Source organism: Pseudomonas sp. FP818, from assembly GCF_030687335.1.
In the GTDB taxonomy this organism is placed as follows: Bacteria; Pseudomonadota; Gammaproteobacteria; order Pseudomonadales; family Pseudomonadaceae; genus Aquipseudomonas; species Aquipseudomonas shahriarae.
In genome coordinates this window covers 5,124,217-5,237,363 of the sequence record NZ_CP117427.1, presented here as the reverse complement: position 1 = coordinate 5,237,363, position 113,147 = coordinate 5,124,217, and the positions used below count along the sequence as shown (strand labels likewise).

Sequence of the window (113,147 nt, the reverse complement as noted above, 5' to 3'; positions counted from 1 at the left end):
TTCTTTATCCGTGACCCGCTGAAGTTCCCCGACTTTATCCACACTCAAAAGCGCCTGCCGCAAAGCAACCTGAAAAGTGCACAGATGATGTGGGACTTCTGGTCGCACTCGCCTGAGGCGCTGCACCAGGTCACCATCCTGTTTTCGGACCGTGGCATCCCTGACGGCTACCGTCATATGCATGGCTTTGGTAGCCACACCTACAGCTTGATCAACGCCAATGGCGAGCGTCATTGGGTGAAGTGGCACTACAAGACCAAGCAAGGCATCAAGAACCTGGCGCCTGCCGATGCAGCGCGTCTGGCTGGTACCGATCCGGATTACGCCCAGCGCGATCTGTTTGGGGCCATTGAGCGTGGTGACTTCCCTAAATGGCGTGTGTGCATCCAGATCATGACTGAGGCCCAGGCCAACGCTCACTACGAGAACCCCTTCGACGTAACCAAAACCTGGTCGCAGAAAGAGTTCCCGTTGATTGAAGTGGGTGAGCTGGAGTTGAACCGCAACCCGCAGAACTACTTCGCCGAAGTGGAGCAGGCCGCGTTCGGCCCAAGCAACATGGTGCCAGGCGTCGGTTTGTCGCCGGATCGCATGCTGCAGGGCCGTGTATTCGCTTACGCCGATGCGCACCGCTACCGTATCGGCACTAACCATCAGCACCTGCCAGTGAATGCTCCACGCAGTCCGGTCAACACCTATCAGCGTGACGGGTCCATGGCGTTCGGCACCAACGGAGGTGCGGCTCCCAACTACGAGCCAAACAGTTACGCCGATGCGCCAAAACAGGCACCGCAGTACGCAGAACCAGCCTTGGCGCTCAGTGGTGCGGCCGATCGTTACGACCACCGCGAAGACACTGATTACTACAGCCATGCCGGTGCGCTGTTCCGCCTGATGAACGCTGAGCAAAAAGCGCTGTTGATTAACAACATCGCCGGCGCGATGGCCGGGGTTTCCAGTGATGTGGTTCAGCGTCAACTGCAGCACTTCTTCAAAGCTGATCCAGCTTATGGAGAAGGAATCGCAACAGCGCTGGGTGTATCGCTTAACTGACTCTAAGTGATAAGCAGAACCGCCCTCATTTGGGCGGTTTTTGCGTTATTTCAGCTACTTTTCTCTGAAAATCTTCACTTTTCTGCCGTTCGTCTCGTGACCTGCAGGTCAGCATGGTTCAAACTAGGGCCTTTCAAGCAGGGAGATGTAGGGCGATGCAAGGTCACCCCGACGTAATCGATTACCTCAACACGTTGCTGACGGGCGAACTGGCAGCTCGTGACCAATATTTCATTCACTCGCGGATGTACGAAGACTGGGGCTTTACCGAGCTCTACGAGCGTATCAATCACGAAATGGAAGAAGAGGCACAGCACGCCGACGCGCTGATGCGCCGTATCCTGATGCTCGAAGGCACGCCGCGTATGCGTCCTGATGACCTGGATACCGGTACCACCGTGCCTGAGATGCTCGCCAGCGACTTGCGCCTGGAATACAAAGTCCGCGCTGCGCTGTGCAAAGGCATTGAGCTTTGCGAGAAGCACAACGACTACGTGACCCGGGAAATCCTGCGCGTACAGTTGAACGACACTGAAGAAGATCACACCTACTGGCTGGAAAAGCAGCTGGGTCTGATCAAGTTGATCGGTCTGGAAAACTACCTGCAATCGCAGTTCTGATTTCGCCGGCATAAAAAAGCCCCTGTCACCATAGCGGTGACAGGGGCTTTTTGTTGGGCCCGAAAACTCAGGCCCGGTCGCGCGCCAGCAACGGCTTCAGATAGTAGCCAGTGTGGGACTGCGGCATCTCGGAAACCTGCTCCGGCGTACCCACCGCAATAATCTGCCCACCCTTGGAGCCGCCTTCCGGCCCAAGGTCCACGAGCCAGTCGGCCGTCTTGATTACATCCAGGTTGTGCTCGATCACGACTACCGTGTTGCCGTGGTCGCGCAGGCGGTGCAGTACGTCGAGCAACTGCTGAATATCCGCAAAGTGCAAGCCGGTGGTCGGCTCATCGAGGATATACAAGGTCTTGCCGGTATCGCGCTTGGACAGCTCGCGAGACAGCTTCACCCGCTGCGCCTCACCACCGGACAGCGTAGTCGCCGACTGCCCTAGTTTGATATACGACAAGCCCACGTCCATCAGGGTCTGGAGTTTGCGTGCCAGGGCCGGCACTGCGTCAAAGAACACCCGCGCCTCCTCGATGGTCATCTCGAGGGTTTCATGGATGTTCTTGCCCTTGTACTTGATCTCCAGGGTTTCGCGGTTGTAACGCTTGCTCTTGCACACATCGCACGGCACGTAGATGTCCGGGAGGAAGTGCATCTCGACCTTGATCAGGCCATCGCCCTGGCACGCCTCGCAGCGCCCGCCCTTGACGTTGAAGGAGAAGCGCCCTGGCCCATAACCCCGCGAGCGGGACTCCGGCACACCGGCGAACAGTTCGCGAATCGGCGTGAACAGCCCGGTATAGGTTGCAGGGTTGGAGCGGGGCGTGCGACCGATCGGGCTCTGGTCGATATCCACCACTTTATCCAGCAGCTCCAGGCCCTTGATGCTGTCATGGGCGGCAGCTTCCAGGGTGGTGGCACCGTTCAGTGCCGTGGCACTGAGGGGGAACAGCGTGTTGTTGATCAGCGTCGACTTGCCAGAGCCGGATACACCGGTCACGCAGGTCAGCAGGCCCAGGGGGATTTCCAGGTCGACATTGCGCAGGTTGTTGCCGCGCGCGCCCTTGAGGTGCAGCGCCTGTTTTTTGTTGCGTGGCGTACGTTTGGCCGGCACTTCGATTTTTACCCGGCCAGACAGGTATTTCCCTGTCAATGAGTCCGGATGGGCCATGACTTCGGCTGGAGTGCCCTGGGCCACAATATGGCCGCCATGCACGCCGGCACCAGGGCCGATATCGACCACATAGTCCGCCAGGCGAATGGCATCCTCATCGTGTTCGACCACGATCACCGTGTTGCCGATGTCCCGCAGGTGCTTGAGCGTGCCCAGCAGACGATCGTTGTCACGCTGGTGCAGGCCGATGGACGGCTCGTCGAGAATATACAGCACGCCCACCAGGCCGGCGCCGATCTGGCTGGCCAGGCGTATACGCTGTGCCTCGCCGCCAGACAGGGTGTCGGCACTGCGATCCAGGGACAGGTAATCCAACCCCACATTGACCAGGAACTGCAGACGCTCGCGAATTTCCTTGAGGATCTTGTCGGCAATTTCGCCGCGTCGCCCGGTCAGCTTCAATACGCCGAAGTATTCGCAGGCATCGCCGATGGGCAGGTTGGTCACGGCCGGCAGGGTTTTCTCGCCGACCCAGACGTGGCGGGCCTCGCGACGCAAACGGGTGCCGCGGCAATCCGGGCAGGGCTGGGTGCTGAGGAACTTGGCCAGCTCCTCGCGCACACTGGCCGACTCGGTTTCCCGGTAGCGCCGTTCCAGGTTAGGCACGATGCCTTCGAACGGGTGGGAGCGCTTGACGATGTCGCCACGATCATTCAGGTACTTGAAGTCGACGTTCTGCGAGCCGCTGCCGTGCAGGATGACTTTTTGCTGCTCGGCCGGCAGCTCGTTGAAAGGCACTTCCAGACTGAATTTATAGTGGGCAGCCAACGACCCGAGCATCTGGAAGTAGTACACATTGCGCCGGTCCCAACCACGTATCGCGCCCTCCGCCAGCGTCAGGTCGCCATTGACCAGACGCTTGATATCGAAGAACTGCTTGACCCCCAGCCCATCACAGGTCGGACAGGCGCCAGCCGGGTTGTTGAAGGAGAACAGCTTGGGTTCCAGCTCACTGATGGCGTGGCCGCAGATCGGGCAGGCGAAGCGCGCGGAGAAGATGATTTCTTCGCCCGGCTCGTCGTCCATCGGCGCCACCAGGGCAATACCGTCTGCCAGCTTCAGCGCGGTCTCGAACGACTCCGCCAGGCGTTGCTGCAGATCGGCACGCACCTTGAAACGGTCGACCACCACATCAATGGTGTGCTTCTTCTGTTTATCCAGCTTCGGCGCTTCATCCAGCTCATACAGCTTGCCGTTGATCCGGGCGCGGACAAAGCCCTGGGCGCGCAACTCTTCGAAGACCGACAGGTGCTCGCCCTTGCGCTCACGAATCACCGGCGCCAGCAGCATCAGCTTGGCGCCTTCCGGCTGGGCCAGCACCAGGTCGACCATCTGGCTGACGGTCTGGGCTTCCAGCGGGATATCGTGATCCGGGCAGCGCGGAATACCGACGCGTGCATACAGCAAGCGCAGGTAATCGTAGATTTCGGTAATGGTGCCCACGGTGGAGCGCGGGTTGTGGGAGGTCGACTTCTGTTCGATGGAAATGGCTGGCGACAGGCCTTCGATGGTGTCGACATCAGGCTTTTCCATCATCGACAGGAACTGCCGGGCATAGGCCGACAGCGACTCCACATAACGACGCTGGCCTTCGGCATACAGCGTGTCGAACGCCAGCGATGATTTGCCGGACCCGGACAAGCCGGTGATGACAATCAGTTTGTCCCGGGGCAGGGTCAGGTCGATGTTCTTCAGGTTGTGGGTTCTAGCCCCACGAATCAGGATCTTGTCCAAGATGGCCTCGCACGGCGGGCGTATAAATAATGCAGGAGTATACGGTTAAAGACTGGATGAATATACACTGTCAGTTTGCCCATTTCAGCCTTACATGAAAGCTGCGCGGCAAAGCGCCGCATATACCCTCTCAAACGATGGGACTGGTAGAATCGCCGCCGGTTCACACGAGGTTTTTCCATGCACGATCCCCACAGCGAACGCATGAGTAGCGGCGAGACCCGAGCAGCAAGCGGTCTGGCCCTGGTGTTCGCCTTCCGTATGCTGGGCATGTTTATGGTGTTGCCGGTACTGGCGACCTATGGCATGGACCTCGCAGGCGCGACCCCGGCCCTGATCGGCCTGGCGATTGGCGCCTATGGCCTGACCCAGGCGATTTTCCAGATTCCGTTCGGGATCATTTCCGACCGCATTGGCCGCCGACCGGTGATCTACCTGGGGCTGATCATCTTTGCCCTGGGCAGTGTGCTGGCGGCCAATGCCGATTCGATCTGGGGCGTGATCGCCGGACGTATCCTGCAGGGCGCCGGGGCGATTTCTGCGGCGGTGATGGCGCTGTTGTCGGACCTGACCCGCGAACAACATCGCACCAAGGCCATGGCCATGATCGGCATGACCATCGGCCTTTCGTTTGCCGTGGCCATGGTGGTCGGTCCCTTGCTGACCCGCGCCTTTGGCTTGCACGGCCTGTTCCTGGCCACTGGCGGCATGGCCCTGTTGGGTATCGTGATCGTGGCCTTTATGGTGCCGCGCTCCACCGGGCCGCTGCAGCACCGTGAATCGGGCGTGGCGAAGCAGGCGCTGCTACCGACCCTCAAGCACCCGGATCTGCTGCGCCTGGATTTAGGTATCTTCGTATTGCACGCGATGTTGATGTGCAGCTTCGTCGCCTTGCCCCTGGCGCTGGTGGAAAAGGCCGGGTTGCCCAAGGAGGAGCACTGGTGGGTGTACCTGACCGCATTGCTGATTTCGTTCTTCGCCATGATCCCGTTCATCATCTATGGCGAGAAGAAACGCAAAATGAAACGAGTTTTGCTCGGCGCCGTCGCGACATTGATGCTCACTGAACTATTCTTCTGGCAGTTCGGCGACAGCCTACGGGCACTGGTAATCGGCACGGTGGTGTTTTTCACCGCGTTCAACCTGCTGGAGGCGTCACTGCCTTCGCTGATCAGTAAAGTGTCACCGGCAGGCGGCAAAGGCACGGCAATGGGGGTGTATTCCACCAGCCAGTTCCTCGGTTCGGCGCTGGGCGGCATCATGGGCGGCTGGATGTTCCAGCATGGCGGTTTGTCGGTTGTGTTCCTCGGATGCGCCGGGCTGGCTGCACTTTGGCTGGTCTTTGCTGTTACCATGCGCGAACCTCCCTACGTCACAAGTCTGCGTTTGCCGCTATCGCCCGAGGCGATCCGTGAAAGCGGTCTGGTAGAACGCCTGAAGGCCGTCGTAGGGGTAACAGATGCAGTCGTGGTCGCGGAAGAAGCGGCCATTTACATCAAATTGGACACCGAACTATTGGATCGCGCGACGCTCGAGCAACTGGTCAACCCAGTGCCGACAGCGCGCCCAGCCTAGGAGAACGTTATGGCCCGTGGGGTTAACAAAGTCATATTGGTCGGTACATGCGGCCAGGATCCCGAAGTTCGCTACTTGCCTAACGGTAACGCCGTGACCAACCTGAGTCTGGCGACCAGCGAACAGTGGACCGACAAGCAGACCGGCCAGAAGGTCGAGAAAACCGAATGGCACCGTGTGTCGATGTTCGGCAAGGTTGCAGAGATCGCCGGTGAATACCTGCGCAAGGGTTCGCAGGTCTACATCGAAGGCAAACTGCAGACCCGCGAGTGGGAAAAAGACGGCATCAAGCGTTACACCACAGAAATCGTGGTCGACATGCAAGGCACCATGCAACTGCTGGGCGGCCGTCCACAGGGCGACCAACAGGGCCAGGGCGGCATGTCCAACTCGGCACCGCGTCCACAGCAGTCCCGTCCGCAGCCAAGCCAGCAGCCACAGCGTGAGTCGCGTCCAGCGCCACAGCAGGCGGCACCACAGCCAGCCGCTGACTTCGACAGTTTTGATGATGATATTCCGTTCTAAGGCCACCTTGGCCCGGACTATCCCGTAACACCAGGAACCCCCGCTGGCATTTGCCTCGGGGGTTTCTTGTTTTTAGGTAGGGAAACTCCCCGGCTCTGGCATTTGTCCCTAGGCGTCACAAGATTTAGGCTGTAGCGCACTCCCTTAACCAAGAAGGAAGCCCCGATGACCTGGTCTGCCCGGCAGTATTCGATGTTTGAACAACAGCGCACCCGTCCCGTCCGGGATCTGGTCGCCGCCATTCCCGCAGGCGACGTACGAACTGCAGTCGACCTGGGGTGTGGCCCCGGCAACTCCACCGAGGTGTTGGCCGAGCGTTTCCCCCAGGCGACGATTACTGGCTTGGACAGCTCGCAGGACATGCTGGTCAGCGCCCGTGAGCGGCTGCCGGCACTCAACTTTGAATTGGCCGATATCGGCGCCTGGAAGCCTGCGCGACAGTTTGATGTGATCCTCGCCAACGCCTCGCTGCAGTGGGTACCGGACCACGCCACCCTCTATCCGCACCTGGTGGCGCAATTGACGCCGGGCGGGACGCTGGCGGTGCAAACCCCGGACAACCTCAACGAGCCCGCCCACCGCCTGGCCCGTGAAGTGGCAGCGCAAGGGCCGTGGGCGGACAAGATCGGTGCGGTCAAGCACAACGAGCGCCACGGGGCACGTGATTACTACGAGATGCTGAACAAGCATTGCAGCACCGTCGATGTATGGCACACCACCTATTACCATCCGCTCAGCGGCCATGAGGCGGTGGTGGAATGGTTCAAGGGCACGGGCCTGCGGCCATTTCTGGCGCCGCTGGATGAGGCCGAGCAAGGTGCTTTTCTCGACGTCTACCTGGCGCGTATCCGCGAGGCTTACCCGGCCCTGGCCGATGGCACGGTGTTGCTGCCATTTCCACGGCTGTTCGTCCTCGCGACACGCTGACAGTCAGCCTTCAGGCCTTCAGGAACTCGTCTGCCGACACCACGCTGGCGTAGGCAAAGGCCAGTGACGCCATGTAGGCATCATGCACCTGTGCCGCCGGAACGGTCTTGCCATTGAATTCCTGATCGCGGGTAGCACAGGCGTCGTGGATCACCGTCACGTTGTAGCCATAGTCCGCCGCTGCGCGAACCACGGCGTCGATGCACATGTGGCTCATGCTGCCGACGACCACCAGGTCGGTGATGCTGTGTCGTTCGAGTAATTCGCGCAGATTGGTTTGGCGAAAAGCATTTACAAAGTGCTTGAGCACCACCGGCTCGTCGTTTTCGTTCTGCACCTTGGCATGTATATGGGCGCCTTCAGAGCCCGGGGTGAAGAAGGGCGCATCTGCCGAGGTGAACTCATGGCGCACGTGGATCACTGCATCGCCGGCCTGACGAAATGCGTGGAGCACCTGTTGCGCCTTGTCGGCCGCCGCTTCCACACCGGCTAATGGCCACTTGCCTTGGGGGAAGTAGTCGTTCTGGATATCAATTAGGATAAGTGCTTGCTTGGCCATGTGTGTTTTCTCGTGAGGGGTTGATGCGCCCAGTATCGTAGCTGGCGCATGGCGCGGGGATTGGCTCTACCGACAATAACAGGGGGAAAACTGACAATGGCTGTGGAACGCGCGATCGTCGAGCTCGGCGTGCTGATCTACCGTGGCGCGCAGATGGCGGCAGTACACGGTTTGACCGACCTGTTCGGCGTCGCCAATCGTATCGCCGCCGAGCATCAGAGCCAGCAGCTACCCTTGCTGCGTGTCAGCCACTGGCAGGTTAATGCAGAGGGTACGCCGGTTCGGGCATTTGACAGCCAGCCGGGCCCCGATCAACCGTTGATGGCCGTGCTGGTGCCGCCGTCGATTGGCGAATTTTGCGAAGAACAGGCGCCGCCCGCGCTGTTGCACTGGCTGCGTCAGCAACATGCGGCCGGCACCGTGCTGGGAGGTGTGTGCATCGGTTCGATCATGCTGGCGCGCAGCGGCTTGCTCGATGGGCGTAGCGCCACTGCCCACTGGTCTTCGGCCAGCGCCTTCGCCAGTCGTTTTCCTGCGGTGCGCCTGGAGGCCGACAAGCCTATCGTCGATGATGGCGACCTGATTACCACTGCCGGGCTGATGGCCTGGTCCGAACTGGGCCTGCGCCTGGTCGACCGCCTCATGGGCCCGAGCATCGCCGCCGACACCGCGCGCTTTCTGGTGATTGAGCACAGTGACAGCGCCAGCCAGTGCGGCAGCAATTTTGCGCCGATCCTCGGCCATGGCGACGCAGCCATTCTCAAGGTCCAGCACGCGTTACAGGCCAGTGGCGCGGTGGATGTCTCCCTCGCGGCGATGGCCCAGGCCGCGGGCCTGGAAGAGCGCACCTTCCTGCGCCGGTTTCGCACTGCCACCGGCCTGAAACCCACCGAGTACTGTCAGCACCTGCGGGTGGGCAAGGCGCGACAGATGCTGGAGTTCACCACTACCACCATTGATCAGATTGCCTGGACCGTGGGCTATCAGGACCCCAGCGCCTTTCGCGGGATCTTCAAAAAAATCACCGGCCTTGCGCCCAGTGATTACCGCAACCGATTCGGCGTCAGGGCCCCGACCTGAATCCCGAACACGCCAACCCCCTATGTGCGAGCGGGCTTGCCCTAATGCCGATCAGTTAAGCGAACGCAATGCTCAAAGCAGTGAGGATCAAATGTGAGAGCGGGCTTGTCGGATCGCCGCATCGCCGCGAAGACGTCGGCCCAGCCAACATTGATGTTGACTGACCCACCGCTTTCGCGAGCAAGCCCGCTCCCACAGGGGATCTGCGTTTAACTGACTGGCATTAGGGCTAGCCCGCGATAGCGGTGGACCAGTCAGAGCGGTACTCACTGATAGACCGCTATCGCGGACAAGCCCATATTTTTAATCGCCCCAGCGCCCTGGATCGTGCAGAACGCCGGACCTTGCTCGGCCCGTCGTGCAGAATGATGCAGGCCAAATGCTACTGCTTGCCCCCTAACCACTTGATCCGCCAACCCTTTGCCCCGACTGCGCCTTGGCCTGATCCCTGCAACCCTTGCACTACACACCTGCAAGCCTTGCCCAAGGGGGACGCATGACCCCGACCAACCGCAAAAAAGCCGTAGTGGCGCACTCGGTCCGGCCCGATGCACCGTTGCACGAAGTGGAAACCAACCGCGCCCTGGCCCGTTGGCTGGCGCAGATCCTCGGGCTCGACTACGGCGCCAGTTACAGCGCCGACCTGCATGCCCCCGCCGATCTTTACCTGCTGCCAACCCAGACCCTGATAGGCGCGGCCCAGGCACTGAGCCTGGGCGTGAAGGGGCCGGAGGACTTGTGGGGCGGTTATGTGGACCACGATTTTATCTGCACCAAAGCCATCACCCATGGCCTGCACGCCCCTGATGCAGTGGCCCCCGAGGGTTGGTCGCCGCTGTTTGCCGAGCGGGTACGCGGGGTGGTCCTCGATGGCTTGAGCGTGTTTGCCATGGAGGATGCCCGCATCGCCGCCACACAGTTGCTGGACAGTGGGCCGATTCGCCTGAAGCCGGTGCATGCCTGTGCCGGTCGTGGTCAGGAGGTGATCGAAAGCCTCAAGCAATTGGAGCTGATCCTCGCCCGCCCGGACATGCCAGAGCTGTTCACTCAAGGCGTAGTACTGGAGCAGGATTTACAGGAGGTCGTCACCCACAGTGTCGGCCAGAGCTTTATTGGCGGTCGTGTATTCAGTTACTGCGGCGAGCAATACCTGACCCAAGACGGGCAGGGCGAAGCGGTCTATGGCGGCTCCAACCTGCTGGTGGTACCGGGGTATTACGACGCGTTGCTGGCCCTGGCGCTGGAGGATGACGTGCGCCTGGCCATCGAGCAGGCACAAGTGTTCGATAACGCCGCCGATGAAGCCTATCCTGGGTTTTATGCCTCGCGGCGCAATTACGATATCGCCCAGGGCCTGGACAGCCAAGGCACGCGCCGCAGCGGGGTGCTGGAGCAGTCCTGGCGCATGGGCGGTGCCAGTAGCGCCGAGGTCGCGGCGCTGCAGAGTTTTATCAATGATCCCGGCCTGCGCGCGATTCGTGTGTCGTCCGTCGAAACCTATATCGACCAGCCACTGCCCGCCCATGCGATCGAGATCTATCGCGGCCCGGCAGAGCACGGCGACTTTCTTCTCAAGTACGTAACGGTCCAACCTTATGACGGCTAGAAGCGAAACCATCACCATTGATATCGACGACGAACAGATGAGCGGGACCTTCCTCAGCCCCAAATCAAAAGTGCCGGGTGTGTTGTTTGTGCATGGCTGGGGCGGTAGCCAGGAACGGGACCTGGAACGGGCCAAAGGTATCGCCGGCCTGGGCTGCGTGTGCCTGACCTTTGATCTGCGCGGGCACGCGGGCAACGGCATCCCCTTGTCGCGGGTCACCCGCGAAGACAACCTGCGGGACTTGCTGGCGGCCTATGATCGATTGCTGGCGCACCCGGCCATCGACACCTCGGCGGTAGCGGTGGTGGGCACCAGTTATGGCGGCTACCTGGCGGCGATCCTCACGTCATTGCGCCCGGTGCGCTGGCTGGCGCTGCGGGTACCGGCGCTGTACCGCGACCAGGAATGGCACACGCCCAAGCGCGACCTGGATAAAGTCGACTTGATGGATTACCGCAGCACCCTGGTACACGCCCAGAGCAATCGCGCATTGCACGCCTGTGCGGCGTTTACCGGTGATGTGTTGATTGTCGAATCGGAAACCGATGACCACGTGCCCCACGCCACCATCATGAGCTACCGGGCTGCATGCCAGCAGACCCATTCGCTGACCCACCGGATCATCGACGGTGGCGATCACTCCTTGAGCGACCCGGTGTCCCAGCAGGCCTACACCTCGATCCTGGTGGACTGGATCACCGAGATGGTGGTGGGCGAGCGCTTGAGCATCATCCAATCCTGATGACGGGTTTCACGCGGGTGTTTTCTTCACCCGTAAGGCCTTGGCCTTCGCCTCCACCGTGAGGTACATCAGCAGCGCTACCAGCAGTGGCAAAATAAAATAGATCGCCCGGTAAGCAATCAATCCGGCGAGCAGGCTGCCCCGTGACGCTTCATGTTGCAGCAGCGCGATAAACACCGCTTCCAGCACGCCAAGGCCGGCCGGAATATGCGTCAGCACCCCGGCGATCGCGCTGATCAGCAACACCCCCAGCACCAGCGGGTAGTCCAGCTTCGCCGGCAGCAAGGTGAAAATCACGGCCGCCATCAGCGACCAGTTCAACGCGCCGAGCGCCAGTTGCAGGCACGCCATGCGCAGCGACGGCAGGTTGATCTCGATCCCGCGAATCGACCAGGCGCGCTTCTTCGAGAACTGACACGCAGCCAGATAGCCGAGGCTCGCAACGATCAGCAACACGCCAACTCCTTGCAGCGCGCCACTACTGAGCTTCCAGCCCGGCGGCATCGTCACCAGGCCGCTGCTGAACACCACGCCGGCCAGGGCCATATAGCCAAACCAATTGGTGGCCAGGCTCAAGCCGAGGATTTTTGCGATATTGCCGTTGCTCACCCCCAGCCGCGAATACAGCCGATAGCGCATGGCAATCCCGCCGACCCAGGCGCTGAGGTTGAGGTTGAACGCATAGCTGATGATGCCCACCGGCAGGATCTGCTTCCAGCGCAAGGGTTGGCGGATGTAGGTGCGGCCGATCAGGTCAAAGCACGCATACACCAGGAAACTGCACAAGGTCAGCCCGGCGGCGATCCACAAGGTGCGCAGCTTGAAGTCGCCGAGGGTGTCGAACACCTCGCTCCAGTCGATACGCCGGGCGAGCAGGGTGAAGAGCACGATCAGCAGCAGAAAGAACGCGATGGTCAGCGGTTTCTTCCAGCGCTTGAAACCGCGGGGGCTGGCATCAGCCGTGTGGGCTTGGCTCATGGTCCTGGCTCCGGTCATGGACAAAGGGTTTCAAGCGCGGTTTATGGGCAGGCAACCAGCCGGTCCAGGCCGGGAAATGCCGCAGCACATGGAACACCACAAACCCCACGGTCACCCGCCATAACCAGCCGCGTGGGGTACGGTTTTCCGGCATGGTCTTGCAGTGGTTGCGGCTCAAGTCTTCCAGGCGCTCGAACAACTGTTGATTGAACCCCCGGTCATGAATCAGCACGTTGGCTTCCAGGTTCAACGACAGGCTCAACGGGTCGAGGTTGCTCGAGCCCACGGTGCTCCAGGCTTCGTCCACCAGGGCTACCTTGCCGTGCAACGGGCGCTGGCAATATTCGTGGATCACCACGCCTTCCTTGAGCAGGTAGTCGTAGAGCATGCGAGCCGCCAGCTTGGCCAGCAGCACATCGGGCTGGCCCTGCATGATCAGTTGCACCCGCACCCCACGCCGCGCGGCATTGCGCAGTTCGCGCAGCAGACGATAGCCGGGAAAGAAATAGGCATTGGCGATCACCACGCGCTGGCGGGCGTGGCGCAGGGCGTGCAGGTAGGCTTCTTCGATATCGGAGCGGTGTTGCAGGTTGTCGCGGTAGATCAGGCGTACCAGGCCATCACCTTCCTCTGTAGCCCAGGCAGGCCGTTGCTGACGTCGCCAGCCACGCCGCGTACGCACCGGGCGCCCGCTTTGTGCCAGGGCAAAGTGATGCAAGTCGGCCACAGCCGGCCCGATCACCTGCACCGCATAATCCTGCTTGGCCTCGGGCCCGAAGTCCGCCAGGTGGTCGGCGGAAAAATTGATCCCGCCGATAAACCCCACCGTGGCATCTACCACCACGATCTTGCGATGCAAGCGGCGAAACCAGTTGGTGCGAAACCCCAGGGTCTTGGGCGCCGGGTCAAACATCTGCACCGTGACCCCGGCCTGTGCCAGCTCGCCGAGAAACCCCGGGCTCAGTTCGCCACAGCCAAAGCCATCAAGGCTGACCACCACCTTCACCCCACGCTGTGCGGCCTCGATCAGAATCCCGTGCAGTTCATGACCGACCTTGTCCTCGAACAGAATAAAGGTCTCCAGGAGGATTTCCTGGCGAGCCTGGCGCAGGGCCTCGAACACCTTGGGGAAGTACGCCTCACCGTTTTCCAGCAACTCCACCTGGTTGCCGGGCTGCCAGGCGTAGTCCAGATCCCTGGCCCTGGTGTCATCTGGTGGCTGATCGGTGGCGATGTGTTCCACGGCGCCGTTCATAATTCAATCTCCACCGACAGCGGCGCGTGATCCGACAGGTGCGACCAGGGGCGAGTTGTCAGCACTTGCGGCTGATGGACCTTGAGGTTGCGCACATAAATGCGGTCCAGTGCCAGCAGTGGCAGGCGCGCCGGAAACGTACGGGCCGGTTTGCCGTGGGCTTGCACGAACACTTCCTGCAGGCCGCTGTGGCTCAGGTCGGCCTGCTGGCGCCAGTCATTGAAGTCGCCGGCGACGATCAACGGTGCTTCGCCGGGGATCTCGGCGATCCGCTGCGCCAGCAGTTTCAACTGCTGTTGGCGGTGAACCTCGCGCAGCCCCAGGTGCACGCAAATGGCATGCACCTCCCGGCCGGTGCCGGGCAGGCGCAACACACAATGCAACAGCCCGCGGCTTTCGTGACCGCTCTGGGAGATGTCGAGGTTGTCATAGCGAATGATCTGGAATTTCGACAGCAATGCATTGCCGTGGTCGCCATGGGGGTACACCGCGTTGCGCCCGTAGGCGAACTGCGGCCAGATACTGTCGGCGAGAAACTCGTACTGCGGCATGCTCGGCCAGTTGCTGTAGCGGCGCGGGTGGTGCTCATGGGTGCCATGCACCTCCTGCAGGAACACCACATCGGCAGCCACGCCGCGCACCGCCTCGCGCAATTCCGGCAGGATGAAGCGTCGATTGAGGGCAGTGAAGCCCTTGTGAGTATTGACCGTCAGCACCTTGAAGCGGGTGATGGCAGCGCTGGGCGTGACAGGCACCCATTCTGGAATCACAGCCATGGTGGCTCCCGTGGGTTGGCGGGGCAGTGGCCTCCGTTCGTTAATGGCTGACTGTGGTGTTCGAAGGAAAGTTTCGACGGTCCTACAAACGGCACATCCATGGCCTGACCATCCGCACCCTGCACCTGCGCGACGGCAAGGGCTTTTTGCATTCGGTGCAGTTCACCTATGACCCCGACGGGGACGGGGCCGTGGCGTTGATCCGCGAAGCCGGGCAGTCGATTCGCGACGATGTGTTCCTCAAGTACAACCTGCAAGGCCCGCTGGAAGTGTTTGGGGTCGATAAGATGGACCTCAATGGCGTGGTCCTGACGGCGCAGTTCCGTGCGGTGTCTGGTGGGCAGTACGCGGTCAGTCGCGCTTTCAACCAGCGTCTGAAAAAGCTTGTGGATAACTGCCCCGCAGTACACTTCGCGCAAACTTATCCACAGCCGGTGCTTTTGCCGCAGCGTGTGGCGCAGATTGAGGAGGAGGGCGCGCTGCCCAAAGCCACTTAGTAAGTGACGGTTGCGCTACAAACCCGCAAAATGCAACGATTCTGGCAAACACCTACGGCATGGCGTCACCGCCTGTCGATACTAGCCATCGTTCCAAACAGACCGGGCCTGCTCAATCTATGCGAATGCGCCTTATGTTACTGGGCGGCGGGAATGCTCTCGGGCAATCGCTGATTCGCCTCGGTGCGGAGGAAGATATCGGTTTCCTCGCCCCGCGCCCGCCCCAAGACGGCTGGGATGCCGCCAGCCTTACCCAGTTGCTCGACGACACCCGTCCCGATGCCTTGATCAACCTCGCCTATTATTTCGACTGGTTCCAGGCCGAGAGCGTGAACGAGGTTCGCCTGGCCGGGCAGGAATCCGCCGTCGAGCGCCTGGCGGAATTGTGCCAGCACCACAGCATCACGCTGCTGCAACCTTCCAGCTACCGGGTGTTTGATGGCTCGCGCGCCACCGCCTACAGCGAAAAAGACGAGCCGGTGCCCCTGGGCCTGCGTGGCCAGGCGCTATGGCGCATTGAACAGAGTGTGCGCGCTACCTGCCCGCAGCATGTGCTGCTGCGTTTTGGCTGGTTGCTCGATGACAGCGTCGACGGCACGCTGGGACGTTTTCTGGCGCGTGCCGAGAAAACCGAGGAATTGTTGCTGGCCGACGATCGACGGGGCAACCCGACACCGGTGGACGATGCGGCGCGGGTGATTATCTCGGTGCTCAAGCAACTCGATTGTGCGGCACCGTTGTGGGGCACCTACCACTATGCGGGGCAAGAGGCGACCACGCCTGTGGCCCTTGGCCAGGCGATCCTCAGCGAAGCGCGTAACTTCCATGCGCTGGCGGTCGAAGCGCCGACGGCCCAAGCCCATGCCGCGCGGCCGGATGCCGCCGACGAGCCGCAACATGCGGTGCTGGCCTGCAAGAAGATCCTGCATACATTCGGCATCAAGCCACGGGCGTGGCGTGCGGGACTGCCGGCGTTGCTCGATCGCTTCTACCGGCATCACTAGCTGACTGAACACAAAAATATGTGGGAGCCCGGCTTGTGTAGGAGCTGGCTTGCCTGCGATGCAGACACCTCGGTCTATCAAAGACACTGAGGTGATGCTATCGCAGGCAAGCCAGCTCCCATACAAGCCTGCTCCCACATTGTTGTGTGGCGTTTGTTACGTCGGGTTTAGAACTTGTAGCCGATACCGACCATGTAGACCATCGGATCCACGTCCACATTGACCTTGGCACGAGTGCCCGCCGCCAGGGCGTTGTTGTCGACGGTGGCCTTGGTGCTGATGTCGATGTAACGCACCTGACCGTTGATCATCCACTTGTCGTTGATCATGTAGTCCATGCCGACCTGTGCGGCCCAGCCCCAGGAGTTCTCGGCCTTGAAGTTGCTGAAACCTTCGCCCTGGGCGCGGCTGCCGACGTGTTCGTCATAGATCCAGGTGTAGTTGATACCGGCACCGATGTAAGGCTGGAACGGCGACTTGCTGTCCAGCGGGTAGTACACCACGCTCAGGGTTGGCGGCAGGTGCTTGAGGGTGCCGAGCTTGCCGTTGGCGGCGCCGAGGGCGGTGTTCTTGATCTTCACATCATGCTCGAACGGGGTGGCGGCCAGCAGCTCGATACCGACGTGGTTGGTCAGCATGTAGGCGAAGTTCAGACCCAACTGCGTGTCGCTGCTCATGGTCGCCTTGCCACCCAGGTTGGTGCCGGCCAATGGGCCCTGGTCAACCTTGACGCTGCCGCTGTCGGCCTTTGGGTTAACGGTGATAGCACCGGCGCGAACGAGGATGTCGCCAGCCTCGTGGGCGTGGGCGATAGGGGCGGCGAGTGCAAGCGCGAAGAGGGAAGCGCTGAGCAGTGACTTGTGCATGAGTGGCTCCAAAGGACGTTTTTAGTTGGCTGTGTCCAATGGTAAAGATCGTTGCGGCCGGGCCTTTGACTCAGCTCAATGAAACGGCGATCAGCCAAATACACCGCGCCCACATTGCAATAGCGGTGCTATTGAGGGCGGGGTTTAGTTCGGCAACTCGTAGATGTAGATCTTCTCGGCGTCCATCTGATAGCCAGCATCCGCCAGTTCGCTGGTAGACGGCTTGACCTGCATCTGGCCTTCGATCCAGTACGGCTGGTACAACTCCTCCAGCTTCACGCCGATCTCACTGCGCACATGCACGATCTGGTTCGACGGCGGGGGCGGCACGTGGATGCAGGCGCCGAAGTACGGCACCAGCAGAAACTCAGTGGTGCGGCCTTCCTCGCTGACCTCCAGCGGCACGATGTAGCCCGGCAGGCGGATATGCTGGCCGTTGAGGGTGGCCACCACTGGCGCGTTGGGTAAATCCTGTTTGGCCGCTGGCGCAGCTTCCGCCGCCAGGGCGTCGGCCATGTTCGACAGGTTGTGCAGCGGTGTCATGTTCGGCACTTCCACCGGAGCATCCGGCGGAATCATTTCTTGCCATGACAAGTCTCGGGGCGCCTCGGCCCAGGCGGGCAGGGCCACCATCAGTAACAGCGCAAGCAGGGCACGGCGCATCAAAGCCTTCCTTATAAACGGATCGACAGACCATCGGCCAACGATTGGCGATAGGCGCGCCAGGCCGGCACGCTGCCCATCAGCAGGGCGGCGACCAGAATACCGGCGAGCAGCGTCCATTCATACGGGCTGGGCAGCGCGAGCGGCAGATCCAGGCCGTAATTGGCCTGCAAATAGCCACGGGACGCGGCGATGCACACATACAGCAGGCCAACCCCCGCGACCACCCCGGCCAGCGCCAGGGCGAAGGCCTCGAAAATCAGCAGGCTCGCAATGTGCCACGGCCGTGCGCCCACCGAGCGCAGGATCGCCATTTCCCGACGGCGCTCGTTGAGGCTGGTGAGGATCGCGGTGAGCATGCCGATCAATCCGGTCAGCACCACAAACAGCGAGATCACGAACAGCGCCTTTTCTGCGGTGCCCATCATGCTCCACAACTCTTGCAAGGCCACGCCGGGGAGGATCGCCAGCATCGGCTCGCCGCGAAATTCGTTGATCTGCCGTTGCAGGGCAAAGGTCGAGATCTTGTTATTCAAACCCAGCATAAACGCGGTAATGGCTTGCGGCGTGAGGTCCATATTGCGCGCCTGGTCGGCACTGATCCGGCCTTTGCCCTGGGCGGGCACGCCGTTGTGCCAGTCGATATGGATCGCTTCCATGCCGCCCAGGCTAATGTGCAGCGTGCGGTCCACCGGGGTGCCGGTGCGTTGCAGGATACCGACCACGGTGAAGGGTTTGTCATCGTGCTTGACCAGGCTGACCACTGCCACGCCGTGGGCCAGTACCAGCTTGTCGCCGAGCTTGTAATGCAGGGCGTCGGCCACTTCGGCGCCGAGCACCACTTCAAACGGGTCGGTATCAAACGCGCGGCCACTGGCCAGTTGCAGGTTTTGTTTGCGGCCGTACTGGTAGTGTTCGAAGTAGGCTTGGGTGGTGCCCATCACCCGGTAACCGCGATGGGAGTCGCCCAGGGACATGGGGATCGCCCATTTCACCTGCGGGCTGGCGGCAAAGTGCTCGAAGCTGTCCCAGCGGATGTTGTTAGTCGCGTTGCCAATGCGAAACACCGAATACAGCAGCAGGTTGACCGAGCCGGAGCGGGCGCCGACGATCAGGTCGGTGCCGCTGATGGTGCTGGCAAAGCTGGCGCGGGCCTCGGTACGCACACGCTCTACCGCCAACAGCAGGCACACCGACAGGGCGATGGCGAATGCCGTCAGGATCGCGGTAAAGCGGCGGTTTGCCAGGCTGGCCATGGCTAGACGGAACAAATACATCTCAAACCTCGAGCGGCGTGGCGGCGCGATTAAGCTCGGCCAACGACAGGTTGCGGTCAAACAGCGAAGCCAGGCTCTGGTCATGGCTGACGAACAACAGGCTGGCGCCCGCTTCGCGGCATTCGGCGAACAACAATTGAAGGAAGGCTTCCCGGGCGTCGTGGTCCAGGGCCGAGGTCGGTTCGTCGGCGATCACCAGTTCCGGCTGGCCGATCAATGCCCGGGCGGCGGCCACCCGTTGTTGCTGGCCGATCGACAGCGCATCGGCGCGTCGCCCAAGCAAATCAGGGTCCTTGAGGCCCAGGTGTGCGAGCAAGGTAGCGGCGGCCTGGTCGACACTGCCGTGGCGCTGGATCGCCCGCTGTGCGCGTAGCTTGGAGAAATGGCAGGGCAGTTCGACGTTCTCGCGGACTGAGAGAAACGGCAGCAGGTTGAACTGCTGGAAGATATAGCCGGTGTGGTCGACCCGAAACCGATCGCGGGCGCCGGCCGACAGTTTGGTCAACTCCTGGCCCAGCAGGCGAATGCTGCCGCGACTGGGAATCTGCACTCCACCCAGCAGGCCGAGCAAGGTGGTTTTGCCACTGCCGCTGGGGCCTTTCAGAAACAGGGTTTCCCCTGGCTCCAGGCGAAATGCCGGGATGTCCAGCAACTGGGGGTGACCGGGCCAGTTAAAGCCCAGGTCGGACAGTTCGATCAGTGCTTGGGTCATGGGAACTCAGTATCACCTGCAGAGCGCGGTCAACCGTGGGAGCTGGCTTGCCTGCGATGGCATCGGCGCGGTGTCACTGATCCACCGCGTCGTCTGCACCGCAGGCAAGCCCGCTCCTACATCAACCGTGTGGAGTCAGAATTTCAGGGTCGCGGCCTGAGGCGTCGCTTCAACACCCTGCTGGCCGCTCGGGCCGATCAGTTGTACCTGAATTTTCTGGGTGGCGGGGAAGGTCTTGAAGATGTTCGCCAGGTCGAGGTTTTTCAGCGCCGCGGGGCTGGCGCAGGTGAACTGGTAGTGGGCGTGGATTTCGCTGTGATCATGGTCATGGTCATGGTCATGGGCGGCCGCGCCTTTGCCATCAGTGGCGTGGTCATGATCATCGTCTGGCTTGTCGCCAAACAGCGGGCTTTCCAGCTCCTGGCTACTGACCACGCAACCGGCGGCCTTGGGCAGGCTGAACAGCACCAGCGGTTGTTCCAACTGCTTGCGGGCGGCGGCGAGCTTGGCTTTGTCGGCGTCGGTGGTGGCCAGGTGCTCGAAGCCCACCAGATTCATCGCCGGGCTTTCCAGCTCCAGTTCCAGCGCCTTGCCGTCCAGCACCGCGTTCAGGCGGCCAACACCGTGCTCGTGGGCGTCCAGGCTGCCATGTTCATGGTCATGATCGTGGTTATGTTCGTCAGCGGCCTGGGCGGCCAGTGGCAACAGGGCAAACGGCAAAGCGAGCAACAGGCGGCGCATAGCGAGACTCCAGGGCGTGAATGAAGATTTTGTTATGTGATCTTATAACAAAAGAGTCGAGAGTTTGACCGCCTGCTTGGCGTTGCGCAAGGCACATGGGAGCATGCTCGTCAGAAAAGTGCTGGAGGACGAGCAATGATGCGAATTCGTGGAACCATCGGCGAGCTGCCTGTGGATTTGACCCTGGAACTGGACGACAGCGATTGGGCGCGGCTGGGCATGCACCTGCAGACGGCCACGCCGGTGACGGGCGAAGTACCGGCTGCCCCGGCGCCGGTCAACCAGGACGAGAGCCTGTGGCAGGCCGCCCAGGACCTGCTGCGTGAGGCCGGGCAACTCAGCGGGTTGGAGTTGTCGGATCGCCTCGAAGGGCTGGCCGGCAGCGCCCCGGCGGGCAAGCGCCTGTTGGTGCGCCTGCGCCATAGCGCCAAGGTGAAGGTGTCCAGCGGCGGGGATACGCCGCAGTACAGTTGGATCGCTGATTAGTACAGCGCGGCGAACAACTTGCGGCGATACACCGTGACCAGCGGGTGGTCGTTGCCCAGCAACTCGAACACTTGCAGCAGCGTCTTGTGCGGCAGGCCTTCGTAGTAGCTGCGGTTGCGGATAAACAACTTGAGCAAGCCTTCCAGCGCCGCGTCGTATTGCTGGCGAGCCAATTGCTGCACGGCCAGTTGGTACGCCGCTTCATCGTCCTGTGGGTTTTGCGCCAGGCGGGCCTTGAGGTCAGCGGTATCCGGCAGGTCGGCAGCCTGGCGCAGGAACGTGATCTGCGCCTTGGCGCCGGCGAGGGCGGCCTTGTGAGCATCGCTCTTGACCGCATCCAGCACGGCCTGCGCCTCGCCCAGTTCACCGCGTTCGGCCAGGCAGCGGGCGTAGAGGATCAGCGCGGCGGCGTTGGTGTTGTCTTCACCGAGCAAGGCCACCAGCACCGCCTCGGCCTCACTGATGCGGCCTTCGGCAAACAGCGCCTGGGCCTGTTCCAGCGGGTCCGCCTCAGCCGGTGGCGGCATCTGCACATGGGGCTCCAGCAGCGCGCGAATCTCAGACTCCGGCTTCGCCCCGGCAAACCCATCCACCGGCTGGCCGTCCTTGAACAGCACCACGGTCGGCAGGCTGCGAATGCCAAAGCGCGCGACAACATCCTGCTCGGCTTCGCAATCGACCTTGGCCAGCAGCAACTCGCCCTGATAACTCTCGGCAATCTGCGCCAGCAGCGGCATCAACGCCTTGCACGGCGCACACCACTCGGCCCAGAAATCCACCAGCACGGGTTTGTGGAACGAATTTTCGATGACAGCCTGGTCGAAGGTGGCGGTGGTGACATCGAAAATGTACGGCGTGGGCTCACTCATGGAGGTTCTCAATGACGCGTGGGATGGGGCAACTATAAAGACTGGCGGGCTCTATCGGAAGCAGCGCAAGGATCAAGCACGAGATACGTGCCAAAAAGGGTCCTGATACCAGTCACGAGGGAACCCCATCGCTTTTAGGTTGAGGTGGGGGAAGTCGCTGATCAGGTGATAAAGGTGCTGGTCCCAGTGAGTGTGGGGGCTTATCTGATGCATCAAATGGTTAAGCATGCAAAGTGTCGAAAAAATGCGGGTATGGGGCCCTGGCTGGAGCAGATGGTTTGGCCACGGGAAGTTGGCTTTCCTGGGTAATTCAGGACGAATACCCAGTTGCCGATTCCACATTCTTGAGTGATGGGCGCACATGTTTCGCACAGTGGTCAAGGTGTGAAGCCAGGACTGCAGCAGTGGCGCGGGGAGCCCCAGTCGCCTGGCAACGGCTTTTTTATCCGCGTCCTTGGCCAGGCCCTTGTAGAGATGGGAGAGGTCGCCCAGCGTCAACTCTTCCAGCATGGCCCAACCCGGCATGAGAGAGGGGTGGTCATAGGTATTTGGATAGTGGCGCGCGTAGCTTTCTTTGGCTCTTTGACGCTTGAGATGGTCTTTTCGATTGTCGTCTGTGTGTAGTCGGTCGACGCGCAAACATTCGCGTTCATAGTCACGGGTCGCCACAGACTGTCTGGTGTGTAGCGTTGCAAGCAGGCGCTGGTGGTCAAATGTCGGGTGAAAAGCCTGGCTGTCGATGTACCAATGGCTGCCGTAGGTGGGGCCCATGTGATTACTGATGACTGCACGGGAGGCGATCTCGACCCGCTCAATGGCATCCATGGTCAATAGGCGCAGGCGACGGTCAAAATCGTAGAGTCGTGCCAACTGGTGAAAATGGGTGCCGGCATGGAAGTGGTGGTCGATATCTTCCGACTGTTGGAAAGGCCGCATATAGGGGCTTAATCGAAAGAAACTGACCGATTGCAGGAAGCGCCGGGCGCCTGTTTCATCTTCAATGATCAAGCCGCGAGACTTGAGCAGCTCCAACTGGGCCGGGACATCAAGGGCTGGTTTGTCGAACGCCCTCATGCTGGAAAACCAGCAGGCATAAAAAACCCGCACAATTTGTGCTTGGTTGCTGGCGCAACCAGAGGCATAGCGGGTGTATTGCCAAGCAGATTATGCAACTGCCCAGGTTTTTGCAACGCCCTTGGAGGGGCGCTGAGCGGCGAAAAAACGGGGAAATGCATGCAGGTCGATCGTCCAGGCCGCGTGCGGGAGAACGCTATTTTCCATGTCCTGCCGGGCGCTGTCTTAGCCACTCTATTGCTGAAAATTTGTAACTGAGAGGCCTAGCGTCGTGAATGGTACAGACTCACCCTGCGAAACTCCCAAGGCTCCGCCAGGTCCGGCAGGGTCAGCGCCTCGAGGATGCCCAGCCGCTGATAATCCGCATGCTGGAAATCCCGTACCCGCGAGTCGGCGACCAGCGCTTCGCGCCCGCGGGTGAGGAATTGATCCAGCAGCGGCAGGTTCGCCCGGTCGTACAGCACGTCGGCCACCAGGATCAGGTCGAAACGATCGGCTTCGGCAAAGAAGTCCGCCGAATAGCCCAAGGTCACGCCATTGAGTTCAGCATTCGCACGGCAGGCGCCGAGCGCCAGTGGGTCCAGGTCACAGGCCACCACTTCCAGGGCGCCGGCTTTCACTGCGGCAATTCCCGCCACGCCGGAGCCGGCGCCAAAATCCAGGACGCGCTTGCCCGCCACCCACTCGGGGTTGGCGGCCAGGTAGCGGGCCAATGCCAGGCCGCTGGCCCAGCAGAAGCTCCAGTAGGGCGGCTCATGCAGGATGCGCCGGGTTTCCTCGGGGCTGAAGGCGCGGTCCATGTTGTCGGCGTCCAGCAGCCACAACGACAGGTCGGTGCCGGGCAACGGGCAGGGCAGCAGTTGCGCGTCGCCGATCAGTTCGCTCAAGGCCCGTTGCAGGTGCAGCGGTGGCGTCATGGGGCGCGCACGAGTTGCAGGGGCCCGGTGGTCTGGGTGATAGCTTGCTCGATACGCACCGCCGGCAGGTGCAGGATCAACTGCCCGGACTGGCTGGCGCGGCCACGCAGTTCAACGCGGGCGCCGGCGGGAAACGCTTGCGGGTTGAAGCGCAGGCGGAAGGCCAATGGTTTGTTGTTGCCGATCAGCACGCTGCTGGCCAGCAGTTGTTGCGGGCGGCTGCGCTCGTCGATCACCAGCAGTGCCAGCTCCACTTCAGCGCCGGCGGGCACACCCGTGAGGGTGCCGCTCACTTCACGCTGGTAGGCCGGCAATGGCCCCAGCGGTTCCTGGCCGGGGATTTTTTTCTCTTGCTGCGGCGTGGGTTGCGGGGCGGCTGGTTTTGGCGCTTCGCTGCTGCAGGCGACCAGAAAACTGAACATTGTGAGTAAAACCAGCGGTCGTAACGGCATGTACGGCTCCAAAAAGGGCAAAAATCCGTGAACTGAACATAAGAAACATAATAGTCAGCCTATATACCGTAAAGGCTATGGCTTGTCTTGCCACGGGGATGCGCTACCATGGCCCTCCCTTTTTTTGTTGCCTGCCACCATGCACTGTCCCTTCTGCGGTGCCAACGACACCAAGGTCATCGACTCGCGTCTGGTCGCCGAGGGCGACCAAGTGCGTCGCCGGCGCGAATGCCTGGCCTGCGGTGAGCGTTTCACCACCTTTGAAACCGCCGAACTGGTACTGCCCCGTCTGATCAAGTCCGACGGCAGCCGCCAGCCCTTCGACGAAGATAAACTGCGCGCCGGTATGCAGCGCGCCCTGGAAAAACGCCCGGTCAGTGTCGAGCGGCTGGAAGCGGCGCTGGCGCATATCAAGCACAAGCTGCGGGCGACCGGTGAGCGCGAGGTCAAGAGCCTGGTGGTTGGAGAACTGGTAATGGGCGAGCTGCAAAAGCTCGACGAAGTTGCCTACATTCGTTTCGCCTCGGTGTATCGACGCTTCCAGGATCTCAATGAGTTCCGTGAAGAGATCGACCGCCTGGCCCGTGAGCCGGTCAAAGAATGAACCCTCCTTCTGCAGAACAGGCCGTGCTCGACGCCCATTACATGGCCCGTGCCCTCGAACTGGCGCGCAAGGGCCTGTACACCACCCATCCCAACCCTCGGGTCGGCTGCGTGATTGTGCGCGACGGGCAGATTGTCGGTGAAGGCTGGCATGAACGCACCGGCGAACCCCATGCCGAGCCCAACGCCTTGCGCGCCGCAGGCGATAAAGCCCGTGGTGCCACGGTATATGTGACGCTCGAGCCGTGCAGCCATTATGGCCATACGCCGCCCTGCGCCGATGCGCTGGTGACCGCCGGCGTGGCACGGGTGGTCGCGGGTATGCAGGATCCGAATCCGGAAGTGGCCGGGCGTGGCATGCAGCGTCTGGCCCAGGCCGGCATCGAGGTGCTCAGCGGCGTACTGGAAAGCCAGGCACGCGCCCTGAACCCCGGCTTCCTCAAGCGCATGGAGCATGGCCTGCCGTTTGTGCGGGTCAAGCTGGCGATGAGCCTGGACGGGCGCACCGCGATGGCCAGTGGCGAGAGCCAGTGGATCACCGGCCCCGCCGCCCGCGCCGCCGTGCAGCGCCTGCGGGCCGAGGCCAGTGTGGTGCTGACCGGCGCCGATACTGTGCTGGCCGATGGCGCGCGCCTGACCGTGCGTGCCGCCGAACTGGGCCTGGATCCGCAAACCACCGCCCTGGCCATGTCGCGCCCACCGTTGCGCGTGCTGATCGACGGCCGCCTGCGGGTGCCGCTCAACGCGCCGTTCTTCAAGGCCGGGCCGGCCCTGGTCATCACCTGTGTGACTGCGGAAAACCAGTTTCCCCGTGGCCCCGAATGCCTGGTGGTACCGGGTGTCGACGGCCAGGTCGACCTGCGCTCGGCGCTGGTGGCACTGGCGGCCCGTGGCGTCAACGAGGTGTTGGTGGAAGCCGGGCCAAGCCTGGCCGGCGCGTTTGCCCAGCAAGGCCTGGTGGACGAGTACGTGATTTTCGTCGCCGGTAAATTCCTCGGTTCCGCTGCCCGCCCCTTGCTGGACTGGCCGCTTGAGAAACTGGCCGACGCCCCCCAACTCAAGATCATTGAAATGCGCGCTGTAGGCGACGACTGGCGAGTCACTGCCATTCCGCTCCCCCCAGCGAGCGTATAATTGTGACCGGTCGCCCCGGCGCCCGCACTGTTTTCCAGGAGAAGGCCATGTTCACCGGCATTATCGAATCCATCGGCAGCATCCGCGCCATGACCCCCAAAGGTGGCGACGTGCGCCTGCTGGTTGAAACCGGCAAGCTGGACCTCGGCGACGTCAAGCTGGGCGACAGCATCGCCGTCAGCGGCGTATGCCTGACGGTTGTCGAACTGCCGGGCAATGGCTTTGCCGCCGATGTCAGCCGGGAAACCCTGGACTGCACCGCGATGAATGACCTCAAGGCCGGCAGCCCGGTCAACCTGGAGAAAGCCCTGACCCCGACCACCCGTCTGGGCGGCCACCTGGTCAGCGGCCATGTCGACGGCGTCGGCGAAGTGGTGGCACGCAGCGAAAACGCGCGGGCCGTGGAATTCCGCATCCGTGCGCCGAAAGAACTGGCCAAGTACATTGCCCACAAAGGCTCGATCACCGTCGATGGCACCAGCCTGACCGTGAACGCCGTAAATGGCGCCGAATTCGAACTGACCATCATTCCCCACACCCTCAGCGAAACCATCATGGCCTCGTACCTGCCGGGTCGCCGGGTGAACCTGGAAGTGGACTTGCTTGCCCGTTACCTGGAGCGCCTGCTACTGGGCGAAAAGGCCGCAGAGCCTGCAGCCGGTAACATCACCGAAAGTTTTCTGGCCGCTAACGGCTACCTGAAATCCTGACCAAGGGGGTGCCGCGTGGCGCTCAATAGCATCGAAGAACTGGTTGACGATATCCGCCAAGGCAAGATGGTCATCCTGATGGATGACGAAGACCGCGAGAACGAAGGCGACCTGATCATGGCCGCCGAGTTGTGCCAACCTGAGCACATCAACTTCATGGCCAAGCACGCCCGTGGCCTGATCTGCATGCCCATGAGCCGCGAGCGCTGCGAACTGCTCAAGCTGCCGCTGATGTCGCCGCGCAATGGCTCGGGGTTTGGCACCAAGTTCACCGTCTCGATTGAAGCGACCACCGGCGTGACCACCGGCATCTCTGCCGCTGACCGCGCCCGCACCGTGCAGGCCGCTGCCGCGAAAGATGCCAAGGCCGAAGACATTGTCAGCCCTGGTCATATCTTCCCGCTGATGGCCCAGCCGGGTGGCACCCTGGCCCGTGCCGGCCACACCGAAGCCGCCTGCGACCTGGCGCGCATGGCCGGGTTCGAGCCGAGCGGGGTGATCTGCGAAGTGATGAACGACGACGGCACCATGGCCCGTCGCGCTGAACTGGAAGCCTTTGCCGCCGAACACAACATCAAGATCGGCACCATCGCCGACCTGATTCACTACCGGATGATCCACGAACGTACCGTTCAGCGGATTGCCGAGCAGCCGCTGGACAGCGAACTGGGGCATTTCAACCTGGTGACCTACCGTGATTCGGTGGAAGGCGACGTGCATATGGCCCTGACCCTGGGCAACATCTGCGCCGAAGAGCCGACCCTGGTGCGGGTGCACAACATGGACCCGTTGCGCGACCTGTTGATGGTCAAGCAGCCGGGCCGGTGGAGCCTGCGAGCCGCCATGGCTGCGGTTTCCGCGGCGGGCAGCGGTGTCGTGCTGTTGCTGGGCAATCCGGTGGATGGCGATGTGCTGCTGGCGCATATCCGCGAAAGCGCTGACCAGGTGCCGGTGAAAAAACCGACCACCTACAGCATCGTCGGCGCCGGCTCGCAGATCCTGCGTGACCTGGGCGTGCGTAAAATGCGCCTGATGAGCGCACCCATGAAATTTAATGCGATATCCGGTTTCGACCTGGAAGTAGTAGAATACGTGCCCTCCGAATAAAGGCCGGCGATTATCGCTCCTTGTTCGCGGTTCAAATATCACTAAGGGGCGCGTCATATACGCGTCCCGGCTCTTTAAGAGATTTGTCGAATGACCCTGAAGACCATCGAAGGTACCTTCATCGCCCCCAAAGGCCGCTACGCCCTGGTGGTTGGCCGCTTCAACAGCTTCGTGGTTGAAAGCCTGGTAAGCGGTGCCGTGGACGCCCTGGTTCGCCACGGTGTGAGCGAAAGCGATATCACGATTATCCGTGCCCCTGGCGCCTTCGAAATTCCACTGGTTGCGCAGAAAGTTGCCCAACAAGGCGAATACGCAGCAATCATCGCCCTGGGCGCGGTCATTCGTGGCGGCACCCCGCACTTCGAATACGTGGCTGGCGAGTGCACCAAGGGCCTGGCCCAGGTGTCCATGGAGTTCGGCGTGCCAGTGGCCTTCGGCGTACTGACTGTTGATTCCATCGAGCAAGCCATCGAGCGCTCCGGCACCAAGGCCGGTAACAAAGGCGCTGAAGCTGCCCTGTCTGCCCTGGAAATGGTCAGCCTGCTGTCGCAGTTGGAGGCCAAGTGATTTCCGACGAGAGCGATCGTTTCAACCCGCGCGACCCCCGTCCTGCAGACGCCGGCAAGCCATCGAAGAACGAAAAGCGCCGTGCTGCCCGTCAGTTGGCGACCCAGGCGCTGTATCAGCGTCAGATGGCGGGTACTTCGTTGAACGAAATCGAAGCACAGTTTCGCGTCGACAACGATTTTACCTTCGCCGACCTGCCGTACTTCCACGACATCCTGCACGGCGTGCATGCCAACCTGACCGAGATCGACACGGCCCTGGCACCTTGCCTGGACCTGACCCTCGAAGAGCTGGACCCGGTTGAACTGTGCGTGATGCGCCTGTCCACCTGGGAACTGCTCAAGCGCGTTGACGTGCCGTACCGCGTAGTGATCAACGAAGGTATCGAACTGGCGAAAGTCTACGGTTCGACCGACGGTCACAAGTTCGTCAACGGCGTGCTCGACAAGCTGGCCCCGCGCCTGCGTGAAGCCGAAGTGAAGGCGTACAAGCGCTAACCTGCGCTTGACTCCCTGATGGGCGAGTTCGAGCTGATCCGCACCCTACTTCGCCGCCGCGCCCTGTGCGCAAGGCGGCGAGGGCATTGCCCTGGGGATCGGCGACGACTGCGCCTTGCTGGCAGTTCCCTCCGGGGAACAGCTGGCGATTTCAACCGATACCCTGGTGGCCGGCGTGCACTTTGCCGACCCCTGCGACCCGTTTTTGCTCGGCCAGCGCTCGCTGGCGGTGGCAGTCAGCGACCTGGCGGCCATGGGCGCCCATCCCCTCGCATTTACCCTTGCACTCACTACACCGACGGTCGCGGCCGATTGGTTGCAGCGCTATGCCCAGGGTTTGAATGCCATGGCCCAGCGCTGTGGTGTGGGCCTGGTGGGCGGCGATACCACCCGTGGGCCGCTGAGCCTGACCGTCACCGTGTTCGGCCGTGTCCCGGCGGGGCTGGCGTTGACCCGCAGTGGCGCGCAGCCCGGCGACCTGCTGTGTGTCGGCGGCGAGCTGGGCAATGCGGCCGGGGCCTTGCCGTTGGTGTTGGGGCAGCGTAGCGCTGCTTGCGCAGATCGCCGAGCCGCTGCTGGGCCATTACTGGTCGCCGCAGCCGCAACTGGCCCTGGGCATGGCGTTGCGTGGCAAGGCTACGTCTGCGTTGGATATTTCCGACGGTCTGCTGGCAGATTGTGGGCATATCGCCAAGGCTTCAGCCGTAAGCCTGGTGATCGAGCGGCACCGTTTGCCGCTGTCGGCGGCGTTGCTGGCCTTTCTGGGGGATGATCAAGCACGCTCCGCAGCCTTGAGCGGTGGCGACGATTACGTCCTGGCGTTCACCTTGCCGCCCGCTGAGCTGGCGCCATTGCTGGCCGACGGTTGGCCGGTGCATATTGTCGGGCGCGTAGAGGCGGGGGCCGGCGTGCGACTGCTGGATGCCGGTGGCCATGACATCACCCCGGCCGTGCGCGGTTATCAACATTTTCGCGAGACGCCGTGACCCGCCGGGCTGCGCTACCCTTTACCGCGTTGTAGAAACGATCGCTTTACCATGGAGGGCGTCATCATGGGGCTACGACGCTGGTTGCTGATTCTGCTGTGTGTGGTCGCGTCTCCCGTGTGGGCCGATGACACCCCCGAAGTGCCCGGCCAGATCCGTCTGGCCAGTGAAACCTGGAATGACTACACCAACGCCGATGGCAGCGGCCTGGCCTGGGATGTATTGCGAGAAGTCTTCGAGCCGGCCGGGGTCAAGGTCAAGATCCGCAGCGTGCCCTACACCCGTTCGGTCGGTCTGGCCCGGCGTGGCGAAGTGGATGCCTGGGTCGGCTCCTATCATGATGAGACCGAGGGCGTGCTGTACGCCCGCTGGCACTACGACTCCGACCACATCTACGCCCTGGGCCTGGCGGGCAGCCCGGCGCCGACCCTGGTGACCCTGGGCTCTTACCGCCTGACCTGGGTACGTGGCTACAAGTACGAGGAATACCTGCCCAATATTCATCGTTTCAACCAGATCGAACGACGTAGCGGGATTTTGCCGATGCTCCAGCATGGGCGGGCCGACTTCTACATTGATGCCCTGGCCGAACTGCAGTACATCCTCGGCCAGGCTGACGACCCATCGGCGTTCAAACTCACGCACATTGCCGAATTGCCGTTGTTCCTGGGGTTTACCGACAGTGAGAGAGGGCGGTCATTGCGGGGGGTATTTGACCGGCGCATGGAGTTGTTGGTGAAAAGCGGCGAGTTGAAACCGATTTTCCAGCGCTGGAACCAACCGTATCCGTTTTGACGCCCATAGAACCAAGGCAAAGGCCAATCGAACCTATTGATCTTTATCAGCGATAATTCAGCTTAAGCGTCTGTAGGAACGTGCTGTTACAATGCCCGCCTCTGTGAAATCTGAAATCAGGAGCACACGGTGCCCGTCGTTTTCGTCGCTGCTTCCAAGCTGCCTACCCCTTTTGCCACGTTCACCATGCATGGCTTTCTTGAAAAAGCCTCCGGGCGCGAGCACGTCGTGCTCAGCCTGGGCGATGTGGCCGATGGCGCCCCGGTCCTGGGCCGCTTGCACTCTGAGTGCCTGACCGGTGACGCACTGTTCAGCCAGCGCTGCGACTGCGGCTCGCAACTGGAAGCCGCCATGCAAGCCATTGCCCGTGAAGGCCGTGGCGTGCTGCTGTATCTGCGTCAGGAAGGCCGTGGCATTGGCCTGCTGAACAAGATCCGCGCCTACGAACTGCAAGACGGTGGCGCCGATACCGTCGAGGCCAACGAGCGCCTGGGTTTCGCCGCCGATCAGCGCGACTACGCCATCTGCCTGCCGATGCTTGAGCATTTGGGCATCCAGTCCCTGCGCCTGATGACCAACAACCCGCGCAAGGTCAAGGCCTTGACCGAGATGGGCATCACCGTCGCCGAGCGTGTGCCGCTGCACACCGGGCATAACCCGCACAACAAACTCTACCTGGCGACCAAGGCCAGCAAGCTCGACCATATGATGGGCAACGAGCATCAGGGCGAGGCAGACCGGGCGTGACGCGCGGTCAGGTCAAGCGGCGCCTGTCCTTCAGTTGGTGGCAGTACCTGGCGCTGGCGTTGTTGCCGTTGTTTGTGATCAATCTGGTATTTGGCCAGGGCGAGCCGTTGTTGCCGGTGCTGGCAATGCCATTCTTTATCGCCGGCGTTGCCTCGATGTTTGCCAGCCTGCGTTACTTCCATGCCTATAAACATGCACTGATCGCCACCTCCAAGGCCCTCGATACGCCTGAAGAGCCGGCCGCGTGGATCACCCTCGCGGCCCGTCGGCGTACGGCGCTGCTGGTCGCGGCGTTTCCCGCCTGGATCGGTGCACTGGCAGTGTTCGTCGGCCTGGAAGCGGTGCCGCTGTTCCTGCTGGCATTGTCGACCCTGGTGCTGTTCTACCTCTATCGCATCCCGCGTCAACTCGGCTGATGCGCCTCTGGCTGGCGGGTCTGCTGCTGGCCGCCAGTGCGTCGGCGATGGCGGTCGAGCGGGTGGTCAGCCTCGCACCTTCCTTATCTGAAATCGTCGTTGAACTGGGCGCCAGCGATCTGCTGGTGGGCGTACTCGACGGCGGTGAACGGCCTGACGCGCTGCGTAGCCTGCCCTCGGTGGGGCGTTATGGGCAGTTGGATCTGGAACGACTGCTCAGCCTGCAGCCTGACTTGCTGCTGCTCTGGCCCGGCAGCGTCGGCCCGGCCCAGCGCGAGCAGCTCAAGCGTTTGAACATCCCTGTTTACGTCGCCGAACCCCATAGCCTTGAACAACTGAGCAGCCAGGTCGAAGCCATCGCCCGACAGCTAGGCCGCGCTGATGAAGGTCGCCAATTGGCTGCCCGCTTGCGTCAACGCTTGGCCGAGTTGCGCCAGCGCTATCAGCGCAGCCAACCGTTGCGGGTGTTCTACCAGGTGTGGAACCAGCCGCTGTACACCGTGGGCGGTGGGCAGATCATCAGCGATGCGCTTAGCGTGTGTGGCGCGCGCAATGTGTTTGATGACCTCAAGCTGCCAGCCCCGCAGGTCAGTATCGAATCGGTGTTGCAGCGTGATCCCGAAGTGATCCTCGCGGCGGATCAAGCGCAACTGGACGATTGGAAGGCCTGGCCCCAGGTGGCGGCGGTGGCTCAGGGGCGTTTGCTGATCGTGCCGGATAAAGGGCTGGAGCGGCCCAGTGGGCAGATGGTGGAGGCGGTGGGCCGGCTGTGTCAGGTGATTGCGCCGAACCGTTGAGAGCGCTATCGCAGGCAAGCCAGCTCCCACATTTGACTGTATTCACACATCAAAAGGTGGGCGCTCGGCAGTGCAGAATATTTTGGCCACACCACAGAACACATGTGGGAGCTGGCTTGCCTGCGATGGCGTCGGCCCGGACAACCTCAGAGCTGCGGCGTCCACGTCACCCCAAGCATCCACGTCCGGCCTTCTTCTCGATATGGCTGATTGCTCTGGAAGGTCGGATCGTTATAGCTGTAACGCGCCCGTGTATAGCGGCGATCCAGCAGGTTATCGACCTTCAGCGACAGCGCCACTTCCCGATTCAGCGCCCAACCGCTGCGCAATCCCACCAGGTAATAGCCAGCGAGCCGATTTTTATTGTACTCGTCGTCGTAGCTGCTGCTGATGCCCTGCCAGCTGGCGCCCAGGCTCAGTTGATCGAACTGCCGATCCAGGTCCAGGTTCAGGGTGCGCCTGGCACGACGGGCCAGGGTGTGGCCGCTGCTGCGGTCGCGCGGGTCGATGATCGACAGGCCGAGGTTGCCTTGCCAGCCGAAGAACTCTTGCTTGAGGGCGGCTTCGAAGCCGTTGATGCGGGCGTTGGCGACGTTGTACGGAATGTAGTTATTCTGCTGCTGCGCGATGATGGCGTCCTTGAGGTCAGTGCGATACAGAGAGGTTTCCAGGCGTGTGGTGTCGGTCAGCTGGCTGCGCCATTGCAACTCATAGCTTTTCGAGTGCTCGGGCTTGAGGTTGGGGTTGCTGCCGCCCGGGTAGTACAGATCGTTGAAGCTCGGCGCACGAAAGCCTTCGCTGTAACTCAGTAGTAAGTCGTTATCGCTATTGACCGGCAAGGTCAGCGTACCGCTCCAACTGTTCTGCCCGCCAAATTGCTGGTTCTGGTCGCGGCGTAGCCCCAGTTCGGTGGAAAACCACTCCCCCTTGAAACGATGCTGAATAAACGCGGCACGGTTCCACCGGCTGTTTTCGTTGTACGGTTTGTCGCTGTGAATGCGGTCCTCATACCAATCGCCGCCCAGGATCAGGCTGTTTTGCTGGTTGAGCGTCAGGTCGTTCTGCCAGTTAATCGAGTCGCGATAGGTGCTGAACACACTGAAGTCAGTGCTGAGCTTGTCGCGCTTGGTGTCGCGGTTTTCACTGTGGCCCAGTTCCACACGGGTCTGCCATGCCTCGTTGAGTTGGGCGTCGATATAAGCGCTGGCACTGCTGACGGTGTAGTCGGTATAGGGTTTTTGGCCGAAAGTTTGTTTGCTGACGTCGTCGTAGCGCCCGGCGCTGTTATCAAATTCCGACTTGCCCCGGCTATCCAGCAGGTTGAAACCCACCTCCAGCTCATCGCTGAACTCATGGCTCAGGTTCAAGCTCAGCGACTTATTGCGATAGGCATCATGGTCGCGGTCGCTGGGGAAGGAGGTGTGGCTCCAGTCGATACCGGCGGTGTCATCCAGGCTCGCGCCCAGGTTGAAGCGCGTGCGTTCATCGCCGCCCGACAGGCCCAGGCTGCGTTCCCAGGTGTTGTGGCTGCCAAAGCCCAGCTTCAAGCGCGGCTGCAGGCCTGGCCCGGCATTGCGGCGGGTAAATACCTGGATCACCCCGCCAATCGCATCGCTGCCGTAAATCACCGAGCGCGACCCGCGCAGCACTTCTACCCGCTCAATCTGATCAATATTCAGGTATTGCAGGCCGCTGTCGCCGGAAGTGCTATTGGCAATCCGCTGGCCATCCACCAGCACCAGGCTTTGCGCGGACTTGGTGCCACGTATGAAAATCCCCGGCAAGCTACCCCGGCCACCGGTGCGCGCCACTTGCACGCCGGGCACGCGGCTGAGCAGGTCGGTCAGGCTGGAGGGTTGCAGGCGGTCGATATCGTCCCGGGTGAACACGGTGTTGGCAGCACTGCTGTCATTGCGTGCCTGCACCTGGCGGTTGGCACTGATCACCACATCGGGGAGCTTCAGGGCAGCGTCGCGGGTGTCGGCGAGCAGGTCCGCAGTGGGCAAGAGCAGGAGTGGCAGGGCAAGTCGAAGGTGCTTCATGGGCCGTCCATGGATTCAAGGCAATACAAAACAAATGTGGGAGCTGGCTGGCCTGCGATCGCATCACCCGGTCTCTCTGAAAGACCGAAGTGTTTGCATCGCAGGCCAGCCAGCTCCCACAGTTTGGTCCGGTTTACAGGCCGAGCAAAGCCATGCGATGGCGAACCGCAGCCTCGATCCCCGCTTCATCCAGCCCACACTCAGCCAGCATCTGCGCGGGTTTGGCGTGCTCCACATAAATGTCCGGCAAGCCTAGGTGCAGCACCGACTTGAGGATGTTCTCCCGCGCCAGGAATTCGCTGACGGCCGCACCGGCGCCGCCCATGATGGCGTTTTCTTCAACGGTCACCAGCAATTCATGGCTGCCGGCGATCTCGCGCACCAGGGCTTCGTCGAGGGGTTTGACAAAGCGCATGTCAATCACGGTGGCGTCGATTTTCTCCGCCACTTTCAGGGCTTCGGCCAGTTGCACGCCAAACACCAGGAACGCGGTCTTGCTACCCTGGCGCCGCACGATGCCCTTGCCGATCTCGATCGGTTCCAGGTCTTTCTCGATCACCGCATCCGGGCCGTTGCCACGGGGGTAACGTACCGCTGCCGGGCCGTTGTACAGGTGGCCGGTGCTGAGCATCTTGCGCAGCTCGTTCTCGTCGCTCGGGGTCATCACCAGCATGCCGGGGATGCAGCGCAAGTACGACAGATCGTAGCTGCCGGCGTGGGTCGGGCCGTCTTCGCCCACCAAGCCGGCGCGGTCGATGGCGAACAGCACGTCGAGGTTCTGCACCGCCACATCGTGAATAAGCTGGTCATAACCGCGTTGCAGGAAGGTCGAGTAGATCGCCACCACCGGTTTGGCGCCTTCGCAGGCCATGCCGGCGGCAAAGGTCACCGCATGTTGCTCGGCAATCGCCACATCGAAGTAACGCAGCGGGAAACGCTCGCTGAACGCCACCAGGTCCGAGCCTTCCTTCATCGCTGGGGTAATGCCCACCAGGCGCGGGTCGGCAGCGGCCATGTCGCACAGCCATTCGCCAAATACACCGGAGTACTTCGGCCCGCTGGCCTTTTTTGGCGCCGCCACGGGCGCGTCCAGCGGTTCGAGCTTGGTGATGGCGTGGTAACCAATCGGGTCGACTTCCGCCGGGGCGAAGCCTTTGCCTTTCTTGGTGACGATATGCAGGAACTGCGGGCCCTTGAGGTCGCGCATATTGCGCAGGGTGGCGATCAGGGTCGGCAGGTCGTGCCCGTCGATCGGGCCGATATAGTTCCAGCCCAGCTCTTCGAACAGGGTGCCGGGGACCAGCATGCCCTTGGCGTATTCTTCGGTGCGGCGGGCAATTTCCCACGCGCCGGGCAGGCGTGAAAGCACTTTTTTGCTGCCTTCGCGCATGCTGGCGTAGGTGCGGCTGGACAGAATCTTTGCCAGGTAATTGGACAAACCACCGACATTGCGCGAGATCGACATGTCGTTGTCGTTGAGGATCACCAGCATATTGGCGTCCACTTCCGGCGCATGGTTCAACGCTTCAAACGCCATGCCGGCTGTCAGCGCGCCATCACCGATCACGGCAATTGCCTTGCGATCGCTGTTTTGCAGACGGGCGGCAATCGCCATGCCCAGGGCTGCGCTGATCGAGGTGCTGGAGTGGCCGACGCCAAAGGTGTCGTATTCGCTCTCGGAGCGGCGCGGGAAGGCGGCGATGCCGTCCTTCTGGCGCAAGGTAGCCATGCGCTCGCGGCGTCCGGTGAGGATTTTGTGCGGATACGCCTGGTGACCCACGTCCCACACCAGCCGGTCGTCCGGGGTGTCGAATACGTAATGCAGCGCGATGGTCAGCTCGATGACGCCCAGGCCTGCACCAAAATGCCCACCGGTCTGGCCGACCGTGTAGAGCAATTCCAGGCGCAACTCATCGGCCAGGGTTTCCAGCTCGGCTTCACCCAGACGGCGCAAGCCGGCCGGCGTGTTGGCACGGTCCAGCAGCGGCGTGGTCGGGCGCTTGCGGGGAATCTCTTGAAACGTCGTGGGCATCAGGCGAATCGTTATAGGTATAGAAGAGGCGGCAGTTTACCTCAAGCATCGCAAACTGCCCACGCAGAGCACCGAACTTGGCCGATATGCGGCGGTAATCGCCGCCGTAATCAGTGGCGGCGTTCGACGATATACCGCGCCAGGTCACGCAGCGGCTCGGCTGCCGCGTCGAATGGTCGCAGGGCGGCCAGGGCCTGGTCGCGCAGCTCCAGGGCATAGGCCTTGGCGGCATCCAGCCCCAACAGCGACGGATAGGTCGGCTTGTCACGGGCAATATCGGCGCCCTGGCGCTTGCCGAGGGTCGCGGTATCGCTTTCCACGTCGAGAATATCGTCCTGCACCTGGAACGCCAGGCCGATGGCCCGGGCATAGATCTGCAAAGCGGCCAACTGCGCCGCTTCGGCGCGACCACTGGCCAGGGCGCCGAGGTGCACGGCAGCCTCGATCAGCGCCCCGGTCTTGTGGCGGTGCATATATTCCAGGGCTTGCTGGTCCAGTTTGAGGCCGACCGAGCCGAGGTCAATTGCCTGGCCCCCGACCATACCGGCCGGGCCTGCGGCGGCGGCCAACGCAGTGACCATGCGCAGGCGGATCTCGGCATTCACGCCGCTCAAACGCGGGTCGAGCAGGGCGCTGAACGCCAGGCTTTGCAGGCCGTCACCGGCGAGGATCGCACAGGCTTCGTCAAAAGCCTTATGGGTAGTGGGCTGGCCGCGACGCAGATCGTCATCGTCCATGGCTGGCAAATCGTCATGCACCAGCGAATAGGCATGAATCAATTCCACCGCACACGCCGCGCCATTGGCTTGCGCGGCGTCCACGCCCAGCGCTTCACAGGCCGCATAGGCGAGCAAAGGCCGTACGCGCTTGCCGCCGTTCATCACGCTATAACGCATGGCCTCATACAGCCTGGCCAACTCCGGGCTTGGCGCCACAAACAGCGGTTCCAGCGCAGCATTGACCCGGGCCTGACTGCTGGCCTGATAAACGTCGATCATTGCGCTTGTTCCGCGTCGAAAGGTTCTTCGGCCAACTCCCCATCCCGTTCCAGCAACACCTGGACCTTCTGCTCCGCCTGCGCCAGAGCGCTCTGGCAATCGCGGGTCAGGCCAATACCTTGCTCAAACGCCGTCAACGAGTCTTCCAGCGACAACTCGCCGTTCTCCAGACGCTCGACCAGGGTTTGCAGATCGGCGAGGGATTGTTCGAAATCGAGTGCAACTTTTTTGCGGGCCATGGCGGCTATTCCGGTTGACGGTAAACGGGCGCGACACTAGCAGATAGGGGGGGGAGGGGCAAATGAGGGGCGCTTGAGCGCACCGGGGTTTTTCAGTCATACAGCCAAGGCTTCAGCTCCTAAGCAGCTCAATGAAATGGTCAGGAAGATGCTGGATGAGCATAAGGACGTGGCCAAACCCGGCGACTTCGAGCTCGATGACATCATGCTGCTGCTGCGTGAAGCCAATGGGTTTGCCCAGCAATGGGTTGACAGCATGACGCGGGAAATCCTGGCAGAAGAGCGCGCCCTGCAAAACAAATGGGGCGATCTGCTGAACTAGCCGTTGCGCGCAGTGCCGGTTTCCACCAGACGTGCAAACTGGCATTGACCCTGGGCCTGCTCCAGGCTGCCCTCAAACGCCACCAGCCCTGCATGCACCTGTTGCAGGGCTTGGATCTGCGTCATCAACTCGAGCTTTTTTTGCGCGATCGCCTGGTTGGCGCGCTGCCACGGCAGCTCATCGCCACGGTGCCCGTGGAGAATTCCCTGCAACTCCTTGAGCTTGAAGCCCAACTGCTGCGCGCACTTGATAAACGTCAGCAGCTCAACGCTCTGCGCCGAGTAAACCCGATACCGCCCCTCGCGTTGCGGCGGTGGCAGCAAGCCGATGTCCTCATAGTGACGAATCGCCTTGATCGTCGTGCCTGACAACTGCGCGGCTTTACCGATGTACATGCAGATCCATTCCTAAAAGAGTGTGCCAGCCTTTTTCAGCCACTTGTCGCGCTGCGCCGCAGTAGAGCCCAGCACAGGCCCGAACATGATTGTCTTGATCGGCTTGATACCACACAACTCAAGGGTGGTCTTGCGCATCTGGTGCAGGCCGGGCATGTGGTAGAACCAGCGGTAATACCACGGCGGCGTATCCAGGGCCACCAGCAGATGGGCGGTACGGCCCTTCAAGAGCTTGTCGGGGAATGCTTTGCCCTTGCGGTATTTGAAGGCGAAACCGGGCAGGAACACGCGGTCGATGAAGCCTTTCATCAATGCTGGAATTCCCCCCCACCAGATAGGGAAAATAAACGTCAGATGATCGGCCCAAAGGATGTCGGATTGCGCCATGAGCAAGTCCGGCTCCAAGGCTTGTACCTGAGCGTAGCCGTGGTGCAGGACAGGATCGAAGCTCAACTCGCCCAGATACAAGGTGCGCACTTCGTGGCCGGCGCGGCTGGCTGATTCGCGATAGGCAGAGGCTAAGGCGTAGCAGAAACTGGTGCTGGCGGGGTGGCCAAGAATGAGCAGGATGCGGCGGGCCATGGGTGGGGAGTCCTGAAGTCGGGCCCGCAGGATGGCGTGTGACCCTAGGGGGAGAGTCAAGTACCCAGGAATGGCCTGATCGGGCGCTATCGCAGGCAAGCCAGCTCCCATATTTGATCTTCGTTGTGTTGAATACCGGGTTCACTCTGTTTGGTCAGGACCTGAAATGCAGTCCCCCAAACCCTAACTGCCCCGATGGGTCTGCCGATACTCGCCCGGCGGCACACCGGTGCGGCTCTTGAAGGTGCGGTGGAACGAGCGGGGTTCGGTGAAGCCCAGGTATTGGGCGATGTCCTGGATCGGCAGGTCGCTGTGCAGCAGGTAGTGCTCGGCCAGTTCCTGGCGCAGGTCGTCGAGGATCTGCTGGTAGGACGTGCCGGCCTGCTGCAGTTGGCGTTGCAGGGTGCGCACCGACATGGCGAACTGTTCGGCCACCTGTTCTTTGCGCGGCAGGCCTTCCTTGAGCAACTGGCGCAGGGCGTTTTTCACCCGCAGCGCCAGGCTTGAATCGTCCAGCGAGGCCATCAGGGCCAGGGCATGTTCTTCCAGGGTGCGCAGCAATTGCGCATCGGCCTGGCGCAGGGGCGTTTGCAGGTAGCTCAAGGGCGCCACCAGGGCGGAGCAGGGTTGCTCGAACAGCACCGGGCAACCGAAGAAGTCCTCGTATTGGCTGAGCTGCGCGCCGTCCGGCAATGGGTGTTCGAGCAACACCTGGCTTGGCGACAGTTCGGTGTCGGCGATCCAGCGGGCATACACCAGCCAGGACGCCAGCACGTTCTCCACCATATGCCGGCGGATGCGCGGCTGCTGGTGGCGGCAGTTCCAGATCAGGCGGACTTGGTCATGGACCATTTCGGCGCGGCTGGTGCCCATGTCGCCCACCAGTTTTTCGAACGGCATGATGCGGTTCATTGCCTCGCCCAGGGTCGCGCAGTTCATGGTGATGTAGCCGAGCACGCTCCACGAGTTGGGCAACACGAAGCGCGCTGAATTGAGCCCGAACAGCAGGTCCCCGGAATGTTCGCAGAAATACTCCAGCAGTCGTTCGTGGGCTTCCACAGGCAGGCGCAGGCTGTTGTCGTCCAGTTGGCCAGCAGTGATCCCGGCCGCCTCCAGTGCGGGGGCGGTTGCCATGCCGAGCTGTTCGGCATGGCGCAGGTACTTCAGCAGAGGAGGGACGGAGGTAGAGCCGAGTGTCTGCATGATCGGGTTCCTGGCGGGGTGTTGCCGGCGGCAGTGCCTTGCGCGCGTCGATGGCACGCAAGGTAATTTGAAATCGTGACTAAAGTAAATGCTCCCGTGGATACATCCGGTAATACAGCGAGTGACCCAATTGGCTACTCCATCTGTCCCGATGCGACCGTGACAGCCCGCGCCGGCTGATTAGTATGGGAGCACTGAAAATCACAAGATCTGCTGGGAGAAACAGGCATGCGACGCTGGAACGGCTGGGGCGAAGAAACCACGCAGATGGAGATGCCCGCCCATGGGGCAGCGTTTCTGCGCGAGCGATTGGGCGACGGGCACACCCTGCCGGACGCCAGCCTGGACAGTGCCCTGGCCGCAGTGCCCGCGTCGCGGCTGGCGCCCCACGCGCTTTACAGCATCGAGCCCCGGGACCGCCTGATGCATGCCCGCGGTCAGAGCCTGCCGGACTGGCTGGCCCTGCGTGAAGGTGCGCTGGGTCGGTACCCGGATGCTGTGGCCCTGCCGGAAACTGTCGAACAGATCCGCCAGCTGCTGGCCCTGGCCGACAGTGCCGACCTGTGCCTGATTCCCTATGGCGGTGGCACGTCCGTGGCCGGACATATCAACCCGCCGGCGTCCACGCGCCCGGTGCTGACGGTGTCCCTGGCCCACATGAACCGCCTGCTCGACCTCGACGAACAAAGCCTGATCGCCACGTTCGGCCCCGGTGCCAGTGGCCCCCAGGTGGAGAGCCAGTTGCGTGCCAAAGGCTACACCCTGGGGCACTTCCCGCAGTCCTGGGAGTTGTCGACCCTGGGCGGCTGGGTGGCCAGCCGCTCGAGCGGCCAGCAATCGCTGCGCTACGGGCGGATCGAGCAACTGTTCGCCGGCGGCACCCTGGAAACGTTCGCCGGGCCCCTGGAAATCCCGAGCTTCCCGGCCTCGGCCGCCGGCCCTGACCTGCGGGAAGTGGTGTTGGGCAGCGAAGGGCGCTTCGGCATCATTTCCACGGTCAAGGTCCGGGTCAGCGCGCTGCCCGAGGACGAGCGTTTCTATGGCGTGTTCCTGCCCGACTGGCCACAGGCCCTGCAGGCGATCCGCCGACTGGTGCAGGCACGGGTGCCGCTGTCGATGCTGCGTCTGTCGAATGCCATGGAAACCCAGACCCAACTGGCGCTGGCTGGCCATCCCCATCAAATCGCCTGGCTGGAGCGCTACCTGGCACTGCGCGGGGCTGGCGAGGGCAAATGCCTGCTGACTTTCGGCGTCACCGGCAATCGTCGGCAGAATGCCTTGTCGTTGCGCCAGGCGCGCCAGCACCTCAAGGCTTTTGGCGGGGTGTTCACCGGCACCCTGCTGGGCAAGAAATGGCAACAGAACCGTTTTCGCTTCCCCTACCTGCGGGAGAATCTCTGGAATGCCGGCTACGTGGTCGACACCCTGGAGACTGCGACCGACTGGTGCCATGTCGACGCCTTGTTGCACGCGATCGAGGCCAGCCTGCGTGACTGCCTGGCGGCCGAGGGCGAGCGGGTCCATGTGTTTACCCACCTGTCCCATGTCTATGGCGAAGGTTCGAGCATTTACACCAGCTACGTGTTCCGCCCGGCGACGGACTACCCGGCCACCCTGGAGCGCTGGAAGGCCCTGAAGCAGGCGGCCAGCCGCACCATCGTCGACAACCACGGCACCATCAGCCACCAGCATGGCGTGGGCAAGGACCACGCGCCCTACCTGCCGAGGGAGAAGGGCGAACTGGCGATGGCTGCGCTGCACAGCCTGAGCCGGCATTTCGATCCGGCCGGGCGTCTGAACCCCGGCACCCTGCTGGAAGACTAGGCCCATGAGCGATGACTGGAATGCCCAGTGGCGCGCGGCCGTGCTGCCGCAGCTGGCGAATGAAACCTGGGACTTGATCGTGATTGGCGGCGGTATCAGCGGCGCCGGGATCCTGCGCGAGGCGGCCCGGCGCGGTTGGCGCTGCCTGCTGTTGGAGCAACGGGATTTTGCCTGGGGCACCTCCAGCCGCTCGTCGAAAATGGTCCATGGCGGCCTGCGCTACATCGCCAAGGGCCAGTGGCGCCTGGCCCGTGATTCGGTACGCGAGCGCCAGCGCCTGATGGGCGAAGCACCGGGGTTGGTGGAGCCCTTGAGTTTCCTGATGCCGCACTATCGCGGCGGGTTCCCCGGACCGCGGGTCTTCGGCGGCTTGCTGCGCCTGTATGACGCCCTGGCCGGTTGTCGCAGCCGCCAGTTTCATAAACCTGCACAACTGCGCTACCTGGCGCCGGGGTTGATGGAGCCGGGGCTGCTGGGGGCGTCGCAGTTTCGCGATGCCCTGACCGACGATGCGCGCCTGGTCATGCGTGTGTTGGCCGAGGCCCGCGCCGATGGCGCCTGGGCGCTGAACGGCCTGCGGGTGCGCCAGTTGCTGCGCGAGGGCGGGCGGGTGTGTGGGGTCGAGGTCGAGGACACGCAAGGCGCTGCCGTTATGCAAGTGCGTTGCGCGGTGCTGGCAGTGGCCACCGGCGCCTGGGCTGAACGCCTGCAACCGGATGGTGGGCAGCGGCAGTTGCGGCCCTTGCGAGGCAGCCACTTGTTGTTGCCGGGCTGGCGCTTGCCGGTGGCCCACGCCTTCAGTTTCATGCATCGGCGCGACGGTCGCCCGGTATTCGTCTTTCCCTGGGAAGGGGCCACTGTGGTGGGCACCACCGACCTGGATCATCGCGAGGACCTGGACCTCGGGGCGAGCATTACCCGCGAAGAACTCGACTACCTGCTGGAGGCCTGCGCCCAGCCGTTTCCCAAGGCCGAGGTAACGGCGGCGGACGTGCTGTGCACCTGGTCCGGGGTGCGCCCGGTGGTGGGCGCCGCAGACTCCCAGGCCAAGCCCTCCAATGAAACCCGCGAGCATGTGCTGTGGCAGGAGCCGGGCTGCGTGACGTTGGCGGGGGGCAAGCTGACCACCTTCAGGCCCCAGGCCATCGAGGTGTTGCGGGCCTGTGCCGGGATGCTCGGGAAGACCCTGGAGGATGACGGCGCGCCAGTGTTCCAGGCCGTGCCGCTGCAGGCGATTCCTGGGCTGAGCGCCGCCGGCCTGCGGCGTCTGGCCGGGCGCCATGGCCGTGACCTGCCACGTTTGGCCCGGCTGATACGCAGCCTGGGCAGCGAGTGTGTCGGCGCCAGCGATACCTTGTGGGCGGAGCTGGCGTTTGCCGCCGAGGCCGAGATGGTCCTGCACCTGGACGACCTGTTGTTGCGCCGCACCCGTCTGGGGTTGCTACTGCCCGACGGCGCCGCTCACTACCTGCCAGACATCCGCCGGCTATGTCAGCCGCGCCTGGGCTGGGACGACACGCGCTGGGAACAGGAACAGCAGCGCTACCTGCAACTCTGGCAACGCCATCACAGCGTCCCGTCCGCCTCGATCTGAAGAGCGCGTCATGAATAAAGAGAGCTTCGTGGATAACAATTCCCCCGACAAACACTATGTGCTGGCGATCGACAACGGCACCCAGAGTGTCCGCGCGCTGTTGTTCGACTTGCAGGGCAATCTGCTGGGCAAAGGCAAGGTCGAGTTGCAGGCCTACTACTCCACGCAGCCCGGCTGGGCCGAGCAGGATCCGGATTACTACTGGCGCAAACTGGGCGAAGCCTGCCAGCAGTTGTGGGCGCAGACCGGCATCGACCGCAGCCTGATCCGTGGCGTGTCCCTGACCACCCAGCGCGGCACCTTGATCAATGTCGATGCCCAGGGCCAGGCCTTGCGCCCGGCGATCCTCTGGCTCGACCAGCGTCAGTGCGAGCCCGAGGGCGGGATCAAGGGCCCGTGGGGCTGGCTGTTCAAGTTGATCGGCGCCGAGGCCACGGTGGACTATTTTCGCGCCCAGGCCGAGGCCAACTGGATCGCCCAGCATCAGCCGGATATCTGGGCCGCCACCGACAAGTTCCTGCTGCTCTCGGGCTTTCTCAGCCATCGCCTGACCGGGCGTTTTGTCGACTCGGTGGGGTGCTGCGTGGGCTACTTGCCCTTCGACTTCAAGCACCTGCGCTGGGCCGCGCCCCGGGACTGGAAATGGCAGGCCCTGGCGGTGCGTGCGCAGCAGTTGCCGCGCCTGTATAAGCCAGGAGAAGAACTGGGCCGCATCACCGCCGAGGCCAGCCGCCACACCGGGATCCCCGAGGGCCTGCCACTGATTGCCGCCGGCTCCGACAAGGCCTGCGAGGTGCTCGGTTCCGGCGTGGTGGAGGCGACGACCGCGTGCCTGTCCTACGGCACCACGGCGACCATCACCACTACCCGCTCGCGCTACCTGGAGATAGTGCCGCTGATCCCGCCGTATCCGGCGGCGATCCCCGATCACTACAACTGCGAAGTGATGATCTATCGCGGCTACTGGATGGTCAGCTGGTTCAAGAACGAGTTCGGCCTGCGGGAAATGCAGCAGGCCTGGGAGCAGGGCCTGGAACCGGAGCAACTGTTCGATGCGCTGGTCAACGCGGTGCCGCCCGGCTCCATGGGCCTGACCCTGCAACCCTACTGGTCGCCGGGCATCCGCGAGCCGGGCGTAGAGGCCAAGGGCGCGATGATCGGCTTTGGCGACGTGCACACCCGTGCCCATATCTACCGGGCGATCCTCGAGGGGCTGGCCTATGCCTTGCGCCAGGGCAAGGAGCGTATCGAGCGCCGGTCGAAACTGTCGATCAAGCGCTTGCGCGTGGCCGGTGGCGGTTCCCAGAGCGACGCGGCGATGCAACTGACCGCCGATATCTTCGGCCTGCCCGCCGAGCGTCCGCATGTCTACGAGGCGTCCGGGCTGGGGGCGGCGATTGCCTGTGCGGTGGGGCTTGGGCTGTACCCGGACTTCGATACCGCCATCGCCGCCATGACCCGCACCGCCGAGGTGTTCATGCCCCAGCCCGAGGCGCAACAGATGTACGACCGCTTATACCGCGAGGTCTACCTGCACATGTATCGCCAGCTCAAGCCGCTGTACCAGAGCATCCGCGAGATTACCGGCTACCCGGCGTAGGCCCAGGCTGTATGGCGCTATTGGAGAGTCGTTTTGGCAAGATCGGACAGTGTCGGGGGATACCCGGATTGTTAGGCTGAACGCATCTACAAAAAGAGCGTAAAGCCATGAAGTTGCCGTCGTTGCTGCTGTGCCTGGGGCTGTGCAGTCTGTCGCCTGGGGCCGGTGCATGGTCCAATCACAGCGTGGGCAGCTACCTGGCCCTGCGGGATTTGCCCGCGTTGCGCGAGGCGCCCGAGGTGGCGGTCGAGTCCCTCGAGCAGTTTGTGTCCGAGCAGTACCCAGGGCTGGTGGCCTTGCTGGACGAGCAGGAAAACTTCGCCCGCAAGCACTTTCCCGACTACCCGCCGCGCCCCGACAACCTGCGTCTGGCGCCGCAGCCTGGGGCCGATCTGCGCCGGGACTTGCTCATGGCCCTGCGGGTCAACCCACAGATCCACCTGGCCCAGGTGATCCAGCCCATGCCTGGCGAGGACCTGGCTGGGCGCCCGCAGCTCAAGGCCACCGAAGTGATGGTCGAACAGACCCTCTCGCCGTGGAATCGCCAGCGCTTTATCCAACTGCAGCCGGGGCAGACGGTCGCGCCGCTGGCCGTGCTGGCAACCGCCGCGGACGAGCCGGACTACGGCCACGATATCAACCTGTTCAGCGATAACCCAGGGGCGGTCGGCGCACTCTATGGCTTCGGTGTGCAGTCGTTTGGCGACGCGCGCTTCCAGTACAGCTCCCAGGCGCCGTTTCATATGGGCTTCTTTCACGAGAGCGCGGTGGTCTATGTGGCGGCGCCTTTCCTGTTGCGCAACTGGCCGGACTGGCGGGCCTACCAGTACTTCGGTCTGGCGCGTTTTGCCTTCGCCAATGGCCATCCCTACTGGGGCTATCGCTTCCTCGGCTGGGGCATGCACTACCTGCAGGACCTGACCCAGCCGTATCACGCCACCACTCTGCCGGGCGATGACTTGACCAGCATGCTGCTGATGGAAGGCAAGGCCCTGGCCGGCTACGACAGCGACAAGCGGGCGGCGATCGAACGTGTCGCCACGCGCCACAACGAGGTGGAGCGCTACCAGTTCGCCTGGCTGCGCCACCTGCTGCTGACGGGGGCGGATAACCCGATGCTGACGGCCTATGCCGACGCCACGCAGGACGCCGATTACCCGGCTTACTCGACGGACTACCTGCGCCAAGTGGTCAGTGCCCAGGCGGATGCCCAGGCCGTGGCGTTCGACGAGGCCATCGGCCAGTGGCTGACCACGCCCGGGGCGACCCAGAGCTTCAGTGCCGGCAACCAGTTGCCCGCCGAACGCTACGACCATGCCCGGCTCAACGAACAGTTGGTGCAGTTGCTACGCCACTTTGGCGCCCACAGTCGCAACTACGTCAGGGCTGGTCTCGACCGCCCGGCGCCGGCGCAGTAACAACAGACAACGCAGTGCAATAACAACAAAAAAGGTTGCAGGGGAGAGACGGTAATGAGCACCACAGTGCGCGCGCAAGGCTCGGGATCCGAGGGTAAATGGTCCATCACATCCACTGGGGCGGGCGTCGGCCTGGTAGGTCTGTTGCAACTGTGCAGCGGCGGGACCGTGCAGGCCATGGAGTTCAGCGTGCTGGACAACCAGGTCACCGGCTCGTTCGACAGCACCCTGTCTTATGGGCGTCTGTGGCGGGTCCAGGGGCGTGACAAGGGCAACGACGACGTCAACACCAACGACGGCAATCGCAATTTCGATACCGGGCTGGTTTCCGAGGTGTACAAGATCACTTCGGAGCTGGAAGCCAACTATCAGAACTACGGGCTGTTCGTGCGTGGCACGGGGTTCTATGACACCCAGATCATGGACAAGCGCAACGACTACTACCGCAACAACAGCCCGTCGCAACCCAGCCAGAGCCATCCCCAGGATGACCACTTCACCGACCAGACCCGCGACATTGCCGGTAGCCGTGTAGAGATTCTCGACTCCTACATCTATGGCAACTGGGACGTTGGCCAGATGCCTCTGACCGCGCGCCTGGGGCGCCAGGTGTTCAACTGGGGCGAGGGCATTTTCTATCGCGGCGGGGTCAATACCACCAACCCGGTGGACGCGGCCAAGTACCGCCTGCCGGGCGCCGAGGTCAAGGAAGTGCTGATGCCGGTGGAAGCCATCAGCTTCAATATCGGCTTGAGCGACAACCTGTCGATGGAGAGCTTCTATCAGTGGAACTGGAAGGAGACCCGCATCGACCCGGTCGGCACCTTCTATTCCCAGAGCGACCTGTTCGCCGATGGCGGCCGCACGGGGTACAACAACTTCACCGGCAGCGCCCTCGACACCCCGACGCCCATTGGCGGCAACGTCATCGGGTTATACGACGCCCTGGGCAACAACCCGATGTTCGGCGGCATGCTGCGCAGTACCGGGCTGTATGCCAACGGCATGACCCCGGCCTACGGCAACACCCTCAAGGTGGCGTCCATCGGCAAGGACTACAACGCGCGCAACGATGGCCAGTACGGCTTTGCCTTCCGCTACATCGCCGAGGAACTCAACAGCACCGAGTTCGGCCTGTACCTGGTCAACTACCACGCCAAGGAGCCGACCATCGCCGCAGACCTGGCGGGCTACAAGGGCATCGACATGGCGGCGCTGACCAGCATGCTGTCGTCGGTGGCCGGCAGCCAGGCCGCGGCCTTGGCCAATGGCCTGGCGACGGTGGATGTAATGGGCAATATCCAGGCGCACCGGCGTTATGCCGAAGACATCCGCATGTATGGCTTCAGCTTCAACACCACCCTGGGCAAGGCCTCGGTGTTTGGCGAGCTGGCCTACCGGCCGAACCTGCCGATTGGTATCGCCGCCACCAACGACCTGATCGGCGACCTGGCCAATGGCGCCGGCGCGGCGGCGGGCGGGCAGTTCATCAATGTCGGCGGGCAGATGGTCAACCTCAACAGCCAGATCGACAACTCCGAGCGCGTCGAGGCCTTCAACACCTCGCTGGGCAGCATCTACAACTTCGGCCCGGGCCTGAGCTTCGACTCGCTGTTCGGCGTGTTCGAACTGGCCTCCGAGCACCTGCGCGGCAGCAGCCTGAAGTACCAGGCCTACGATGGCAGCACCCGCTACTACGCGGGCAGCGGCAACACCTCTTATGTGTCTGGTGGTGAGCGTGATGACCAGGTCAGCCGTGATTCCTACAGCTATACAGTGATGTTCAACGGCACCTGGAACGACGTGTTCGCCGGGGTCAACCTGTCGCCCTACGCGGTCTACAAGGACGACTTCAAGGGCAACTCCTATCAGGCCGGCAACTACATCGAGGGACGCAAGGCTTACACCCTGGGGCTCAAGGCCAACTACCAGAACAAGCTGGAAGCCGAGCTGCAATACACCGAGTTCTTTGGTGGCGGCCAGAACAACGTGATCCGCGACCGCGACAACATCGGTTTCAACCTCAAGTACTTCCTGTAAGCCGCTGCCGTGCTGCGGCGCGAGGGCGGCTGCCCGCCCTCGTTTTTTTGGAGATTTGCCATGTTCCACACACCTCGAATACTCACCGCCAGCCTGGCCCTGGCCCTCGGCCTGGCCGCCGGCAATGCGCTTGCTGCGCTCTCGCCCCAGGATGCGCAACAGCTCAAGGCCCAGCTCACACCGCTCGGCGCCGAGCGCGCGGGCAATGCCGCCGGCACCATCCCGACCTGGGAAGGTGGGATCACCCAGGCCCCCAAGGGCTATGAAAAGGGTAAACACCATGTCGACCCTTTTGCCGGCGACAAGCCGCTGTTCACCATCACCAAGGCCAACCTGGAACAGTACAAGGCCAACCTGACGGCGGGCGAGATCGCCTTGTTCAACAGCTACCCCGACACCTTCCAGATGCCCATCTACCCAAGCCGGCGTTCTGGCTCGGCGCCCCAGTGGGTGTATGACAACACCTTCAAGAACGCCACCAGCGCCAAGCTGCTGGACGGCGGCACCGGCTTCGCCGACGCCTTTGGCGGCGTGCCATTCCCCATTCCGCAAAACGGTGTGGAAGCACTGTGGAACCACATCACCCGCTATCGCGGCACCTACGTGGTCCGCCGTGCTTCGGAAGCGCCCGTGCAGCGCAATGGCAGCTTCGCCCTGGTCACGTCGCAGCAGGAAGGGTTGTTTAATTATTACCGGCAGGGCGGGCAGTACGCCGACCTGAAGAACATCCTGTTCTACTACCTGACCTTCGTAAAAAGCCCGGCCCGCCTGGCCGGTGGCGCGACCCTGGTGCACGAGACCCTCGACCAGATCAAAGACGCGCGCCAAGCCTGGATCTACGACGCCGGCCAACGCCGTGTACGTCGCGCGCCGAACCTGGCGTACGACACGCCGATCTCGTCCTCCGATGGCCTGCGCACGGCAGATGACACCGACATGTTCAACGGCTCGCCGGATCGCTACGACTGGAAACTGCTGGGCAAGAAGGAAATCTACATCCCCTACAACAACTACAAAGTCGCCAGCGCCGACGTGAAATACGCCGACCTGCTCAAGGTCGGACACCTCAACCCGCAATACACGCGCTACGAACTGCACCGTGTGTGGGTTGTCGAAGGCACCCTGAAACCGACGGCGCGTCACCTGTACTCCAAACGCGTGCTGTACCTCGATGAAGACAGCTGGGGCGCAGCGGTGGTTGACCAGTACGACGGTCGTGGCGAACTGTGGCGGGTGTCGATGGCCTACCTGAAGAACTTCTACGACCTGCCCACGACCTGGAGTGCATTGGATGTGTTCCATGACCTGCAGGCGCGGCGTTATTACGTGCAGAACCTGGATAACGAAGAACCGCAGACGGTGGATTTTGGCCAGGCGATTCCTGAGGATTCTTACTTTATGCCGTCGGCGTTGCGCTTGCGGGGCACGCGGTAGGTCTATCGGGATTTGAGAGAGCTGCGCAGGCGAGCGCAGCTCTGTGAGGGACCGTCCAGGCCGGGGCTATTCGAACAGCGCTGGATCTACTTTCTTGCGCCGAGCCTGTTCCAAGTGTTTGCGCATTTGGTCGGCTGCTGCAAGGCGGTCTCCTCGTTCGAGGCAATCGAGAATGGCCAGATGCTCCTGGGCCTGGCCCTTGCGTGGCGCTCGCGTGCTGGCTTGGCGGTATTCCACAAGCCTACGCAATTGGTTTAAACGGCGGACCGTTTGTTGCAGGAAGCGATTGCCGGAACACCCCGCCAGCGTCTCGTGAAACTGGGCGTTCGCTTCGAACAACTCCTGAGGCGTCATGCTCAAGTACCCACCGCCGGCAATGAACTCTTGCTGCTTGCGACAGGCCGCCAGCGTTTCACCATCGATCAGGAATGCGGGGGAGAGCAGGCCGGATGGCTCGATGGTCGCGCGCAAAGCATAGCTTTCTTCATACGCCTCCACTGAGTCGATCATGGGGAGAAAACGCCATCCTTGGCCGGCACGCTGTTCAATCCATCCTTCCTGTTGGATGCGTGATAGAACGGCCCTCAGCGCCGCCCGTGACACATCGAACTGACGCATGAATTCAATCTCGGTGAACAGCTCCGGGAGCTGCCTGCCCAGACGCAATTCGGCAAATTTCAGGTACAGCGGATCGTCACTGCCTTCCATGACTTGCGAGGCCAGATCGACGAGATCCTCGCTGGACCTGGCCAAGAAAAAGCCGCGATTGCGGTCGTAAGTGAGCATGCCTTTTTCGACCAAATGGCCCATCGCAAACTTTACCGGCGTGCGCGAGACGTTCAGCGCCGCCGCCAACTGCGACTCAACCAGGTGATGTCCGATAGCAAAGCGTTCACGACGCACGAGAGAAACAATGTCACGCGCAATGCGTGCTTGCAGCGGGCTTAGGGGCATCGGATCGAGACCAAGTAGAGCTGACCATGGAAGCCCCATTCTAGCGTGACGGTAAGCTTAACCACACCGTAGAAATCGTGGGCGTGGGTGGGCGCCCGATTTGACCGGTACGATGAAGCGGATAAAGCCTGGATTGATCTATATCGCGATAAAGTTCAATATGCGCTTCACAAAAACATTGCCCGTGCAGCCTGTGAGGATTAGCCAATGCCTATGTCAAAGCGTCGAACCGTTAGCGCCAACGGAGTCGAGTACCGTGTCAGCGATATCCGCGGGGTTGTAACTGATCTGGGGGGTGATTACGCAACGCTGCCCTACAGCTTGCGAATCCTGGCCGAGAACGTTTTGCGTGGCGAGACTGATCCTGAAGCCGCACTGAAAGTGATTTGTGCACGCTCCAAAGAATTCGACATTCCGTTTCGACCGGCCAGGGTTGTGCTGCAGGATTTGTTGGGCACGCCGGCACTGGTCGACCTTGCCGGGTTGAGAGATGCCGTCGCCGAGAAAGGTGGCAACCCGCGCCTGGTGAACCCTGTCACCCCCACTCACCTTGTTGTGGATCACTCACTCAATGTCGAGCGTTGGGGCGATGCCAGCGCGCAGGCCGATAACGAGGCCATCGAGCGCGTACGCAATGCCGAGCGTTTCCAGTTCCTGGACTGGTGCAACAAGGCGTTCAGCAATCTTTCGATCATTCCCTCGGGCAAAGGCATCCTGCACCAGATCAACCTTGAGCGCCTGACCACCGTCGTGGGTACTCAGCGCCGTGGCAATGAGCTGTGGGCTTTCCCGGATACGCTGGTAGGTACCGACAGCCATACAACGATGATTAACGCCATTGGCGTGTTGGGCTGGGGGGTTGGGGGGATCGAAGCCGAAGCTGCGATGCTGGGCAAATCGCTGATGCTGCGATTGCCGGACATTGTCGGGGTACGCCTGGAGGGCTACTTGCCTGGGGGCTATCTTGCGACCGACATCGCGCTGGCGTTGACTGAGCAACTTCGTAAAGCGGGGGTTATCGGTGCTTTCCTGGAGTTCTTCGGCCCGGGTGTCGCGCAACTGTCGCTGGCAGACCGGGGAACCTTATCGAACATGGCGCCGGAATTCGGTGCGACAGCGGCAATGTTCGCAATTGATGATCGCACGCTTCACTACCTTCGTATGACCGGGCGTGGCGGTGAGATTTCCGGCCTCACCGAGGCGTATGCGCGTGCACAGGGTCTGTGGCATGACAGTCTCGCGGGCGTTGAGTACAACCGGGTCGTGACCCTTGATCTCAGCACCGTCGCGCGCTCGATTGCCGGGCCGAAGCAGCCTCACCAGCGTATTGTGCTGGGGCAAAAGGCGCCTGCTACCCAACTGCCTGGCGGCCTGGACAATGGCTCTGTGGTGCTCGCCGCCATCACCAGTTGCACCAATACGTCCAACCCCCGTGGAGTGATTGCTGCTGGGCTGGTTGCACGTAACGCCCGCAAGCGTGGACTGAAAAGAGCGCCTTGGGTTAAGACATCCTTCGCACCGGGCTCGAGGGTGGTGTCGGACTATCTTGAGCGGTCTGGCTTGAATGAGGACCTGGATGCGTTAGGTTTCAACCTGGTCGGCTATGGCTGCACGACCTGCAACGGTATGTCCGGCCCGTTGCTCAGTACCGAAATCGAAGACGAAATTCGGGCTCGCAAGCTGGAAACCGTGGCCGCTACTTCCGGCAACCGTAACTTTGAAGGGCGTGTTCACCCGTTGGCCCGCGAAGTCTTCATCATGTCTGCGCCGCTGATCGTTGCGTACGCGATTGCAGGTACCTACCTGATCGACCCGGAAAAAGATGCATTGGGTCTCGACGACGATGGCGTGCCGGTCTATCTCCACGAATTGTGGCCGAGCGATGAGGAACTGACGCAAATCGAAGCCGATAATCTGACTGCCGATTTGTTCGACAAGGCCTACGAAGATGTTCCCCGTGAAGCGGGCTTGATTGCCAGCGACCTGCGCGCCGGCGTCAGCGATCAGTATCCCTGGCAGGCCAACAGCACCTACATCCGCAAACCTCCCTACTGGAGTGATGCGGTGAGTGCGACAGACACCACCCAGGACCTCAGCAACATGCGTGTGCTGGCCATGCTCTCGGACAACATCACCACCGATCACATCTCGCCCTCTGGCGCGATTCTTCCAGAAAGCGATGCGGGTCAATACCTGCAATCCCACGGCATCGCGGTACAGGACTTCAACTCATATGGCACTCGCCGTGGCAACCATGAGGCCGCGCAGCGTGCGACCTTCGCAAGCCCCCGCCTGAAAAACGAACTGCTTGAAGATGGCCGTGAAGGCCCGTGGACATTGCTTCTGCCCGAGAAAAAAGTCACCACGATTTTCCAGGCCGCGCAGATTTACGCACAACGCAAGCAGCCGCTGATCGTTGTGGCCGGCAAAGAGTACGGCAGCGGTTCTTCCCGTGACTGGGCGGCAAAGGGCCCGCGCCTGTTAGGCGTGCGGGTGGTCGTGGCCGAAAGCTTCGAACGCATTCACCGCACCAACCTGGCGGGTCTCGGCATTCTGCCTCTGCAGTTTGAAGACGGTGTTTCTCGCCAGAGCCTGGGCTTGAACGGACGCGAATTATTCAGCGTTGAAGGCATCACCCAAGACTTCCAGCCGGGCGCAACAATCACCCTGGTGATCGAACGTGAGAATGGCGAGAAAGAGCGGGTGTCGGTCTTGAGCCGCCTGGACACCTTCGAAGACGTTCGCTACTTGCGCAGCGGTGGTTTGCTGCCGCAGCTGCTGATCGAAAGTATGCAGAGCGCCTCCCTCAACTGATGCAACGCTGATTCGCTGGAGTAAAACTAGAATGACCCAAAGACGTATTCCTGCCGTTTACATGCGTGGTGGCTCGAGCAAGGGCGTTTTCTTTCTTGAGGAGCACCTGCCGCCCGCAGGTGCTGAGCGGGATGCCATCCTTCTGCGGGTGGTCGGCAGCCCCGATGTGTATGGCAAGCAGATAGATGGCATGGGCGGCGCCACTTCCAGTACCAGTAAGGTGGTGATCATCGGTCAATCCAGGCGTGACGACTGTGATGTCGACTATCTGTTTGGTGCACCCGCCATCGAGACGGCGGTCATCGACTGGTCTGGTAACTGTGGAAATCTGAGCGCGGCGGTTGGCCCCTACGCGATATCCGAAGGTCTCGTCGAGGCACCGCTTGATGGCATGGCCGTTGTTCGTATCTGGCAGGCCAATATCCAGAAAAGAATCATTGCTTATGTTCCGATGCGCAACGGCGAAGTCCAGGAAGAGGGCGACTTCATGCTCGACGGCGTGGCATTTCCGGCAGCGGAAGTCGTTCTGGAGTTTCTCAACCCCGGTGGTGCAGACGGCAGCCTTCTTCCAACGGGGAATGCCGTCGACGAACTGGACATACCAGGCCTTGGTAAGCTTGCAGTGACATTGCTGAATGCCGGCAATCCGACAATCTTTATAGACGCGCAGCAGGTGGGCTTGAAGGGAACCGAGACACAAGACCAGGTCAACGGTGATACGCAGTTACTTGCCCGGCTGGAGACCATTCGCGCGCATTGCACTGTAGCCATGGGCTTGGCCGCGAGTGCTGACGAAGCAACACGGTGGCGTCCTCATACGCCGAAGCTTTGCCTGGTTGCCAGGCCGCAACCCTACAAAGCCGCCGGGGGTAAGCAGGTTGAGCCTGAGGACATTGATGTGATTGCGCGAATACTTTCAATGGGCAAGCTTCACCATGCGATCACTGGCACCGGAGCGGTTGCCGTGGCAGTTGCCGCAGCGCTTGATGGCACCTTGGTCAATCGCATCGTCGGCAATATCGGCGATCGCCAGGTGCGCATGGGGCATACCGCCGGCAGCGTCGCGGTCGGCGCGAAAACCGTCCTGGAAGATGGCGCCTGGGTGGTTGAAAAAGCAGTGATGAGCCGGAGTGCACGCCGACTGATGGAAGGCTGGGTATGCCTCCCCGAACTCCTTGTTGACCCTATGCATCGACGTGCTCAGCCATGTTCCATGGCGGCTAAGGCGAGCAACCATGAACGTTGATATGGCTGCAGTACGAAATGATTTAGCGCCAAGTGGTGAACTGCGAGTGGCGATCAACTTGGGTAATCCCGTTTTGGCCCAGCGCGATGCGGTCACTGGCCGATTGGGAGGCGTCTCGGTTGCACTCGCGAACGAGTTGGCGAAGGAGTTGGGGATTGCAGTCAACCTGATGCCATACGACGCGGCTGGGAAAGTGTTCGCGGCCCTGGAGGAGGGGGGTTGGGATTTGGCGTTTCTGGCTATCGAGCCTGTACGAGCGCAAAAGATCACTTTCTCCAGTCCCTATGTGAGCATCGATGGCACCTACCTCGTTCATGCAGCAAGCCCTTTCGAACGTGCATCTGATTTGGATATGCAAGGCCACAGAATTTCTGTCGGCCGAGGTGCTGCGTATGACCTGTACCTGTCACGCACCCTGCAACATGCTGAGCTTGTTCGAGCGGACACCTCTGCAAGTGCCGTCGACCTCTTTTTACAGCAGGGGCTGGAAGCAGCGGCCGGGGTCAGACAGCCTTTGGAGCGGTTTGCAAACTCAACCACAGGGGTCAGGGTAGTGAAAGACAACTTCACGGAAATTCGCCAGGCGATGGCTGTTCCGAAAGCACGCAGAATTGCGGCTGAATACATCGAAGACTTCATCTGCCGTCTCGTGAGGCGTGGTTTTGTGGCCAAGTTGTTAGCTGATAGTGGGCAAGGCGATGTACGTGTTGTGGTGCCGATTATTTGAACTGTGGCTAGTTAGCGAGGGCATCTTTGTTGGCGCCAAGGGGGTGGGCAAATCGAGGTTTGGGGGGAGAGGCTGAATGTCTCGGAGGAGGGGATAGGTACGCGCTTCTCGGTGCGGCGACACCGACGCAATCACTGCGTTTGCAACGCGAAGCTTCGCGCAAACTCATCCGCTCAACGCAAGTACTTCGTTCCGAACAGGACTTGATGTGGCCGCAAACACTGGATGAACATGTCGAACTGTTTATCCAGCATTTCCCGTGTATGTGCATGCAGATCTGCTTTTTCTTGTCCCAGGCAAGGAGCCCGGACGCCAAGTCGAAAGAGTTTATTGCGCAACTACGTAGTTTTCTGATCTGGATGGCCTCAGAAACCGGTTAAGTCCAGATTGGAACGATTACATCCTATCGGCCTGCCCAAGGCAGGCCTTGGCAACGCTCAGGCAACGCCCTCCACCAATACCAACGCCCCCACCACCAACGCCTCCATCCCCCGCGCCAACTCCACCTCCATCTCCGCTTCTTCCGTATCCCGCGCCGTTTCCACCACTGGCTCCCGCTGCGTCACCGTATACACCGTATCCGCCACCGCCATGCAGTGAAACGCCACCGTCGCCAGTAGCCACCGCGCCTGTTCCTTGCTCACCCCAAACCCCTGCGCAATCAACGCTTGGTGCCCATCAATCTTGGCCAGCATCGGCGCGGTCGCTGCCGCGCGGCGGATCACGTAGGGAGTCAGCCCGGGGTGGGTTTTGACGAACTCGCGTACCGAGGTGGCGAACACGATCAGGTAGTCCTTCAACCCACCGTCGGCCTCGCCGCAGTCCTGGGGGATCTGCCAGCGGGTGAAGATTTCTTCAGCAACCATGGCCTTGAGCGCTTCGAGGTTGGCCACGTGTTTGTACAGCGCCATATGGCTGACCCCCAACGCCGCCGCCAGGCCGACGAAGGTGATGTTGGGCAGGCCCATCTCGATGCCGGCGTCGACGATGCGCTCGCGGGTGATGCTCGGCGGGCGGCCGCGGGTGGCGGTTTTTTTTGCGGGTTCCATGGGTATTCCTTAATCACTGAACACAAGGTTGTAGCTGTCTTGTCGGCTTTGCGCAAATTAGTTTATAGTCATGCAACTAAATATGATTCTGATTCTCAAACGGACCTTTTCTGTCAATGGACTCTCCTGAAGCGGCTTCGGCCAACCCTCAAGTTGCAGGCACGCTTAGCCGGATTCTGACGCCTATCCGTGGGCGTCTGTGTGTCGCCGCAGGGCTTGCCGCTGTCGGCGGCATGCTGACGCTGGTGCCGCTGGCGGCCATCGCCCATATCGCCGCACGTGTCCTCGGCGCTGGCGGTCAGCTGTCGAGCGAAGTGTGGTGGGTTGTTGGCCTTAGTGCTTTAAGCCTTTTCGCGGGGATGGCATTGATTTTTACCGCTGAGCTGCTCGCCCACCTGGCCGACAATCGCCTCACTCACCATTTACGCCGCGCGATCACCCAGCGCCTGAGCCGTGTGCCGCTGGGTTGGTTCAGCAGCCGAGCATCGGGCGAAGTGAAACGGGCGATGCAGGACGATATCAATACGCTGCACAGCCTCACCGCGCATTTCTACACCACCGCCGGGCGCGCGGGCGGAGCGGTGTTGGTGTCGATGGTTTACCTGTTTGCGATGGACTGGCGTTTGGCGCTGGTGTCGCTGTTGCCGTTTGCCGGGTATTTCCTGTTTTTCTCGCGGGCCATGCGCGCCAGCGGCGCGAGTATGCAGGAATTTGTCAGCGGGATGGCTCGCATCGACAACGCGGTGGTGGAGTTCGTCAACGGCATTCCGGTGGTCAAGGCTTTCGGCGCCAGTGGCAAAGCGCACGGGGCTTATCGCAGCGCCATCGACACCTTTGCCACGACCTTTATCGACTTCACCCGCCCGCTGGTGGCGTCGATGGCGAATGCCAACGCGATGATCGCGCCGGTCACTGTGCTCGGCGTAGTGCTGGCAGCGGGCACGCTGTTTGTTAGCCTGGGTTGGATCGCGCCAGTGGACGTGCTGCCCTTCGTATTGGTGGCGCCGGGTCTGAGCGCGCCGTTGCTGCTGTTGCACTACATCACCCACGATTTGAACAACGCCACCGGCGCTGCGCAGCGCGTGCAGGGGTTGCTGGACACGCCGACGTTGACGCAATCGGCCGTGCAGTTGCCGAGCGGCAACGCAATCTGCTTTGAGCAGGTCGGCTATGCCTATGAGCGCGACCACGCGGTGTTGAGGGACATCAACTTCACCCTGCAACCGGGCACCACCACGGCCATCGTCGGCCTGTCCGGCGCCGGCAAGTCAACGCTGGCGCGCCTGCTGCTGCGGTTTTTCGATCCCAGCAGTGGGCGCATCACTTTGGGCGGTGCGGACCTGCGCCATATCGATACGCCGCTGTTGTACCAGCGCATCGGTTTTGTGCTGCAAGAGGTGCGCCTGATCAACGCCAGCGTGCGCGACAACATCGCCCTCGGCCGACCGTCCGCCACCGCGCAACAGATCGAAGACGCCGCCCGCGCGGCGAATATCCACGAGCGCATTCTGCGCCTGCCGCGTGGTTACGACTCGGTGATCGGCGAGGACGCCCAGCTCTCCGGCGGCGAGCAACAGCGCCTCAGTATCGCCCGTGCAGTGCTGCTGGACCCGCCAGTGCTGGTGCTCGACGAGGCCACCGCCGCTGCCGATGCCGACAACGAAGTGGCGATCCAGGAAGCACTGTCACGCTTCGCCCACGGCCGCACATTGTTGGTCATCGCCCATCGGCTCGACACGGTGATGCACGCCGATCAGATCCTCGTGATCCACGACGGCACCCTGCACGAGCAGGGCCGTCACGCCGACCTGCTGGCCCATGGCGGGCTCTACGCGCGGTTATGGCAACTGGGCGATTACGCCCGCAGCGAATCACAGGTGGTGCAACCATGCTGAAGACTTTTGTGCGCCTGCTCGGTGAAGACGCGCCCACGCTGCGCCGCTATGCCGTGATGGCGGTGTTCTACGGCCTGCTCAGCGGGCTGACCCTGATCACGCTGGTGCCGCTGATCAGCCACCTGTTGGCCGGTGATGCGCTGGAGGCAGGGCGTTGGTTGGTTGCGCTGCTGTCCGGCGTGACCGCTTGCGCGCTGTGGCGTCGCACCCTCGACAAAGCCGGTGTAGCCGTCGGCGTGGCGGTGCTGCAAGGTGCGCGACAACGCGTCGGCGATCACGTGGCGCGCCTGCCGGTGGGCTGGTTCAGCGCGCAAAACAGTGCGCGGCTCGGCCATCTGATCACCCAGGGCATGATGGCGCTGGCGCAGTTGCCGGCGCATGTGTTCACCCCGGTGATCAGCGGCGCGGTGACGCCGTTGGTGCTGGTTGCCGCGCTGTTTGCCTTGCACTGGCCCTTGGGTGTTTTGGCGTTGCTGGCGCTACCGGTGTTGGTGGGCGTGATGCTGCTCACCGCGCGCCTGGGCCACAGTGCCGACAACACCTATCAGCAGAACTTCGCCCAGACCAGCCAGCGCATGGTCGAGTTCGCGCAGGCCCAGTCGGTGTTGCGCGCGTTCAATGGTAGCGGCGGCGCCACGCGTTTGCTGGACCAGGCCATCGACCAGCAACGCCAGTCCGGCCAGCGTTTGATCTATCGCTCCTCATTGTCGGCGGTGTTCAATGCCTGGGCGGTGCAAGGGATCTTCTGCGCGTTACTGGTGGCGGTCGCGCTGTGGTGCGACGCCCTGGATGCCCACGAAGCCATCGCCGCCTGCGTGGCCTTGGTGCTGGTGTGTCGTTATATCGAACCGCTGCTGGAAGTGGCCAGTTATGGCGAGATCCTGCGCAGAGCCAACGCCCAGCTCGATGAGGTGCACAGCATTCTTGCCGAGCAGCCGTTACCGGTCGCCGCGCAAGCGAAAATGCCCATGGATAGTTCGGTGGAATTGCGCAACGTCAGTTTTCGTTATGCCCCCGACGAACCCCAGGTGCTGCGCGGGGTGAGCCTGCGTATCGAGCCGGGCAGCATGACCGCGCTGATCGGCCCGTCGGGCTCGGGAAAGACCACGTTGGTGCGGCTGCTGGCGCGCTTCTTCGATGCGAACCGGGGCCAGGTGTTGATCGGTGGCGTGGAGGTGCGCGAGATGTCCGAAGCGGTGCTGGCCGCGCAGATCAGCCAGATTTTCCAGGACACCTACCTGTTCCAGGGCAGCATTGCCGACAACATCCGCCTTGGTAAACCGGGCGCCAGCCTGGCCAAGATTGCGGCGGTGGCGCAGCAAGCCGGCGTGGCCGAGATCATTGCGCGTTTGCCCCTGGGCCTGCACACGCCGGTGGGCGAGGGCGGGGCGCGGTTGTCAGGGGGCGAGCGCCAACGTATCGCCATTGCCCGTGCGTTGCTCAAGGACGCGCCGATCCTGCTGGTGGACGAAGCCACCGCCGCCCTCGACACCTACAACCAAGCCGCCATCGCCGATGCGCTGGCCAGGTTGCGCGGGCGCTGCACGTTGATTGTTATCGCGCATCAGTTGTCGACGGTGGCCATGGCCGATCAGATTCTAGTGCTGGATGACGGCGAGATTGTCGAGCAGGGCACGCCAGCGATCCTGGCGGCCAGCGCTGGGCGGTACGCGCAGTTTCTCGCCCAGCGCCGGGCGGCCCGTGGTTGGCGGATTGCATGATGCGTCTAGTGGGCTGCGGCGTGTTGCTGGTGCTGTGCGGCGTGTCGCTGCTGGTTGGCGCCCGCGAGATCGACCTGTTGGCAATCGACGGCGACGCGTGGCTGACGCTGACGGCCAGCCGCTTGCCGCGCTTGGCCGCGCTGGTGCTGACCGGCGTGGGCTTGGCGGTGTGCGGGGTGATCTTGCAGCACATCCTGCGCAACAAGTTCGTGGAGCCGGGGACCACCGGCGGCCTGGACGCGGCCAAGCTTGGCATCCTCGTCTCGCTGGGCGTGGCGCCGGCCGCCAGCGCCGGCGTGCGCATGCTGTTTGCGCTGCTGTGTTGCTTCGCGGCGAGCCTAGTGTTCCTGGCGATCATCCGGCGCCTGCGTTTTCACCATACCTTGCTGGTGCCGGTGATTGGCCTGATGTACGGCGGTGTGCTCAGCGCCATTTCCGAGTTTTATGCGTACCGCCACAACATCCTGCAAAGCATGCAGGGCTGGCTGCTGGGGGATTTTTCCAAGGTGGTGCAGGGCAACTACGAGATCATTTATCTGATCCTGCCCATCGTCGCGCTGGCGTACCTGTATGCGCAGCGTTTTACCGTGATGGGCATGGGCGAGGGCATGGCCACCAGCCTGGGCCTGAACTACGCGGCCACGGCGGCGCTGGGCCTGTTGCTGGTGGCCGTGACCGTGGCGGCGACGGTGATCACCATCGGTTCGATCCCCTTTGTCGGCCTGATGATTCCCAATTTGGTGGCCTTGTATTACGGCGAAAACCTCAGCCGCACTCTGCCCATCGTCGCCCTCGGCGGTGCCGCGTTGCTGCTGGCCTGCGACATTCTCGGGCGCCTGCTGATCTTCCCGTTCGAAGTGCCGATTGGCCTCACCGCGGGCATCGTGGGTGGCGGGTTGTTCCTCGCGTTGATCGTCTGGAGGCAGCGATGAAGCGGCTGTGGGCCTTGGTATTCGCCCTGGCGTTGGGCTTTGTGCTGTTCCGTTCGGGACTGGATTTTGACTACGTGATCCCCAAGCGGCTCGCGCGGTTGGCGGCGATGTGTATCGGCGGGGTGTGCGTGGCGTGGTCGTCGATCATTTTCCAGACCCTCACCGGCAACCGCATCCTCACGCCGGCGATCATGGGTTATGAAGCGGTGTACCTGTTGTTCCAGGCGTTGTTGGTGTTGTTGCTGGGCACCGCCAGCCTGATGCTGCTGGGCAGCCAGGGCAATTTTGTGCTGTCGGTGCTGCTGATGCTCGGCTATTCCTGGGCGCTGCAACGCTGGTTGCTGCGCGAGGGTAACAGCAACGTGTACTTCCTGTTGCTGCTGGGCCTGGTGTTGAGCCTGGTGATCGGCACGGTCACGCAGTTTGTGCAGTTGAAGATCAGCCCCGGCGAGTTCTCGATCCTGCAAGACTTCAGCCAGGCCTCGTTCAACCGCGTGCAGCCGCAGCAACTGCTGTTCTCGGGGTTGTTGGTGGCGGCGCTGTGCCTGGGCTTTGCACGCACGTTGCCTACCCTCGATGTGCTCGCCCTGGGCCGCGACCAAGCCATGTCGCTGGGGGTGGATTACCCGCGTGTGGTGCGCCTGCAACTGGCATTGGTCGCGGCGTTGGTGGCGATCTCCACTGGGCTGCTGGGGCCCACGGCGTTCATGGGGGTGCTCGTGGCCAACACCACCTATGCGTTGGCGCGCACGTTCCGCCATCGGGTTACGTTGCCCATGGGCAGCACGATTGCCATCGCGATTTTTATCACGGCGCAACTGCTGGTCGAACACGTCTTCAACTACAAGACCACCGTCAGCATTCTTGTGAACCTGCTGTGCGGCACGTATTTCCTGGCGCTGATGCTGCGCACCCGAGGCACCCGATGATCACTGTGCACAACCTCCACAAAACCTACGGCACCCAGACCGTGCTGGCTGGCGTCAACGCGAACTTTGCCGCTGGGCGCCTGACCTCGCTGATTGGCCCCAATGGCGCCGGCAAGACCACGCTGTTGATGATGATCGCGAGGCTGATGGCACCGAACGGCGGCGACATTCGCCTGGATGGCCGCCAGGTCAGCGATATCCCGCTGCGCGACTACGCCAAGCGCGTGGCCACCTTGCGCCAGGCGCCGGATTTCAACCTGCGCCTGACCGTCGAGGAACTGGTGGCCTTCGGGCGCTTCCCTTACAGCCGTGGCGCGCTGACCGGCGAAGATCACCGCGTGATCGATGACGCGCTGAGCTTTCTCGCGCTGCAACCCCTGCGCCGCGCCTACCTCGACGAGCTCAGCGGCGGCCAGCGGCAAATGGCGTTCCTGGCCATGACCATCGCTCAGCAAACCGACTGCCTGCTGCTAGACGAGCCGTTGAACAACCTCGATATCAAACACGCCGTGCACATCATGCGTGCGCTGCGCCGGCTGTGTGACGAGCAGGGCCGTACGGTGATCCTGGTGGTGCACGACATCAACTTCGCCGCCCATTACTCCGACCACATCCTCGCGATGAAAGGCGGTGCCGTGCATTGCGCCGGCAGCGTGCCCGAGGTGGTCAACGAAACCCGCCTGGGCGAACTGTACGAACTCGACTTCGAGATCACCCACGGCGCCCGTGGCTGCCTGTGTAACTACTTCAACCCCGCATGAGAACTCCCATGAACCGGACACATACAGCCTGGGCCTACGCCCTGTTACTGGCCGCGCTTGGCGCAGGGCCGGCTTCGGCCGCCGCCCCGATCAGCGTGCCCCACGCGTTGGGCAGCACACTGATCCAGCCGCCCGTACAGCGCGTGGTGGCCCTGGACATGAACGAAGTGGATTTTCTCGACCAACTGGGCGTACCGGTGGCCGGTATGCCCAAGGACTTCGTGCCGCAGTTCCTGCAACGCTACAAGAACGACGCGGCGGTGGTGGACACCGGCGCCATCGTCCAGCCGAACCTGGAGCGGGTGCACGCGGCCAAGCCGGACCTGATCCTGATCACCTCGCTGCAGGCCCCGCACTACGGCGAACTCAGCGAGATCGCGCCCACCGTGCATTTCGACGTGGATTACCGCGACAGCCAGAAGCGCCATATCGAAGTAATCAAGCAGCACCTGCTGACCCTCGGGCAGATCTTCGCCAAGCCGGCCCTGGCACAACAACAGGTTGCCGCCCTCGACGCCAAGGTTGCAGAAGCGAAACGCATCACCGCCGACCGCCCCGAACGCGCCCTGGTGGTGCTGCATAACAACGGCGCGTTCAGCTCGTTTGGCGTGCAATCGCGCTACGGCTTTGTGTTCACCGAGCTGGGCGTGAAACCGGCCAGCCCGACCGCCGAGGCCGGCTTGCATGGCCAGCCGATTTCCAGTGAATTCATCCAGCAGGCCAACCCGGACATTCTCTACGTAGTTGATCGCACGGCCGTCATGGAGCATCGCCCGTTGCTGAATGCGCAAACCCTGGGCAACCCGTTGTTGCGCCAGACCAATGCCTGGAAAACCGGGCGCGTGGTGTTTGTCGATGCCGATGCCTGGTACGTCATGGCGGCCAGCCCTAGCTCGATCAAGCAAGTGATCGCCGATGTGATCCAGGGCTATCAACCCTGATTCCAGGCGTTAACCCCGCTTCAAGCTGCCAATACTAAAAAACATCCCACCTTACGGAGCCTTCCATGACTCACCGTACACGTACCCCTGTGCCCGCTCGTCCGGGCTTTACCTCCATGGCCTTGCTCGGCCTGGCAATCAGCAGCGCCCCCGCGTTCGCCGAAGAACTCGCGCAAGCCGAAGAAAACCGCGTGTCTACCTTGCCGGCGATTCGCGTCGAGGGTGAAATGCCGGCCGCCGACCTGCCGCTGAGCTACGCCGGTGACCAGGTGGCGTATGGCAGCCGGCTCGGCCTGCTGGGCAACAAGGACTTTATGGAAACGCCGTTCAGCACCATCAGCTACACGGAAAAGTTCATTGCCGACCGCCAGGCCCAGACCGTCACCGATGTGATCGCCGCGACCGACCCAGCGGTGTTCAGCAATGGCCTGAAGGGTACCTACAGCGAGAACTATTCGATCCGTGGTTTTGCCACCAGCATCAGCGACGTGACCATCGACGGCCTGTTTGGCGTGGCGCCGTACTACCGCATTTCGCCGGAGATGTACGAGCGCATCGAAGTGTTGAAAGGCCCGTCGGCGCTGCTCAACGGCATGCCGCCAGGCGGTTCGGTGGGAGGCATGGTCAACCTGGTGCCCAAGCGTGCCGGTGCTGAGCCGCTGACGCGCTTTACCACCACCTACATGTCCGAGGCGCAGTTTGGCGGCCACCTCGACGTAGGCCGTCGCTTTGGCGATGAGCAGCAATTTGGCGTGCGCTTCAACGGTGTGTACCGCGATGGCGACACAGCGACCGAGCAGCAACAGCAGAAAGCGCAGTTGAATTCGTTGGGCCTGGATTGGCGCGGTGAGCGGGCGCGGCTGTCGGCCGACCTCTACAACAGCGAAGACCGCGTGCGCGGGCAAAACCGTGGGATCAGCCTGGCGGCGAATGTGGCCGTGCCCAAGCCGCCGAAGTCGGACACTTTACTCAACCCGGACTGGGCGTTTGTCGATACCAAGGATCAGGGCGCGATTGTGCGCGGCGAATTCGACCTGACTGAGCAACTGTTGGCCTATGCGGCGTTCGGCGCCAGCGAGACCCACTACCGCTACAGCGGCGCGATGTCGGCCCAGGTGATCAACAATGCGGGGGATTTGAAGACCAGCATGGGCCAACTGAAGATGGACATCGAGAAAACCTCGGGCGAGGCGGGGCTCAAGGGCAAATGGCAGACCGGGCCGATCGGGCACCAGTGGGTGGTCAATGCCACGCGGTATGCCGACAAGCAAAAGGACTATGGCCGGCGTTGGGTGCCCGGTGCGGATTGGCTGACCAATATCTATCACCCGACCTGGGGGCCGGAGGCGCCGCGCAGCTTTGCGCCGGTGGCACACACCGAATCCACGCTGACCAGCTACGGCGTGGCGGACACCTTGTCGGTCCTTGACGACAAGGTGCAACTGACCCTTGGCGTGCGCCGCCAGAACGTGGTCACGGACACCTTCAATACCACCACCGGCGCGCGTAACAAGCCCGGCTATGACGAAAGCGCAACAACACCCGCCGCAGCCGTGGTGGTCAAGCTCACGGAACAGGTTTCGGTGTATGCCAACTACATCGAGGGCCTGAGCAAAGGCGCGATGGCGCCGATGACGGCAGCTAACTACGGCGACGTTTTTGCCCCGTACAAATCCAAGCAGAAGGAAATCGGCCTCAAGCTCGACCTGGGCACGTTCACCCACACCCTCAGCCTGTATCAGATCGAGCGCCCGGGCAGCTCGACCGATCCGGTGACCAACGTGTTCTCCTTTGGTGGCGAACAGCGCAACCGAGGCATCGAGTGGGGCTTCTTCGGCTCGCCCATCGACGACGTCCGCCTGATGGGCGGCGTTGCCCATGTTGATCCGAAGATCACCAAATCGCCAGGCGGCGATGACGAAGGCAAGACGGCCACCGGGTTGCCCAAGCTGCAAGGCAAGCTCGGCGCGGAATGGGACACGCCACTGGTGCCGGGCCTGACCCTGACCGCCAACGCGACGGCGGTTTCCCAGCAATACATCAGTGATGACAACTCGCAGTCGATCCCCGGCTACACCATTTTCGACCTGGGCTCGCGGTATGCAATGCAGGTCGCCGGGCGACCGGTGACCCTGCGTGGCACGGTGACCAACGTCACTGACAAGGCGTACTGGGGCATGCCGCTGACGTCCAGCCTGGGCCTGGGCGCGCCGCGCACGTACGAGTTGTCGGCGACCGTGGATTTTTGATGCTTTAGCAAGAGTAAAACTTCAACCTGTGGCGAGGGAGCAAACTCCCTCGCCACACAGCTATTCAGAATGCGACTCTTTTTCCCCCCATTTGTCCCCCCCGCTTCATCGTCGGATGAGGTCAAATGGCGTTGAACGCCATTGGACAGGGACGAACCTGAAACGCCCGTTATAGCTAAGTTATCGGCAGGACTCTCGGATGGAATAGGTTTATTTCGGACAATTAAAAAGCCGGCTTGTGGCCGGCTTCTCGGGGACTGGTTAAGTCTATTTTTGGTAAACCTCACCAGCCTTCAATTGTTCACTCAAGCGCTCGCCCAAGTGATAGAGGGGGGGCATCAGCGGGAACTCCTCCGCATCGCCGGGCAGGGTGTGCTGGCTTCACGCCAACCCCTGCCAAATGTGCCGCGCATGATACTCACATTCCCCGCAGTTTCCCAGCGTCTAGTCTGATTTAGAGCCGTCGTAGCCTGTCAAGTGTTCGTCCAGCGGGACCGGTGGGCGGCGGTTGTTGAGGGTGGACCACCAGAATACCCAGCCCAGGATGTGTACGTTTTGCTCGAAGCGCTGGTCGTAGGTCAGGAATTCGTCGGGGTGTTCGCTGTTGTTGTGGCTGCGCATGCGCAGGCCGCCGCCGGGGCGGTTGTAGAGGTATTTGATGCGTAGCATGCCGTGGTGTTCGAGGGCGTAGATTTCGCCGTCGATGATTTGGGTGCGGCCGCGGTCGATGGCGAGGATGGCGCCATCCTGGATGATGTCGATCATGCTGTTGCCGACCATGTAGGCCCCCAGGGCGCGGTCTGCGGTGACGTTGAGTTGTTCCAGGGTGCGCAGGGAGAGGCGCAGGCTTTCCTGGGAGTTGAATGAGGCGTGGAGGGGGATCTCCACGTCGATCTTTTCCGGGCCGCTATTGGGGCCGCAGAGGTAATGGCCGCAGTCTTCGCGGGCGGTAGCGCTGTTTCCGTGGTTGGGGCCTTCCAGCTGGAGGTTGGTCGGCGGGTGTTTAGGGCCTTCGCCGGTACGTAGCCAGCGGCTGGTGACACACAGCAGTTCTGCTATTTCGTCGAGCCGGGCCAAGGGCACGCCGCGCTTGAACCAGTTGTTCACATGCTGGGGCGTGACGTCGCGATTCTTGGCGAAGTCGGATGCGGAAAGATGAACTTCCCGAAGTAACATTCTTAAGCGATCACCTGATGTATTCATAAACGCAGAGTTTACTGTCCGGAAAACAAGATCAAATAAACCATGCGTTGAGTTGGTGTATGTAGGTGTTTCCTTATTGCAAGTAAAATCTTGTCCGGATTCTATCTAGTTAAACGTTAGTTGTTGTTTTGTTTATTTAATTGAACTTGTTGTTTATTTTTTCCCACAAAAAAAGCCCCGAGTGATCGGGGCTTTTTTAGATTGCCGTGGCAATGAGTAGCGGTATCAGCCTTTGTAGGCAGCTACCGACTTCATGATCTCGGCACGGGCGGCGTCTGCGTTGCCCCAACCGTCGATCTTCACCCATTTGCCTTTTTCGAGGTCTTTGTAGTTCTCGAAGAAGTGCTTGATCTGCTCCAGCAACAGCGGCGGCAGGTCGGTGTATTCCTTCACATCGACGTACAGCTGGGACAGCTTGTCGTGTGGCACTGCGATGACTTTGGCATCGCCGCCGCCGTCGTCGGTCATGTTCAGGATGCCAACCGGGCGGGCGCGGATGACCGAGCCTGGGGTGACCGGGTAAGGGGTCACGACCAGCACGTCGAGGGGGTCGCCGTCGTCAGCCAGGGTGTTGGGGATAAAACCGTAGTTGGCCGGGTAGAACATCGGGGTGGCCATGAAACGGTCAACGAACAGGCAGTCGCTGTCTTTGTCGATTTCGTACTTGATCGGCGCATGGTTGGCCGGAATCTCGATGGCGACGTAGATGTCGTTCGGCAGGTCTTTGCCAGCCGGAATCTTGCTATAGCTCATTGGGCGTTGCCCCCGTAGTTGGCCAAGTAAATTGGCCGGATTGGCCTAAAAGTGGCGGCGATTATAGGCATATTCCTGCGCCGATGCCACGCGCCAGACGTCGTACGGTACTTAGCCTTCAGTCTGATAGCGCGGGTCGCTGGCTTGCAGATGTTTCAGGCGTGCCAGTGGATCCTGGCGGTAAAACTGGCTCAGTTGCCCGTAGACCTGTGGATAACTGTCCACCAGCAAATCCGGGGCGCTGAAAAAATATTCGCTGGTGACCGCAAAAAACTCTGCCGGGTTTTCCGCGGCATACGGGTCGATGGCGGTTTCGGCGTCGGGGTTGTGGTCGAGCTGGCGGTTGAGGTCATCAAACGCGCTCTGCATCACGCTGGCCCACTCCTGGACGCGCATGTCGCTGTGCAGCGGCGGCAGGCCGTTGGCGTCGCCATTGAGCATGTCGAGCTTATGCGCCAGTTCGTGGATCACCAGGTTGTAGCCTTCCCAATTGCCGCTGGCCAGTACGCCCGGCCAGGCGAGGATCACCGGGCCTTGCTGCCAGGCTTCGCCGCTGTGCTCGCCATCCCATTCATGTTCCACGCCGCTGGCGTCGCGATGGCGCTGGGGGCTGCGAAAGTCATCGGGGTAGAGAATGATTTCATGGAAGCCCTGGTACCACTCCAACTCGCCCAGGTTCATCAGCGGCAGTTGGGCCTGGGCGGCGAGCAGTAGGCGTTGTTCCTGGTGCAGATCGACGCCGGGCAGGGCAGTCAGGTGTTTTTCGGCGAGGAACAGCACGCTGGCCTCACGTAACCATTGGTCCTGTTCGGCGCTGATGCCGTCGAGGAAGGTCAGGTGATGGCGCACCCGTTGCCACGTTTCATCGGCAACCGGGTGCTTGGCCAGGAGGCGCCGGCGACGCCAGGCGCTGAGGGACCACATGGCCGATCAGTGCGGCTTGGCTTCGGAGGAGGTGCGGCCAAAGCGGCTGCGGGCCACGCCAATGATCATTGGCACCAGCGACAGCAGGATGATGAACACCACCAGCAGCGACAGGTTTTTCTTGATGAACGGTACGTTACCGAAGAAGTAGCCGAGGGTGACCAGGCCACCGACCCAGAGGATGGTGCCCAGCACGCTGAAGCCGAAAAAGCGCGGATACGGCATTTTGGCGACACCGGCGACGAACGGCGCGAAGGTGCGCAGGATCGGCAGGAAGCGCGCCAGGGTCACGGTTTTGCCGCCGTGCTTGTCGTAGAAGTCGTGGGTCTTTTGCAGGTAGTCGCGGCGGAAGATTTTCGAATTGGGGTTGCTGAACAAGCGTTCCCCGGCGGTGCGGCCGATCACATAGTTGGTGCTGTCACCGAGGATCGCCGCCAGCATCAGCAGGCCGCCCAGCAGGACCGGGTCCATGCCGCCACCGGCAGCGACGGCGCCCGCAATAAACAGCAGGGAATCGCCGGGCAGGAACGGCATGACCACCAGGCCGGTTTCGCAAAAAATCACCAGGAACAGGATGGCGTAGATCCACGGACCGTAATTGGTTACCAGCAAGTCGAGGTACACGTCGAGATGCAGGATAAGGTCGAGCGGGTTGAAATCCATGGATGGCACCTGTGTGAATGGCCCGACTCAGCGGGCCTGTGCGGAGGCTTCGGGCAATAAGGCTACGTGTGTATGCCGTTTTTCCTACAACCCTAAAACGTCGGCATTATACGGACTGAGTGATGAAAAGCGTGCTGGTTTTGTAGCGGGGGATGTCGCGGCTATTCTGGCTAGCACTGATCCAAATGTGGGAGCGGGCTTGCTCGCGATAACGGTGGGTCAGTTAAAAATACATCAACTGAACCACCGCTATCGCGAGCAAGCCCGCACACATTTTTTGGGTGTTTGGGCGAATGGCTTCAGTCTTCGCTGATCGGCAATGTGTAGTTCTTGAACTCGGTATCTTCGCGAAAGCCCATGGACTCATAGGTCTTCTGCGCCACCGCGTTATTACTGCTGGTGGACACGCGCAAACGCACGGCATTGGTTTCCTTGGCCATTTTTTTCGCGGCGCGCATCAGGTTGTCGGCCACCAGTTGGCGGCGGGCGTCCTCGGCGACGTAGATGTCATTGAGGATCCACACCCGTTTCAACGACAGCGAAGAAAAGCTCGGATACAGCTGGCAGAAGCCCAGCAGCTTGCTGTCGTCGTCATCCGGCAGCGCCAGGTAGATCACCGACTCCTTGCGCCGCAGACGCTTCTCCAGAAACGCCCGGGAGGAGTCCGGAAAGGGCAGCGCGCCATAGAACTCGCGGTATTTGACGAATAATGGGGTCAACAGGTCCAGGTGTTCCAGAGTCGCTTGAGTAATCCGCATGCTAGGCCTCAACTTCTATAGGAATACAACGGCAAACGGTCCATTACTCGGGCGCCCGCTGCTTGATGCTGCCTAAAGCGGTGAAAAATCGCAATCGTGCCGGCATCAGTCCTTGGTTGGGCTGAGCAGGAAATTGCCTTTCATCAGGTCCGGATCATCCGATTCCAGGGTCTGAACCTGCGCCTCATCCTTCAGATTGACCCCCGACAACTGCCGCCGACAGGCCTCGCGCATCAGGTACAGCAGGCGGTGCGCGGCCATGCCGTAGCTCAGACCCTCCAGGCGCACATTGGAAATACAGTTGCGGTAGGCGTCGGTCAGGCCGACCTTGGGGTTATAGGTGAAGTACAGCCCCAGGCTGTCCGGCGAGCTGAGCCCTGGCCGCTCGCCGATCAGGATCACCACCATTTTTGCCCCGAGTAACTGGCCGATCTCATCGGCCACCGCCACCCGGCCTTGTTCCACCAGGATCACCGGCGACAAGGACCAGCCTTCAGCGTGGGTCTGTTCTTCCATGCGTGTCAGAAACGGCACGGTGTGTTTATGCACCGCCAGCGCCGATAAACCATCGGCCACTACCACCGCCAGGTCCACACCGCCCGGGTTGGCCTGGGCGTAGTCGCGCAGGGTCTGGGCCGACTCATCGCTCAGGCGCCGTCCCAGGTCCGGGCGTTGCAGGTAGCTGTGGCGGTCGGGCGCGGCGCTGTGCAGCAACAGGCTATCGCGGCCGCGCTCGGCCATCTGGCTGCTCAGGCCGGTATGGTCAAACGGTAGGTGTACCGCGTCGCGGGCCTGGGCATGGGCGAACTGGAAGTCCAGTTGCGCGCCGGTGGGAATACTGGTGCCGGTGCGGCCCAGGGCGATTCGCGCCGGGGTCAGGCGCCGCAGCTCCAGCCAGGGGTTATCGCTTTCAGGTGTGTCGATTTGCACTGGAGGCTCCTTCATCCCAATTGCGCCAAGGCGTGGCGGAAGGCCGGCGGCAGGGTGTTGCCAAACCGCACCTTGCCATCGGCTTGCGTGAAGATGCCCATTTTCGCCAGCCACTGCTCAAACTCCGGCGCGGGCTTTAAACCCAGGGTTTGCCTGGCGTACAGCGCGTCGTGGAAGGACGTGGTCTGGTAGTTGAGCATGATGTCGTCGGAACCCGGGATGCCCATGATGAAGTTGATTCCGGCTACGCCCAGCAAGGTCAGCAGGGTGTCCATATCGTCCTGGTCGGCTTCGGCATGGTTGGTGTAGCAGATGTCGCAACCCATGGGCACGCCGAGCAGCTTGCCGCAGAAATGGTCTTCGAGGCCGGCGCGGATGATTTGCTTGCCGTTGTACAGGTACTCGGGGCCGATAAAACCGACCACCGTGTTGACCAAAAATGGCTTGAAGTGCCGCGCCACTGCATAGGCACGGGTTTCGCAGGTTTGTTGATCAATCCCGAAATGCGCGTTGGCCGACAGGGCGCTGCCCTGGCCCGTCTCGAAATACATCAGGTTTTGCCCCAGAGTCCCGCGATTCAGGCTCAGGCCTGCGTCGTAGCCTTCCTGCAGCACATTCAGGTTGATCCCGAAGCTGGCGTTGGCCGCCTCGGTGCCGGCGATCGACTGGAACACCAGGTCCAGCGGCACGCCGCGGTTGATCGCTTCGATGGAGGTGGTGACGTGGGTCAGCACACAGGCCTGGGTCGGGATCTCGTAGCGCTGGATGATCGCGTCGAGCATTTCCAGCATGGCGCAAATCGAGGCGATGCTGTCGGTGGCCGGGTTGATGCCGATCATGGCGTCGCCGTTGCCGTACAGCAGCCCATCGAGGATGCTCGCGGCGATGCCCGCCGGTTCATCCGTCGGATGGTTAGGTTGCAGGCGCGTGGACAAGCGCCCGCGCAGGCCCATGGTGCCGCGAAACTGGGTGACGACGCGGATCTTCTGCGCCACCAGCACCAGGTCCTGCACACGCATGATCTTCGACACGGCGGCGGCCATTTCCGGGGTCAACCCCGGCGCCAGTGCACGCAGGCTGTGTTCGTCGGCCGCGTCACTGAGTAGCCAGTCCCGCAGCCCGCCGACGGTCAGGTGGCTGACCACGGCAAAGGCCTGCTGGTCGTGGGTGTCGATGATCAGCCGGGTGACTTCGTCGCTTTCGTAGGGGATCAGCGCCTCTTCCAGGAAGTGCTTCAACGGGATATTGGCCAGGGCCATTTGCGCCGCCACACGTTCGCCGTCGTTCTGTGCGGCGACGCCGGCGAGAAAATCCCCGGAGCGGGCGGGACTGGCCTTGGCCATCACGTCCTTGAGGCTGTCGAAACGGTAGGTCAATGCACCGACCGAGTGGGAAAAACTTGCCATACAGACTCTCCATGACGACGCGGGCGGTGGCCCGCGCCGTGGTTTACGGCGTTAGTGCAAGGCGGCCTCTGCGGCCTGGATCGCCGCGAACTCTTCTTCCGGCGTGCCTGCTACCAAGTGATGCCGACTGTAGAAAGCGAAGTAAGCAATTAATACTCCATAGATGATCGCCGCGCCAATCACCACGCGCGGATCCACCAGGAAGCCCGCCACCACGGCGATGCAGGCCAGTATCAGGGCCAGGCCCGAGGTGAAGATGCCGCCCGGCGTGCGGTATGGGCGCTCCATTTTGGGGCGACGGATGCGCAGGGTGATGTGCGCGGCCATCATCAGCACGTAGGAAATGGTCGCGCCAAACACCGCCACCAGGATCAGCAGGTCGCCCTGGCCGGTCAGCGACAGGCCAAAACCGATGATCCCGGGAATGACCAGGGCCAGCACCGGTGCCTTGCTTTTATTGGTTTGCGACAGTTTGCGCGGCAGGTAGCCAGCGCGGGACAGGGCGAAAATCTGCCGGGAGTAGGCATAGATGATCGAGAAGAAGCTCGCGATCAGTCCGGCCAGGCCCACCAGGTTGACGAAGCTGCCCATCCAGGTCGAGCCACCGTAGGCCAGGGCCAGGGATTCCACCAACGGGTTGCCGGACTTGATCAGCGCCAGGGTGCCGGCGCCGCCGGGGGCAATCACCAGGATCAGCAGGGCAAAGCTGGTGAGCACCACAATCGCGCCGATCAGGCCGCGGGGCAGGTCGCGCTTGGGGTTCTTGGTTTCTTCGGCAGCCAGGGGCACGCCTTCGACGGCGAGGAAGAACCAGATCGCATAAGGAATCGCGGCCCACACGCCGACATAGCCGAACGGCAGGAAACTGCTGGCGCCCTTGGCTTCGGTCACGGGAATGTCCAGCAGATTGGCGACGTTGAAGTGCGGCACCATCGCCACCAGGAACACGCCCAGGGCAATTGCGGCGACGGCGGTAATCACAAACATCAACTTCAGCGCTTCACCGACGCCAAAGATATGGATGCCGATAAAGATGATGTAGAACGCCAGGTAGATCATCCAGCCGCCAATGCCGAACAGTGATTCGCAATAGGCGCCGATAAACACCGCGATGGCGGCGGGGGCGATGGCGTATTCGATCAGGATCGCCGTGCCGGTGAGAAATCCTCCCCAGGGGCCGAAGGCGCTGCGGGCAAAACCATAGCCGCCACCGGCGGTAGGGATCATGGAGGACAGTTCGGCCAGGGAGAAACACATGCACAAGTACATGGTGGCCATCAGGAGTGTGGCGAGGAACATCCCGCCCCAGCCGCCTTGGGCCAGGCCGAAGTTCCAGCCGGCGTAGTCGCCGGAAATGACATAGGCAACGCCGAGGCCGACTAATAGCACCCAGCCGGCGGCGCCTTTTTTCAATTCTCGTTGTTGGAAGTATTCGGAGCCGACTTTTTCGAAGTCGACGGAGGATCCTGTCGGTTCGCTAGGCATGGGAAAGTACCTTGTTTTTATTGTTTTAACTCGGCGGATGTCTGCCGAATGCACGTCGCAACTATTGATGAAGATCCAAGTGTGGGAGCGAGCAAGCCCGCTCCCACATTTAATTGCATTTCAAGTGTGGGAGCGGGGGAGGGTTAGAAGAAACCCAGTGGGTTGATGTCGTAGCTCACCAGCAGGTTCTTGGTCTGCTGATAGTGATCCAGCATCATCTTGTGCGTCTCACGGCCCACACCGGACTTCTTGTAACCACCAAACGCGGCATGCGCCGGGTACAGGTGGTAGCAGTTGGTCCACACACGCCCGGCCTTGATCGCCCGGCCCATGCGGTAGGCGCGGTTGATGTCGCGGGTCCACAAGCCGGCACCCAGGCCAAACTCGGTGTCGTTGGCGATCGCCAGGGCTTCGGCTTCGTCCTTGAAGGTGGTGATGCTCACCACCGGGCCAAAGATTTCTTCCTGGAACACACGCATCTTGTTGGTGCCCTTGAGCAGGGTCGGCTGGATGTAATAGCCGGTTGCCAGGTCGCCGGTCAGCTTCTCCACTTTGCCGCCAGTCAGCAGCTCGGCGCCTTCGCCCTTGGCGATTTCCAGGTACGACAGGATCTTGTCGAACTGTTGCTCGGACGCCTGGGCGCCCACCATGGTGTCGGTGTCCAGCGGGTCGCCACGCTTGATCGACTCGACCTTCTTCATCACCACCTTCATGAAGTCGTCGTAGATCGACTCTTCCACCAGCGCGCGGGATGGGCAGGTGCACACTTCGCCCTGGTTGAAGAACGCCAGCACCAGGCCTTCGGCGGCCTTTTCGATAAATTGCGGTTCGGCTTTCATGATGTCGGCGAAGAAGATGTTCGGCGACTTGCCGCCCAGCTCAACGGTGGACGGAATAATGTTTTCGGCCGCGCAATGCATGATGTGCGAACCCACCGGCGTGGAGCCAGTAAAGGCGATCTTGGCGATGCGCTTGCTGGTCGCCAGGGCTTCGCCCGCTTCCTTGCCGAAGCCGTGCACCACGTTCAGCACGCCCGGTGGCAGCAGGTCGCCGATCACTTCCATCAGCACGTTGATGCCCAGCGGGGTCTGCTCGGCAGGCTTGAGTACCACGCAGTTGCCGGCGGCCAGGGCGGGCGCGAGTTTCCAGGCGGCCATCAGCAGCGGGAAGTTCCACGGGATGATCTGCCCGACCACACCCAGGGGCTCGTGGAAGTGATAGGCGGCGGTGTGTTCGTTGATCTCGGCGCTGCTGCCTTCCTGGGCGCGGATGCAGCCGGCGAAGTAGCGGAAGTGGTCAGCGGCCAGGGGGATATCGGCGTTGAGGGTTTCGCGTACGGCCTTGCCGTTGTCCCAGGTTTCGGTAATGGCCAGCAGTTCGAGGTTCTGTTCGATGCGGTCGGCGATTTTCAGCAGCACCAGCGAGCGGTCCTGGGCCGAGGTCTTGCCCCAGGCATCAGCGGCGGCGTGGGCGGCGTCCAGTGCCTTGTCGATATCTTTGGCAGTGGAACGTGGGAATTCGGCGATGGGCTTGCCGTTTACCGGCGAAGTATTGGTGAAGTAGTTGCCATCTATCGGGGCCACAAACTCGCCACCGATGTAGTTACCGTACTTGGCCTTGAACGAAACGATAGCGCCTTCAGTACCGGGGTGTGCATAACGCATGGTGGGTATCTCCTGACTTCTTATGTTTATTGGAGTGCAGCGTGGCTGCGCTTGATAAAGCGTAGAGCAAAGGTCGGGCCAGTGCCCTCCAGGCCAGGTAAATCAAGGCTTTAGGGTTTGTTGCAAGGCGTTGCTGTGACAGCTTTGGGACAGTCGGGGTGACAGTTTGTGCCACCGGCGATACAACCTGTGACCCATGGGTCGCCCCGGGATTGCAATGCGCCAAGGCGTGGAGGATGCTGGGCGTCCCGGTCCGCGGTGTGTCCCACGCAACAGGAGAACAATAAGAAGATGCAAAACGATCATTTCAGCCGCCATGCCCGGCAAGTCCTGACGGTCACCCGTGGGCAAGACCCGCTGCACGGTCCCGGCAGCGATCCCTCGATTGCCCGTTCCTGGCTGCGCTGCCTGGAGGACTATCACCTCGACCCGGCACTGACCATTGCCCCCACGGTGCTGGAGCACGATCGCCTGCTGGAAAGCCGCGAGCGCCTGCAGCAGGTGCTGCACATCGCCGGCACCGAAATGAACAATTTGCATCAACAGCTTTCCGGCGCCGGGCACGCGGTGCTGTTGACCGATGCGCGTGGGGTGATCCTCAACTGCGTCACCGCGCCTAGCGAGCGCAAGGTGTTCGAGCATGCCGGCCTATGGCTCGGCGCTGACTGGAGCGAGGCCTGCGAAGGCACCAACGGCATCGGCACCTGCCTGGTGGAGCGCCAGGCCCTGACCATTCATCGCGACGAACACTTTCGCGGGCGCCACACCGGCCTGACCTGTTCCGCCAGCCCGGTATTCGACCCCCATGGCGACCTGCTGGCAGTGTTGGACGTGTCCTCGGCCCGTGAGGCGGTATCGCGTCAGAGCCAGTTCCATACCATGGCGCTGGTCAATCTGTCGGCGAAGATGATCGAGAGCTGCTACTTCCTGCGCCACTTTGAAAACCACTGGTTGCTGCGTTTCCACCTGCAGGCCGAATCCGTGGGCCTGTTCAGCGAAGGGCTGCTGGCGTTCGACGGTGAAGGGCGGATCTGTGCGCTCAACCAAAGCGCGCAGAATCTGCTGGGGCTGCCACGCGGGCGTTTGCTGGGCCTGCCGGTGGAGATGTTTTTCGACTGCCGCCTGGATGACTTGCTCGGCCGCGCCAGTGCCAACGCCAGCGCCAGTTGGCCCCTGCGCACCCGCGATGGGCGCAGCCTGTTCGCGGTGTTGCGCGGCGAGGCCCGGCGGGCGCCCGGCCCACGGGTTCCGGTGCCGGCCAAGGTCGAGCGGCCGCGCGTGCCGGGCATCTGCCTGGGCGATGAGGCGCTGCAGAATGACTTTCGCAAGGCCCTGCGGGTCTTTGAACGCGACGTGCCGCTGCTGATCAATGGCGAAACCGGCTCCGGCAAGGAGGCATTCGCCAAAGCCGTGCACCATGCCAGCCAGCGTGCCGACAAACCCTTCGTCGCCCTGAACTGCGCGGCCATCCCAGAGAGCCTGATCGAGAGCGAATTGTTCGGTTATCGCGGTGGCAGTTTCACCGGCTCCCGCAAGGAAGGCATGCGCGGCAAGCTGCAACAGGCCGATGGCGGCACCTTGTTCCTCGATGAAATCGGCGATATGCCGCTGGCGTTGCAGACCCGGTTGCTAAGAGTGTTGGAAGACCGGCTGGTGGTGCCCATTGGGGGTGAGCCGCAAGCGGTGGACGTGCGGGTGATCAGCGCGACGCACCGCAACTTGCAGGAACGTGTGCGTGACGCCAGTTTCCGCGAGGACTTGTATTATCGGCTCAATGGCCTGGAAATCGCCTTGCCGCCGTTGCGCGAGCGCAGTGACAAGTCGCAGTTGCTGGACTTTCTCCTGGCGCAGGAAGCGCAGGGGCAGACAATCGTACTTGATGACGATGCGCGTCAGGCACTGTTGGACTTCTCGTGGCCGGGTAACGTGCGACAGATGCGCACGGTGTTGCGTACGTTGGCTGCACTCTGCGAGGGCGCACGGGTCGGGTTGAGCGATTTGCCTGCGATAATTGGCCGGGTGCCTGTCCAGGCGCGAACCGTCGTCAAGCAGCCGTTGGAAGATGCCGAGCGGCTGGCATTGCTGAATATGCTGGAGCAGCAGCGCTGGCATATGACCCTTGCTGCAGAGCAGTTGGGCATTAGCCGCAATACGCTGTACCGCAAGCTGCGCAAGCATGGAATTGCGTTGCGTTCTGCGGGCTGAGCGAGGGTAAAGACCGCTCCTGTGCTTTGACGTCTGTGCTGATCAATTCGCCCTCATGATCTCTGTTCAATGGGCATGGGTGTAATAGGGGTTAATATATTTGTTGTGAAGTTGTGTGTGTTTGCTAGCGTGCTGGTTGCGACTTGGCGGGGTGATTATTTAATGCATTTATTGTTTTTAAGTGTTGGCATGATTCGTCGGTGTGAAAAGTGTTGCGGTTGAGGTGTGACGCTATTGGTTGTAATGGTTCATTTAATTTGTGTGTTGTGTGGAACTGAAGTCTGCCTATCTCATACTCAAGTGGAAAGGATGGTTCATCGTTTATGATGCTTTGACACTAGGGATGAATAAAATTGATAGTAATCACGTCGTTGACGTGTTTTTTACTATATAGGTGGCAATATGAATATTTCAGGTTTTCCTGTTTCGGTTCCGTTGCACGTGAATGATCCCGTGGATGGCTTGCCCCGGCAACAGGCATCAGCCGTTACGAAAAGTGCGTCCTACTTTGATGAAACGGCGCAAACTCCGGACACCCAGGCGTCCAGCGAGGCGAACAGTACGGGTGAAAATTCGGGTGAAGGCGCCGTGCGAGTCAGGCGCGGGTTTGGATCCCCTCGCCTTCCTCGACCGTTTTCCAGCGCAGGATCAAAGGCCCTTAAAGTCCCCTCTAACGGGATCGCCGGTAAATTTGTACAGACAGCGTCAGTAAAGCCCAATGTGGCTCCCCGTCCGACTGCAGGGGCCTCGAACAGCAAGGGGATAGCTAACTTCAGGGACATTGTGTTCAAAACGCAGCACCCTGGCGCCTCACTGCCCGTTGGGCCCAAGCCCGTGGTTGCGCAACCCAAGACATTTGGCGATGTTGCCACCAATCTGATTGCGGCTGATCGCCTGGTCAAGGCCGGTGTGTTTAAAACCGATACACCTTTGAAAACTGTAGCTCGCGATGCTTTTGTGAATGCGTCCGTAAATGGCCTGGTTAGTACTCCGTTGAGTATTGGTACTTATGCCGGATCGGTTTGGAGCGGTGAAACCATCAAGGGTAGCTTTAGCGCCACTACCCCATTATTGCCCCCGGCCCACCAGCCGGCTCCGAGTCAGCAATCCAATGGCGTTACGCCAGCGGCAGGCGGTACAGGAGAGCAAGACGCCACAATGATTAAGTTGCGGTTGGATAATGCCGAGACAAAGTTGCTGTACGCGGTTAACACTATTCAACTGCTGGCTGAGGGAGGGGATGGTGAGGCTCTTACGAAAGATCCGAACTGGCCAACCGAGACAAATGCGCGTATCAAACTTGAGGAGCTGTACAGCGCAGCAGAGAAAAATATGGAGCTGACGGCTGCGGAAAACGGTTTTATTTTCAAGCCGTATAAAGAAGAATCAGTGGTCGAGCCTAAAACTGTTACCAGTCGCCTGGATGTACTTGATAAAAGGAACGAGACAATCAATAACTTCATTGCAAGGATGGTTGCCATTCGGGAAGTGGAAACACAAAAGGCAAGAAAGAGATAGTTTGATAGTGGTCTGTCTGCTTTTGGTTCGGTGGTTTGAGTTCGGTTGTATGTTTTACTAAGTAGCAGCTGTCAGGCCCGGTATTTTGCGGGAGTTCTTAAATGCCGGGCTTGATTCCAGTGTACTGAATTGCAAAAAGAGTAGAAAAGTCCCTCGACTGTTTATCAGTGAGCGCCACGCTCAGTGGCGGAAAAGATCGCACGCTAATCGCTAAAAGAGTGCGAATTTTCCCACCCTAAGCTAACCTGCCTCGATGTTTTACGAGGTCGACTATGCACATTCATATTCTCGGTATTTGCGGCACCTTCATGGGCTCAATGGCGGTCCTGGCCAAAGAGCTGGGGCATCACGTCACCGGCTCCGATGCCAATGTCTATCCGCCCATGAGCACGCAGTTGCAGGCCCAGGGCATTGAGCTGACCCAGGGTTACGACCCGGCGCAATTCGATCCGGTCCCGGACCTGGTGGTGATCGGCAATGCCATGTCCCGTGGCAACCCTGCCGTGGAGTACGTGCTGAACAAAGGCCTGCCCTATGTGTCCGGCCCGCAATGGCTGGCCGATCACGTGCTGCAGGGCCGCTGGGTGCTGGCGGTAGCCGGTACCCATGGCAAGACCACCACCAGCAGCATGCTGGCCTGGGTGTTGGAACATGCAGGCATGAGCCCCGGCTTCCTGATCGGCGGCGTGCCACAGAATTTCTCGGTGTCGGCGCGTTTGGGCGATACACCGTTTTTTGTGATCGAGGCCGATGAATACGACAGCGCCTTCTTCGACAAGCGCTCCAAGTTCGTTCACTACCGCCCGCGCACGGCGATTTTGAACAACCTGGAGTTCGATCATGCGGACATCTTCCCTGATCTGCCGGCCATCGAGCGGCAATTCCACCATCTGGTACGCACCATTCCCAGCGAAGGCCTGGTGATTCACCCCACCACCGAGCCGGCTTTGCAGCGCGTGATCGAGATGGGCTGCTGGACGCCGGTACAAACCACTGGCGCCGGCGGGCAGTGGCAGGTCAAGTTGTTGAGCGAGGATGGCAGCCAATTCGAAGTGCTGTTTGAGGGCGAGGCCCAAGGCATCGTCGATTGGGACATGACCGGCCAGCATAACGTCGCCAACGCCCTGGTGACCCTGGCTGCAGCCCGGCATGTCGGCGTGGTACCGGCCATGGGCATTGCCGCGCTGAGCGCGTTCAAGAGCGTCAAGCGGCGTATGGAAAAGGTCGCCGAAGTGAACGGGATTACCATCTACGACGACTTCGCCCACCACCCCACGGCGATCGCCACCACCCTCGACGGCCTGCGCAAGCGCGTTGGCGATGCGCCGGTGATTGCGATTATCGAGCCGCGGTCCAACTCCATGAAGCTGGGCGCGCACCGTGATGGCCTGCCGGAAAGCGTCAACGATGCCGACCAGGTGGTGTGGTACGCGCCAGCCAACCTGGGTTGGGACCTGGCAGCCGTGGCCAGGCTTTGCACGGTGCCGTCGATTGTCAGCGACTCCCTGGAAGGCATCATCGAACGGGTCAAAAGCCAGGCCAAGCCCGGTACCCACGTGGTGATCATGAGCAATGGCGGCTTTGGCGGCCTGCACGGCAAACTCGCCGAGGCGCTGCAATGAGCGGGCCGGAGCGCATCACGCTGGCGATGACCGGCGCCTCCGGCGCGCCCTATGGCTTGCGTTTGCTCGATTGCCTGGTGCGCGAAGACCGCGAGGTGCATTTCCTGATTTCCAAGGCCGCGCAATTGGTGATGGCCACCGAGACTGATGTTTCGCTGCCGCCCAAGGTGCAGATGATGCAGGCCTTCCTGACCGAATACACCGGTGCGGCGGCGGGGCAGATCAAGGTCTATGGCAAGGAAGACTGGATGTCGCCCGTGGCCTCCGGCTCCGGTGCGCCGGCGGCAATGGTGGTGGTGCCGTGTTCCACCGGCACCCTGTCGGCGATCGCCACCGGTGCCTGCAACAATCTGATCGAGCGCGCGGCGGACGTGACCTTGAAGGAGCGCCGCCAGTTGATCCTGGTGCCGCGCGAGGCGCCGTATTCGAGCATTCACCTGGAGCACATGCTCAAACTGTCGAATATGGGCGTGACCATCCTGCCGGCGTCGCCGGGCTTTTATCACCAGCCGCAGACCATTGATGACCTGGTGGATTTCGTGGTGGCACGGATTCTCAACTTGCTGAACATCCCCCAGGACATGTTGCCGCGCTGGGGTGAGCATCATTTGAGCAGCGATGAATAAAGTCCTGCTGATCGTGCTGGGCCTGCAACTGGCAGGCTGCGCCACCGTACGCACCCTGGATGCGGCGAAACCCGGTGCGCCGGTGGTGTATGCGGGCACGCGCCTGGATCTGTATGCGATGCAGGGTGGTTGCTGTGCCATGGACCGTTTTGGCGCCGAAGCGCCGAGCTACCCGGGCCTCGACCTGCCGGCCAGCGCGCTGCTCGACACGCTGCTGTTGCCGCTGTCGGCGTTGACGGTATTGGGGGTTGGGTTTAATGCGACGGGTGGGTTGTAGCCTGTGGCGATAGTTGTGGTCTGGGCGGGCCCCATCGCAGGCAAGCCAGCTCCCCCATTTGATCGGTGAATGCATTCATGGGGGAGCCGGGCTTGCCCGCGATGAGGCCCGCCCGGTCACCGCAGATTCACTTGCCGAGCTTACGCAACTCATCCGACTCGACAATCCGCACCCCGTCCTGCTCCTCCAGGGCCAGGCGCCACATGGCCCGGGCCAGCTCGCACACTTCGATGCCACGATACTTGCCGGGAATCAGCCGCGACAACGGCCCTGCGAGTTTCTCCGCCAAGCGTGTCTCCAGGCGCTCGCCCAGTAGCAGCGAGGGCCGCACGATGGTCAGTTGTGGCCAGCCCTGAGCCTGCAAGGCCTGCTCCATCTCACCCTTGACCCGGTTATAGAACACCGAGGATTTGGGGTCGGCGCCTATCGCGCTGATCACGATCAGGTGTCGTGCACCCATCTCCCGGGCGCGCTTGCCGAACGCCACCACCAGGTCCAGGTCTACGGCGCGGAACGCCTGCTCGGAACCTGCCTGCTTAAGCGTGGTGCCCAGGCAGCAGAAGGCCAGGTCGACCCGGCCGCTCAGTTGTGGCAGCAATACGCTGGGGTCGCCGACCAGGTTTTCCAGGCGCGGGTGTTCGGCCAGTGGCCGGCGGCTGGGCGCCAATACGCGGGTGACGGTAGGCTCGTTGAGCAGGCGGTCCAGCAGATGTTCCCCGGTCAAGCCCGAGGCTCCGGCAAGCAATATATGCTGAGGCGTCAAGTACATAGTATTTCCCCCTTGATACAGTTTCAGCTTAGTTGCTCTTTGCTTCCTTGCTATTGATAGAGACGCTTTCCAGCGCCTTTCGTGCCTGCTGTTTACGTAATTGTTGCCAACGGGCGATCACACTCTTGGGGGCCCAGATCTGTGGTTCGGAGGCTTCGAAGTTGTCCGCCATTTCCCGTTCGGTCACATGCCGTTGGGCCAGCTTGAAGGCGTGCAGCAAATCGTCGGTCTGGGTCAGGGCCTGGGCGAACAGGGCGTCGCCAAAGTAGGTGAAGTCGGCTTCTTCCGAGCAGCCAAACGACACGCGGTCGGCGCGGGAGGCGGTCATGATCAGGGTGTGTTCATCCTTGAGCGCCGGGATGAAACCGCCGGAGTAGCAGGCGGAAATCACGATGACTTTGTCGCGGTTTTTCAGCGGCGCCATCACCGCCGCCAGCTCGTCGCTCGGCAGGTCGGCCAGCTCCATGCGCGGTTGGTCGAGCACCAGTTGATGTTCGTGGGTGCCGTGGCTGGTCAGGTAGATAAACACCAGGTCTTCGGGGCCGGCGCGCTCGGCCAGGGTCTGCACGGCGCGGCGCAGGCTTTCGCGGGTCGCCATCGGGCGGTAGGCGATATGGTCGCGGTGGTTGACCAGGCGGATCTGCCCGCGGGCGCCGAAGCGGCTGCTCAGTAGGTTGCTGACGTAGTCGGCCTCGCGCAGGAATACGCTTTGCTTGCCGTCACCGGCCACCACCAGGCTGTACAGCTCGACAGCCGGGGTGGATGCCGGCACGGCGGCGAGGGCGTCGTCGAGCAAGCGGCCCTGGGCCAGCACCCCGACTTCCAGGGTGTCGGGCAACAGCTTGCCGTCGGCATCGCGTACGCGCAGGCCGTTGGCCCAAGTCCCTGCTTGCACCGTGCCATCGGTGAGTACCAGGGTGCCTTGGCCGTGATAGCTGTCGTTGTCGAAGCCGCCGATGTAGAAGCTGCCATCGCTGAGGTTCAGGCGCCCCTCACCGGTAAAGCGCCAGTCGCTGAAGTACCCGATGTAATGGCTGCCGTCCACGCCGGTCAGCTCACCCTTGCCGCTCAGGGCGCCTTCGCGGAACTCACCGGTCCACACGTCGCCGTCGGCGTTTTCGTAACGCCCCTTGCCGTTGAGTTGGTTCTGCTTGAAGTGGCCGACGTACATGTCGCCTTCGGCGCTGTTGAAGGTACCGTTGCCTTCCAGTTGGCCATTGACGAAACGGCCGCTGAACTGGTTGCCGCTGTCGTCGTTGCGCTGGCCTTCGCCGTTGGGCTTGCCGTGGGCAAATTGGCCCTGGTACTGGCTGCCGTCGGGCAGTTCCAGGCGGCCGAGGCCGGAGTATTGGTCGTCTTTGAATTCGCCGCGATAGGTCATTTGCCCCTCTTTGAGGGTGCCTTCGCCGTTGCGCCGGCCTTGCTTGAAGCCGCCGACGTAGGTGTTGGCCGCCGTGGTCAGGGTGCCCTGGCCATCGAACAGGCCCTGCTGGAACTGGCCTTTATAAACCTCGCCATTGCTGCCATGCCATTCGCCCTGGCCGTGCCATTGGCCTTTGTCGAATTGCCCGGCGTACCAACTGCCGTTGGGATAATCCACCCGGCCCTGGCCTTGCAGCAGCCCATCGACCACATCCCCGCGATAACGCCCGCCGTCCGGCAGCCGGGCGTCGGGCGGCAACAGGGATTCGCCGTCGCCGCAAGCGGTGAGCAACAAGGCGAGAGCAAGGGGGACGAGTGGGCGCATAGCGGGATCCGGGTAATTGAGCGCCGAGTATGCCGCAGCGGGGGAAGCTATACCTAGTGGTCTGTGTGCGAATAAGGACTTGTCGGCGATGGCGCGGCTGCTGGCGCTATCGCCGGCAGGCCGGCTCCTACAGGTGTGTCAGACGAAGCACAGTGACAGCGACTCGGCGATGTAGGCCGGTTTTTCCTGGCCGTCGATTTCCAGGGTGCAGGTGGCCTTGAGCAGCCACTGGCCAGGCTTTTTCTCGGTGGCGTCGGTGAGGGTCACCGCCAGGCGTACCTTGGAGTTGACTTTCACCGGCTGGATAAAGCGCACGCTGTCCAGGCCGTAGTTGACCGCCATCTTCAAACCCTCGGGCATGATCAGGATGTCTTCGATCAATTTGGGGATCAGCGACAGCGACAGAAAGCCATGGGCTATGGTGCTGCCAAACGGAGTCTGGGCGGCTTTTACCGGGTCGACGTGGATGAACTGAAAATCGCCGGTCGCTTCCGCGAACAGGTTGATACGCTCCTGGTCGATGGTGAGCCATGCGGAACGTCCCAGTTCCTTGCCGACATATTCATTGAGTTGCGCTACGGGTACAAAGGGCATTGCGACTCTCCTTGGTTCATCTATCTCTCCCTGGCGGCACGGGCACGCTGGCGCCGGCAGGGGGTTGTTGTTTTAGGTGGTTTGCAGAGAACCAATGTAGATCATCATGGGCAAATGGCCCGGTCAACCCACCATGCTTTTGGCGAATGCCTGTTCATAGGAGCGGCGTGCTTATAATGCCCACGGGCTTTTGGGGGAGAAAAACCCATGTTGTTACGCGGTTTGACATGGCTGGTGTTGTTTCAATTGCTGGGCACGGCAATCAATCACTTGTTCCTGCCGGTTTTGCCGGGGCCGATTGTCGGCCTGCTGTTGCTGCTGGCGTATCTGGTGTGGCGCGGCGAGGTCGGTGAGCCACTGAGCCTGGCGGCCGGCAGCCTGTTGCGTTACCTGCCGTTGCTGCTGGTGCCGCCGGCAGTGGGGGTGATGGTGTATGCCAAGGACATTGCCGCCGACTTCTGGGCCATCGTCGGGGCGCTGGTGTTGTCGCTGGTGATTGCCATGGCCTTTGTCGGCGTGCTCATGCAAAAGCTGGTCAAGCGCCAGGCACAGCGGGAGGAGGGGCAATGACCTTCGATTGGCAGGGCGCGTGGGCCGCGGTGATCCACCATCCCTTGTTTGGCATCGGCATTACCCTGGGTGCCTATCAACTGGTGTTGGCGGGGTTCGAGAAAACCCGCTGGATCTTCCTGCAACCGGTGCTGGTCTCGATGTTGCTGGTGATTGGCGTGCTCCTGGGGTGCGGCCTGACCTATGTCGAATACCGCAAAAGTACCGAGATCATGAGCATCCTGCTGGGCCCGGCCACCGTGGCACTGGCGGTGCCGCTGTACCTGAACCTGCGACGGATTCGCCAGTTGTTCTGGCCGATTTTTACTACGCTGGTGGTGGGGGGCGTGTTTGCCACTGGCCTGTGCATTGGGCTGGGTTGGTGGTTTGGCGCCGAACACATGGTGCTGATGACCATGGGGCCCAAGTCGGTGACCTCGCCCATCGCCATGCTGGTGGCCGAGCAGATCGGCGGCGTCGCGGCACTGGCGGCGGTGTTCGTGCTGATCACCGGGGTCATCGGGGCGATGATCGGGCCGGCCTTTCTGTCGTACCTGGGCGTGCACACCCCGGAGGCGCGGGGCATGGCCCTGGGCATGACCGCCCACGCGGTCGGCACCTCGGTGGCCTTGCAGGAAAGCGAGGAGTGTGGCGCCTTTGCGGCATTGGCGATGAGTTTGATGGGCGTGGCTACGGCAGTATTCCTGCCATTGGCCGTGTCTTTGGCGATTTAAGTCGGGTTTAAGGAACGCTTTATGAGTCTGGCGCTGTTCCCTCTCAATACTGTGCTGTTTCCAGGTTGCACACTCGACCTGCAGCTGTTCGAGGCGCGCTACCTGGACATGATCAGTCGCTGTATGAAAAAGGGCGAAGGCTTTGGCGTGGTGTGCATCCTCGATGGCCAGGAAGTCGGTCTCGCGCCGGACGGCTATGCATTGATGGGGTGCGAAGCGCTGATTCGGGATTTCAAGCAGCAGGACAATGGCCTGCTGGGGATCCGTGTCGAGGGTGGGCGCAGGTTTCGGGTGCGGGAGGCGCAGGTCCAGCGCGATCAACTACTGGTCGCCGATGTCGAGTGGCTGCAAGAGCAGCCCGAGCGCCCGTTGGATGAGGAAGACGCCGACCTGTTGGCCCTGCTGCAGGCATTGGCCGAGCATCCGATGGTCGCCTCACTGGATATGGGCGCCGACGTGCACGGGCAGCAGGAACTGGGCAACCGCCTGGCCTACCTGTTGCCGTTTACCGACGCCGACAAGATCGAGCTGCTGCAGCTCGACGATCCGGTGCTGCGCCTGGATGCGATTCAGGTGCTGCTGGATGAATTGCAGGGCGAGCTGTTCGCTTGAGTGCCGTTATCTCGGAATAATCCGTGACCGCTTCGGATTTTTCATCGTTGCCGCGTGCCCATCGCCTGAAATAGTGGAGGCTCCGCCACCACTATCAGGGAATGAACATGATTCGATTATCGCCATCGGAGCAACTGGTCTGGGACGCATTTTTTGTCAGTGTGACCGCGCAAGTGATTCAGCAGGCCCGCGATCGCGGCCCCGAATACATTGCCGAGCGGGCTGCCGAAATTGCCGATGAAATGTTGCTGGAGCGCCGGGAGCGCTGCGCCGAACGGCGTCACGCTCCCGTGGACTGGGTCGGCCCGGCCTAGCTCAATAAGCGTAGCGCAGCAGGGCATGGGAGGTGCCGGTCAGGGCAAAGAACCCCAGGACCGCCACGCACCCCGGCACGATCAACCACCATACCTTCGGCGCCATGGGCGGCAGCAGGCTGTGGCGCTGGCTCAAGGTCAGGCTGAAGGCGCAGACCGTCATGGCCAGCAAGGTGCCGGCGAGGATATCGCTCGGCCAGTGGGCCCCCAGATATACCCGCGACAACGCAATGGCAGCGGCCGGAATGGCGCCCAATAGCAGCCATGCCAGGCGCATGCGGGTCGGTTGGCCGCGACCGGCCAGCACCGCCAGCGCGAGGAAGAACGCAAACGAGCCAGAGGCGTGGCCGCTGGGCATGCTGAAGCTGGTCAGCGGGTCGACGAGGATTTCTGGCCGGCCGCGGGCAAAGAACAGCTTGCTCCCGGTGTTGATCAGCGCGGCCCCGAGCAGGGTGGCACCGACGAAAATCGCCTGGCGCCATTGTCGCGCCAGCAGCAGCAGGCCGGTCAGCACCGCGCTGGCGACGAACATCTTCTTGAACTCGCCCAACTGGGTGGTCATCACCATGATCCGGTCCATCGCCGGGCCTCGGTGTTCCTGGACCAGGGCCATCAAACCCTGGTCAAAATGGTTCAGGTACGGATAACCGATAAACATCGCGATCAACAACGCCAGGCTGGCGCAGCCCATCCACAACGTGGCCCGGCGATGGCCGCGCAGGGTGCTGTTGAGGGCGATGCCGAACAAGACGGCCAGGCACGCGGCAACCACCCCGGCCTCGGGCCAGAACCCTTCGGGCAGCGGCAACCGAAACGCCGCGCCGGCGGCCCAGCCCGGCAACAGATAGGCGATAGACCAGCCGGTGGCGGCCAGCACGCTAACGGCGGCAAAGCGCGGGAACGGCATATCACACATCCCGGCGACCATGGGCAGCATGGGGCGCAATGGGCCGATGAAGCGTCCTACCAGCAGGCTGACGATGCCGTACTTCTGGAAGTAGGCCTCGGCCCCGTCCATCCACTCGGGATGATGGCGCAAGCCGGGCAGGCGCCGGATGTTCTGGTGGAAATGCCGGCCCAGGTAGTAGGAAATTCCGTCGCCCAAAAGCCCGCCGAGCAAGCCCAGCAGCAGGGTTTCACTCAGGGACAGCGCGCCGCTGCCGGCCAGTGCGGCAATCGCAAACAGCAGCACCGTGCCTGGCACGATAATCCCGGCGATGGCCAGGCATTCCACAAAGGCGACGATAAACACCGCCGCGGCCAGCCATTGCGGGTTAAGGGTCAGCCAGCCAGTAATGCCATCGAGCCATGGGCCCATACAATCCTCTCCATCAGTGGTGATGTCCCTCTATAGGGGCGAGCTTGTGTGGGAGCGGGCTTGCTCGCGATGCAGGCGACTCGGTATGACTGACAGACCGAGGTGATGCTATCGCGAGCAAGCCCGCTCCCACATAAGCCCATTCCTGCAGGGCATATTTCAAATCAAAACGTAATCGCGGCCTTCGACCTGGCCGCGTCGCAACGGGTTCCGTGTGCAATAGGGCGCATAGCCGCCATCGACAAAGCGATACATCAGGTGTTCATCGCGCCCGCCGGGAATGCCCAGGCGGGTGGTCTGGATAATCTGCGTGGGGGCCAGGCCCACATCCTCGACGTACAGCCGCTCCTGGTCGAAGCGCTTGGCGTCCCACATTGGCACCTTTAAACCCAGGGCCTTGCACAGCAGGGTTTGCCCGGCGCAAAGCTTCTGGGCCGGGCGCGGACGGCCGCTGGCGTCGGGGTTGTTGAGGAGCATTTGCGCCAGGCTGGCAGGCCCTGATACCTCATCCACCCAGGGGTAGGCCGACTTGATCAGCACGGCATTGCCTGGCCCCTGGGCACTGAAGTTCAGGGAGTCACCGCCACGGGCGTAGTACATATAGATGTGGCCGCCATCCAGAAACAAAGCCTTACGCTTTTCTGTGTAGCCGAGGGACGCATGGCTGCCTTTTTCGGCCAAATAATAGGCTTCGGTTTCAATAATTCGCGCCGACAGCCACAACTCGCCGACCCGATGGCGGATGACTTTGCCCAGCAAATCTTTCGCGAGCGTTTGCGCGTCGCGGTCGAAAAAGCCATCCGGCAGGGGGTTGGCGGGGAGCTTTGGGGGAGAACTGGACATGACGATGGACGGTTGCGCAGGCCAAATGTGACAGGATGATATCAACTTCAGCCTTAATCACCGCTGAACGTCGAGTTTTTACAGTTCATTTCGACCATCCGCCCCTCACCGCTGTCCGTAGGACGGCGCGACAGCTATAATCTGCTGCTTTCCTCTTTGCCAAGACCCCACCAGACCATGACTGAGTCCGTTCTTGACTACATGACCCGCCTGGGTCGCGCTGCCCGTCAGGCCTCGCGGTTGATCGCCCGTGCGAGCACCGCGCAGAAGAACCGTGCCCTGCTGGCGGCCGCCGATGCTCTGGATGCCTCGCGCTCCGAGTTGACCGCTGCCAACGAGCTGGACCTGGCCAACGGCCGGGCCAATGGTCTGGAGCCGGCATTGCTGGATCGCCTGGCGCTGACGCCGGCCCGTATCGACGACATGATCGAAGGCTTGCGCCAGGTGGCCAAGCTGCCGGACCCCATCGGTGAGATCCGCGACATGCGCTACCTGCCGTCAGGTATCCAGGTCGGCAAGATGCGCGTGCCCCTGGGCGTGATCGGCATCATCTATGAGTCGCGGCCCAACGTGACCATCGACGCCGCGAGCCTGTGCCTGAAGTCCGGCAACGCCACCATCCTGCGCGGCGGCTCCGAAGCGATCCATTCCAACCGCGCCATCGCCGCCTGCATCCAGCAAGGCCTGGCCGTGGCCGAGTTGCCGGCTGAAGTGGTGCAAGTGGTGGAAACCACCGACCGCGCCGCCGTCGGGGCGCTGATCACCATGCCGGAGTTTGTCGACGTAATTGTTCCACGCGGCGGCAAGGGCCTGATCGAACGTGTCAGCCGCGATGCCAAGGTGCCAGTTATCAAGCACCTGGATGGCGTCTGCCATGTGTTTATCGACGTGGCGGCCGATCTCGACAAGGCGATCCGCATTGCCGATAACGCCAAGACCCACCGCTACGCGCCGTGCAACACCATGGAAACCCTGTTGGTCCACGCCGGCATTGCCGAGCGCGTGTTGCCGCCGCTGGCTGCAATCTACCGTGACAAAGGCGTGGAGTTGCGGGGTTGCGAGCGTACCCGGGCATTGCTGGGCAGCGACGTGATCGAAGCCACCGAGCAGGACTGGTACACCGAATACACGGCGCCGATCCTGTCGATTCGTATCGTCGATGACCTGGACCAGGCCATCGAGCACATCAATACCTACGGCTCCAAGCATACCGACGCCATTGTTTCCGAGCATTTCAGCGATGCCCGGCGTTTCCTCACCGAAGTAGACTCTGCTTCGGTGATGATCAACGCCTCGACGCGTTTTGCCGACGGCTTCGAGTACGGCCTGGGGGCGGAGATCGGGATTTCCACGGACAAGCTGCATGCCCGTGGCCCGGTGGGCCTGGAAGGCCTGACCAGCGAGAAGTACGTGGTCTTTGGCGATGGTCATGTGCGCACTTGATGGGTAAACGCATCGGGCTGCTCGGCGGTACCTTCGACCCCGTGCACATCGGCCATTTGCGCAGTGCCCTGGAAGTGGCGGATACCCTCGGGCTGCAAGAGCTGCGGCTGATCCCCAATGCCAGGCCGCCGCACCGGGACACACCGCAGGTCAGCGCGCAGGAGCGCCTGGCGATGGTGCAGTGTGCGGTGGCCGGGATTGCCCCGTTGGTGGTGGACGACCGCGAGCTCAAACGCGATAAACCGTCCTACACTATCGACACCCTGGAAACAGACGCGGGCCGAGTTGGCCGCCGATGACCAGTTGTTTCTGCTTTTGGGCTGGGACGCATTTTGCGGACTGCCCACTTGGCATCGCTGGGAAGAGTTGCTCCAGCATTGCCACATCCTGGTTTTGCAACGCCCGGATGCCGACAGCGAACCGCCGGATGCCTTGCGCAACCTGCTGGCAGCGCGGTCGGTAAGTGACCCACAGGCCCTGACCGGGCCGAGCGGGAATATTGCATTCGTCTGGCAGACCCCGCTTGCGGTGTCCGCCACCCAGATCCGTCAACTGCTGGCCAGCGGTAAGTCGGTACGTTTCCTGGTGCCTGACGCGGTCCTGGCCTACATCGATGCGCACGGGCTTTACCGTGCGTCGAACTGAAAAGGCGCGCTTGAAGGCACGAATAGTCGTGTATTGAAGCGCCCGAACTAATGAGCAAAACGAGTTTTATATGACGAACAAAGACGTAAGCAAAGTTAAGCGCAAAGGCACGTTCAAGAGCGCACCGTTGCCAGTGGAAGCCCTGCTGGTCCCGGCCCCTGAAGGCGAAGCGCTGGTTGCGCTGGCCGTAGCCGCCCTGGAAGACGTGAAGGCCCAGGACATCCAGGTCCTGGACGTGCGCGACAAGCAAAGCATCACCGATTTCATGATCATCGCCACCGGTACCTCCAACCGCCAGATCGGCGCAATGCTGGACAAGGTTCGCGAAGCCGTCAAAGCCCAGGGCGTCAAGCCACTGGGTGAAGAAGGCAAGGGCGATAGCGACTGGGTGCTGGCTGACCTGGACACCGTGATCGTACACATGATGACCAGCAACGCTCGCCAGTTCTACGACCTGGAGCGTCTGTGGAAAGGCGCCGAGCAGAGCCGTGCTGCCGATGGCAAGCACCACAGCCCTGAAGTCGGTCACGCGCACTTCGACAAGCTCAACAAAGACCAGGAATAAGGAACGGCTGTGCGCCTGCGTCTGATCGCTGTCGGTTCACGCATGCCCAAGTGGGTGGAAGAAGGCTGGCATGAGTATGCCAAGCGTCTGCCATCCGAATTGGCGCTGGAACTGGTGGAAATACCCCTCAACACCCGGGGCAAGAACGCCGATGTGGCGCGCTTTATCCGTCAGGAAGGCGAGGCGATGCTGGCCAAGGTCGGTGCCAACGAGCGCATCGTCACCCTTGAGGTGCACGGCAAACCCTGGAGCACCGAGCAGTTGGCGGTGGAACTGGATCGCTGGCGCCTGGATTCGCGCACGGTCAACTTCATGGTCGGCGGCCCCGAGGGGTTGGCGCCGGAAGTCTGCGCGCGGGCCGATCAGCGCTGGTCGCTGTCGCCCCTGACGTTGCCCCATCCGCTGGTGCGGATTCTGATTGGTGAACAGCTGTATCGCGCCTGGACAGTCCTGTCCGGGCACCCTTACCACAAATAGTCTGCGCCCTGCCTGATGACCCAGCCGATCCGCATCAAGGACCACGAGAAAGACGCACGTCTTGTACGCGCGCGCGTGATCTTTGGCGCGATCGCGGTGGTGGCGTTGATGTGCGTGTTGATCGCCCGTCTGTATTACCTGCAGGTGATCCAGTACGAGTATCACTCCACGTTGTCGGAAAACAACCGGGTGCATGTGCAGCCGATCCCGCCGACCCGTGGCCTGATTTTCGACCGCAATGGCGTGGTGATTGCCGATAACCGGCCCAGTTTCAGCCTGAGCATGACCCGCGAACGGTCCGGTGACTGGCAGCAGATCCTCGATGTGATTGTCGAGGTGCTGCAACTGACGCCGGAAGACCGGGCGATCTTCGAGAAGCGCATGAAGCAGGGGCGGCGCCCGTTTGAACCGGTGCCGATCCTGTTTGAGCTGACTGAAGAGCAGATCGCCAGGATCGCCGTGAACCAGTTCCGCCTGCCGGGGGTGGAGGTGGTGGCGCAACTGGTGCGGCATTACCCGCAGGGGGCGCACTTTGCCCACTCGGTCGGTTATATGGGGCGGATCAACGAAAAAGAGCTGAAAACCCTCGATCCGGTCAATTACAGCGGCACCCACCATATCGGCAAGACCGGTATCGAGCGCTTCTACGAGCCGGAGCTGCACGGCCAGGTGGGTTACGAGGAGGTCGAGACCAACGCCCGTGGCCGCGTGCTGCGGGTGCTCAAGCGCACCGACCCGATTCCCGGCAAGGACATTGTTCTGAGCCTGGATATCAAGCTGCAGGAGGCCGCGGAAATGGCCCTCGGCGGGCGTCGTGGTGCGGTGGTCGCGCTGGACCCGAACACCGGCGAGGTCCTGGCCATGGTCAGCCAGCCGAGTTTCGACCCCAACCTGTTTGTCACCGGGATCAGCTTCAAGGCCTATGCCGAGTTGCGTGATTCCATCGACCGGCCGTTGTTCAACCGGGTGCTGCGCGGTCTGTATCCACCGGGTTCGACCATCAAGCCAGCGGTGGCGATTGCCGGCCTGGATGCCGGTGTCGTGACTGCTTCCAGCCGGGTCTACGATCCGGGTTACTACATGTTGCCCAACTACGATCACAAATACCGTAACTGGAACCGTACCGGCGACGGCTATGTGGATCTGGATATGGCGATCATGCGTTCCAACGACACCTACTTCTATGACCTGGCCCACAAGCTGGGGATTGATCGTTTATCGACCTACATGGGCAAGTTCGGCCTCGGTCAGAAAGTGTCCCTGGATATGTTTGAAGAGTCCCCTGGCCTGATGCCGTCCCGCGAGTGGAAGCGCGCCACCCGGCGCCAGGCCTGGTTCCCCGGTGAGACGCTGATCCTGGGGATCGGCCAGGGCTATATGCAGGCCACGCCCTTGCAACTGGCCCAGGCCACGGCGCTGGTGGCCAGCAAAGGCAAGTGGATTCGTCCGCACCTGGCCAAGACCATCGAGGGTGAACAGCCGGTGGATGAAAACCCGATCCCCGACATCGTCCTGCGCGACCCGTCCGACTGGACCAAGGTCAACCACGGCATGCAACAAGTGATGCACGGCGCGCGAGGCACGGCGCGCAAGGCGGCCATTGGCGCGCAGTATCGGATTGCCGGCAAGAGCGGGACTGCCCAGGTGGTCGCAATCAAGCAGGGCGAGAAATACGACCGCTCCAAAGTCCAGGAACGCCATCGCGACCACGCCTTGTTCGTCGGTTTCGCCCCGGCCGACAACCCGAAAATCACCGTGGCGGTGATGGTCGAGAACGGCGAGTCCGGTTCCGGCGTGGCCGCCCCGGTGGTGCGCCAGATCATGGATGCCTGGTTGCTGGACCAGGACGGCAAGCTCAAGCCTGAGTTTGCCAACCCTTCAAGCGCGGAGGCTACGGCCCGTGAAGAGTAATTTCGACCGCATTCTCTCCAGTGAGGATGTGATGCGCCGCCGCGCCACCTTGTTGCAACGCATGCACATTGATGGCCCGTTGCTGATCCTGCTGCTGACCCTGGCAGCCGGTAGCCTGTTCGTGCTGTATTCGGCCAGTGGCAAGAACTGGGACCTGTTGATCAAGCAGGCGTCCTCGTTTGGCCTGGGCCTGTTGTCGATGGTGGTTATCGCCCAGTTGGAGCCGCGCTTCATGGCGCGCTGGGTGCCGCTGGGGTATGTCGTCGGGGTGCTGCTGCTGGTGGTGGTGGACGTCATGGGGCACAACGCCATGGGCGCCACCCGTTGGATCAATATCCCGGGGGTGATTCGCTTCCAGCCGTCGGAATTCATGAAAATCCTCATGCCGGCCACCATCGCCTGGTACCTGGCCAAGCGCACCTTGCCGCCGCAGCTCAAGCATGTGGGGATCAGCCTGATCCTGATCGGCATTCCGTTCATTCTGATCGTGCGCCAGCCGGACCTCGGCACCGGCCTGCTGATTCTTGCCGGCGGTGCATTCGTGTTGTTCATGGGCGGCCTGCGCTGGCGCTGGATTGTCAGTGTGCTGGTGGCGGCCGTGCCGGTGGCTGTCGCCATGTGGTTCTTCTTCATGCACGACTATCAGAAGCAGCGGGTCCTGACCTTCCTCGACCCTGAGAGCGATCCGCTGGGCACCGGCTGGAACATCATCCAGTCCAAGGCGGCCATCGGTTCCGGTGGCGTGTTTGGCAAGGGCTGGTTGCTGGGCACCCAGTCGCACCTGGACTTCCTGCCGGAAAGCCACACCGACTTTATTATCGCGGTGATGGGTGAGGAGTTCGGCCTGGTGGGCATCTGCGCACTGTTGCTGATCTACTTGCTGTTGATCGGGCGTGGCTTGGTGATTACCGCGCAAGCGCAGACGTTGTTCGGTAAATTGCTTGCCGGCGCGCTGACAATGACTTTTTTTGTTTACGTTTTCGTCAACATCGGTATGGTCAGTGGCCTGCTGCCGGTGGTTGGGGTGCCGTTGCCGTTCATTAGCTACGGCGGAACTTCGTTGGTGACATTACTGTCAGCGTTTGGGGTCTTGATGTCGATCCATACCCATCGCAAGTGGATCGCACAGGTTTGAATAAGGTGAAGATGTCAATGCAAGCAATGCGTGGCTGGGCTGCTCGGTATGCGTCCTGTCTGGGCTTGGTGGGCGCCTTTGGCGCTGCACAGCCAGCCCTGGCCGGCGATTACGACGGCTCGCCCCAGGTCGCCGAGTTTGTCGGCGAGATGACGCGTGACTATGGTTTCGCCGGCGAACAACTGATGGGCGTGTTCCGCGAGGCTCAGCGCAAGCAGTCGATCCTCGACGCGATCTCTCGCCCCGCCGAGCGCGTCAAACAGTGGAAGGACTATCGCCCGATGTTTCTCACCGACGCCCGGGTGGCGCGGGGTGTGGACTTCTGGCGCCAGCACGAGGCCGTACTGGCCCGTGCCGAGCAGGAATATGGCGTGCCGGCCCAGGTGATCGTGTCGATTATCGGCGTTGAAACCTTTTACGGGCGCAATACCGGCAGTTTCCGGGTGATCGACGCCTTGTCGACCCTGGGCTTCGATTACCCGCCCCGTGCCGAATTCTTCCGCAAGGAACTGCGCGAGTTCCTGCTGCTGGCCCGTGAAGAGCAGATCGACCCATTGACCCTCAAAGGCTCGTACGCCGGGGCCATGGGCCTGCCACAGTTCATGCCGAGCAGCTTTCGCGCCTACGCCGTGGATTTCGACGGTGATGGCCATATCAATATCTGGAGCAACCCCGATGATGCCATCGGCAGTGTTGCCAGCTACTTCAAACGTCACGGCTGGGTGGCTGGCGAGCCGGTGGTGATTCGCGCCGATGTCACGGGCGATCGCGCCGATGAAGGCCTGACCCAGGGCATCGAGCCGGTGAAAACCGTCGGGGAGTTGCGGGCGCTGGGCTGGTCAAGTCATGATGCGCTGCGCGATGATATACCGGTTACCGCCTTTCGCCTGGAGGGCGCAGACGGCCCGGAATACTGGATGGGCCTGAAGAATTTTTACGCAATCACGCGTTATAACCGCAGTGTGATGTACGCCATGGCCGTACATCAGCTGTCAGACATGCTGGTTCAAGCACGGGGCGTCAAGTAATGCGGGTATCGCCGATCAATAAACCGCTCAAGCTGGTGGCGCTTGCCGCATTGTCCTTGCTGGTTGTCAGTTGCTCCACCAGCCGTGCGCCGGCGCAGAAGGCCGGTGGCCCGGTAGTCCGCGCGCAGCCGGGGCTGGATATCAACCGGGCTCACAAGGACGGCGCGCCGTGGTGGGACGTTGACGTCTCGCGCATCCCGGATGCCACGCCGACCCTGCATACCGGCAACTATAAGGCCAACCCCTACACGGTACTGGGCAAGACCTACTTTCCGCTGCAGGAATCCAAGAACTATGTGCAGTCGGGTACCGCGTCCTGGTACGGCACCAAGTTCCACGGGCAGAACACCGCCAACGGCGAGGTGTATGACCTGTACGGCATGAGCGCGGCCCACAAGACCTTGCCGCTGCCGGCCTATGTACGGGTGACCAACCTGGACAACAACCGCGTGGTAATCCTGCGGGTCAACGACCGTGGGCCGTTCTACTCCGACCGCATCATCGACTTGTCCTACGCAGCCGCGAAAAAACTCGGCTATGCCGAATCCGGCACGGCGCGGGTCAAGGTTGAAGGCATCGACCCGGCCCAGTACTGGGCCCAGCGCGGCAAGCCAGCGCCATTGATGCTCAACGAACCACAGAGCGCACAACCGCAGATCACCGCTTCGGCAGGCAAGGTCGAGCAGTGGACGCCGCCGCCCCAGCAGCACGCCGCGCCAGTCGTGGCCGTGCCACAGGCGGCGCCGGGCAATGCAGCGGGCGGGCAGTACCTGCAAGTCGGCGCTTTCGCCAACCCGGATGCGGCAGAACTGTTAAGGTCCAAGCTCAGCGGGATGGTCAGCGCGCCAGTCTTTATCAGCTCCATTGTGCGTAACCAGCAGACCCTGCACCGGGTACGCCTGGGCCCCATCGGCTCGGCGGGTGAGATTGCCCAGGTACAGAACAGCGTGCGATTGGCCAACCTGGGCCAGCCCAGCGTGGTCGGCGCCGAATAAGCAGTAGCGGATCGAGGGTGCTGGCGCGCTTGCGCGCCGGGGCCCTGGTTGCAGGCTCTTCGAATAATAAAAACCCGAAGGCAAGGGTTGAGCTGGCAACTGAATACGCGACAGCCTGGTGACGGGCTGTCTGAATGTTTTGCCCGCGAGGGCAAGTTTCCATAAGCAATTTCGAGAGACGGATGAACATCACCACCTTAGCCAAACGCCTGTGCCTGCTTGTCCCGCTGATCATTGCGCCCGCTGCCTGGGCCGTCGAAATGATGCCAGCACCACCGCAACTGGCTGCCAAGTCCTACGTGCTCATGGATGCCGCCAGCGGCAACGTGCTGGTCGAAAACAACGGTGACCAGCGCCTGCCGCCGGCCAGCCTGACCAAGCTGATGACCGCCTATATCGCGACCCTGGAAATCCGTCGCGGCCAGATCGGTGAAAACGATCCGGTGACCGTCAGCGAAAACGCCTGGCGCACCGGCGGTTCGCGGATGTTCATCAAGGTCGGCTCCCAGGTCTCCGTCAGCGACCTGCTGCACGGCATCATCATCCAGTCCGGTAACGACGCCAGCGTCGCCCTGGCCGAACACATTGCCGGCAGCGAAGATGCATTTGCCGACATGATGAACAAAACCGTGACTGACCTGGGCATGACCAACAGTCACTTCATGAACCCGACCGGCCTGCCAAACCCAGACCACTACTCGTCGGCCCATGACATGGCGATCCTGGCGCGCGCGATCATTCGTGTCGACCCGGTGCACTACGCCATCTACTCCCAGAAAGAGTTCTTCTGGAACAACATCAAGCAGCCTAACCGCAACCTGTTGCTGTGGCGCGACAAGACCGTCGACGGCCTGAAAACCGGGCATACCGACGAAGCCGGCTACTGCATGGTGTCCTCGGCTGTGCGTGACGGCCAACGTCTGATCGCCGTGGTGTTCGGCACCAACAGCGAACAGGCCCGTGCGGCGGAAACCCAGAAGCTGCTGACCTATGGCTTCCGTTTCTTCGAAACCCAGACCTTCTACCAGAAGGGTGCCGAACTGGCCCAGGCTCCTGTGTGGAAAGGCACCGAGCGTCAAGTCAAGGCCGGCCTGGCTGACGACCTGACCCTGACCATGCCTAAAGGCCAGCTGAAGAAACTGGCTGCCAGCATGACCATGAACCCACAACTGACCGCGCCAATCGCCAAGGGCGATGTGATCGGTAAAGTCGAAGTGAAGCTGGACGACAAAGTCGTACACAGCGCCGATCTGATCGCGCTCGACGCCGTTGAGGAAGGTGGTATCTTCCGCCGCGTGTGGGATAGCATCCGTCTATTCTTCTACGGCTTGTTCAACTGATTGTGTGCACCCGCAAGGCCCCGCGTTGATCCGACGCGGGGCTTTGCCCGTCGCCACGGCTTACCGCTTACGAGGCCGTTTCGCCATGACCGATAAAGAAGTAAAGGCGCCAAAGATCGAATTCCCGGTGACGGACTATCCCGTCAAGGTGATCAGCGATACCGGTGTGGGCAACAAAGACAAGATCCTCGAGATCATGCGTAAACACGCAACGATCAACGACAACCGTGTGGATGAGCGCTTGAGCACCAACGGTAAGTACACCACGATCCAGTTGCACATCGTTGCGACCGGTCAAGACCAGCTTTACGACATCAACAGCGAACTGCGAGCCACCGGTTTCGTACATATGGTGTTGTGATGTCGCAGGTCCTGGGCTTTCGCGAGCTCGGCCAGATGGCGTACGAGCCGGTCTGGCACGCCATGCAGCGCTTTACCAATGAGCGCGGCAGCTCGGCTCCCGACGAAATCTGGCTGGTGGAACACCCGCCGGTATTCACCCAGGGCCAGGCTGGCAAGGCTGAGCATCTACTACTTCCGGGTGATATTCCGGTGGTGCAGGTCGACCGAGGTGGTCAAGTGACTTACCATGGGCCCGGACAACTGGTGGCTTATTTGCTGCTGGATGTGCGCAAGCTGGGTTACGGCGTGCGTGAGCTGGTCAGTCGCATGGAAAACTGCCTGATCGAGCTGCTGGCCAGTTATGGTGTGACTGCCGTGGCCAAGCCCGATGCTCCAGGTGTGTATGTCGACGGCGCGAAAATCGCCTCCCTGGGCCTGCGCATCCGCCATGGCTGTTCCTTTCATGGCCTGGCCCTGAACGTGGACATGGACCTGGCGCCGTTTCGCCGGATCAATCCCTGTGGTTACGCCGGTTTGGCCATGACCCAGTTGAGTGATCACGCAACACCCCTAGAATTTGCCGAGGTAAGTGCCCGGCTGCGCGCGCAGCTCGTCAAACACCTCGACTATGCTGAGCAGACGACCCTGACGGGCGGAATCGACTGATATGACTACTGATGTTGTGCAAACCATGATCCCGACGCTGGACATTACCGAGCGTCCGGCCCCGGCTCCGCGTGCCAAGGTGGAAGCCGGCGTCAAGCTGCGCGGCGCCGAGAAGGTTGCACGCATCCCGGTGAAGATCATTCCGACCACCGAACTGCCGAAAAAGCCCGACTGGATCCGCGTACGCATCCCGGTCTCGCCGGAAGTCGACCGTATCAAGGCGCTGCTGCGTAAGCACAAGCTGCACAGTGTGTGCGAAGAAGCCTCCTGCCCGAACCTGGGTGAGTGCTTCTCCGGCGGCACCGCGACCTTCATGATCATGGGTGACATCTGCACCCGTCGTTGCCCGTTCTGCGACGTTGGCCATGGCCGGCCGAAGCCACTGGACGTCAACGAGCCGGAAAGCCTGGCCATCGCCATCGCCGACCTGAAACTCAAGTACGTGGTGATCACCTCGGTAGACCGCGATGACCTGCGCGACGGCGGTGCCCAGCACTTTGCCGACTGCATCCGCGAAATCCGCAAACTGTCGCCGAACGTGATGCTCGAGACCCTGGTCCCGGACTACCGTGGCCGTATGGACGTCGCCCTGGAAATTACCGCCGCCGAGCCGCCAGATGTGTTCAACCACAACCTGGAAACCGTTCCGCGCCTGTACAAGGCTGCGCGTCCGGGTTCGGACTACCAGTGGTCGCTGACCCTGCTGCAGAAATTCAAGCAGATGATGCCGCACATCCCGACCAAGTCCGGGCTGATGCTGGGCCTGGGCGAAACCGACGAAGAAGTCATCGAAGTCATGAAGCGCATGCGCGAACACGACATCGACATGCTGACCCTCGGCCAGTACCTGCAACCATCGCGCAGCCACTTGCCGGTGCAGCGTTTCGTGCACCCGGACACCTTTGCCTGGTTTGCCGAAGAAGGCTACAAGATGGGCTTCAAGAACGTCGCGTCGGGCCCGCTGGTACGTTCGTCGTACCACGCCGACGAACAGGCCAAGCTGGTCAAGGCTAGCCTGGTTTCCTAAACCTTGGCGCCGATCCATTTGTGTGGATGGGCGTGTAGGGGGGCTGGTTTGTGTGGGAGCGGGCTTGCCCGCGATAGCATCGCCTCGGTGCAACTGATACACCGAGGCGTGTGCATCGCGGGCAAGCCCGCTCCCACAGTTCGTTGTGCTGTACAGAATAGGGAGAACCAAGGATGACTAACCCGCTTGCCACCGCCGTACCCGCCCTGCGCGCCGAAGGTGTGATCGGCCTCATTGCCCCCGCTGGCCCCGCCGCGCTGGATGTTGAAAAGGCCGGGCAATGGATGCGCGCCCGTGGCTACGAGCTGCGGATTTTCTCGGGGGTGTATGAGCGCGATGGCTATCTGGCCGGCAGCGATAAAGTACGCCTGCGCGACCTGCACGCTGCCTTCGCCGACCCCGAGATCGACGCCATCTTCTGTCTGCGCGGTGGCTACGGCACCCCACGCTTGCTCGATAGCGTGGATTTCGAGCTGCTGGCAGCCAATCCCAAGCCCTTCGTCGGCTACAGCGATATCACCGCGCTGCACTTGGCGATCAGCCGCTACGCCGGCTTCGTGACCTTCCACGGCCCGATGCTCAATGCCGACCTGCTCGGTGACAAGCAACAGCCCACTGAGTCATCACTGTTCAGCCTGCTGCGCGGCCAGCTGGGCGCTGGCAGTGTGCTGGCGCACCCAGTGGCGTACCCGCTGACCACCATTGAGCCTGGCATCGCCTGTGGGCGCTTGCTGGGGGGCAACCTGTCGATGATCGCGGCGGTGATGGGCACGCCCTTCGAGCTTGATGCCGAGGGCATCATCCTGTTTATCGAGGACGTCAACGAGCCAATCTATCGCATCGACCGCCTGCTGACGCACTTGCGCCTGGCGGGCAAGCTGGCGCAGGTGCGCGGTGTGCTGGTGGGGGATGTGGCGGGAGTGGATAACGTCGCGCTGGAGCGGCTGTTGAAACAGACCTTCCAACCGTTCTGTATTCCGGTCCTGTCCGGCTGGCGCAGCGGCCATTGCGACCCCAATCTGACCTTGCCGATGGGCGCCTTGGTGCGCCTGGATGCGGGGGAACAGCGGCTGGTGCTGGAGCAGGATGTGGTGTCTAGGCTCTGAGTGTTTTGGCGCCTGTCGGCACGCTATCGCGAGCAAGCTGGCTCCCACAGGGAATTGCATTCCAAATGTGGGAGCGGCAGTCGCCCTACACCGATCTAGCGGCTACGCAACGACTCCAACAACTTCACCGTCGGATATCCATCCGCCGGCCAGCCCAACGACTGCTGCGCCGCACGAATCGCCTTGCGCGTATTGGCGCCGATAATCCCGTCCGGGTTGCCGGCCTCATAGCCATTGGCGCTCAACACCGTCTGCAACTCGATGCGCTGGGAGCGGGTCAGTGGCAGTTCATCGGTTGGCCAATCGCCGCGAATCACCCCACCGCCGCCAAAACGCTCGGACAACAGGCCGACCGCCAGGGCGTATGACGACGAGTTGTTGTACTTGAGGATTGCGCGGAAGTTATCCAGCACCAGGAACGCCGGGCCACGATGGCCGGCCGGCAGCAGCAGGGCGGCCGACAGCGTTTCTACGTTGGGCGGCACGCTGGCACCGGCCGGCACCTGCAGGCCCAGCTTCAACCATTCGCCGACCGGCTTGCGCACCACGCCATCAGCCAGGGCGTAATCGAAGTTTGTCGGCAATTGCTGCACCTCAAAGCCCCACGGCTGGCCTTTCTGCCAGCCCGAGCTTTGCAGGTAGTGCGCAGTGGAGGCGAGGGCGTCGGCCGAGCTGTTCCAGATGTCGCGGCGACCGTCGCCGTCGAAGTCCACGGCGTGGGTGTTGTAGGTGGTCGGTATGAACTGGGTCTGGCCCATGGCGCCGGCCCACGAGCCGCGCATCTGTTCGGCTGGAATGTCACCGTGCTGGATGATTTGCAGCGCGGCCAGCAACTGCGCCTGGGCGAATGCCGGGCGGCGGCCTTCATAGGCCAGGGTCGCCAGGGAGCGGATCACCGAGTTATTGCCCTGGAACGAACCGAAGTTACTTTCCATGCCCCACACCGAGACCAGCACCTGGCGATCAACGCCGTAGCGCTGTTCGATGCTTTGCAGGATATCGGCGTGCTTGATCAGCAAGGCCTGGCCATTGCGTACGCGCAGCGCCGACAAGGCACCGTTGAGGTATTCCCACACCGGGCGGGAAAATTCCGGCTGGCTGCGGTCGGCGCGGATGACCGCCATGTCGGGGGTGACGTTGGCGAAGGCGGTGTCGAATACCGTCGGGGTGATACCGGCCTTCAGGGCCTCGACGCGAAAACCTGCCTGCCATTCGGCGAAGGTCTGGGTCGGTTGGATATCGAGATTGGTCACGGCCAGGGGCGCAACTATGGCGGGGGCGGCAACCGGTGCGGTCTGGAGCGTGGGCAGGGGCTGAGCGTCGGCGGCGGTGGGTTTTTCGGCGCAGGCGACTAACAGGATCAGGCTGGAGGCAGCAATCAATTGGCGAAGGTGCCAACGACGGGAAAGACTAGAGGGCATGCACAGGTCCAGGAAATACGAATCAGGTGCAGACCTTATCATGCCAGAGGGGCGCTTGCCTTCAGGCAGCCAGAAAGTAAGAAGCCTCCCAGCTATTAGACTGGAAGGCTTCGCGGCGGTAGCTGCCTTTGCCTTTGCCGGCGCGTTCCTGGCGACTGCGGAACAACGGCTGGGCGATGATGGATTTGGCCTTGTTGGGGCCATGCTTGGATGGCTTTTTGCTCATGATCGGGACTCTCCGATGGGGTGGGTGATGCGGTGCAAATCATCTGCCGAAGTCTGCCGGCTGTCCAGCCCGGCGCGATGTAGGAAATATCAAAAACCTGAATACGGCGACGATCAAAACTGTAGGAGCTGGCTTGCCTGCGATGGCATCACCACCGCGTGACTGACACACCGAGGCGCCTGCATCGCAGGCAAGCCAGCTCCTACATTGGTTTTGTGGTGGTTGGGCGAGCGTGCTATTCGGCGGGCAGTGCCAGGCGCTGGCCGGACATCAGCAGCGACAAACGGCTCAAGCTCATCCACGGCGACCCTGCGGCCTGGCCCTTGATCTGCGCGTCGATGCGTTGGGCTTCGAGCAACAATTGCGCCCAGCGTTGCGCCGAGTGCCGTTGCAGGGCCTTGCTCATCAGGGGCTTGCGCTTGTCCCACACCGGCGGGCGGGCCTGGCTGAAGGCCTTGTCCAGAGGGGTGCCCTGGCTGTACTGCAGGGCGATATTGGCCAGCAAGCGCAGTTCCCGGGCCAGCGCCCAGAGAATCACCGGCGGCTCGACCCCTTCACCGCGCAGCCCTTCGAGCATGCGCAAGGCGTGGGCCGCATCACCGTTGAGGATTGCGTCCACCAGCCCGAATACGTCAAAGCGTGCGCTGTCGGCCACCGCGCCCTGCACGGTCTCGACGGTGATCTGGCCACCTTCGGCCATCAGCTTGAGCTTTTCGATTTCCTGGGCCGCCGCCAATAGGTTGCCTTCAACCCGGGCCGCGATCAGTTCGACCGCGTCCTGGCTGGCAGACAATCCGGCTTGCGACAGGCGTTGGCGAATCCATTGCGGCAACTGACTGCTGTCCACCGGCCAGATCTGGATGAACTGGGTCTGTGCCCCTTCCACCAGCGCCTTGCCCCATTTGGTTTTCTGCGCGCTGCCATCGAGCTTGGGCAGGCTGATCAGCAACAGCGTGTCCTCGGCGGGGCGGGCGCAGTATTCCATCAGGGCCGCCGCGCCTTTGTCGCCGGGCTTGCCCGAGGGCAGGCGCAGTTCCAGCAGGCGTTTTTCGGCAAACAGCGACATGCTGGCCCCGGCCTGGAGCAGGGTGCCCCAGTCGAAGCTGGCGTCGGCGCTGAACACCTGGCGTTCATCAAAGCCTTGCTGGCGCGCAGCCTGGCGAATGGTGTCGGCGGCTTCCTGGCACAACAGCGGATCATCGCCACTGACGATGTACACAGGCGCGAGGTTGCCTTGCAGGTGTTTGGCGAGTTGGGCGGGGGCGAGTTTCATAGGCTGGATGGACGGGGCGCATGACGCGCCCCGTCTGGTTTACTCGGCAGGGACTTCAACAGGCGATTGCTTGGGAATGCTGTTTTCATAGTCCTGCGCGGCTTTCAGCGCCTCCGCATCCGCCTTGGCCTTGGCGTCGGCAGTCTGCTGCAGGGCATCGAGCTGGGCCGGGCTGATCATCTGCAGGCGCAGGACCATACGCTGTACCAGGTCACGGCGCATTTCATTGCGCACCTGATTGACCTCAGTGTCGGAACCGACCAGGTTGTTGCCGTCGTGCGTCACGACTTTCTGCACTTGCAGTTTGTCGCTGATCAGCGGCAACTGGTCGTGGCCCTGGATCTGGAACATGAGCACGCTGCTCAACTCGATGTCCGAAGACCGGCCGGCACTGGCGTAGCTGAGGTTACGCTGGGTCTCTTTCTCGTCGATCAGCACCAGCTTGTAAGCCGCGCCGTTATAGACTTTGACGCCGCTGTTTTCCAGAGTTTGGCGCAGCTGGGTCACGGTTTCGCCATAGGAGTTGCGCGCGCTGACATCCAATTCCTTGATCGCCAGTTCCGTGGTGCCGGTGCCGCGCAGCTGGAAGCCGCATGCGCTCAGCAGTACGGCAAGGCCCATAACCAGCAAGTTGCGTTTGATCATTTTATTGCTCCCCTTGAAACCATGTGGGCCTTATCGAGGCCCTGGAGGTTTTGTTCGGCGCCAGGGCTCTTGCCCTGGCGCCCGATCCGATTAGCTAGCGACGATATTGACCAGTTTACCGGGCACTACGATCACTTTGCGGATCGTCAGGCCTTCGGTGAAGCGCAACACGTTCTCATTGCTGCGCGCGGCAGCTTCGACTTCTTCACGGCTGGCGCTGGCAGGCATGTCGATCTGGCCGCGCAGTTTACCGTTGACCTGAATCACCAGTTGCAGCGTGTCCTGGACCAGGGCACTGTCATCCGCGACCGGCCATGCAGCATCGATCACCGCGCCGCTGTGGCCCAACTGGCTCCACAGGTCGTGGCTGATGTGCGGGGTGATCGGCGCCAGCAGCAGGACGACTGCTTCCAGGCCTTCCTGCACCAGTGCACGGTCCTGTTCGGTAGCCTGCGGGGCTTTTTCCAGCACGTTCATCAGCGTCATCACCTGGGCGATGGCGGTGTTGAATTTATGGTGCTGGCCCACGTCCTGGCTGGCTTGCTTGATGGCCAGGTGGGTGCTGCGGCGAATGAGTTTCTGCTCGTCGCTCAACGACGCCACGTCCAGTTTGCCCGGCAAGCCCTGGCTGATATGGCCATGGGCCAGGCGCCAGACGCGCTTGAGGAAGCGGTGCGAACCTTCGACGCCAGAGTCCGACCATTCGGCGCTCATATCGGGCGGCGAGGCGAACATCATGAACAGGCGGCAGGTGTCGGCGCCGAACTGGTCGATCATCGACTGCGGGTCGACGCCGTTGTTCTTCGACTTGGCCATCTTCTCGGTACCGCCGATTTCCACCGGCAGGCCGTCGGATTTCAACTTGGCACTGATCACCTTGGCTTTGCTGTCACGCTCCAACTCGACGTCCGCCGGGTTGAACCAGGTGTAGGCGCCATTGGCTTCGCGGCGATAGTAAGTCTCGGCGATCACCATGCCCTGGGTCAGCAGGTTCTTGAACGGCTCGTCGGAGCTGACCAGGCCTTCGTCACGCATCAGCTTGTGGAAGAAGCGCGCGTACAGCAGGTGCAGGATCGCGTGTTCGATACCACCGATGTACTGATCCACCGGCAACCAGTGGTCGGCTGCGGATTTTTCCACCAGGCCGCCTTCATAGTGCGGCGAGGCGTAGCGGGCGTAGTACCACGAGGACTCGACGAAGGTGTCCATGGTGTCGGTTTCACGCTTGGCAGGCTGGCCGCATTTCGGGCAGTTGCACTCGTAGAACTCGGGCATGCGCGCCAGCGGCGAACCGGCGCCGTCCGGCACCACGTCTTCGGGCAGGACGACCGGCAGTTGGTCTTCCGGCACCGGCACGTCACCACAGGTTTCGCAGTGGATGATCGGGATCGGGCAGCCCCAGTAGCGCTGGCGGCTGATGCCCCAGTCGCGCAGGCGGAACTGGGTACGCGAGGCGCCGAGGTTTTTCTTGATCAGGGCGACTTCAATGGCGTCGAAAGCGCCTACGAAGTCCAGGCCGTCGAACTCGCCGGAGTTGATCAGGGTACCGTGTTCGCCGTAGGCGTCTTGCCATGGGGCCGGGTTGGTATCACCGGAACTGGTACGCACCACAGACTTGATCGGCAGGTTGTACTTGGTGGCGAATTCGAAATCGCGCTCGTCGTGAGCGGGCACTGCCATTACTGCACCATCGCCGTAGTGCATCAGCACATAGTTGGCGACCCAAACCGGCAGTTTTTCACCGGTCAGAGGGTGCTCGACGAACAGCCCGGTCGGCAGGCCTTTTTTCTCCTGGGTGGCGACGTCGGCTTCAGCCACGCTGCCGCCTTTGCATTCGGCGATAAAGGCCTGCAGCTCAGGGTTGTTCTGTGCGGCTTGGGTGGCCAGCGGGTGTTCGGCGGCCACGGCGACGTAGGTCGCGCCCATCAGGGTGTCCGGACGGGTGGTGAAAACTTTCAGAGCGCCCGTTTCACCGATGGAATCGACGTTGTACGGGAACTGCACTTCCATGCCCTTGGACTTGCCGATCCAGTTGCGCTGCATGGTCTTGACCTGTTCAGGCCAGCCCGGCAGGTCGTCGAGGCTCGACAAGAGTTCATCGGCGTAGGCGGTGATCTTGAAGTAGTACATCGGGATTTCGCGCTTTTCGATCAGCGCGCCGGAACGCCAGCCACGGCCGTCGATCACTTGCTCGTTGGCGAGGACGGTCTGGTCGATCGGGTCCCAGTTCACGGTGCCGCTTTTTTTGTAGATCACGCCTTTTTCGAACAGGCGGGTGAACAGCCATTGTTCCCAGCGGTAGTAGTCCGGCTTGCAGGTGGTCACTTCGCGGGACCAGTCCACGGCCAGGCCCAGGCTGCGCAGCTGGGTCTTCATGTAGGCGATGTTCTCGTAGGTCCACTTGGCGGGCGCTACGTTGTTTTTCATCGCGGCGTTTTCCGCAGGCATGCCGAAGGCGTCCCAACCCATAGGTTGCAGGACGTTTTTGCCGAGCATGCGCTGGTAGCGGGAAATCACGTCGCCGATGGTGTAGTTACGCACGTGCCCCATGTGTAGTTTGCCGCTGGGGTAAGGGAACATGGATAGGCAGTAGTAAGTCTCCTTGCCTGGCTGTTCACTGACTTCAAAGGACTTTTGTTCGTCCCAGAAAGTTTGGGCGGCATTTTCTATTTCACGGGGCTGATATTGTTCGTGCATGGCTACTTTTGAACTGAATAGGGGTGGCCTAATCCTCTTCGGTGCATTGTCCGGGTTGAGCGACACCAAAAAGCGGCGCGTCCGTGCCCAAACCCTGCGGGAAGTGGAGTTACAGGAAGCGCCGTAGCATACATGACCCCACTCTATCGAGGGAAACCCTGATTGCGCCGCGCAGGCCGTTGGTCGCGGCGCGCGGTTGGTTGCGTCAGCGCAGCTACGCTGTTTATTGGGGAGTGAGACTTATCTTTAATGAGGTGAGGGGATGGTTGATTCGCAGCGAATGAGAACGAAACCGGAAGTGTATGAAGGACTGATCGACCGCTTGGGTCGAGCACTGGACGCAGCAAGAACCGCAGGCCGATTGCGTGACGAACGGCCTGATGAGCTGGAACTGCGAGGCTTGAGCCCTGCAGAGTTTGAAGTGATCAAGGCCTACCTGGACTTGAACGCGCGCCCGATCCCGCAATGGGTGGCTCCTGTGCCAGCCAGGGAAGCGGTGCGATCGTCCAAGGTGGTATGGCTCAAGGACTTGTCCGCCGGCCGCAGCCCGGAAAAGCTGCGGTCTGTGCGATTCAAGTAACCTGATCAGCGTTATCCACCGCTGGTAAAGATTGTCGCTAAACCCCGTTACACCTTAGGCTTCGGGCATCTTTGGAGATGCTCGATGCCTATTCGTTATTTCATCAAACAATTATTGCTGCCGCCCGGCATTCTCTTGCTGCTGCTGGCCCTTGCCTGGTGGTTTCGCCGCACCCGTCCACGCTTGGCCGGCGTGTGCTTTGCCCTCGGGTTTGGCGGGATGTGGCTGATCAGCTTGCCGGTGATGGTGGAGTGGGGCGCACGCGCCTTGGAAACCGAGCCGCCATTGGCCGTGGAAGACTGGGCCAGCCTGGCAGAACGGGCCGATGCCATTGTGGTGCTGGGCTCGGGCCGCGAGCGCGGTGATCCGGCCTGGGGCGCCGATCAGCCGACCGGTATCGGCCTGGAGCGCCAGCGCTACGCGGCGCGATTGGCCAAGGCGTCCGGGCTGCCGGTGCTGACCAGCGGCGGCCTGCACTACGGCACGCCGCCCAGCGAGGCGCAGTTGATGGCAGTGTCGATGCAGCAAGACTTTGGCGTGGCCGTGCGCTGGAAGGAAGAGCGCAGCCGCACCACCTGGGAAAATGCGCAGATGAGTGCCGAGATCCTGTTGCCCCAGGGCGTCAAGCGCGTGGTAGTCGTGACCCAGGCCTGGCATATGCCGCGTTCGGTGTGGAGCTTCGAGAAGGCCGGCTTTACCGTGGTGCCGGCGCCGGTCGGCTTCCTGGGGGTGGACAATGCCCGGCCGCTGGGCGGCTGGATGCCGGAATTCAAGTCGATCTGGCAGAGCGGGCAGTTGATCAATGAGGCGGTGGGGCAGGTAGGTTACCGCCTGTTCTATCGTTAACGCCGCAAATCAACATATGGGGCTTGTGTGGGAGCGGGCTTGCCCGCGATGGCGGTGGGTCAGTCACTAAAAATGCTGACTGATACACCTCCATCGCGGGCAAGCCCGCTCCCACAAAAAGCCCGCTGCCACATTGGGGCTTGGGTGTCTGTCAGACGGTCTTGGCCATGCGCCCGGCCAGCAGGGCCCAGCCAAACAGCCCCAGGCACAGGATGATCAGCGGCCACGAACGCCATTGCAGGTACGGCGTCAGGTTGTGCATCGGTACGACCTCGCCGTAGAGAATGCCGCGCTCGAACTGCGGGATCTGCTCGGTAATCTGCCCGAATGGGTTGATCAGGCCGGTCACGCCGTTGTTGGTGGCACGGATCATCCAGCGGCCGGCTTCGAGGGCGCGCATCTGGGCCATTTGCAGGTGCTGCAAGGGGCCGATGGAGGTGCCGAACCAGGTGTCATTGCTGATGGTCAGCAGTAAGTCGCTGCGGGCGGCGAGGCCGGCGGCGAACTCCGGATAGACCACTTCGTAGCAGATATACGGCGCGATCTGATAACCCTTGGCTTGTAGCATGGCCTGGTCCTCAGGCCCGCGGGCGAAGTCCGACATCGGCAGGTCGAAGAACGCGATCAGCCCGCGCAATACATCCTGCAGCGGCACGTACTCGCCAAAGGGCACCAGCTTCTGCTTCAAATAGGTGCCATCGCCTTGACCGACCACGGTGATGCCATTGAAGTAGCGCTTCTCATGGCGTACTTCCTGGCGGATCGGCACGCCGGTGATCATCGCCGCGTTCCGGTCGGCAGCGAATTTGCCCATCATCCCCAGGTAGCCCTCGACGGACTCCTTGAGCACCGGCACGGCGGTTTCCGGCCAGATCAGCAGGTCCACGCGCTTGGAGGCAAAACTCATGTCGCGGTACAGCGCCAGTTGCGCGTTGAGCTGCGCCGGATCCCACTTCATGCTCTGCTCGACATTGCCCTGGATCGCCGCGACGGTCAGCGGTTCACCGGCGGGGCTGGTCCAGGCGTAGTGCTTGAGCCCCAGGCCAATGGCCCAGGGCGCAACCAGCAGCACCAGGCCTGCGCCGATAAACGCGTTGCGCCTGGCTGCCAGCAAACGCGGCAGGTTGACGAGCAGTGCCGCGCTCAAGGCCAGGGCAAACGAAATCAGCCACACCCCGCCCAGCGGCGCGAGCCCGGCCAGCGGGCCGTCGAGTTGACTGTAACCGGAGTACAACCAAGGGAAACCGGTGAGGAACCAGCCGCGAAACGCTTCCTGGCCCACCCATAGCGCGGCAAACGCCAGGGCATCGGCCAGCGGCGCTTCGTTACGGCGCAGCCAGCGCGCCCAGAGCCAGGCGGGCAGGGCAAAGAACAGCGCAATCGCGGCGGTGAACGCGAGCATCAACAGCCCGGCCAGCAACACCGACGCGCCGCCAAAGTGATGGATGCTGTAGTAGATCCAACTGGTGCCCGCGCCAAACAGGCCAAAGCCGAAACACCAGCCACGCCCGAAGGCCTGGCGGGGTGTCAGTTGGCGCATCCCGGCATAGAACACCCCGACCGCCACCAGCGCCAGCGGCCATATATCGAACGGCGCCAGCGCCAGGGTGGTGATAGCACCGGCCACCACGGCCAGCAGGTTACCGGGCCAGCCGGGTGCGGTGAGACGGCGCATATCAGTCCTTAGCGGGCAATAGGTGTCAGGCGGATCAGGTGGATGCGACGGCTATCGGCATTCAGGATGCGGAAGCGATAGGCGCCGATCTCGGTGGTTTCGTTACGCTTGGGCAAGTGACCAAACGCACTCATCACCAGGCCACCGACAGTGTCGAACTCATCGTCGGAGAATTCGCTGTCGAAGAACTCGTTGAAGTTCTCGATCGGCGTCAGCGCCTTGACCAGGAAATCACCGCTGGGCAGCGGCTTGATGTAGCTGTCTTCTTCAACGTCGTGTTCGTCTTCGATATCGCCGACGATCTGTTCCAGCACGTCTTCGATGGTCACCAGGCCGGCGACACCGCCGTATTCGTCAATGACGATGGCCATGTGATTGTGGTTGGCGCGGAACTCGCGCAGCAGCACATTCAGGCGCTTGGATTCAGGCACGAAGGTCGCAGGACGCAGCAGGTCCTTGATGTTGAAGCTGTCGCCGTTCTCCTTGAGGATCAGCGGCAGCAGGTCCTTGGCCAGCAGGACACCCATGACGTCGTCATGGCTTTCGCCGATCACCGGGTAGCGCGAGTGCGCCGAGTCGATCACGGCCGGGAGGAATTCCCGTGGGGTCTGGGTCGCCTTGATGCTGATCATCTGCGAGCGCGGGACCATGATGTCCCGAACCTGCAGGTCAGCCACCTGGATGGCGCCTTCGACGATGGCCAGCGCTTCGCTGTCCAGCAACTTGTTCTGATGGGCCTCGCGCAGCAGCTCCAGCAGCTCCTGGCGGTTTTTCGGCTCGTGGGCAAAAGCCTGGGTCAGTTTACCCAGCCATGACTTTTGCCCGTTGCTCGATCGGTCTTCGCTCATAGCGATTACTCTAAATCCTTGATTGTTTCAGTTGAGTGTCGATTAGTGTTCGTCGTCTGCATAGGGGTCAGGATGACCCAACTCTGCAAGCAACGTTCGTTCCAGTGCTTCCATTTCTTCGGCTTCTTCATCATCTATATGGTCGTAACCCAACAGATGCAAGCAGCCGTGCATGACCAAGTGGGCCCAGTGGGCCTCCAGGGCCTTGCCTTGTTCCTTTGCTTCGCGCTCCACCACCGCGACGCAGATCACCAGGTCACCCAGCAGCGGGATATCCAGCAGTTCA

At 61.8% G+C, this 113,147-nt stretch carries 104 protein-coding genes and 4 pseudogenes (2 of these 108 only partly in view); 63 read left to right on the top strand and 45 right to left on the bottom strand.

All coding sequences use genetic code 11. From position 1 onward, the window contains the following. Both PSH80_RS23840 and bfr read left to right on the top strand, forming a co-directional pair. Window positions 1–1,053: the 3' portion of a catalase gene (locus PSH80_RS23840; RefSeq protein ID WP_057438748.1), read on the top strand. It extends 396 nt beyond the left edge of the window; the window shows 1,053 of its 1,449 coding nt (coding positions 397–1,449); its start codon lies beyond the left edge, outside the window; its stop codon occupies window positions 1,051–1,053. Window positions 1,054–1,208: 155 nt separating this feature from the next. Continuing rightward, complete coding sequence (gene bfr, locus PSH80_RS23835; protein ID WP_029299402.1) at window positions 1,209–1,673, top strand: bacterioferritin; 465 nt, start codon at window positions 1,209–1,211, stop codon at window positions 1,671–1,673. 67 nt (window positions 1,674–1,740) lie between these two features. Here the strand turns inward: bfr and uvrA are convergent, their stop codons facing one another. Continuing rightward, window positions 1,741–4,575, bottom strand: a complete 2,835-nt coding sequence (uvrA, locus tag PSH80_RS23830) for an excinuclease ABC subunit UvrA (protein ID WP_029299403.1) — start codon at window positions 4,573–4,575, stop codon at window positions 1,741–1,743. 180 nt (window positions 4,576–4,755) lie between these two features. On the opposite strand from uvrA, the gene PSH80_RS23825 reads away from it, so the two are divergent. The 3 genes from PSH80_RS23825 to tam all read left to right on the top strand — a co-directional run bounded on the left by PSH80_RS23825 (window position 4,756) and on the right by tam (window position 7,602). Then, on the top strand, window positions 4,756–6,150 hold the full coding sequence (locus PSH80_RS23825; RefSeq protein WP_057960763.1) for an MFS transporter: 1,395 nt from the start codon (window positions 4,756–4,758) through the stop codon (window positions 6,148–6,150). A 9-nt stretch (window positions 6,151–6,159) separates the two neighbouring features. Beyond that, window positions 6,160–6,675 (top strand): single-stranded DNA-binding protein, encoded by a 516-nt coding sequence (locus PSH80_RS23820; protein WP_017849542.1) that lies wholly within the window; start codon window positions 6,160–6,162, stop codon window positions 6,673–6,675. A gap of 165 nt (window positions 6,676–6,840) precedes the next feature. Continuing rightward, on the top strand, window positions 6,841–7,602 hold the full coding sequence (gene tam, locus PSH80_RS23815; RefSeq protein ID WP_289140285.1) for a trans-aconitate 2-methyltransferase: 762 nt from the start codon (window positions 6,841–6,843) through the stop codon (window positions 7,600–7,602). A gap of 10 nt (window positions 7,603–7,612) precedes the next feature. On the opposite strand, the gene PSH80_RS23810 is transcribed toward tam, so the two are convergent. Continuing rightward, window positions 7,613–8,161, bottom strand: a complete 549-nt coding sequence (locus PSH80_RS23810) for a cysteine hydrolase family protein (protein WP_057960761.1) — start codon at window positions 8,159–8,161, stop codon at window positions 7,613–7,615. Window positions 8,162–8,257: 96 nt separating this feature from the next. On the opposite strand from PSH80_RS23810, the gene PSH80_RS23805 reads away from it, so the two are divergent. From PSH80_RS23805 to PSH80_RS23795, 3 genes are all read left to right on the top strand, one after another. After that, window positions 8,258–9,241: a GlxA family transcriptional regulator gene (locus tag PSH80_RS23805; RefSeq protein ID WP_057960760.1), complete on the top strand. Its 984-nt coding sequence runs from the start codon at window positions 8,258–8,260 to the stop codon at window positions 9,239–9,241. Window positions 9,242–9,737: 496 nt separating this feature from the next. Continuing rightward, window positions 9,738–10,847 carry a DUF3182 family protein gene (locus tag PSH80_RS23800; protein WP_198792004.1) on the top strand — a complete coding sequence of 370 codons (1,110 nt, stop codon included), beginning with the start codon at window positions 9,738–9,740 and terminating at the stop codon, window positions 10,845–10,847. Then, on the top strand, window positions 10,837–11,589 hold the full coding sequence (locus PSH80_RS23795) for a S9 family peptidase (protein ID WP_057960758.1): 753 nt from the start codon (window positions 10,837–10,839) through the stop codon (window positions 11,587–11,589). Before PSH80_RS23800 ends, PSH80_RS23795 begins: the two co-directional genes overlap by 11 nt. 9 nt (window positions 11,590–11,598) lie before the next feature. On the opposite strand, the gene PSH80_RS23790 is transcribed toward PSH80_RS23795, so the two are convergent. The 3 genes from PSH80_RS23790 to PSH80_RS23780 are packed head-to-tail and all read right to left on the bottom strand — an operon-like array spanning window position 11,599 to window position 14,598. Further along, entirely contained in the window at window positions 11,599–12,567 is a 969-nt protein-coding gene (locus tag PSH80_RS23790; RefSeq protein WP_057960757.1) for a lysylphosphatidylglycerol synthase domain-containing protein, read from the bottom strand. Further along, window positions 12,545–13,822, bottom strand: a complete 1,278-nt coding sequence (gene clsB / locus PSH80_RS23785) for a cardiolipin synthase ClsB (protein ID WP_198817888.1) — start codon at window positions 13,820–13,822, stop codon at window positions 12,545–12,547. The genes PSH80_RS23790 and clsB overlap by 23 nt, the downstream gene beginning before the upstream one ends. Next, window positions 13,819–14,598 carry an endonuclease/exonuclease/phosphatase family protein gene (locus tag PSH80_RS23780; protein WP_128593462.1) on the bottom strand — a complete coding sequence of 260 codons (780 nt, stop codon included), beginning with the start codon at window positions 14,596–14,598 and terminating at the stop codon, window positions 13,819–13,821. The genes clsB and PSH80_RS23780 overlap by 4 nt, the downstream gene beginning before the upstream one ends. A 95-nt stretch (window positions 14,599–14,693) precedes the next feature. On the opposite strand from PSH80_RS23780, the pseudogene PSH80_RS23775 reads away from it, so the two are divergent. Then, window positions 14,694–15,095 (top strand): annotated as a pseudogene (locus PSH80_RS23775) (mechanosensitive ion channel protein); the annotation flags it as partial. A 119-nt stretch (window positions 15,096–15,214) separates the two neighbouring features. Then, complete coding sequence (locus PSH80_RS23770) at window positions 15,215–16,099, top strand: sugar nucleotide-binding protein (protein ID WP_198817886.1); 885 nt, start codon at window positions 15,215–15,217, stop codon at window positions 16,097–16,099. A gap of 167 nt (window positions 16,100–16,266) precedes the next feature. Here PSH80_RS23770 and PSH80_RS23765 read toward each other — a convergent pair whose 3' ends face one another. From PSH80_RS23765 to PSH80_RS23745, 5 genes are all read right to left on the bottom strand, one after another. Then, the gene (locus PSH80_RS23765; RefSeq protein WP_057960754.1) at window positions 16,267–16,965 is read right to left on the bottom strand and encodes an OmpW family protein; all 699 of its coding nucleotides are present in this window, start codon (window positions 16,963–16,965) and stop codon (window positions 16,267–16,269) included. Between the two features lie 144 nt (window positions 16,966–17,109). Further along, window positions 17,110–17,628 carry a DUF3299 domain-containing protein gene (locus PSH80_RS23760; RefSeq protein WP_057438962.1) on the bottom strand — a complete coding sequence of 173 codons (519 nt, stop codon included), beginning with the start codon at window positions 17,626–17,628 and terminating at the stop codon, window positions 17,110–17,112. An 11-nt stretch (window positions 17,629–17,639) separates the two neighbouring features. Further along, window positions 17,640–18,905: an ABC transporter permease gene (locus tag PSH80_RS23755; RefSeq protein WP_057960753.1), complete on the bottom strand. Its 1,266-nt coding sequence runs from the start codon at window positions 18,903–18,905 to the stop codon at window positions 17,640–17,642. Between the two features lies 1 nt (window position 18,906). Next, window positions 18,907–19,617: an ABC transporter ATP-binding protein gene (locus PSH80_RS23750; RefSeq protein WP_057960752.1), complete on the bottom strand. Its 711-nt coding sequence runs from the start codon at window positions 19,615–19,617 to the stop codon at window positions 18,907–18,909. Window positions 19,618–19,752: 135 nt separating this feature from the next. Next, window positions 19,753–20,358, bottom strand: coding sequence for a DUF2796 domain-containing protein (locus tag PSH80_RS23745; protein WP_057960751.1), 606 nt, complete (start codon window positions 20,356–20,358; stop codon window positions 19,753–19,755). Between the two features lie 135 nt (window positions 20,359–20,493). Here PSH80_RS23745 and PSH80_RS23740 point away from each other — a divergent pair, with 135 nt between their 5' ends. Then, window positions 20,494–20,844: a hypothetical protein gene (locus PSH80_RS23740; protein WP_115129107.1), complete on the top strand. Its 351-nt coding sequence runs from the start codon at window positions 20,494–20,496 to the stop codon at window positions 20,842–20,844. On the opposite strand, the gene trxA is transcribed toward PSH80_RS23740, so the two are convergent. From trxA to PSH80_RS23720, 4 genes are all read right to left on the bottom strand, one after another. Next, the gene (gene trxA, locus PSH80_RS23735; protein WP_186625001.1) at window positions 20,841–21,713 is read right to left on the bottom strand and encodes a thioredoxin; all 873 of its coding nucleotides are present in this window, start codon (window positions 21,711–21,713) and stop codon (window positions 20,841–20,843) included. The two genes, PSH80_RS23740 and trxA, sit on opposite strands and share 4 nt — an antisense overlap. 72 nt (window positions 21,714–21,785) lie before the next feature. After that, entirely contained in the window at window positions 21,786–22,787 is a 1,002-nt protein-coding gene (locus PSH80_RS23730; protein ID WP_057960748.1) for an Abi family protein, read from the bottom strand. Between the two features lie 263 nt (window positions 22,788–23,050). Beyond that, complete coding sequence (locus PSH80_RS23725; RefSeq protein ID WP_057960747.1) at window positions 23,051–23,704, bottom strand: methyltransferase; 654 nt, start codon at window positions 23,702–23,704, stop codon at window positions 23,051–23,053. Continuing rightward, on the bottom strand, window positions 23,701–24,156 hold the full coding sequence (locus tag PSH80_RS23720) for a YbaY family lipoprotein (protein WP_057438965.1): 456 nt from the start codon (window positions 24,154–24,156) through the stop codon (window positions 23,701–23,703). The genes PSH80_RS23725 and PSH80_RS23720 overlap by 4 nt, the downstream gene beginning before the upstream one ends. Window positions 24,157–24,295: 139 nt before the next feature. Here PSH80_RS23720 and nrdR point away from each other — a divergent pair, with 139 nt between their 5' ends. The 11 genes and pseudogenes from nrdR to PSH80_RS23665 all read left to right on the top strand — a co-directional run bounded on the left by nrdR (window position 24,296) and on the right by PSH80_RS23665 (window position 32,515). Beyond that, complete coding sequence (gene nrdR, locus PSH80_RS23715) at window positions 24,296–24,760, top strand: transcriptional regulator NrdR (RefSeq protein WP_057439031.1); 465 nt, start codon at window positions 24,296–24,298, stop codon at window positions 24,758–24,760. Beyond that, complete coding sequence (gene ribD / locus PSH80_RS23710; RefSeq protein ID WP_057960745.1) at window positions 24,757–25,893, top strand: bifunctional diaminohydroxyphosphoribosylaminopyrimidine deaminase/5-amino-6-(5-phosphoribosylamino)uracil reductase RibD; 1,137 nt, start codon at window positions 24,757–24,759, stop codon at window positions 25,891–25,893. Before nrdR ends, ribD begins: the two co-directional genes overlap by 4 nt. A gap of 47 nt (window positions 25,894–25,940) precedes the next feature. Beyond that, on the top strand, window positions 25,941–26,603 hold the full coding sequence (locus PSH80_RS23705; RefSeq protein ID WP_057960744.1) for a riboflavin synthase: 663 nt from the start codon (window positions 25,941–25,943) through the stop codon (window positions 26,601–26,603). Window positions 26,604–26,618: 15 nt separating this feature from the next. Next, complete coding sequence (gene ribBA / locus PSH80_RS23700) at window positions 26,619–27,710, top strand: bifunctional 3,4-dihydroxy-2-butanone-4-phosphate synthase/GTP cyclohydrolase II (RefSeq protein ID WP_057438968.1); 1,092 nt, start codon at window positions 26,619–26,621, stop codon at window positions 27,708–27,710. Window positions 27,711–27,800: 90 nt separating this feature from the next. Next, a complete protein-coding gene (ribE, locus tag PSH80_RS23695; RefSeq protein ID WP_003176356.1) occupies window positions 27,801–28,277 on the top strand; it encodes a 6,7-dimethyl-8-ribityllumazine synthase in 477 nt (158 codons plus the stop codon). Then, window positions 28,274–28,774 carry a transcription antitermination factor NusB gene (gene nusB, locus PSH80_RS23690; RefSeq protein ID WP_057438970.1) on the top strand — a complete coding sequence of 167 codons (501 nt, stop codon included), beginning with the start codon at window positions 28,274–28,276 and terminating at the stop codon, window positions 28,772–28,774. The genes ribE and nusB overlap by 4 nt, the downstream gene beginning before the upstream one ends. An 18-nt stretch (window positions 28,775–28,792) precedes the next feature. Then, window positions 28,793–29,760 (top strand): annotated as a pseudogene (thiL, locus tag PSH80_RS23685) (thiamine-phosphate kinase). Between the two features lie 66 nt (window positions 29,761–29,826). Then, window positions 29,827–30,555: an ABC transporter substrate-binding protein gene (locus PSH80_RS23680; protein WP_057438972.1), complete on the top strand. Its 729-nt coding sequence runs from the start codon at window positions 29,827–29,829 to the stop codon at window positions 30,553–30,555. 129 nt (window positions 30,556–30,684) lie between these two features. Beyond that, complete coding sequence (ribA, locus tag PSH80_RS23675; protein ID WP_057438973.1) at window positions 30,685–31,302, top strand: GTP cyclohydrolase II; 618 nt, start codon at window positions 30,685–30,687, stop codon at window positions 31,300–31,302. Continuing rightward, window positions 31,299–31,718: a nuclear FMR1 interacting 1 family protein gene (locus PSH80_RS23670; protein ID WP_057960742.1), complete on the top strand. Its 420-nt coding sequence runs from the start codon at window positions 31,299–31,301 to the stop codon at window positions 31,716–31,718. Before ribA ends, PSH80_RS23670 begins: the two co-directional genes overlap by 4 nt. Then, window positions 31,718–32,515 carry a cobalamin-binding protein gene (locus tag PSH80_RS23665; protein WP_057439032.1) on the top strand — a complete coding sequence of 266 codons (798 nt, stop codon included), beginning with the start codon at window positions 31,718–31,720 and terminating at the stop codon, window positions 32,513–32,515. Before PSH80_RS23670 ends, PSH80_RS23665 begins: the two co-directional genes overlap by 1 nt. Before the next feature lie 146 nt (window positions 32,516–32,661). On the opposite strand, the gene PSH80_RS23660 is transcribed toward PSH80_RS23665, so the two are convergent. From PSH80_RS23660 to PSH80_RS23645, 4 genes are all read right to left on the bottom strand, one after another. Further along, window positions 32,662–34,557: a TonB-dependent receptor domain-containing protein gene (locus PSH80_RS23660; RefSeq protein ID WP_305418507.1), complete on the bottom strand. Its 1,896-nt coding sequence runs from the start codon at window positions 34,555–34,557 to the stop codon at window positions 32,662–32,664. A 133-nt stretch (window positions 34,558–34,690) separates the two neighbouring features. Continuing rightward, window positions 34,691–36,589, bottom strand: coding sequence for a 1-deoxy-D-xylulose-5-phosphate synthase (dxs, locus tag PSH80_RS23655; protein ID WP_120734215.1), 1,899 nt, complete (start codon window positions 36,587–36,589; stop codon window positions 34,691–34,693). Window positions 36,590–36,699: 110 nt separating this feature from the next. After that, window positions 36,700–37,587: a (2E,6E)-farnesyl diphosphate synthase gene (gene ispA, locus PSH80_RS23650; RefSeq protein WP_057444863.1), complete on the bottom strand. Its 888-nt coding sequence runs from the start codon at window positions 37,585–37,587 to the stop codon at window positions 36,700–36,702. After that, window positions 37,584–37,826, bottom strand: coding sequence for an exodeoxyribonuclease VII small subunit (locus PSH80_RS23645; protein ID WP_029299452.1), 243 nt, complete (start codon window positions 37,824–37,826; stop codon window positions 37,584–37,586). The genes ispA and PSH80_RS23645 overlap by 4 nt, the downstream gene beginning before the upstream one ends. A 148-nt stretch (window positions 37,827–37,974) precedes the next feature. Between PSH80_RS23645 and PSH80_RS23640 the strand changes: the two genes are divergently transcribed. After that, window positions 37,975–38,148 carry a hypothetical protein gene (locus PSH80_RS23640; protein WP_170043991.1) on the top strand — a complete coding sequence of 58 codons (174 nt, stop codon included), beginning with the start codon at window positions 37,975–37,977 and terminating at the stop codon, window positions 38,146–38,148. Here PSH80_RS23640 and PSH80_RS23635 read toward each other — a convergent pair. The 3 genes and pseudogenes from PSH80_RS23635 to PSH80_RS23625 form a co-directional block, all read right to left on the bottom strand. Then, window positions 38,145–38,543, bottom strand: coding sequence for a MerR family transcriptional regulator (locus tag PSH80_RS23635; RefSeq protein WP_057438975.1), 399 nt, complete (start codon window positions 38,541–38,543; stop codon window positions 38,145–38,147). The two genes, PSH80_RS23640 and PSH80_RS23635, sit on opposite strands and share 4 nt — an antisense overlap. Further along, window positions 38,530–39,125, bottom strand: a pseudogene (locus PSH80_RS23630) (NAD(P)H-dependent oxidoreductase). Before PSH80_RS23630 ends, PSH80_RS23635 begins: the two are co-directional and overlap by 14 nt. 183 nt (window positions 39,126–39,308) lie before the next feature. Next, window positions 39,309–40,328 carry an AraC family transcriptional regulator gene (locus PSH80_RS23625; protein ID WP_057960739.1) on the bottom strand — a complete coding sequence of 340 codons (1,020 nt, stop codon included), beginning with the start codon at window positions 40,326–40,328 and terminating at the stop codon, window positions 39,309–39,311. Window positions 40,329–40,556: 228 nt separating this feature from the next. Between PSH80_RS23625 and PSH80_RS23620 the strand changes: the two genes are divergently transcribed. The 6 genes from PSH80_RS23620 (at window position 40,557) to PSH80_RS23595 (ending at window position 50,238) form a co-directional block, all read left to right on the top strand. Then, window positions 40,557–42,152 carry an FAD-binding oxidoreductase gene (locus PSH80_RS23620; protein WP_169989760.1) on the top strand — a complete coding sequence of 532 codons (1,596 nt, stop codon included), beginning with the start codon at window positions 40,557–40,559 and terminating at the stop codon, window positions 42,150–42,152. 4 nt (window positions 42,153–42,156) lie between these two features. Continuing rightward, entirely contained in the window at window positions 42,157–43,746 is a 1,590-nt protein-coding gene (locus PSH80_RS23615) for a glycerol-3-phosphate dehydrogenase/oxidase (RefSeq protein ID WP_057960737.1), read from the top strand. Between the two features lie 10 nt (window positions 43,747–43,756). Next, on the top strand, window positions 43,757–45,346 hold the full coding sequence (locus PSH80_RS23610; protein ID WP_305418499.1) for an FGGY-family carbohydrate kinase: 1,590 nt from the start codon (window positions 43,757–43,759) through the stop codon (window positions 45,344–45,346). 107 nt (window positions 45,347–45,453) lie between these two features. Continuing rightward, the gene (locus tag PSH80_RS23605) at window positions 45,454–46,764 is read left to right on the top strand and encodes a phospholipase (protein WP_128593456.1); all 1,311 of its coding nucleotides are present in this window, start codon (window positions 45,454–45,456) and stop codon (window positions 46,762–46,764) included. 54 nt (window positions 46,765–46,818) lie between these two features. Next, window positions 46,819–48,804 carry a DUF1302 domain-containing protein gene (locus PSH80_RS23600; protein WP_081044311.1) on the top strand — a complete coding sequence of 662 codons (1,986 nt, stop codon included), beginning with the start codon at window positions 46,819–46,821 and terminating at the stop codon, window positions 48,802–48,804. A gap of 60 nt (window positions 48,805–48,864) precedes the next feature. After that, on the top strand, window positions 48,865–50,238 hold the full coding sequence (locus PSH80_RS23595) for a DUF1329 domain-containing protein (RefSeq protein WP_115129093.1): 1,374 nt from the start codon (window positions 48,865–48,867) through the stop codon (window positions 50,236–50,238). Between the two features lie 66 nt (window positions 50,239–50,304). Here the strand turns inward: PSH80_RS23595 and PSH80_RS23590 are convergent, their stop codons facing one another. Continuing rightward, window positions 50,305–51,141, bottom strand: coding sequence for a GntR family transcriptional regulator (locus PSH80_RS23590; RefSeq protein ID WP_239688445.1), 837 nt, complete (start codon window positions 51,139–51,141; stop codon window positions 50,305–50,307). Between the two features lie 258 nt (window positions 51,142–51,399). On the opposite strand from PSH80_RS23590, the gene PSH80_RS23585 reads away from it, so the two are divergent. The 3 genes from PSH80_RS23585 to PSH80_RS23575 are packed head-to-tail and all read left to right on the top strand — an operon-like array spanning window position 51,400 to window position 55,979. Next, the gene (locus tag PSH80_RS23585) at window positions 51,400–54,006 is read left to right on the top strand and encodes an aconitate hydratase (protein ID WP_169989758.1); all 2,607 of its coding nucleotides are present in this window, start codon (window positions 51,400–51,402) and stop codon (window positions 54,004–54,006) included. Between the two features lie 31 nt (window positions 54,007–54,037). Further along, complete coding sequence (gene prpF, locus PSH80_RS23580; RefSeq protein WP_120734205.1) at window positions 54,038–55,252, top strand: 2-methylaconitate cis-trans isomerase PrpF; 1,215 nt, start codon at window positions 54,038–54,040, stop codon at window positions 55,250–55,252. Further along, window positions 55,242–55,979 (top strand): transporter substrate-binding domain-containing protein, encoded by a 738-nt coding sequence (locus PSH80_RS23575; protein ID WP_057960731.1) that lies wholly within the window; start codon window positions 55,242–55,244, stop codon window positions 55,977–55,979. The genes prpF and PSH80_RS23575 overlap by 11 nt, the downstream gene beginning before the upstream one ends. A 437-nt stretch (window positions 55,980–56,416) precedes the next feature. Here PSH80_RS23575 and PSH80_RS23570 read toward each other — a convergent pair whose 3' ends face one another. Then, on the bottom strand, window positions 56,417–57,028 hold the full coding sequence (locus PSH80_RS23570) for a TetR/AcrR family transcriptional regulator (protein WP_029292295.1): 612 nt from the start codon (window positions 57,026–57,028) through the stop codon (window positions 56,417–56,419). A 116-nt stretch (window positions 57,029–57,144) separates the two neighbouring features. Here PSH80_RS23570 and PSH80_RS23565 point away from each other — a divergent pair, with 116 nt between their 5' ends. The 7 genes from PSH80_RS23565 to PSH80_RS23535 all read left to right on the top strand — a co-directional run bounded on the left by PSH80_RS23565 (window position 57,145) and on the right by PSH80_RS23535 (window position 66,456). Beyond that, entirely contained in the window at window positions 57,145–58,923 is a 1,779-nt protein-coding gene (locus tag PSH80_RS23565; RefSeq protein ID WP_305418493.1) for an ABC transporter ATP-binding protein, read from the top strand. Then, on the top strand, window positions 58,917–60,644 hold the full coding sequence (locus PSH80_RS23560) for an ABC transporter ATP-binding protein (protein WP_169989754.1): 1,728 nt from the start codon (window positions 58,917–58,919) through the stop codon (window positions 60,642–60,644). Before PSH80_RS23565 ends, PSH80_RS23560 begins: the two co-directional genes overlap by 7 nt. Beyond that, window positions 60,644–61,576, top strand: coding sequence for an ABC transporter permease (locus PSH80_RS23555; protein WP_169989771.1), 933 nt, complete (start codon window positions 60,644–60,646; stop codon window positions 61,574–61,576). Before PSH80_RS23560 ends, PSH80_RS23555 begins: the two co-directional genes overlap by 1 nt. Further along, entirely contained in the window at window positions 61,573–62,505 is a 933-nt protein-coding gene (locus PSH80_RS23550) for an iron chelate uptake ABC transporter family permease subunit (RefSeq protein WP_169989752.1), read from the top strand. Before PSH80_RS23555 ends, PSH80_RS23550 begins: the two co-directional genes overlap by 4 nt. Continuing rightward, entirely contained in the window at window positions 62,502–63,266 is a 765-nt protein-coding gene (locus PSH80_RS23545; protein WP_198817869.1) for an ABC transporter ATP-binding protein, read from the top strand. Before PSH80_RS23550 ends, PSH80_RS23545 begins: the two co-directional genes overlap by 4 nt. Window positions 63,267–63,274: 8 nt before the next feature. Beyond that, complete coding sequence (locus tag PSH80_RS23540; protein ID WP_169989750.1) at window positions 63,275–64,207, top strand: siderophore ABC transporter substrate-binding protein; 933 nt, start codon at window positions 63,275–63,277, stop codon at window positions 64,205–64,207. Window positions 64,208–64,272: 65 nt separating this feature from the next. Then, entirely contained in the window at window positions 64,273–66,456 is a 2,184-nt protein-coding gene (locus PSH80_RS23535) for a TonB-dependent receptor (RefSeq protein WP_370693709.1), read from the top strand. A gap of 444 nt (window positions 66,457–66,900) precedes the next feature. Here PSH80_RS23535 and PSH80_RS23530 read toward each other — a convergent pair whose 3' ends face one another. The 9 genes from PSH80_RS23530 to PSH80_RS23490 all read right to left on the bottom strand — a co-directional run bounded on the left by PSH80_RS23530 (window position 66,901) and on the right by PSH80_RS23490 (window position 76,242). Next, window positions 66,901–67,659, bottom strand: coding sequence for an XRE family transcriptional regulator (locus PSH80_RS23530; protein ID WP_128593451.1), 759 nt, complete (start codon window positions 67,657–67,659; stop codon window positions 66,901–66,903). 225 nt (window positions 67,660–67,884) lie between these two features. Beyond that, window positions 67,885–68,412 (bottom strand): inorganic diphosphatase, encoded by a 528-nt coding sequence (ppa, locus tag PSH80_RS23525; protein WP_003176323.1) that lies wholly within the window; start codon window positions 68,410–68,412, stop codon window positions 67,885–67,887. 111 nt (window positions 68,413–68,523) lie between these two features. Then, the gene (locus PSH80_RS23520) at window positions 68,524–69,336 is read right to left on the bottom strand and encodes a zinc-dependent peptidase (protein ID WP_057438989.1); all 813 of its coding nucleotides are present in this window, start codon (window positions 69,334–69,336) and stop codon (window positions 68,524–68,526) included. A 6-nt stretch (window positions 69,337–69,342) separates the two neighbouring features. Beyond that, on the bottom strand, window positions 69,343–69,999 hold the full coding sequence (locus tag PSH80_RS23515) for a DedA family protein (RefSeq protein WP_038443607.1): 657 nt from the start codon (window positions 69,997–69,999) through the stop codon (window positions 69,343–69,345). A gap of 299 nt (window positions 70,000–70,298) precedes the next feature. Further along, window positions 70,299–70,757, bottom strand: a complete 459-nt coding sequence (locus PSH80_RS23510) for an N-acetyltransferase (protein ID WP_057438990.1) — start codon at window positions 70,755–70,757, stop codon at window positions 70,299–70,301. Between the two features lie 105 nt (window positions 70,758–70,862). Continuing rightward, entirely contained in the window at window positions 70,863–71,702 is an 840-nt protein-coding gene (eutC, locus tag PSH80_RS23505; RefSeq protein ID WP_057438991.1) for an ethanolamine ammonia-lyase subunit EutC, read from the bottom strand. Next, entirely contained in the window at window positions 71,699–73,093 is a 1,395-nt protein-coding gene (locus PSH80_RS23500) for an ethanolamine ammonia-lyase subunit EutB (RefSeq protein ID WP_120734203.1), read from the bottom strand. Before PSH80_RS23500 ends, eutC begins: the two co-directional genes overlap by 4 nt. A gap of 51 nt (window positions 73,094–73,144) precedes the next feature. Next, on the bottom strand, window positions 73,145–74,578 hold the full coding sequence (gene eat / locus PSH80_RS23495; protein WP_057438992.1) for an ethanolamine permease: 1,434 nt from the start codon (window positions 74,576–74,578) through the stop codon (window positions 73,145–73,147). 143 nt (window positions 74,579–74,721) lie between these two features. Beyond that, window positions 74,722–76,242, bottom strand: a complete 1,521-nt coding sequence (locus tag PSH80_RS23490; protein ID WP_057438993.1) for an aldehyde dehydrogenase family protein — start codon at window positions 76,240–76,242, stop codon at window positions 74,722–74,724. 291 nt (window positions 76,243–76,533) lie between these two features. On the opposite strand from PSH80_RS23490, the gene PSH80_RS23485 reads away from it, so the two are divergent. From PSH80_RS23485 to PSH80_RS23465, 5 genes are all read left to right on the top strand, one after another. Then, on the top strand, window positions 76,534–78,447 hold the full coding sequence (locus PSH80_RS23485) for a sigma-54-dependent Fis family transcriptional regulator (protein WP_169989733.1): 1,914 nt from the start codon (window positions 76,534–76,536) through the stop codon (window positions 78,445–78,447). A 402-nt stretch (window positions 78,448–78,849) separates the two neighbouring features. Next, window positions 78,850–79,965 (top strand): hypothetical protein, encoded by a 1,116-nt coding sequence (locus PSH80_RS23480; protein ID WP_305418483.1) that lies wholly within the window; start codon window positions 78,850–78,852, stop codon window positions 79,963–79,965. A gap of 272 nt (window positions 79,966–80,237) precedes the next feature. Then, entirely contained in the window at window positions 80,238–81,587 is a 1,350-nt protein-coding gene (gene mpl, locus PSH80_RS23475) for a UDP-N-acetylmuramate:L-alanyl-gamma-D-glutamyl-meso-diaminopimelate ligase (protein WP_057960713.1), read from the top strand. Next, entirely contained in the window at window positions 81,584–82,213 is a 630-nt protein-coding gene (gene ubiX, locus PSH80_RS23470) for a flavin prenyltransferase UbiX (protein WP_038443595.1), read from the top strand. The genes mpl and ubiX overlap by 4 nt, the downstream gene beginning before the upstream one ends. Then, entirely contained in the window at window positions 82,206–82,490 is a 285-nt protein-coding gene (locus tag PSH80_RS23465; protein ID WP_128593935.1) for a YceK/YidQ family lipoprotein, read from the top strand. The genes ubiX and PSH80_RS23465 overlap by 8 nt, the downstream gene beginning before the upstream one ends. A gap of 127 nt (window positions 82,491–82,617) precedes the next feature. On the opposite strand, the gene PSH80_RS23460 is transcribed toward PSH80_RS23465, so the two are convergent. The 3 genes from PSH80_RS23460 to PSH80_RS23450 form a co-directional block, all read right to left on the bottom strand. After that, window positions 82,618–83,259: an oxidoreductase gene (locus tag PSH80_RS23460; protein WP_057960711.1), complete on the bottom strand. Its 642-nt coding sequence runs from the start codon at window positions 83,257–83,259 to the stop codon at window positions 82,618–82,620. Between the two features lie 28 nt (window positions 83,260–83,287). Then, window positions 83,288–85,006 (bottom strand): C13 family peptidase, encoded by a 1,719-nt coding sequence (locus tag PSH80_RS23455; RefSeq protein ID WP_057960710.1) that lies wholly within the window; start codon window positions 85,004–85,006, stop codon window positions 83,288–83,290. Between the two features lie 138 nt (window positions 85,007–85,144). Beyond that, window positions 85,145–85,600, bottom strand: coding sequence for a MaoC family dehydratase (locus PSH80_RS23450; protein ID WP_029292272.1), 456 nt, complete (start codon window positions 85,598–85,600; stop codon window positions 85,145–85,147). A 207-nt stretch (window positions 85,601–85,807) separates the two neighbouring features. Between PSH80_RS23450 and PSH80_RS23445 the strand changes: the two genes are divergently transcribed. From PSH80_RS23445 to PSH80_RS23430, 4 genes are all read left to right on the top strand, one after another. Further along, entirely contained in the window at window positions 85,808–86,170 is a 363-nt protein-coding gene (locus PSH80_RS23445) for a CidA/LrgA family protein (RefSeq protein WP_057438999.1), read from the top strand. Continuing rightward, a complete protein-coding gene (locus tag PSH80_RS23440) occupies window positions 86,167–86,883 on the top strand; it encodes an LrgB family protein (protein ID WP_305418475.1) in 717 nt (238 codons plus the stop codon). Before PSH80_RS23445 ends, PSH80_RS23440 begins: the two co-directional genes overlap by 4 nt. A 21-nt stretch (window positions 86,884–86,904) precedes the next feature. Continuing rightward, window positions 86,905–87,495 carry an LON peptidase substrate-binding domain-containing protein gene (locus PSH80_RS23435; RefSeq protein ID WP_057439001.1) on the top strand — a complete coding sequence of 197 codons (591 nt, stop codon included), beginning with the start codon at window positions 86,905–86,907 and terminating at the stop codon, window positions 87,493–87,495. 107 nt (window positions 87,496–87,602) lie between these two features. Next, complete coding sequence (locus PSH80_RS23430) at window positions 87,603–87,809, top strand: hypothetical protein (protein ID WP_057439037.1); 207 nt, start codon at window positions 87,603–87,605, stop codon at window positions 87,807–87,809. A 1-nt stretch (window position 87,810) separates the two neighbouring features. On the opposite strand, the gene PSH80_RS23425 is transcribed toward PSH80_RS23430, so the two are convergent. Together PSH80_RS23425 and PSH80_RS23420 are read right to left on the bottom strand one after the other, a co-directional pair. Further along, on the bottom strand, window positions 87,811–89,127 hold the full coding sequence (locus PSH80_RS23425; protein WP_057960708.1) for a bifunctional DedA family/phosphatase PAP2 family protein: 1,317 nt from the start codon (window positions 89,125–89,127) through the stop codon (window positions 87,811–87,813). Window positions 89,128–89,286: 159 nt separating this feature from the next. Then, window positions 89,287–89,970, bottom strand: coding sequence for a DNA-3-methyladenine glycosylase (locus PSH80_RS23420; RefSeq protein WP_128592771.1), 684 nt, complete (start codon window positions 89,968–89,970; stop codon window positions 89,287–89,289). A gap of 177 nt (window positions 89,971–90,147) precedes the next feature. Here PSH80_RS23420 and PSH80_RS23415 point away from each other — a divergent pair, with 177 nt between their 5' ends. From PSH80_RS23415 to PSH80_RS23355, 13 genes and pseudogenes are all read left to right on the top strand, one after another. Continuing rightward, entirely contained in the window at window positions 90,148–91,413 is a 1,266-nt protein-coding gene (locus PSH80_RS23415) for a glutamate-5-semialdehyde dehydrogenase (RefSeq protein ID WP_057960706.1), read from the top strand. Next, window positions 91,413–92,058, top strand: a pseudogene (gene nadD / locus PSH80_RS23410) (nicotinate-nucleotide adenylyltransferase). Before PSH80_RS23415 ends, nadD begins: the two are co-directional and overlap by 1 nt. A 70-nt stretch (window positions 92,059–92,128) precedes the next feature. Continuing rightward, on the top strand, window positions 92,129–92,623 hold the full coding sequence (gene rsfS / locus PSH80_RS23405; RefSeq protein ID WP_032861691.1) for a ribosome silencing factor: 495 nt from the start codon (window positions 92,129–92,131) through the stop codon (window positions 92,621–92,623). A gap of 9 nt (window positions 92,624–92,632) precedes the next feature. Beyond that, window positions 92,633–93,100, top strand: coding sequence for a 23S rRNA (pseudouridine(1915)-N(3))-methyltransferase RlmH (gene rlmH, locus PSH80_RS23400; protein ID WP_029292262.1), 468 nt, complete (start codon window positions 92,633–92,635; stop codon window positions 93,098–93,100). Window positions 93,101–93,115: 15 nt separating this feature from the next. Further along, complete coding sequence (mrdA, locus tag PSH80_RS23395; RefSeq protein WP_057960705.1) at window positions 93,116–95,011, top strand: penicillin-binding protein 2; 1,896 nt, start codon at window positions 93,116–93,118, stop codon at window positions 95,009–95,011. A 31-nt stretch (window positions 95,012–95,042) separates the two neighbouring features. Beyond that, window positions 95,043–96,146 (top strand): rod shape-determining protein RodA, encoded by a 1,104-nt coding sequence (gene rodA / locus PSH80_RS23390; RefSeq protein WP_057960704.1) that lies wholly within the window; start codon window positions 95,043–95,045, stop codon window positions 96,144–96,146. A gap of 17 nt (window positions 96,147–96,163) precedes the next feature. Beyond that, the gene (mltB, locus tag PSH80_RS23385) at window positions 96,164–97,174 is read left to right on the top strand and encodes a lytic murein transglycosylase B (protein WP_057960703.1); all 1,011 of its coding nucleotides are present in this window, start codon (window positions 96,164–96,166) and stop codon (window positions 97,172–97,174) included. Beyond that, window positions 97,174–98,169 carry a septal ring lytic transglycosylase RlpA family protein gene (locus PSH80_RS23380; RefSeq protein ID WP_057960702.1) on the top strand — a complete coding sequence of 332 codons (996 nt, stop codon included), beginning with the start codon at window positions 97,174–97,176 and terminating at the stop codon, window positions 98,167–98,169. The genes mltB and PSH80_RS23380 overlap by 1 nt, the downstream gene beginning before the upstream one ends. Window positions 98,170–98,351: 182 nt before the next feature. Then, the gene (locus tag PSH80_RS23375) at window positions 98,352–99,509 is read left to right on the top strand and encodes a D-alanyl-D-alanine carboxypeptidase family protein (RefSeq protein WP_057960701.1); all 1,158 of its coding nucleotides are present in this window, start codon (window positions 98,352–98,354) and stop codon (window positions 99,507–99,509) included. Between the two features lie 85 nt (window positions 99,510–99,594). After that, entirely contained in the window at window positions 99,595–99,870 is a 276-nt protein-coding gene (locus PSH80_RS23370; protein WP_029292256.1) for a DUF493 domain-containing protein, read from the top strand. After that, on the top strand, window positions 99,870–100,517 hold the full coding sequence (gene lipB / locus PSH80_RS23365; protein ID WP_057960700.1) for a lipoyl(octanoyl) transferase LipB: 648 nt from the start codon (window positions 99,870–99,872) through the stop codon (window positions 100,515–100,517). Before PSH80_RS23370 ends, lipB begins: the two co-directional genes overlap by 1 nt. Before the next feature lie 25 nt (window positions 100,518–100,542). After that, window positions 100,543–101,544, top strand: coding sequence for a lipoyl synthase (lipA, locus tag PSH80_RS23360; protein WP_057444888.1), 1,002 nt, complete (start codon window positions 100,543–100,545; stop codon window positions 101,542–101,544). Window positions 101,545–101,717: 173 nt separating this feature from the next. Next, window positions 101,718–102,650 carry an LD-carboxypeptidase gene (locus PSH80_RS23355; protein WP_057439006.1) on the top strand — a complete coding sequence of 311 codons (933 nt, stop codon included), beginning with the start codon at window positions 101,718–101,720 and terminating at the stop codon, window positions 102,648–102,650. Between the two features lie 95 nt (window positions 102,651–102,745). Here the strand turns inward: PSH80_RS23355 and PSH80_RS23350 are convergent, their stop codons facing one another. The 5 genes from PSH80_RS23350 to leuS form a co-directional block, all read right to left on the bottom strand. After that, on the bottom strand, window positions 102,746–104,071 hold the full coding sequence (locus PSH80_RS23350) for a lytic murein transglycosylase (protein WP_057960697.1): 1,326 nt from the start codon (window positions 104,069–104,071) through the stop codon (window positions 102,746–102,748). A gap of 61 nt (window positions 104,072–104,132) precedes the next feature. Next, the gene (arfA, locus tag PSH80_RS23345; RefSeq protein ID WP_003176285.1) at window positions 104,133–104,297 is read right to left on the bottom strand and encodes an alternative ribosome rescue factor ArfA; all 165 of its coding nucleotides are present in this window, start codon (window positions 104,295–104,297) and stop codon (window positions 104,133–104,135) included. 235 nt (window positions 104,298–104,532) lie between these two features. Beyond that, a complete protein-coding gene (holA, locus tag PSH80_RS23340; RefSeq protein ID WP_057960696.1) occupies window positions 104,533–105,570 on the bottom strand; it encodes a DNA polymerase III subunit delta in 1,038 nt (345 codons plus the stop codon). A 39-nt stretch (window positions 105,571–105,609) separates the two neighbouring features. After that, window positions 105,610–106,215 carry an LPS assembly lipoprotein LptE gene (gene lptE, locus PSH80_RS23335; RefSeq protein ID WP_057439009.1) on the bottom strand — a complete coding sequence of 202 codons (606 nt, stop codon included), beginning with the start codon at window positions 106,213–106,215 and terminating at the stop codon, window positions 105,610–105,612. Between the two features lie 90 nt (window positions 106,216–106,305). Further along, window positions 106,306–108,912 carry a leucine--tRNA ligase gene (leuS, locus tag PSH80_RS23330; RefSeq protein ID WP_305418465.1) on the bottom strand — a complete coding sequence of 869 codons (2,607 nt, stop codon included), beginning with the start codon at window positions 108,910–108,912 and terminating at the stop codon, window positions 106,306–106,308. 262 nt (window positions 108,913–109,174) lie between these two features. Between leuS and PSH80_RS23325 the strand changes: the two genes are divergently transcribed. After that, on the top strand, window positions 109,175–109,492 hold the full coding sequence (locus PSH80_RS23325) for a hypothetical protein (RefSeq protein WP_057439011.1): 318 nt from the start codon (window positions 109,175–109,177) through the stop codon (window positions 109,490–109,492). Window positions 109,493–109,576: 84 nt separating this feature from the next. Then, window positions 109,577–110,338, top strand: coding sequence for a YdcF family protein (locus PSH80_RS23320; RefSeq protein ID WP_057439012.1), 762 nt, complete (start codon window positions 109,577–109,579; stop codon window positions 110,336–110,338). Between the two features lie 151 nt (window positions 110,339–110,489). On the opposite strand, the gene lnt is transcribed toward PSH80_RS23320, so the two are convergent. The 3 genes in view from lnt to ybeY are tightly spaced (at most 42 nt apart) and all read right to left on the bottom strand, a layout consistent with a single transcriptional unit that may run on beyond the window. Then, entirely contained in the window at window positions 110,490–112,013 is a 1,524-nt protein-coding gene (gene lnt, locus PSH80_RS23315; protein ID WP_057960692.1) for an apolipoprotein N-acyltransferase, read from the bottom strand. Window positions 112,014–112,021: 8 nt separating this feature from the next. After that, window positions 112,022–112,861 (bottom strand): HlyC/CorC family transporter, encoded by an 840-nt coding sequence (locus tag PSH80_RS23310; RefSeq protein WP_005791724.1) that lies wholly within the window; start codon window positions 112,859–112,861, stop codon window positions 112,022–112,024. A 42-nt stretch (window positions 112,862–112,903) separates the two neighbouring features. Further along, window positions 112,904–113,147 carry the 3' portion of an rRNA maturation RNase YbeY gene (ybeY, locus tag PSH80_RS23305; protein ID WP_057960691.1) on the bottom strand. The gene runs 215 nt beyond the window's last position, so only the last 244 of its 459 coding nucleotides appear in the window; its start codon lies off the right edge, out of view; its stop codon occupies window positions 112,904–112,906.

Excerpts from the sequence above, each read along its gene's own strand:
- leuS (WP_305418465.1), bottom strand. The coding sequence starts at position 108,912 with ATGCACGAACAATATCAGCCCCGTGAAATAGAAAATGCCGCCCAAACT.
- PSH80_RS23595 (WP_115129093.1), top strand. The coding sequence starts at position 48,865 with ATGTTCCACACACCTCGAATACTCACCGCCAGCCTGGCCCTGGCCCTC.
- PSH80_RS23665 (WP_057439032.1), top strand. The coding sequence starts at position 31,718 with ATGCGCCTCTGGCTGGCGGGTCTGCTGCTGGCCGCCAGTGCGTCGGCG.
- mpl (WP_057960713.1), top strand. The coding sequence starts at position 80,238 with ATGCACATTCATATTCTCGGTATTTGCGGCACCTTCATGGGCTCAATG.
- PSH80_RS23660 (WP_305418507.1), bottom strand. The coding sequence starts at position 34,557 with ATGAAGCACCTTCGACTTGCCCTGCCACTCCTGCTCTTGCCCACTGCG.
- PSH80_RS23355 (WP_057439006.1), top strand. The coding sequence starts at position 101,718 with ATGACTAACCCGCTTGCCACCGCCGTACCCGCCCTGCGCGCCGAAGGT.
- PSH80_RS23380 (WP_057960702.1), top strand. The coding sequence starts at position 97,174 with ATGCGGGTATCGCCGATCAATAAACCGCTCAAGCTGGTGGCGCTTGCC.
- eutC (WP_057438991.1), bottom strand. The coding sequence starts at position 71,702 with ATGAAGGAGCCTCCAGTGCAAATCGACACACCTGAAAGCGATAACCCC.
- PSH80_RS23480 (WP_305418483.1), top strand. The coding sequence starts at position 78,850 with ATGAATATTTCAGGTTTTCCTGTTTCGGTTCCGTTGCACGTGAATGAT.
- lptE (WP_057439009.1), bottom strand. The coding sequence starts at position 106,215 with ATGATCAAACGCAACTTGCTGGTTATGGGCCTTGCCGTACTGCTGAGC.
- PSH80_RS23750 (WP_057960752.1), bottom strand. The coding sequence starts at position 19,617 with ATGACCCAAGCACTGATCGAACTGTCCGACCTGGGCTTTAACTGGCCC.
- PSH80_RS23425 (WP_057960708.1), bottom strand. The coding sequence starts at position 89,127 with ATGGGCCCATGGCTCGATGGCATTACTGGCTGGCTGACCCTTAACCCG.
- PSH80_RS23550 (WP_169989752.1), top strand. The coding sequence starts at position 61,573 with ATGAAGCGGCTGTGGGCCTTGGTATTCGCCCTGGCGTTGGGCTTTGTG.
- PSH80_RS23790 (WP_057960757.1), bottom strand. The coding sequence starts at position 12,567 with ATGAGCCAAGCCCACACGGCTGATGCCAGCCCCCGCGGTTTCAAGCGC.
- PSH80_RS23720 (WP_057438965.1), bottom strand. The coding sequence starts at position 24,156 with ATGCCGTTACGACCGCTGGTTTTACTCACAATGTTCAGTTTTCTGGTC.
- PSH80_RS23680 (WP_057438972.1), top strand. The coding sequence starts at position 29,827 with ATGGGGCTACGACGCTGGTTGCTGATTCTGCTGTGTGTGGTCGCGTCT.
- PSH80_RS23510 (WP_057438990.1), bottom strand. The coding sequence starts at position 70,757 with ATGCGGATTACTCAAGCGACTCTGGAACACCTGGACCTGTTGACCCCA.
- rsfS (WP_032861691.1), top strand. The coding sequence starts at position 92,129 with ATGACGAACAAAGACGTAAGCAAAGTTAAGCGCAAAGGCACGTTCAAG.
- lipA (WP_057444888.1), top strand. The coding sequence starts at position 100,543 with ATGATCCCGACGCTGGACATTACCGAGCGTCCGGCCCCGGCTCCGCGT.
- PSH80_RS23565 (WP_305418493.1), top strand. The coding sequence starts at position 57,145 with ATGGACTCTCCTGAAGCGGCTTCGGCCAACCCTCAAGTTGCAGGCACG.
- PSH80_RS23600 (WP_081044311.1), top strand. The coding sequence starts at position 46,819 with ATGAGCACCACAGTGCGCGCGCAAGGCTCGGGATCCGAGGGTAAATGG.
- PSH80_RS23795 (WP_057960758.1), top strand. The coding sequence starts at position 10,837 with ATGACGGCTAGAAGCGAAACCATCACCATTGATATCGACGACGAACAG.
- PSH80_RS23705 (WP_057960744.1), top strand. The coding sequence starts at position 25,941 with ATGTTCACCGGCATTATCGAATCCATCGGCAGCATCCGCGCCATGACC.
- PSH80_RS23375 (WP_057960701.1), top strand. The coding sequence starts at position 98,352 with ATGAACATCACCACCTTAGCCAAACGCCTGTGCCTGCTTGTCCCGCTG.
- PSH80_RS23570 (WP_029292295.1), bottom strand. The coding sequence starts at position 57,028 with ATGGAACCCGCAAAAAAAACCGCCACCCGCGGCCGCCCGCCGAGCATC.
- PSH80_RS23745 (WP_057960751.1), bottom strand. The coding sequence starts at position 20,358 with ATGCGCCGCCTGTTGCTCGCTTTGCCGTTTGCCCTGTTGCCACTGGCC.
- PSH80_RS23445 (WP_057438999.1), top strand. The coding sequence starts at position 85,808 with ATGTTGTTACGCGGTTTGACATGGCTGGTGTTGTTTCAATTGCTGGGC.
- PSH80_RS23755 (WP_057960753.1), bottom strand. The coding sequence starts at position 18,905 with ATGTATTTGTTCCGTCTAGCCATGGCCAGCCTGGCAAACCGCCGCTTT.
- PSH80_RS23370 (WP_029292256.1), top strand. The coding sequence starts at position 99,595 with ATGACCGATAAAGAAGTAAAGGCGCCAAAGATCGAATTCCCGGTGACG.
- PSH80_RS23490 (WP_057438993.1), bottom strand. The coding sequence starts at position 76,242 with ATGCGTTATGCACACCCCGGTACTGAAGGCGCTATCGTTTCGTTCAAG.
- PSH80_RS23820 (WP_017849542.1), top strand. The coding sequence starts at position 6,160 with ATGGCCCGTGGGGTTAACAAAGTCATATTGGTCGGTACATGCGGCCAG.
- PSH80_RS23640 (WP_170043991.1), top strand. The coding sequence starts at position 37,975 with ATGCTGGATGAGCATAAGGACGTGGCCAAACCCGGCGACTTCGAGCTC.
- PSH80_RS23610 (WP_305418499.1), top strand. The coding sequence starts at position 43,757 with ATGAATAAAGAGAGCTTCGTGGATAACAATTCCCCCGACAAACACTAT.
- PSH80_RS23555 (WP_169989771.1), top strand. The coding sequence starts at position 60,644 with ATGCGTCTAGTGGGCTGCGGCGTGTTGCTGGTGCTGTGCGGCGTGTCG.
- PSH80_RS23560 (WP_169989754.1), top strand. The coding sequence starts at position 58,917 with ATGCTGAAGACTTTTGTGCGCCTGCTCGGTGAAGACGCGCCCACGCTG.
- lnt (WP_057960692.1), bottom strand. The coding sequence starts at position 112,013 with ATGCGCCGTCTCACCGCACCCGGCTGGCCCGGTAACCTGCTGGCCGTG.
- PSH80_RS23310 (WP_005791724.1), bottom strand. The coding sequence starts at position 112,861 with ATGAGCGAAGACCGATCGAGCAACGGGCAAAAGTCATGGCTGGGTAAA.
- PSH80_RS23740 (WP_115129107.1), top strand. The coding sequence starts at position 20,494 with ATGATGCGAATTCGTGGAACCATCGGCGAGCTGCCTGTGGATTTGACC.
- PSH80_RS23545 (WP_198817869.1), top strand. The coding sequence starts at position 62,502 with ATGATCACTGTGCACAACCTCCACAAAACCTACGGCACCCAGACCGTG.
- PSH80_RS23575 (WP_057960731.1), top strand. The coding sequence starts at position 55,242 with ATGAACGTTGATATGGCTGCAGTACGAAATGATTTAGCGCCAAGTGGT.
- ppa (WP_003176323.1), bottom strand. The coding sequence starts at position 68,412 with ATGAGCTATAGCAAGATTCCGGCTGGCAAAGACCTGCCGAACGACATC.
- PSH80_RS23725 (WP_057960747.1), bottom strand. The coding sequence starts at position 23,704 with ATGACGCCACCGCTGCACCTGCAACGGGCCTTGAGCGAACTGATCGGC.
- PSH80_RS23765 (WP_057960754.1), bottom strand. The coding sequence starts at position 16,965 with ATGCACAAGTCACTGCTCAGCGCTTCCCTCTTCGCGCTTGCACTCGCC.
- nrdR (WP_057439031.1), top strand. The coding sequence starts at position 24,296 with ATGCACTGTCCCTTCTGCGGTGCCAACGACACCAAGGTCATCGACTCG.
- PSH80_RS23455 (WP_057960710.1), bottom strand. The coding sequence starts at position 85,006 with ATGCGCCCACTCGTCCCCCTTGCTCTCGCCTTGTTGCTCACCGCTTGC.
- PSH80_RS23605 (WP_128593456.1), top strand. The coding sequence starts at position 45,454 with ATGAAGTTGCCGTCGTTGCTGCTGTGCCTGGGGCTGTGCAGTCTGTCG.
- PSH80_RS23825 (WP_057960763.1), top strand. The coding sequence starts at position 4,756 with ATGCACGATCCCCACAGCGAACGCATGAGTAGCGGCGAGACCCGAGCA.
- ribD (WP_057960745.1), top strand. The coding sequence starts at position 24,757 with ATGAACCCTCCTTCTGCAGAACAGGCCGTGCTCGACGCCCATTACATG.
- rodA (WP_057960704.1), top strand. The coding sequence starts at position 95,043 with ATGCGCCGCCGCGCCACCTTGTTGCAACGCATGCACATTGATGGCCCG.
- PSH80_RS23350 (WP_057960697.1), bottom strand. The coding sequence starts at position 104,071 with ATGCCCTCTAGTCTTTCCCGTCGTTGGCACCTTCGCCAATTGATTGCT.
- PSH80_RS23805 (WP_057960760.1), top strand. The coding sequence starts at position 8,258 with ATGGCTGTGGAACGCGCGATCGTCGAGCTCGGCGTGCTGATCTACCGT.
- PSH80_RS23435 (WP_057439001.1), top strand. The coding sequence starts at position 86,905 with ATGAGTCTGGCGCTGTTCCCTCTCAATACTGTGCTGTTTCCAGGTTGC.
- PSH80_RS23535 (WP_370693709.1), top strand. The coding sequence starts at position 64,273 with ATGACTCACCGTACACGTACCCCTGTGCCCGCTCGTCCGGGCTTTACC.
- PSH80_RS23530 (WP_128593451.1), bottom strand. The coding sequence starts at position 67,659 with ATGAATACATCAGGTGATCGCTTAAGAATGTTACTTCGGGAAGTTCAT.
- PSH80_RS23635 (WP_057438975.1), bottom strand. The coding sequence starts at position 38,543 with ATGTACATCGGTAAAGCCGCGCAGTTGTCAGGCACGACGATCAAGGCG.
- PSH80_RS23450 (WP_029292272.1), bottom strand. The coding sequence starts at position 85,600 with ATGCCCTTTGTACCCGTAGCGCAACTCAATGAATATGTCGGCAAGGAA.
- PSH80_RS23325 (WP_057439011.1), top strand. The coding sequence starts at position 109,175 with ATGGTTGATTCGCAGCGAATGAGAACGAAACCGGAAGTGTATGAAGGA.
- ubiX (WP_038443595.1), top strand. The coding sequence starts at position 81,584 with ATGAGCGGGCCGGAGCGCATCACGCTGGCGATGACCGGCGCCTCCGGC.
- PSH80_RS23780 (WP_128593462.1), bottom strand. The coding sequence starts at position 14,598 with ATGGCTGTGATTCCAGAATGGGTGCCTGTCACGCCCAGCGCTGCCATC.
- PSH80_RS23620 (WP_169989760.1), top strand. The coding sequence starts at position 40,557 with ATGCGACGCTGGAACGGCTGGGGCGAAGAAACCACGCAGATGGAGATG.
- PSH80_RS23500 (WP_120734203.1), bottom strand. The coding sequence starts at position 73,093 with ATGGCAAGTTTTTCCCACTCGGTCGGTGCATTGACCTACCGTTTCGAC.
- PSH80_RS23730 (WP_057960748.1), bottom strand. The coding sequence starts at position 22,787 with ATGAGGGCGTTCGACAAACCAGCCCTTGATGTCCCGGCCCAGTTGGAG.
- PSH80_RS23625 (WP_057960739.1), bottom strand. The coding sequence starts at position 40,328 with ATGCAGACACTCGGCTCTACCTCCGTCCCTCCTCTGCTGAAGTACCTG.
- PSH80_RS23420 (WP_128592771.1), bottom strand. The coding sequence starts at position 89,970 with ATGTCCAGTTCTCCCCCAAAGCTCCCCGCCAACCCCCTGCCGGATGGC.
- PSH80_RS23520 (WP_057438989.1), bottom strand. The coding sequence starts at position 69,336 with ATGTGGTCCCTCAGCGCCTGGCGTCGCCGGCGCCTCCTGGCCAAGCAC.
- eat (WP_057438992.1), bottom strand. The coding sequence starts at position 74,578 with ATGCCTAGCGAACCGACAGGATCCTCCGTCGACTTCGAAAAAGTCGGC.
- PSH80_RS23460 (WP_057960711.1), bottom strand. The coding sequence starts at position 83,259 with ATGTACTTGACGCCTCAGCATATATTGCTTGCCGGAGCCTCGGGCTTG.
- lipB (WP_057960700.1), top strand. The coding sequence starts at position 99,870 with ATGTCGCAGGTCCTGGGCTTTCGCGAGCTCGGCCAGATGGCGTACGAG.
- PSH80_RS23465 (WP_128593935.1), top strand. The coding sequence starts at position 82,206 with ATGAATAAAGTCCTGCTGATCGTGCTGGGCCTGCAACTGGCAGGCTGC.
- ispA (WP_057444863.1), bottom strand. The coding sequence starts at position 37,587 with ATGATCGACGTTTATCAGGCCAGCAGTCAGGCCCGGGTCAATGCTGCG.
- trxA (WP_186625001.1), bottom strand. The coding sequence starts at position 21,713 with ATGAGTGAGCCCACGCCGTACATTTTCGATGTCACCACCGCCACCTTC.
- PSH80_RS23615 (WP_057960737.1), top strand. The coding sequence starts at position 42,157 with ATGAGCGATGACTGGAATGCCCAGTGGCGCGCGGCCGTGCTGCCGCAG.
- PSH80_RS23485 (WP_169989733.1), top strand. The coding sequence starts at position 76,534 with ATGCAAAACGATCATTTCAGCCGCCATGCCCGGCAAGTCCTGACGGTC.
- mltB (WP_057960703.1), top strand. The coding sequence starts at position 96,164 with ATGCAAGCAATGCGTGGCTGGGCTGCTCGGTATGCGTCCTGTCTGGGC.
- prpF (WP_120734205.1), top strand. The coding sequence starts at position 54,038 with ATGACCCAAAGACGTATTCCTGCCGTTTACATGCGTGGTGGCTCGAGC.
- mrdA (WP_057960705.1), top strand. The coding sequence starts at position 93,116 with ATGACCCAGCCGATCCGCATCAAGGACCACGAGAAAGACGCACGTCTT.
- PSH80_RS23540 (WP_169989750.1), top strand. The coding sequence starts at position 63,275 with ATGAACCGGACACATACAGCCTGGGCCTACGCCCTGTTACTGGCCGCG.
- PSH80_RS23645 (WP_029299452.1), bottom strand. The coding sequence starts at position 37,826 with ATGGCCCGCAAAAAAGTTGCACTCGATTTCGAACAATCCCTCGCCGAT.
- PSH80_RS23440 (WP_305418475.1), top strand. The coding sequence starts at position 86,167 with ATGACCTTCGATTGGCAGGGCGCGTGGGCCGCGGTGATCCACCATCCC.
- PSH80_RS23585 (WP_169989758.1), top strand. The coding sequence starts at position 51,400 with ATGCCTATGTCAAAGCGTCGAACCGTTAGCGCCAACGGAGTCGAGTAC.
- PSH80_RS23430 (WP_057439037.1), top strand. The coding sequence starts at position 87,603 with ATGATTCGATTATCGCCATCGGAGCAACTGGTCTGGGACGCATTTTTT.
- holA (WP_057960696.1), bottom strand. The coding sequence starts at position 105,570 with ATGAAACTCGCCCCCGCCCAACTCGCCAAACACCTGCAAGGCAACCTC.
- clsB (WP_198817888.1), bottom strand. The coding sequence starts at position 13,822 with ATGAACGGCGCCGTGGAACACATCGCCACCGATCAGCCACCAGATGAC.
- ribE (WP_003176356.1), top strand. The coding sequence starts at position 27,801 with ATGACCCTGAAGACCATCGAAGGTACCTTCATCGCCCCCAAAGGCCGC.
- bfr (WP_029299402.1), top strand. The coding sequence starts at position 1,209 with ATGCAAGGTCACCCCGACGTAATCGATTACCTCAACACGTTGCTGACG.
- PSH80_RS23320 (WP_057439012.1), top strand. The coding sequence starts at position 109,577 with ATGCCTATTCGTTATTTCATCAAACAATTATTGCTGCCGCCCGGCATT.
- tam (WP_289140285.1), top strand. The coding sequence starts at position 6,841 with ATGACCTGGTCTGCCCGGCAGTATTCGATGTTTGAACAACAGCGCACC.
- PSH80_RS23760 (WP_057438962.1), bottom strand. The coding sequence starts at position 17,628 with ATGCGCCGTGCCCTGCTTGCGCTGTTACTGATGGTGGCCCTGCCCGCC.
- PSH80_RS23810 (WP_057960761.1), bottom strand. The coding sequence starts at position 8,161 with ATGGCCAAGCAAGCACTTATCCTAATTGATATCCAGAACGACTACTTC.
- PSH80_RS23770 (WP_198817886.1), top strand. The coding sequence starts at position 15,215 with ATGCGAATGCGCCTTATGTTACTGGGCGGCGGGAATGCTCTCGGGCAA.
- PSH80_RS23800 (WP_198792004.1), top strand. The coding sequence starts at position 9,738 with ATGACCCCGACCAACCGCAAAAAAGCCGTAGTGGCGCACTCGGTCCGG.
- PSH80_RS23515 (WP_038443607.1), bottom strand. The coding sequence starts at position 69,999 with ATGGATTTCAACCCGCTCGACCTTATCCTGCATCTCGACGTGTACCTC.
- PSH80_RS23415 (WP_057960706.1), top strand. The coding sequence starts at position 90,148 with ATGACTGAGTCCGTTCTTGACTACATGACCCGCCTGGGTCGCGCTGCC.
- arfA (WP_003176285.1), bottom strand. The coding sequence starts at position 104,297 with ATGAGCAAAAAGCCATCCAAGCATGGCCCCAACAAGGCCAAATCCATC.
- dxs (WP_120734215.1), bottom strand. The coding sequence starts at position 36,589 with ATGCCCACGACGTTTCAAGAGATTCCCCGCAAGCGCCCGACCACGCCG.